The following is a 112536-nucleotide window of genomic DNA, read 5'->3' as shown; positions in this document are numbered from 1 at the left end:
TGAACGCGACGGGCGTACTCACACGGCTCATCACGGCATTCTCGCGCGACGCCGCCGACAAGTATTACGTGCAACACGCCATCGACGATCGCGCCGATGTCGTCAGCGGCCTGCTGCAGCGGGGCGCGCATGTCTACCTGTGCGGCAATCGTCAGTATCTGGAACATGCCGTAGCGACGGCGCTGGAGCAAGCCTGCGGGGCGGAAAACCTGTGGCAGACGCTGATTGAGCAGCAGCGCCTGCACCTGGAACTCTATTGAGACAGGGCGGCGTTCACCGCTCCGCGCGCAGCAGCAAGGAGACGATGAACGCGCCCCCCAGCCCCGCCGTAATGATGCCGATGGGCAGCTCCTGATGGGGGATCAGGCTGCGGCTGAGCATGTCGCCGCCGGTCAGCAGCATCGCCCCCAGCAGGCCGCACATCGGCACGGACAAGCGATGGCGCACGCCCACCAGGCGCCGGGCCAGATAAGGCACCATCAGCCCGACAAACCCAATCACGCCCGTCAGCGAAACGAGAAACGCCGTAGACAATGCGCAGCACAGAAAGATCTCGGTGCGCAGGCGCGCCACATTGACCCCCATCGAATGGGCGGTTTGCTCGCCCGCCAGCAGCGCATCCAGCGCCCGCCAACGCAGCGCCGTAAACCCGGCCAGCAGCACAAAACTCGCCAGCGGAATGAACAGATTATCCCAACGCGCCAACCCCAGCCCGCCCAGCGACCAGAACAACACCGAACCGGCCGCCCGCTGATCGCCGGAAAACACCAGGTAGCTGGTGAGCGCGCTGAACAAAAACGAGACCGCCAGACCGCAGACGATCAGCTGCTCGGCGCGCCTGACCCGGCTGACGCGAAACAGGATCATCACCGCCATCGCCGACAAAATACCGCCGGCGAAAGCGGACAGCGGCAACGTCAGCGCGCCCAGCGCATCGCCAAAGCGCGTGATGACCAGCACCGCGCCGGCGGAGGCGCCGGAGGAGAGCCCAAACAAAAAAGGATCGGCCAGCTCATTGCGGGTGGTGGTCTGCAGCAGCGCGCCGGTCATCGCCAGCCCGGCGCCGGTTAACGCCGCTAACAAGGCCCTGGGCACCCGCAGTTGCACGACGATGGTGTCCAGCATGCCGGAAAGCGGCGCCGAACCGAGCCCTAACGCCGCAAACGCCTGTCGCCATGACAACGCGACGCTGCCCAACTGCAGGCTCCAGATCATTAGCCCGCACAACACTGACAGCGCCAGCGGTGCGAGCAGCATAAACCGCCGGGTCGGCAAATTCATTCAGCCTCCGGCGCGTACAGCGCCCGCGCCAGCTTTTCCACCGCGCCGATGTTGGCCGGCCCCGGCGTCAGCTCCGCATACTGCAGTTTCAGATAACGGTGGTGCCGTACGGCGGGGGTCAATTTCATCAACGGGTGAGACTCGAGGAAGCGCCGCAGCGCATCGGCGCCTGACCCGGTCTGGTAATCCAGCAGAATAATGAAGTCGGGCTCGGCCGCCGCCACCGCTTCCCAGGACGCCGTCGTCCAGCTCGCCGGCAAATCGTCCATCACGTTGCGGCCGCCCGCCGCTTCGACGATCGCCGTCGGCATAGCGTATCTGCCGCTGGTGAAAGGCTTCTCCTCCCCCGAGTCATAGACGAACACTTTAAGCGGCGGCTGGCCCGCCGGCCTGGCGGGAAGCGCAGCCAACCGGCGCTGCCAGCCCGCAACCAGCGCGGTGGCCTCTTGCTGCTTGCCGAAAATCTTGCCGAGCTTCAGCTCATCGTCATACAGCAGGTTCATATCGGCCTTTTGCGGCCGCCCGCCGGCCTGTACGCAGCTCTCGCTCAGCACCAGCGTTTTGATGCCGAACGGGGCGAGCGTCTCCGGTGTGACGTCACCGCCGATCTTCATGCCGTAATTCCAGCCGGCGAAGAAGAAATCCGGCTGCGCTGCCAGCAGCGTTTCCAGAGCAGGATATTTCGGCGCCAGTTCGGGAATGGCGCCCATCGCGGCCTTGAAGTCGGGCGTCAGTTTGTACCAGCCGGTGATGCCGGTCAGCCCGACAATGCGATCCTGCAAATGGAGCGCAAAGGCCATCTCGGCCATATTGATGTCGTTGATGACGGCGCGTTGCGGCGCCTGGTTGAAGGTGACCGGCGTACCGCAGCTTTCTACGGTGACGGGAAATTTTTCGGCCGCCGCCGCCCCGCCGGCCAGCAGCAGGAGCAGGGGGAATACGCGTGTGTTCATGTTTCTCTCTGGTTTATCAAGCGCAATGGGGAACGTCAAAAATACGCAGCGTTTTCCCGCTGACGGGGTGCGCCACCTTGAAACTGTTCATGCCGAACACCGGCAGAATCACCGGGGTCTGCAACACCGCCTCGGGCGTACCACAGGCTACCTGGCGGCTTTCGTTGAGCACCAGGATCCGATCGGCAAACGCCTCTGCCACGGGCAAATCGTGCAGCACTGCAATCACGGCAATGTCTTTATTTTTCACTAACGACAGCAGCGCCGAGCGCCCGGGCGGATCGAGGTGATTGGTCGGTTCATCCAGCAACAACAGATCGGGAGACTGCGCCAACGCCCGGGCCAGTGCAGCACGCTGACGCTGACCGCCCGAGAGCCGCCCCAACGGGCGGTGCCTGAGCGGCGCCAGCCCGGTTTCCCCGATGGCCTCGTCAACAATGCGCTTTCCCGTCGCAGAGCGTTCGCCATGCGGTAAACGGCCCAACGCCACGTAGTCCTCAACCGACAGCCGCAAATCCGGCAGATCGTTTTGTGCCAGAAAGGCGATGCTTCTGGCACGTTCCGCCGCCGACCACTCGGACAAGGCGCGCCCTCGCCAGTAAATGCCGCCGCTGTCCGGCCGCGTTTCGCCGATCAGGGCGCGCAACAGGCTGGACTTGCCGCTGCCGTTAGGGCCGATCACCGCCAGCTTTTCACTGGAACGGAGCGCGAAATGGATGTTGTCGAGTATCAATGCCCCGCCGTGGCCGGTCAGGCTAACTCCATCAACGCGGAGGGTGTCGTGAATTGAATTCATTATGCGTTAATTGTTATATTATAACATATCAATATTTTTACCACGATTCCGCGCCTTCTGCAAAAGCGAATCGCAACCTCTTTTGCCGCACGCGCTGCGTGCCGCGAGACTGGGAGCAAGCCGCGCCCCTGCGTCAACACTGCGCGGCAAAAGCAACATAGCACACCTTTTAATTAATGATAATGATTTTCATTATCATTTGAATCATTGTGATTTCCGATTGCACGCACCGCTGAACTTGGTTATGTTTGAAGCGATTAGTTTTATTTCCGGTTTGCAGGAACCCCTATGACTCCGTTGGCGCACAGCACAGATCCGACTCTTACGACCGCTCCGGCCGTCGTTTTGCTGTGTGCTTCCTCTGCCCCACCCGCCGTTTCCTCTGTCGTTTCAGCGGTTGCCGCTTACCCGCCACGCATTGTGGTTGTGCGCTAAGCCACACCGACTTTTACCTCCGGCTTATTGATCTGTTGCGTTCAGGCGTAGACCGCCGCGCGCGCCGGAGCCTGTAATTTTCACGACAGGTGAAATTGATATGCGATTACCTTCTCTCTGGGCCAATGCCGGCCTGGCTACGCTGTTCGTCCTGCTTTGGAGCAGCGGCGCGATCTTCTCCCGTTGGGGGTTGGAGCACGCCTCCGCCTTCGCTTTTCTGTTCTTCCGCTGCGCCATCGCGCTGGCGGTGCTGTTGGTCATCGGCCTGTGGCAGCGCCAGTGTCTCCCCGCCCCCGGCACCCGCTGGCGCGTCGTGCTGATCGGCGTGCTGATGATCGGCAGCTATCAAATCTGCTATCTGCTGGCGCTGGAACAAGGTATTACGCCCGGCGTGCTGGCGACGCTGCTCGGCGTACAGCCGATCCTCACCCAGTTCATCACCGAGCGGCGTTGCACCGGGCTGCGGGCACTCGGCCTGGCGCTGGCGATGGTCGGGCTGACGCTGGTGGTGTACCAAAGCCTGATGGTGGCCCACTTCTCGCTGAGCGGCATGCTGTTCGCCTTTATCGCGCTGGGCTGCATGACCGCCGGCACCCTGCTGCAAAAAGGCATGACGCAGCCGCCGCTGGCGGTCTTGCCGCTGCAGTATGCCGTCGGATTATTGATGTGTACGCTGGCACTGCCGTTTGAGCCGCTGCGGGTCGAATGGCGGCCGGCGTTCGTGCTGCCGCTGCTGTGGATGGCGGTGGTGATCTCGGTGCTGGCGACGTTCTTGCTGTATCGCCTTATCCAGCGCGGCAATCTGGTGCAGGTGACCAGCCTGTTCTACCTGATCCCGGCGGTGACCGCCCTGCTGGATTACCTGCTGCTCGGCCACGCGCTAGCAGCGCTGAGCCTGCTGGGCATGGCGGGCATCGTGCTCGGCGTGATGCTGGTTTTCCGCCGCGCATAAAAGCAAAAGCCCCCGCGCCGTTCCACCGGCGCGGGGGCAACAACAGCCGTTAACTCAGAACAACCAGGAACCGTACCCCCACAGCAGCACCGTCACCCCAAGCAGCAGCTCGAGCAACAGAATGCCGATGGCGAAGGTCGAGCTGGAGAAGATGAACCCTTCCTTACTGTCGATATTCAGGAAGTGCGGGATCCCCAGATTCAGCAGATAGCCCGAATAGCACAGGCCGATAATGCCGACAAACAGACACAGCCAGACGACCGGATAGAGCGCCACTACCCCGCTGAGGAACATCGGGGTCGCCACGTAGCCGGCGAACACCATGCAGCGGTGCAGGCTGGGGCGCGATTCATAACGCCGCGCCATCCAGTGAATGACTTTCCCCATGGCCGCTACGCCCGCCAGCATCAGCAGGTAGAACGCCACGGCGGTATAAAACGCGGTAAACATGTCGAGCCTGATGGCATGTCCCTCGCCGGAGAGCCAGCCCAACTGGGTGGTGCCGATAAAGGCGCAGACCACCGGGATGGCTGCCAAGAGCAACACGTGATGGGTGTATAGGTGCGAGACGCTTTCATTCTCGCTTTTGATCTGTTCGAACTCGGCGCTGGGATGCGCCAGAAGTCCCCAAACATGACTGACCATGAGACACCTCCTATCTCGCCGTAGGCCGCGATCGGCGAACGAATTTCACACCTCCGACGGACTGCTACCCGTGCGAGGATTGCGGCCACGGGGCTCTCTCCCCTGTACTAATTATAGTCTTTCGGCGAAAAAACGTGCGGAAAGCGCAACGCCGCAGCGCTTTGTCTTATACTCCCACCATAAAAACCAGGCTGCGAGGAAGGTCATGTCATCCGTAATCACCACCCGTCAGGCGGGGATCGTCGACGTCGACGCCGGGCGCAACGTTACCGTTGTCGAGCCCTGCAATCTTTACGGCTGCCGGCTCGGCGACGATGTCTTCGTCGGCCCGTTCGTCGAGATCCAGCGCCACGTCAGCATCGGCGCGCGCAGTAAAATTCAGTCGCACAGCTTTATCTGCGAATACGTCACCCTCGGCGAAGCGTGCTTTGTCGGCCACGGCGTTACCTTCGCCAACGATCTGTTCCGGGACGGCGCGCCCAACGCCGATCCGGCCAGTTGGGGGCGCACGCGCATCGGCGATCGGGTGTCCATCGGCTCCGGCGCCACGATCCTGGCGGTAGAGATCTGCAACGACGCGGTGATCGGCGCCGGGGCGGTGGTGACCCGCGATATCACCCGCAAGGGGATCTACGCCGGCAACCCGGCGCGTCTGCTGCGGGAGCTGCCGTAATGAACCCGGCCATCCGCATCGCGGCCATTGAGGCGTTGCCCGACGATTATCTGGCCCGCGGCGATTTCAGCTTCACCATCGCCTGTTACGCCCTGCCGCAGTTCGACAGCCCGGTGGACAGCTGGCCAACCCGCCCGGTGGCGCCATTTCGCAAACGGTATCCGCTGGCGCCGTTCGCCAACGAAGACAGCGTGACCTTCCTGGCGTATCGTCAGAACGACGCCGTTGGCCATATCACGCTGAGCAAAAACTGGAACGGTTACACCCTGATCGACGAGATCGCCGTCAGCGCTCATGCGCGCCGTCAGGGCATCGCCGGGGCACTGCTGGACTGCGCCAAACGGTGGGCGCGGCAGCAGGAAACCTCAGGTATGATGCTCGAAACGCAGAACAACAATCTGGCGGCCTGCCGCTGTTACCAGCATTACGGGTTTATCCTCGGCGGCATCGACCGTTTGCTGTACCGCGCCGAACCGGAGATCGCCGATCACGAAATCGCGCTGTTCTGGTATTTGCCGTTCAATAGCGAAATCGGTTACTGATTTATCGATTGCCATTGAGGTGATGTTTACTTTTTAACCCCTACCATCGGATGAGAACTGTTATCACTTACTCTGATAAGCCAGCGACACCCAGGGAGGGCCGTATGAACAAGAACAAGGCTGTTTTACTGATGTTAGCTATCGCTATGAGCGGATGCGCCGAACGCTCCACCGCCGTCTCCCCCGCGACGCCGCCGACCGACGTCACCGTTTCGCCGCCGGGCGTGCAGCCGGAGATGGACGCCAGCACCCGCAGCAAGCTGCGTGAGATCCTCGCGCTGCGCGCCGGTTGGCCCGCCGCGCAGCCGCATGGTCGCACCGTCGATTTGATTTCGCGCGAGTTTCTCGGCACGCCGTATCTCGCCAACCGTCTGATCGGTTCGCAGAACACGCCCGAGCAGCTGGTGATCGACTTCCGCGGACTGGATTGCTTCACCTACATCGATTATGTGGAAGCGCTCAGCACCGCCCGCAGCGAAGCCGAGTTCGTTCAGCGCCTGGTAGACATTCGCTACGTCGACGGCAACATCGCCTTCCCGCAGCGCAAACACTTCTTCACCGACTGGGCGCAGCGGCCGAAAAAAGTGGCCGAAGACATCACCGCCCAGCTCAGCCCGCACGCCGTCAGCCTCGTGAAAAACCTCAATCAAAAGGCGGACGGCAGCAGCTACCTGCCCGGCTTGCCCAACGTGCAGCGCAGCGTCACCTACATTCCCAGCGACAACGTCGACGACAAGGTGCTGGCCCAGCTGCGCACCGGCGACTACATCGGTATTTACACCAACCTCGCCGGGCTGGACGTGACCCACACCGGCATCTTCGTGATGACCGACCATGGCCCGGTGCTGCGCAACGCCTCCTCGCGCAAGGCCAACATGCAGGTCGTCGACTCACCCTTTATGGATTACGTGATGGCTACGCCGGGCATCGTGGTGCTGCGTTCGCTCAGCCGATAATCACCGCCGCATAACGGCTATAAGCTATAGCCGTTTATGCTGAACGAGCGTTTGACTTCGCCGGCGGTTCAGGCTTAGCTGTAAGGACAAAAACCAACTGATTTTATTGTTTTTTTCAGGGAGACTTCGATGACCTTACGCTGGCGTATCACCCCTCTGGCGGCGGCCTTCGCCGCCGTATTGGCGCTTCAGGGCTGCGATCAAAAAACCGACCAAAACCATATCAAAGTCGGCGTCATCAACGGCGCGGAACAGGACGTGGCGGAAGTCGCCAGGCAGGTGGCGAAAGAGAAATACGGGCTGGACGTCGAGCTGGTCGGCTTCAGCGGTTCGCTGCTGCCGAACGACGCCACCGACAAAGGCGAACTGGACGCCAACGTGTTTCAGCACCGCCCGTTCCTCGAACAGCAAAACAAAGATCACGGCTATAAGCTGGTGGCGGTCGGCAATACCTTCGTGTTCCCGATGGCCGGCTACTCCAAAAAGATAAAATCGCTGAAAGAACTGCCGGACGGCGCGGTGATCGCCATCCCGCTCGATCCGACCAACCTGGGGCGCGCCCTGCTGCTGCTGGAAAAAACCGGGCTGATTAGCCTGAAGCCTGGCAAAGGGTTGCTGCCCACCGCGCTGGATATCAGCGCCAACCCGCATCATTACCAGATCATGGAGCTGGAAGGTGCGCAGCTGCCGCACGTGTTAGACGATCCGAAAGTCACCGTCGCCGTCATCAGCACCACCTACATCAACCAGACCGGCCTGTCGCCGACCAAAAACGGCATCTTCATCGAGGATAAGGACTCGCCGTACACCAACATCATCGTCACCCGCGAAGACAACAAGGACGCGCCAAACGTACAGAACTTCATCAAGGCCTATGAGTCGGACGAAGTCGCCAAAGCCGCCGAGAAAATCTTCAACGGCGGCGCGGTGAAAGGCTGGTAAATTCGGCCACCATCAAGGCGGATTCTGCGCACGAATCCGCAATATTTCACTTTCATTCCCCGTTTCCTTACGCCACACCTTTCTCTAAAAGCAAAACGCCCGCATGCTCATTCCTCCATAACACGGATTGTTCACAACAAAGGAGTGTATCGATGCCGATCAAATTTGCCCCCAAGGTCGGGGAAATTCTCGAGTGCAACTATGGCAACTATCCCCTATCAGTCTGCCAACCGCATGAAGCCGGCTTTTATGATGGCCACATTCCACCAGAAATGGTGAAGAACCGTTTAGTTGTTGTGTTAAACGGCAAAATTAACGGCAACGCCTGCATTATCGTACCGCTGTCGACCACCAGAGATTCGAACAAGATCGAACGGGGATTGCACATCGAAATCACGCGTGAACTCATCGAAGATATGAGATTCCTTCATCCGCAAACGCGCTGGGCAAAGGGCGATCTGGTGCAGCAAGTCAGCCGCCAACGGCTGAACAGAGCCCGTAAAGAGAGAGGCTTTCTTACCCAGTGTCTGTCGCGCGAGCTTGTTGCTGACATACAACGCGCCGTCATTAAGTCGATCAATGCCAAAAATATGCTGTTCTGACCAGTACGCTGTTGTTGACAAAACAGACAAATCAGGTGAAATTGTCGCCGTAGCCGATAAAGGCCCTTATGCTATACCCTCCCTTTCAGGGACCTGCGAAGCCCAGCCATCCAGCTGGGCTTTTGCCTCTCTGGCGCCTACCGATTTTTAAAACGTCATCTTTTCTTCCCGCTCTTGACCCTTACGTGGCGTCAGGCTTTAGTATCCCGGCACGCACAAGGGAGGAGCTACATATGTTATTGAAAGTCGGCGAACTGGCGCGCCGTTCCGGCATTACCGTTCGCACACTGCATCACTATGACAGCATTGGTTTGCTGGTCCCTTCTGCGCGTTCCGACGCTGGTTATCGTTTATACAACCGGGCTGACATCACCCGCTTGCACCACATCCAGGCGCTGCGCCGGATGGGCGTTTCGCTGGCGGAAGTCGGGGCAATTCTCGCGCGTTCAGGGCCAGCGCTTCCGGCGGTGATTGAGCAGCAGATCGCCATGTTGGAGCAGCAGTTGGCACAGATCGCCGCATTGCGCGGCCGGCTGCAGCACATGCATGCCCAACTTTCCGCCGGGCACGAACCGGAACTGAACGACTGGCTGACTACGTTGGAGTTAATGACCATGTACGATAAATACTTTACCGCCGATGAGCTGATGCAACTACCATTCTACCAAGCTGATCCCACCCGCAATCAGGAATGGGCTGCATTGGTGAGCAGCGTGGGACAACTGATGGCGGAAGGCATCGAACCTCAGGCGCCACAGGCTCAGGCGATGGCACGCCGCTGGATGCTGATGCTGGAACGCGACACCGCCGGCAACCCGGCCTTTCTCACCCGGCTTAACGCCATGCACGCCGACGAACCGTCGATGCGCGAACAGACCGGCATTACACCGACGATGACGGACTACATCACCCGCGCCTTTGCCGAAACCAAGCTGGCTGTCTATCAAAAATACCTGTCGGTGGAAGAGTACGCCTACGTGCGTCAACACTATTTCACCCGCCTGCAGGAGTGGCCGGCTCTGATCGCTCAATTCCATCAAGCAATGAACGACGGCATACCTGCCGATTCGCCGGAGGCGGTGCGATTGGCGGCCGATTGGCTGGCGCTGTTCCAATCCTATGCCGGCACCAACCCGGCGACGCAGATGAAGATCCGTGAAGCGATGGAACGGGAACCCTCGCTGACCGAGGGCACCTGGCTGACTCCGCCGTTGCTGGCCTATCTGCGCCAGGCCGTGGCCCGGCTGATGCGCGGCTGAATAGCTCATAGGATTTTCTTATCTCACCATAAGAAAACCCGATTTATCCCGGCGGCGAGCGGCGCGCATAATGGCGTTTATCTGCTGATTTCCAAGGTAAACAGGCATTACCATGACGCTCTCCGCTCCCGTACTCAGCCTCCTCGATGCCACGCCGGACGATATGGCCGCCGTGCTGCAAATTTACACTCACCACGTGCTGTACGGTGCCGCCTCGTTTGAAGAACAGCCGCCGACCTTGGCGGAAATGCAGCTGCGGCTAGGCAAGGTGCGGGAAGCCGGGTTGCCCTGGCTGGTGGCGAAAAGCGAAGGCCGTGTTATGGGCTACTGCTATGCCACACCATATCGCCCCCGGCCGGCCTATCGCTTTACCGTAGAAGACTCGGTGTATATCGCCGAAGGGCAACAGGGGAAAGGCGTCGGCAAGGCGCTGCTGAGCGCGCTGATCGCCCGCTGCGAGCAAGGCCCCTGGCGCCAGATGCTGGCGATCGTCGGTGATTCCGCCGCCAACCGCGGTTCGTTGGCGCTGCACCAGTCGCTCGGCTTTACCAGCGCCGGAACGTTAAAGGCCGTGGGGTTCAAACTGGGGGAATGGCGTGACACGCAGATTATGCAGCGCGCGCTGGGTGACGGCGACAATCGGCATCCTTGAATGCATGGCGACGCACGATAGGAAGTTAGCGTCTATAGTGAAGAGGGATTTCATTGAGTTAGCGCCAATCGCGCACGCCATCTAACCGGTAAGGGAGAAGTGAATGAAAATTATTCTGTGGATTGTCGCCATCATCTTCATCGTGGGTTTGTTGACGATTACCGGCGTTCTCAAACTGATCTTTTAATCCGTCTCATACGTCCCGCCCCTTCCGGGGCGAGACTTTTCATCATGCCTTGAAACGCGTGCGTACCGCGCCCAGCGCCGACACCACCGCCAGCACCACGCCGCCGGCCACCAGCCCGAATGCCACGTTCAGCAGTGCCGGAACCACACCCTGCAAAAGATGGCCAAACGTCGGCACCACGGTGGTGTACGAGGCCCAGTCTTCGAACAGGTGATGCACCGGCGGCAGGCCGTGGGTCAGGATGCCGCCGCCGACCATAAACATGGCAACAGTGCCGACGATCGACAGCGTTTTCATCAGATAAGGCGCGGCGCGCACGATGCCGCCGCCGAGGGAGCGCGCCACTGCGCTGCGTTTGCGGCTCAGATACAGCCCCAGATCGTCCAGCCGAACGATGCCGGCGACGATGCCGTACACGCCGAGCGTCATCACAACGGCGATGCCGCACAAGACGATCACCTGCTGGCTAAAGGTGGCGCCGGCGACGGTGCCCAAGGTAATGGCGATAATCTCGGCGGACAGCACGAAGTCGGTGCGTATTGCCCCCTTCACCTTGCGCTTCTCATAAGCCGCGGCGTCCTCATTGGCGCCGGGCCCGTCCGATTTTTCCTCCTGCGCCGCCTTGCCGTGGCTCAGGCTGTGAAACACCTTTTCGAACCCTTCGTAACACAGATAGGCGCCGCCCACCATCAGCAGCGGCGTAATCGCCCAGGGCGCGAAGGCGCTGATCAGCAGCGCCAGCGGCACCAGGATCGCCTTGTTGATCAGCGAGCCTTTGGCGACGCTCCACACCACCGGCAGCTCGCGGTCGGCTTTAACGCCGGTGACCTGCTGCGCGTTGAGCGCCAGATCGTCCCCCAGCACCCCGGCGGTTTTTTTCGCCGCCATCTTGCTCATTAACGAGACATCGTCCAGCAACGAGGCAATGTCGTCGATGAGGGTAAGTAAGCTACTTCCTGCCAAAATGATTCATCCTTTTCATATTCACGGGCCATTCTATGTTTAGCATAGCGGTAAAGCATCATGAAAGGATATGGGAGGATCTCGGAAAATGCCGGGCGGGCGATTGCCGCCCGGCGCCGGCGTTAAAGCGCTACGCTGCCCAGGATGAAGGTGACGGTAATCACCGACAGCAGCGTCGTCCAGGTGATGATGGAGGCCATCGCTTCATGATCGCCCCCCATTTGCCGCGCCAGGATATAGGCGTTGCCGGCACAAGGCACGGCGGAGTAGAGAATGGCGATGCTGGCCGGCACGCCGGTGGCGCCGAAATAGTGCACCAGCGCAATGGTAATCAGCGGCATGGCCACCAGTTTCAGCACGGTCGCATAAGAGATGGAAACCAGCTTGCGAATATGCATGCTGACGATCAACCCTGCGCCGACCGACATCAGGCTCAGCGGCGTGGCGGCGTTGGAGAGATATACGAACAGCTGTTTAAGCGCGCCGGTGATGTGCAGGTTGCACAGGTTCATCAGCACCCCGAACAACGCGCCGATGATCAGCGGGTTTTTCGTCAGCGCCAGCAGCGCGCCGCTCAGGCTTTTCTTGCTGCCGGTGCCGTAATGGTTCATCACCAACACGCTCATGATGTTGGTCAGAATGATCATATAGGCCACGAAGAAACCGGACAGCGCCACCCCCTCGCTGCCGAACAGCGATTGCGACAGCGCGATGAATACATAAGAGTTATATCTGACTCCGCCCTGAAAAATGGAGGTAAACAGATCGGCCGACGTATTGAAAAACAGTTTGCCAACGAAAATAATCAACGCGATGGCCAGCGTGGAAACTATGGTCGCCACAACGGGATAAAAGCTGTCCGCGCCGCTAAAATCCGCCTCGCTGATATCCAATATCAACAGCGCCGGAAAAAACAGGTAATAAACGAATTTGTCTGAAAAGCCCCAAAATACGGCAACGTCTTTAACATAGAGCTTTGACAAATAGCCCAGCACGATTAACAAAAAAATCGGCAATATAGAAAGAAAAACGTTCAGCATGAATAATAACCTTAAATCGAGAAAATGCGCTCTTCAACCTGATTGAGGTTGCGGTGATTCCACAAGCTTGCCGAAATGAAGACGCGTTGCACCCAGCGTAACGGCGTATCTCTTTCATCGAAAGATGGCGTGAATTTATCGCGTGAATGCAGCGCAAAACGGTTATCGATATACACCAAATCGCCCGGGCAAATATCGATGCTGATGGCATTTTCTTTCACCAGCCCGTAGAAACGCTCCAGCGCGGCTTCCGCTCGCGGCGTGCTGGCGGCAATCATGCCGGGATAGAAAACGGCGCTCACATCCGGCAGAACATGGTTTTGCGAAATCAGCGGCACCAGCGCGGTTTCTTCGCGCCCGGCCTGCGTGGACTGGCGCCAACGGTATGGCAGCTTGATGCTGTACAGCGGGCTGGCCAGCGTTTCGACGTCCTCGCGGCTCAGTTGAGCGATAGCCAAACGCGAATCGGAGATACGCGTCATCGGGCTGTGCGGATCGCGGCGCACGCCGGCCAACAGCAACCCCATCGGCGAGACGTTGAACTGCTCCAGGTGTTTCAGGGCCGCATTTTCAATATGGAAATCCAATTCAACATCGAACCCCAGACCGGTATATTCTTTTTTGGCTTCGCGTTTGGGGATCAGATTATTAATCAGTTCTTTCCCTTCGAAATACATCGAATAGGGTTCACCAATTAGCGAAGAGATGCCGACCAACAGGTTTTCACTGATATTCCCTGATTTGGCCGAAGGCGTATATTGGTTCGGACAATGGGAAAAGAACACTTCTTTATCCACCGGCACATTTTTTAAAATAAGATAAGGCCGTGGTTTGATTGACGCCTTTTGCTGGCTTAATGCAGCGCTTAATCTGTGGGGTAAGTGGGTGATCATGGCCGAACGTATAGCGTGAATATACGCATCACCGCCGGCGGGATCGTAAGCAATTTTATCTAATGCCGAAAATAACTCGTTTCTTTCCTGATCCGTCAATTGAAAGACGTTTTGGTAATCCATCCTGAGCATTCCTTGACAATAAGAATATCATTAGCAAGCCTAATGAAAGCGGCAGGATGTTAACATTATGCAATCAAATTCATAAAGATTTATTAACTAATTTCGTGATCTTAATCACCACTCCTCCGTCCAGTTAGCGGTGGAGAAGAAGTGATTAATAAACAAACAGCTACGCGCATACGTCTCAATCGGATGCGATAGCGAATACGCCCGAGAGATAGCGCAGGACATGACCGTGGGCCTCAAATACGCACGATAAATGCGTGCTGCCCTCAAGCAAGCCAAAGGCAACATGCGCACTGCCATGCTGTTCAACGAAACGCTGCATCGCTTGCGCATTGAACAACTCGTCCTGCGCGGCCGCCAGCAGCAAAGTCGGTAATCGCAGCGCCGCCAGTTGCTTGGCCGGGGCGCGAGGCGTCAAGGCGTTAGCCATATTGACACTGTATTGGCAGACAAAATCGGGGGCGGCGGCCAGCACGGCTGGGGGAAAATTCAGGCTGACCGCCCGGGATTGCCCGAACCATCGCCCACCGCTGAGCGCATTGGCGACAAACGGCCATTGGCGCACCTGAGCAAAACGGGCCGCCGCCGCCAGATCGCGGGCCATCCCGGAAAATGGACCCAGCTCGGGCGCCAGCATGATCAGGCTGTCCGCCTGCTGTTCGCCAGGGTAACGGGTCAAGTAGTTGAGCAACATGCCGGCGCCGCTCGAATGGCCAAGCAGGTGTCTGCGCGCCAGCGGAAACCGGCGGCGCATTTCTGCCAGGATGATATCGACATCGCGCCAAATACGCTCAGGCCGCTCAACCGTCCCCCGCTCTCCCCTGGAATCACCATGTCCGCGGATATCTACCAGACACACCGCGAGCGTCGGCTCGGCGGCCAGCTGGCGCGCAAGGACGTCATACCCGGCGGCGCTGTTAACCCCGCCGCCGTGATACACCACCATCACGTCTGCACTCGCGGCAGTTTGCCGATACAGGCGATAGCTCAATCCCTCAACGCGACCGGACAACATCTCCACATGCCCGCCCGGCCACTCGCCGTAAGACTTCGCTTGCTCAACATAGCGGTCAAAATCAATCAAAGCGCACCTTTCCATGAATATTGTCGGTATTTCCTACGGCAAAGCTCCTCGCCAAAATGGTTATAACAATATGAAATAACAGCAGTAATTACCATTCTTTTGCACATTCTCCCTTAGCGTCAGGGCAGATCGCCCGCCGGCACATTGAGCTGCCAGGAAAGGCCGAAACGATCGTTGAGCCAGCCGAAACGGGCGCTGAAGCCGTAGTCATCGAGCGGCATCAGCACCTTGCCGCCCTCCGCCAGCCGGTGGAACGCCCGCTCCAACGCTTCTTCGTTAGGCAGGTTGATGAACAGCGACACCGCCGGGGTGAAGCTAAAGTCATGGCTGATCGGGCTGTCGATAAACACCAAGTTCTGCCGATCGAAATCGATGGCAGCATGCTTGATCAATCGCCGGCCGTCCGGCGTCGGGTCGTAATGCTGTACCTGCATGAGCCGAAAACGCTCGAACACCTGGCTGTAGAGATCGATCGCCCGCTGCGCCTCTCCCTGGAACATGACAAAGGTCGAAACCTGACTCATAACATCCCCTCCGGCAAACGTTGTGGTATTAATGGAGGATAGCGGATTACCGTTGAAGCGGCGGAAAGGAGCAACCATGAGCATCATTCATCGCCTGGCGCAGCCGGACGATCTCAACGGCCTGTTAGCCTTGTATCGCGAGCTGCGCCCGCAGGACGCGCCGCTGCGCGCCGACGATGCGCGCCGAACCCTGCAACGCCTGTTGGACGATCCGGCGATCCGTCTGGTGGTGGCGGCGAAAGAAGATCACCCGATCGCCACCTGCATGCTGGCGCTGATCCCGGGGCTGGCGCACCAGGCGCAGCCGTTCGGCGTCATCGAACACGTGGTGACGGCGGAGCCCTACCGCGGCCACGGCGTGGCGCTCGCCATGATCGAATACGCGCTGCAGCTGGCCTGGCGAAAAGGCTGTTACAAGGTGATGCTGTTGTCGGGGCAGCAACGCACCGGCGCGCACCAGCTCTACCTGAAAGCGGGCTTCGACGGCGATCGCGAGCGGGGATTTGTCATCAGACGGCCCGAGGGCCGATAGCGGCCCGCCGCAAACGGGCGGACCGCCAGGCGGGTCATTCGGTGGCGTTTTTCGCCAGGCTGGCGTCTTTTTGGCGACGATAGTCGCGGGCGGCGGCCGGGATCGGCGTCACCTTGCCGGTTTCGATCCAGCTGCGCAGACGGTTGGCGTCGGCGAAGTGGGTATATTTGCCGAAGGCGTCCAGCACCACCAGCGACACCGAGCGGTTACCGATCATGGTGCGCATCGCCAGGCAGTGCCCCGCCTGGTTGGTGAAGCCGGTCTTGGTCAGCTGAATGTTCCATTTCGGGTTGTACACCAGGTGGTTGGTGTTGCGGAACGGCAGCGTGTAGTTGGGATCCTTGAAGCTGGCCATGCGTTCGGTGGTGGTACTGAGCTGGCCGATCAACGGGTATTGTTTGGTGGCGATCAGCAGCTTGGTCAGATCGCGCGCCGTCGACACGTTATGAATAGAGAGCCCGGTCGGTTCCACATAATGGGTATTGGTCATGCCGAGCGCCCTGGCCTTGGCGTTCATCGCTTTGATGAAGGCGTTGTAGCCCCCCGGATAGTGGTGCGCCAGGCTGGCGGCCGCGCGGTTTTCCGACGACATCAGCGCGAGCAGCAGCATGTCCTTGCGGCTGATTTCGCTGTTCAGCCGTACCCGCGAATACACCCCTTTCATCTCCGGCGTCTGGTGGATGTCCACTGACAGCATCTCGTCGAGCGGCAGGTGCGCGTCCAGCGTGACCATGGCGGTCATCAGCTTGGTGATCGAGGCGATCGGCACCACTTCATCCGGGTTGCGCGCGTACATCACCTTATGGGTTTGCATATCGACAACCATCGCGCTGCCGGAGGCCAGCTCCGGCTGGGTGGCGTGTACGGCGGCGGCGTTGTCGCTGGCCAGCGCGCGTGGCGCAAAGCCTGCGCCCGCCTGCAAAGCGAGCAGAGTCAGAACCAAAACACGTATTTTCACAGGCATTACTCTGAAATGGGGGCTTGAATTCAGCGAATTATATGTGAGGGTTCAGCGCTTGGCACTGGGATTGTATGGCGGATTTGTGACAAATTCTGTCGGCCGAAAAACGACGCAGCCCGCGGGCGCTCTGGGATGAACGCCCGCGTCGAAAAAGTTACAGCGCCGGCTGCCAGGCCGACTGCGGCAGCAGGTACAGCCCCGGCGTTTGCCGCGCCCCGGCACCGACGATATGGCCGATGCCGGCCGCCATTACCGCCAGCGTCACGTCGAAGGCGTTGAGGCTGTCGCCATAGCCGGCGGTCAGGTTGAACATCGAGCCGTTGGCCAGCAAATAGACCGTCTTTTCATTCAGTTGGTAAGCGTTCACATAAGGCATTGGCTCGTGGTGCGGCAAGCCCTTGAGGAAGCCGACGTCGATCTCTTCCGCCACGTGGCCGACGTTGAGGATAAACACGCCGTCCTGCGCCAGTTGCAGATGCTGCGCCGAGAGCACGTTTTTCGCGCCGGTCGCGGTGGCGATCACGTCCGCCTGCGCGACGGCGCTCGCCAGATCCACCACCTGCCAGCCGTCATAACGCGCCTGCAGCGCACGCGCCGGATCGATTTCCGCCACCATCACCTGGCCGCCGTACGCCCTGGCCGCCGCCGCCGTCCCCTGCCCAACCAGGCCGTAGCCGATCACCAGCACGCGCTTTTCGTGCAGCGTCAAATGGGTGGTCTGGAAGAAAGTGTGCCAGGCGGTCAGCCCAACCATATGCCGATTGTGCAACCCCTCTTTCACCGGCAGATCGTCCCAGTTGAAGATCGGGTAGCGCGGCGCCACGCCGTTTAACCGGCTGATGCCCGATCCGGTGGCCTCCAACCCGGCGACGATCTGTGGGCCGCTCGGCGACTGGTGCAGACGGGTGGTCAGATCCGCCCCCATTTCGCACAGGTGGGTCGGCCGCCAGGCCAGCGCGCGATCGAAAGATTCCGACCATTCGCCGACGCTCATGTCACGCCAGGCGTAAGCCTGCGCGCCGCGCCGTTCCAGCCAGGCCACTACGTCGTTCTGTACCGTGGTGGGATTACAGGTGGTCAGGAAGATCGACGCGCCCTTGTCCAGCAGGCCGGCCACCAGCGGCGCCATTTTCAGATCCAGGTGCATATTGCACGCCAGCCGCACCCCATGCAGGTCCGGCAACGCTGCCACCGCCGCCCGGGTGCGCGGCATATGGCGCGTCGCCCAGCTCAATTCGCTCTCAAAATCCTGATACATCCGTTGCTCCTCTGGTGTGCCCCGCCGCCAGGCGTGGCAAAAAAATTATCCCGCGCGGCCGAGCCGGCGGATCGCCTGCGGCGACAGGCCAAATACGCGGATAAATGCCCGCCTCATGCGCTCCGGATCGCTGAACCCCACCAAGCGGGCGATCGCCTCCAGCGGCTCGGCGCTCTCTTCGATGCGCACCCTGGCCGCCTCCACCCGCAGCTGCTCGATGACCTTGGCCGGCGTCTGCCCGGTTTCGGCGCGGAACAGCCGACCGAACTGCCGCTCGCTCAGGCAGGCGGCGTCGGCCAGATCCGCCACCGACAGCGGCAGGTGCAAATGTTCGCGCGCGAACGACAGCGCTGCACGCATGCGATCCGACGACGGATTCAGCGCCAGCAGCAGCGAGTACTGCGACTGCCCGCCGGGGCGTCGGTGGTAGACCACCAGCTGCCGCGCCACGGCCGCCGCCAGGGTGGCGCCCAGATCGTCTTCGATCAGCGCCAACGCCAGATCGATGCCGGCACTGATGCCGGCCGAGGTCCAGATATCGCCATCGCGAATGAAAATGCGGTTGCTGTCGACACGGATACGCGGATAACTCTGCTGCAATCGCGCCGCGTGATACCAGTGGGTGGTGGCGCGCTTGCCGTCCAGCAAGCCGCAGGCCGCCAGAATAAACGCGCCGGTGCACACGCTGGCGATGCGGCGCGCACGCCGGCTGTGGGTTGTCAGGAACCCCGTCAGCGCCGGTGACTGCGCCGCCATCACGTTGCCGCTGCCGCCAGCCACCACCAGCGTATCGAAACGCTCGTCACCGCATGGCTGCGTGGCGATCTCCACCCCGGCCGAGCTGGCGACCATGCCACCCTGCGGCGAAATCGCCACGCAGCGGTAGGCCGGCGGATCGGTAAACTGGTTGACGTTATCGAACGCCGCCAGCGGGCCGGCAAAGTCCAGCAGGTTGAAACCGGGAAAGACCACAAAACCGATCGTTTTCATGATGGCGCTTTTTGAGGGTTATCTGTCATATCAGCCAAAAACAGGGCGGCTATTATGGCCCAGGTCCAACGATAAAAATGAGGCGAATGTCATGTCTGAACCACTCGTGATTGTATTTCCCATCTATCAAGGCGTCACCCAACTCGACTTCACCGGCCCGCTGCAGTTTCTGCGCCGCATGCCGGGCGCGGAAATCATCGTCGCTTCGGTAGACGGCGCGGATGTCGAATCGGAAGGCTTGCACTTCACTCAGCTGCGCCCGCTGCCGGAGATCGCGCGCTGCGACGTGCTGTGCGTGCCGGGCGGCAGCGGCTGCACCCAGGCATTACAGGATGAAGCATTCATGCGGCAAATCCGTCGGCTGGGCACCGATGCTCGCTACCTGACCTCGGTGTGTACCGGTTCGCTGATCCTAGCCGCCGCCGGGTTATTGCTGGGTAAACGCGCCGCCTGCCACTGGTCTATGCGCGATAGCCTGAAGCTGTTCGGCGCCATACCCAGCGCTGCTCGCGTAGAACGCGACGGCAACGTAATCAGCGGCGGCGGCGTCACCGCCGGCATCGATTTCGCGCTGGCGCTGATCGCCGAACTGCACGGCGAAGACACCGCTCAGACGATCCAACTTTATCTGGAATACGCCCCGGCCCCGCCGTTCGAGGGCGGCACGCCGGAACTGGCCCCGCCGCACATTTACGCCAAGGTACAGGCACAAATGGCGGAAAGCCTGGCGCGGCGCAGAGCGTTGGTGGCCCAAATCGCCCAAGGCTAGCGATCGGGCGTATACTTGCCCTTATGCGTCAGCCACATAAGGAGTAAGGAATGACCGATTTGGCCCACTACATTACGGACTACGGTTACTGGGCGTTGTTTATCGGCTGCCTGGCGGAAGGGGAGACCATCACGCTGCTGGGCGGCATCGCCGCCCACGAAGGGCTGCTGCACTGGCCGTGGGTGATCGCGGTGGTGGCGCTGGGCGGCATGATGGGAGACCAGTTGCTGTACTTCGCCGGCCGCCGGTTTGAAGGCCGCGTCATCTCGCGGCTCAAGGGACAGGAAAAGCGCATCGCGCGCGCCAGAAGGCTGATCGCTCGCCACCCGATGCTGTTCGTTATCGGGGTGCGCTTTATGTACGGTTTCCGCATCATCGGCCCGGTGCTGATCGGCGCCAGCCGCCTGCCGCCGTCGCGCTTCGTACCGCTCAATATCCTCGGCGCTATTTTATGGGCGACGATCTTCGTCATGCTCGGTTATTTTGGTGGCCAGGCGATCGAACGCTTCGTTACCGGCTTCGACAAAAAACTCTCCGGCCTGCTGTTTGTCGCGCTGGCGATCGCCGCCATCCTGCTGGTGCGTTTCTGGTGGCGTAAACGCCACCCGGAGTAAGCAAACGCAGCGGGCGTCAGCTTTCCTGCGGCGCCGTGCGCATCAGCTCGACCAGCTCGCGCGCCGCCTTGTCCAACGGGCGGTTCTTCAGCCAGATCAAATGCATCGGCAAGCGCAGTTCGTTCTTGGTATTTTTGAATTTCAGCCGCACCAGCCGCCCCTGCGCCAGCAGCGGCTCGGCCAGCGACAGCGGGAAATTTCCCCACCCCAGCCCCGCCTCCACCATGTTCAGCGCCATCGGTAGGCTGTCGGTGCGCCAATACGCCTCCGCCACCTGCGGACGCAGATCGCCGATCGGCAGATCGCGGCTGGCCACCATGATCTGCCGCACGTTGACCAGATCTTCGAGAAACAGCTCACCCGCCGCGCCGTCCAGCGCCGGATGCTGCGGCGACAGCATCGCCACCAGCGATTCCGCGCCGACGAAGTGAAACTGTTCCGCGCTGTTGACGTTCAGCCCGCCGAACGCCAGACAAACGCCGATGCGCTCCTGATGCAGCATGTGCAGCACGTCGTCCTGCGGCGCGCTGAGCACTTCAATGTTCAGCAGCGGATAACGCTGCGACAGCGTTTTCACCGCCGCCAGCAGGCCGGCGCCGTTAATATCCGACGCCACGCCGATCGAAAGCCGGCTCTCCAGCCCCTGGGATAGCTCGATGGCGTGCACCTGCAGCTGCTTGAGCTGCCCGGCGATCAGGCGGGCGTGCGGCGCCAGGGCCAACGCCAGCGCGGTCGGCGTCGGTTCACGGTGAGAACGGTCGAACAAGGCGAAACCGAGCTCCGCCTCCATGTTGGCGATGCCCATGCTGACCGCAGACGGTACGCGCCGCAACGCGCGGGCGGCGGCGGAAAATGAGCCGCGGTCGAGCACCGCCAAAAACAGTTCGATGTTGTCGCTGGAAAAATTCATCGCTCAACCTGTCAGAAAAACTGACAGCTCCTGACTTTTTCTATCAATATGATTGACGTTATCTTAGCCGCCGTCGCCACAGAGGCAACTAAAAACAGATCGGGAGAAAACGATGCAAGGCGTCAAACGCAAACTGGTGTATGTCACCGCTTATGAAATCATCGGCATGGCGATCTCGGCGCTGGGGCTGGCGCTGCTGTCGGGCCATGCGCCAAGCAGCACCGGGCCGCTGGCGGTGGTGATCACCACCATCGCGGTAAGCTGGAACTTTATTTACAACTATTTATTCGAGTGGTGGGAAAGCCGCCAGGTGTCGCGCACCCGCACGCTCAAACGCCGCATTTTGCACGCCGTCGGCTTTCAGCTGACGCTGGTGGTGTATCTGATCCCGCTGATCGCCTGGTGGATGGGCATCACGCTGTGGCAGGCGCTGCTGCTGGATATGGCGCTGATCGTCATCATTCCTTGCTACACCTTCCTGTTTAACTGGGCGTTCGACAAGCTGTTCGGCCTGCCGGCTTCGGCTCTGCCGGCCGGTGAATCCGCCTAAGCCTGCTCCTCGTCCGATTCGCCTGCGCACGCTCATTGCCGCGCAGGCGCCATCGCTTTATTTTCCGCCCGCCTTCCCCCCTCACGCGAAATAACCTCCAAATCCCTTTAATTTGCACGGTAATTATTATTCTGTGATTTCAATCACTTTTATCGTTCGATATTTCCGTGTTGATAATGAGACTCATCTTACTGAATAATATGCGCTTTTGTTTTCAGTTTAAAAAATACACACCATTGTTCACACTTTGTACGCAGGTTTTTTTGCCACATTTATCGGGAAACGGTAGCATGCCACGCCGTTATTTAATGGCGGCTGTATACACAATAAACAGCGGAATGATGCCACGACCTCATTCTCATTACGATTGTTAATGGCAATCGTTTGCTCTGCAGCTCAGAGCGGGGTTCATCATAGACAGGTAAACAGGACGGATAATGCACTCACAAAAAAAGTCGGCGGATGACAAACACGCCGCCAGAAGACGCTGGCTAGACTCTCATGAATCCGGGTATCACAAAAGCATGGGCAACCGGCAAATCCAAATGATCGCCATCGGTGGCTCTATCGGTACCGGCTTATTCCTCGGTACCGGCGGCCGTCTCGAGTTGGCCGGGCCGGCGCTGGCACTGGTCTACCTGGTGTGCGGGATTTTCTCTTTCTTCATCCTGCGCGCGCTGGGCGAACTGGTGCTGCATCGCCCTTCCAGCGGCAGCTTCGTTTCTTACGCCCGCGAGTTTCTCGGTGAGAAAGCCTCTTACGTCGCCGGCTGGATGTATTTCCTCAACTGGGCGATGACCGGCATCGTCGACATCACCGCGGTGGCGCTATATATGCACTACTGGGGCACCTTTGCCGACGTGCCGCAGTGGCTGTTTGCCCTCGGCGCGCTCGGCATCGTCGCCACCATGAACATGATCGGCGTGAAGTGGTTCGCCGAGATGGAGTTCTGGTTCGCGCTGATCAAGGTCGTCGCTATCGCGCTGTTCCTGATTGTCGGCGTCGTCTTCCTCGGCACCGGCACCCCGGTCGCCGGCCACACCACCGGCATGCACCTGATCACCGAAAACGGCGGCATGTTCCCGCACGGCCTGCTGCCGGCGCTGGTGCTGGTGCAAGGGGTGATCTTCGCCTTCGCCGGCATCGAGCTTATCGGCACCGCCGCCGGCGAGTGTAAAGATCCGGCTAAAATGATGCCCAAAGCGATCAACAGCGTGATCTGGCGTATCGGTCTGTTCTACGTCGGCTCCGTGGTGCTGCTGGTGCTGCTGCTGCCGTGGAACGCCTATCAGGCCGGCCAAAGCCCGTTCGTGACCTTCTTCAGCAAGCTGGGCGTGCCTTACATCGGCACCATCATGAACATCGTGGTGTTGACCGCCGCGCTGTCCAGCCTCAACTCCGGCCTCTATTCCACCGGCCGCATCCTGCGTTCACTGGCGATGGGCGGCTCCGCGCCGAAGCTGATGGCTAAAATGAGCAGCCAGCAGGTGCCTTACGCCGGCATCCTGGTTACCTGCGGCATCTACGTGATCGGCGTGGTGCTCAACTACCTGGTGCCGTCGCGGGTTTTCGAGATCGTGCTAAACATCGCTTCGCTGGGCATCATCGCCTCCTGGGCGTTTATCATCGTTTGCCAGATGCGCCTGCGCAAAGCCGTGCGCGAAGGCCGTGCGCAGCCGGTATCGTTCAGAATGCCGGGCGCGCCGTTCACCTCCTGGCTGACGCTGGCGTTCCTGCTGGTCGTCGTCGTGATGATGGCGTTCGATTATCCGAACGGCACCTGGACCATCGCCACCATTCCGGTGCTGGCGGTGCTGCTGACGCTGGGCTGGTTCGGCCTGCGCAAGCGCGCGCAGGAAGTGAAGCGGGAGCAGCAGGCTCACGAAGAGCAGAACCCGCACTGAATCGACAAACCGCCCTCCGGGGCGGTTTTTTTATCCGCTATAACCGGCCGTAAAACGTCATTCTGGCGCTTTCCGACAGCATGACATCCGGCTGCGCATTGTAGGCCAGCACCACCAGCATGCGCGTGGTGTCGCCTTCGGTCGGCGTCACCCGGTGCATGGCGTTGCGCCCGCGAAACAGCACTAAATCCCCCTCCTCCATCGCCAGCTGTTTGACCGCCCGCTCACCGTCCAGCACCTGCGTGACCCCGGCATAGTTCATCTCGCCGCGGTCGGCATCGCGCAGGTTCTCCACGTATTCGAAACGGCCGCCCCCCTGCGGTTTCTGGATCAGCAGCGTGATGGCGAACGAGGAGTTGTCAAAATGCCAGCCCAGCTCCTGACCGGTGTGGGCGTAATGCAGGTTGATCGACGACAGCCGATCGGCGTAGGGATACAGCTGCGCCTCATCCAACACCGCGCAGAGAAACTCGCGAAACGCCGGAGCATCGTACAGCGCACGCAGCGGCGACTGCGATGGGATATCCTCGTCGGTAATGCAGCCCTTGGATGACACCACCAGCCGGTTGCGCGCATGGTCGGCCGGCAGCGCGTCGTCCTGCGGCCGTAGATACACGTTGTGTTTGCTGCTGGCGTAAAACGCCGCGTGGTGCTGTTCGGCGCCTTCCAGCCTTACCGTCGCCAGCGCGGCGGGGCGCAGAAATCCCGGCAGCACCAGCGCGCCGGCGCGCGCCAGCGTTTGCCTGCAACGGGCGCGGAATGCGGCGTCGTCGATGGGATGGGCGGACAGATCGATAATATCGGCAAGTTGCGGCATGACGTTCCCCTCGTGTGCGATAGCCGGATGCTTCTCACTGTAGCGAATGGCGCATTGCCGCCATAACAAAAATACGTTATGGATAAGCTAACGAATTCTTAGCGATAGTCCTGCCCATGCCGCCACCGTCCCGTGCTCGCCTGCCCAAGCTGAGCGCCATTCTGGCGTTCGAAACCGCCGCTCGCACCGGCAGCCTGGCCCGTGCGGCGGATGTGCTGGCGCTGACCGCCGCCGCCGTCAGCCAGCAAATCCGCCAGCTCGAACAGCATCTGGGCATCACGCTGTTCATTCGCGCCAAAAGCGGCGTCACGCTGACCGAACAGGGCGCGGACTACCTGGCCTACGTGCAGGAGGCGTTCGAAACGCTGCGCGTGGCGCAGCAGCACGTCGAACGCCAGCGCGGCAAACAGGCGCTGACGGTGTTCGCCCTGCCGGCGCTGGCGTCTAAATGGCTGAATCCGGCGCTGGGCGACTGGCTGGCGCAGTGCCCCGACGGCGATTTGCGGCTGCACGCCACCCATGCGGCGGTCGATTTCGCCCATTCGGCGGCGGATTTCGCCCTGTGCTTCGGCGATCAGGATTACCCGCTGCTGGAAAAGGTGCAGCTGTTTCAGGATTGGGTGCAGCCGGTGTGCAGCCCGGCGCTGCGCGAGTGCGGCGACTGGACGCAGCTGCCGCTGATCCACGTCGACTGGGGCAAGGAGAGCCAGTTTTTGCCGGGCTGGCACGAGTGGTTCACCGCCGCCGATCGGCCGCCGCCGCCGCGGCGCGGGCTAACCTATAACCTGACGTCACTGGCCATCGACGCCGCCGTGCAAGGGCGCGGGGTGCTGCTCGGCCAGCGGCGGCTGATCGCCCGTGAACTGGCGGAAGGCCAGCTGGTCACCCTGGCCGAACCGGCGCTGCGGCTCAGCAAACCCTACTACGTAGTTTACCCGCCGCGCACGCTGGAAAAACCCGGCGCAGCGGCGTTTCTGGCCTGGTTGCAAACCCTCGTATCTACAGACCAAACCTGAACCCCGGCGGCGATGTTTGCTGGCGTCAGGCACAACCCTGAACGCTTAAGCCTCTCACCTCAGCCTGTTAATTTATCTCTGCCGACCGGGATCGCGAACCGATTCGCCCTTCGGCCACAATGTCATTTCCCTATGCCGCCGCCCCTGCAATCGCCATATTGCATCGGCCTCTTATTGTCCAAAACGAGGGCTATTCCATGATTTCATTAAATGATTACGCCAACCTGCGCAGCTATGCCGGTAGCGAAACCGCGGTGATGCTCGAAAACCGCTACCATCACGGCGTATTTACCCGAGACGATACGGATACCACCAGCCAGGACAACGGCGTCACCCTGCTCGTCGACGCGCAAAACCGCCGCTGGAAGCGCATCATCAATGACGGCGATTACAGCATCGATTGGTGGCACCTGCCGGGCGATGAACTGGATTACTCGCTGACCATTACCCGCGCGTGCAACTTCTTGCAGGTCAAAGGCGAAGAGTGGTGGCAGTTGCCTATCCCAACGACCCCGGCGGGGATTACTCTGGTTGGCCCCGGCGGCGTTCGCTCTTGTAAAACCACCGCGAACCTGAAGCTGTGGAAAAACGCCGTCGATTTTAAGGGCACCATTCTGGACTTCAGCGGCGCCACCAACATCGAGTGCGTACGCGTGCAATATTCGCTGGGAGCGCCGGCGATTTATAACCTGCGCATCGTGGGTGCCCCTGGCGCGGCGGCCAACCTGCGCGGCCTGTGCGTCTACAGCGATGCCTCAAACATGCACGGCCTGCCGGCCTGCCAACTGCTGGTGCAAAACGTCTGGCTGACCAACCTGTATAAAGGCATCGTCTTTGGCAATAACGCCTATATTCAGAGCTGGCATAGCATCATGGTGCGCGGCTGCTTCTGGCCGATCTGGTCTGAAACCACCGCTAACGCCGGCGAAAAAATCGTCTTCTACAAATGCCTGTTCGGCGACAGCAGAAACTATTATCAGGGGGTGCATGCCTTGGCCTTCCGCGATTGTTCATTCGACTACAGCGGCTTTAGCAATGAAACCGAACAGTTGGCCAATACCGACTATGGTTTGTTCGACCTTAAGGGCGGCACGCTGGACTTCAAAAATTGCCACTTCGAATGGGGCAACGCCAATTGCCGCAACTACCGGCCGGTCTTTACCAGCAACAACGGCGGTACGGTAAAAATCAAAGACAGCCAATGGCACAGCGTGATGACCAACAACACCGATGCCGGCAGCAACGTGCCCTACCAATACGTCGAGTATTTCTTCTTCGATAAGTCCAGCGATCTGAGCGGAAAATGTTATATCGACGGTTTCGATCTGGTGAACGCCGACATTAAAAAAGGCTGGTCCAACAACCATATTGAGATGAAAAAGATCGTCGCGCCCGGCTACATCAACATGTGGCGCCTGCTCTATCTGGGCGATGGCGTCAACCATCTGCCGGAGCCGAGCTGGAAAGAGAGCGGCGCGCTGGCATTGAATAACGTCTATGCCTTCGGCGGCGCACGCCTCTCGCAAACGGAGACCGCCGATCTGGCGGTGACGCTGCAAAACGGCGTGCTGACCGCCACCACCAAAACGGCGACGACAACGGACAAACGCGTCGAGATCTACTTCCCAATCGCGAAAAACGATCTGGTACTGTGGCGCGCCACGCTGGCAAACCTGAAAGGCCAGAGCAGCCTTGATGTCACCATCGGCACTTACCAAGGCAAGTATGTCCTGAATGGCGATGCCGGCGTCACTACCCTACTTGAAAAAGCTTGCCAGTGGGGGCGCACCGGCACGGTAACGCCGGCCGCTTCGGCAACGATGACCTCGGATCGCATCACTGCGCTTAACTCGTCGGAATATTTGCCGTTGCCTGAGGGCTATGTCAATTATGCCCGCATCGCCATCGTGCTGAAAAACTTTGTCGGCAGCGCCGCTCAGCCCACCTCGGTGGACATCACCCAACTGTTGTGTCAAAAGATCGACATCGTCTCCCGCAACCCGCGTAAATCCTGGTAACCGAACGGGCCCCGTCAGGGGCCTGTTTGCCATTAACGCGCGGTATAACCGCCGTCGATGCTGTAAAACGCGCCGGTGGTGAAACTGCTGTCGTCCGAAAGCAGGAAAGCCACCGTTTTCGCCACCTCTTCCCGCGTCGCCATCCTCCCCAGCGGGTGCGAAGCGGCCATCTGCGCCCGCGCCGGCGCTGGCAGTTTCCCCATCGCTGGCGTGTCCACATAGCCCGGCCCGACGGCATTAACGCGCACGCCGCGCGTGGCGAATTCCAGCGCCGCCGAGCGCGTCAGGCCCAGCACGCCATGCTTGGCGGCGGTATAAGGTGCAATCCCGGCAATGCCCACCACGCCGTTGGCGGAAGAGAGGTTCACCACCGCCCCGCCGCCGCCGGCGACGATCGCCGGCAGGCCGTACTTCATGCCGAAAAACGTGCCGCTCAGGCAGGTGGCGATCACCTCGTGCCAATCTTCGACCGCGTACCGATCGATATCCACCTCGTGCGGGCCGGTGATCCCGGCGTTGTTGACCAGTAGATGCAGCGCGCCGCAGCGCCGCACGATCTCTTCAATACCCTGCCGCACCGACGGCGCATCGCGCACGTCCATCCGCAACGTCATCACCCGTCGGCCGTCGGGATCGAGCCGCGCGGCGGCGGCGGCGAGAGGCACTGCGTGGCGGCCGGTCATCACCACCGTGGCGCCGCGCCGAAACAGCTCGGCGGCGATCGCTTCGCCAATGCCGGTGGACGCGCCGGTCACCAGCGCCACCCGATGTTTGAAATCTTGCATAGCCGTTCTCCTGCAACGTTGAACTCAGGGGAACAGGCTAGCGCCGGCAAGTGACAGTTTGCGGCAGCAGCGATGTCCAACACGACGAGAAGTAAAGGTATAACCATTATCAATATTTTAGATATACGATGGAAATAAATTGCATAACCATTTTATTTTCATCATTAAATATGGAAATCGCGCCAGCCATGACGACGAAACCCATTATAACTTTTTATATATTAGTTAGATTAAACCCCTATTTTCCTCGCTGTCATAAAACTGTCATAGATAAATGCATCTTAACTTATCGGAGCATTTATCATGGCAAATACTCGCATTATCGCTACCATCGGCCCCGCTTCTCGCCACATAAACACCTTGGCAGCGCTGGAAAAAGCTGGCATGTCCGTCGCCCGATTGAACGGTTCGCACAACACGCTCGACTGGCATGCGGAAACCATCGCGCTGCTGCGTAAAACGTTGCCGGATACGCCGGTGCTGCTGGACATTCCCGGTAGAAAAATCCGCACATTGCAATTGAAACACGAACCCTCGTTCACTAAAGGGCAAACGTTGATCCTCACGACCGATACTTCGCATAACGGGGAGGAAAAAGTCCCGGTGGGGTATGGCCGGTTGCATGAACGGCTGACGGTGGGAGATAAGGTTTTCGCCGATGATGGCACCCTCTCGTTCCAGGTCGTCAACATCATCGATCGGGACATCCATCTGCAGGCCGACATGGACGGCCAACTAAAAAGCCGCAAAGGTATCAATGTGCCTGGCATCGATCTCGGGCAGGCGCTGATAACGGAGAAAGACCGCGACATGATCGCCTTCGCCAAAGCGCATCAAGTGGACTACATCGGCATCAGCTTCGTCGAAAGCGCCGCACATATCAACGCAATCAGAGCGCTGATCGGAAGCGATACGCCCCGCATCGTGGCGAAAGTGGAAAACAGCGGCGGCATAGAACATCTGGAGGAAGTCATCGCCGCCGCCGACGTTATCATGATCGATCGCGGCGATCTGGCGGTGGAAACCTCGATCGACCACGTTTCCCTCTACCAAAAACAGATCCTCCGTGCCGCCTCCCACGCGGGCAAACCCACCATCGTGGCGACGGAATTGCTGCACAGCATGATAGAGAACCCGCTGCCAACCAAAGCGGAGGTCAGCGACATCACCAACGCGGTGCTGGACGGCGCCGCGGCGGTGATGCTTTCCGGTGAGACCGCCGTAGGACGTTATCCGCTGGAGGCCGTTGCCCGCATCGCCAGCGTAGCCCAGTTGGCGGAACAGCATTTGGCGCATGCCCCCCACTCATCTCCCCCTGCACAGGCCGACGATATTCGACAGGCTATCGGCGCCCTTACCCGCGCCTTGCCGATCTCCCGGGTGGTGGTTTTTTCTCGCACGGGTTACAGCGTGCGCATCGCCGCCATGGCCAACATCGGCATCCCAATCGTCGCATTCGGCAACGATGCGGCGACGGTGCGCAGTTGGAATATGCTGCCGGGTATCACCGGCCTGACATTGCCTCGGATCGATCTGACACAACCGGCAACCGAACGTTTGGCACTGAACGTCCTGTCAGACAATGGATTGATAAATCGGCATGATGTTTTGCTGCTGGTCAGCGCCCAGCAAGACAATCAGCATATCAGCGGTAATATCTTGCGCACGCTCAGCGCCGAGGCCTACCTGCACTCTGACGCGGCGCAGGAGCTTCACCGGAACGAAGAGGTGGCATGATGGATAATCATGCGTTGTTCTATCTGGTGATTGCGCTATTTGCCGTAATCCAATCGGTTTTCGGCATGGGCATATTGGTGTTCGGTACGCCGACGCTCTTGATGCTGGGCGTTGATTTCTCCTCTGTACTTGGGCTGCTGCTGCCGTCGTCGGTGCTGATCTCTCTGACGCAGACGCTTGGTGCCCGCCGCATTGCTTTTCCCGCTCGTGAAAAGATCAATATGCTGATTTGCGCCATTTTCGTCATTCTGGCGCTGAGCCTGGTTTTGCATTCGACGGTGAAAGTGAATGTCGATCTGCTGGTGGGGGCTATCCTGCTGTTTTCCGCCTTGATGCGCTTTCGCCTGTCACTGCAAGAAACATTGAAACGTTACCTCGGCAAACATCAGCGCGCTTATATCGCGATCATGGGCCTGATACATGGCGTCACCAACATGGGTGGCGCCTTGCTGGCACTCTACGCTGCCGCCAGCCATCGAGAGAAACTGGAGATAAGAACCACCGTCTCCCGTTACTACCTGATGTTCGGTTTAATTCAATTGGCCACGCTGGCCAGCATTAAATGGCAAGCTCTGAGCCTCGACGGTTTCACCGCGGCACCGCTGGCTCTGCTTGTGTATCTGGTCGTCGGCAATCTGCTGTTCAAGAGAGCTAGCGCTCCCGTTTATGAAAAAATGGTGACCGGCTTTATTGCCTTCTATGGCGTGGTCGTCCTCACTAAAGGCTATTTATAGGATCACCATGGCGACGACTCTCTTTTCTCTGATTCCGGTGATATTTTTAATCGCAATGGGATTCACACTACGGCACAAGAACCTGATCGATCGGGCTTTCTGGCTGCCCTGCGAAAAGCTGAATTACTTTTATCTCTTCCCGGCGCTGATGTTTATCCAGGTCGGCAAAGCCGACCTCAGCCAGTTTCCAGTGCGGCCGATTGCCCTGTCTGTGCTGGGCGCCGTCTTGATTGGCGCCTTGTCATTGTACCTCTGGCGAATCTGGCTAAAACAGCCCGGGCCGGTTTTCTCTTCGGTCATACAGGGCGCTCTGCGCCCCAATACCTACATCGGGGTTGCCGCAGCGGCGGCGACTTTCGGCCACACCGGCCTGACGGTGACCTCCATCAGCATCGCCGTCGCCATCCCGCTGTTGAACGTGGCCTCGATTGTCGTACTGATGCATTACGGCCAGGGTACCCGCCCCGGCGGCAAACAGATCGCCAAAGCGCTGGGGAAAAACCCGGTGATCCTTTCGGTCTTGGCCGGTCTGGCCTTCAACGCCAGTGACTTGTCGCTTGGCGCGGCGCTGGAGAACATTCTCACTATTCTCGGCGGCGCCTCTCTGCCATTGGGGTTGCTGGCGGTCGGCGCAGGGCTGGATATACAGGCGGCGCGTACGGCGCAGGGCCCCGTCCTACAATCGACCTTCGTCAAGTTGTTGCTGGTACCGCTATTGACGCTGGGAATCGGCATCGCCCTGGGCATCTCCGGCCCGGTGTTGGCGACTATCGTCCTGTTTAACGCCTTACCCTGTACACCTTCCGCCTACATCATGGCGAAACTGCTGGGCGGCGATTATCGCTTGTCGGCCGGCATCATCACGATTCAAACGCTACTGGCGGCGGTCACCATTCCTGTTATTTTGCTGCTGACCCAGTTTTCAGCTCATCCAGCTTAAGATGGGCCTCATACCTCTGCCACAACGTGTCGAACCAGCCGTCGTTTCCATAACGACGGTTGAGGCGTTCGACAGCTTCTGCGCACTGTCGGCGGGCCAGGGCCAACAGGCCGGCCTCGCCCGCCGATAAAACGGCCAATAAACGCGCCATTTCCACCAGATAGTGACGGGCAAAGGAGACATCGTAATCGGTAATGCTCCTGCTGTTGTCAATCAAGTCGCACAGTTTGATGGTCTGCGCTTCCGCGCAGGCCTGCGCGCTGTGCTGCAGATTGGCATTTTTACGGTGCAGACGCTCACCGCCATAGCTGCGAGGCTGCACGTCGGTCAACATTTCCACATAACGCTCGACCGTCGGGCCGAATTCTCGCCGGATATCCGCCAGGGTCACCGCCGTATCTTCTACCGTATCATGCAGCCAGGCAGCGGCGACCATTTCTGGCGTCGGCTTGGCTCGCTGCAGCAGAACCACCACCGCTGCAGGATGCACGATATACGGCTCCCCGGTGAACTTGCGCCGCTGATTGCAGGCATGGTGAGCTTCATTGGCAAATCGCTGCGCTTTCAAGGTTAAATCCATACTTACTCCTTATCCATTTCGATTCAGTGTACGGCAGCAATGCTGCACATCTGAGTCGATTTGGTTATGAGTTATGCCGACAACGCAGCACGTAATGCGCTCACAAACGCCGCAAAGCCCGCTATTTTATGCCTACTTTTTCTCATGCGAGACACCCTGTGGATACCCAACGCTACCTGCAGCATATCGGCTTTACCGGCGGCGCCCGCCCTGACCTCCCCACGTTGCAACAGCTGCACCATCGCCACATGCTGAGCGTCCCGTTCGAGAACCTGAGCATTATTTATCATCAGGGTATTCAGCTGACGCCGGAGGCGCTGTTCAGCAAGGTGGTCGAGCGTAACCGCGGCGGTTTCTGTTATGAGCTGAACACGCTGTTTGCCCTGCTGCTGCGGGAGATCGGTTTCAAGGTGAGCTTCATCTCCGGCGAGATCCGCGCGCGCGACGGCCATTTCGGCCCGCCCTACGACCATCTGGCGCTGCGGGTGGATCTGGCGGGGCAGGCCTGGCTGGTGGACGTCGGTTTCGGCGATTCCTTCCTGACGCCGCTCAAAATCGTCGCCGCCGAGCCGCAACCGCAGGCCAGCGGCACTTTCCACCTGGAGCGGGAAGGCGAGTATTACCTGCTGGAGCGCCGCAACGGCGACCAACGCTCGCATGCCAAAACCCTGTATCGCTTTACCGTTCAGCCGCGCGAATTGCCTGAGTTCGACGAGATGTGCCACTTCCACAGCACCTCGCCGCAGTCGCATTTCACCCAACGTCTGGTGTGCTCACGGCCGACGGAGCACGGCCGGGTGACCCTCAGCGACATGAAGCTGATCGTGACCGAAGATCACCAGCGCCACGAAACGACGCTGCATTCGGAAGAGGAACGCCGCGCCGCGCTGTGGCAGCATTTCGCCATCGATTTGGATCGTTGACGACGCCGGTGGCGCCCTTTTATTACGATTCTGTTACATCGATTGCATAACCGCGCTTGGCTGATTGCCAGCACCGCGGCGGCAGGCATCATAGGGTCATGATTCGGCAACAGAGTGCGAAAATGATCCGTGTGATACTGGTGGATGACCATGTGGTGGTGCGCTCCGGCTTTGCGCAATTGCTCAGCCTCGAGGACGATATCGACGTGGTGGGGCAATACAGCAGCGCGGCGGCGGCCTGGCTGGCATTGCTGCGCGACGACGTCAGCGTCGCGGTGATGGACATCGCCATGCCGGATGAAAACGGCCTAAGCCTGTTGAAACGCCTGCGGGCGCAGAAGCCGCAGTTCCGCGCAATCATCCTCAGCATCTATGACTCACCCACCTTCGTGCAGAGCGCGCTGGACGCCGGCGCCAGCGGCTATCTGACCAAACGCTGCGGGCCGGAAGAACTGGTGCAGGCGGTGCGCTCCGTCGAGATGGGCGGCCATTACCTGTGCGCCGACGCGCTGCGAGCGCTGCGCGGCGGCGAGCAGCCGGCCACGGCGCTGGAAGTGCTGACCCCGCGCGAGCGTGAAATATTCGATCTGCTGGTCAGAGGCGACAGCGTAAAGGAGATCGCTTTCAAGCTCGATCTCAGCCATAAAACGGTACACGTACATCGCGCCAACGTCCTGGGCAAGCTGCAGTGCAACAGCACCATTGAGCTGGTGCATTTCGCCCTCGAACATCAGCTGCTGGCGGGGCATTGATGTCACTCCGCTCACGGCGCTGGGTTATCTCGCTGTTTATCCTGTTGGCCTGGGGCAGTGGCTGGCTGATGCTGTGGACGCTCGGCTTCTATCTGACCCACAACGGCAATCAGGCAGCGCTGTTTCTGTCTCACGGCGTCTATCTCGCGCTGCTGATCTTGCTGGCGCGCCGCTATTGGCCCGCTCTGATAATACCGCCGGTGCTGCTGCTGTTCTGGCTGCACGGCGAACGCCTGCTGAGCGGCTACGGCCTGCTGGCCGCGCCGTTCATCACCCTGCTCCCGGCCGCGCTCGCGCAGCGATTCTGGCGCCGTTTTCCGCTCTACTGGCAGCGGCTGACGCTGCTGCTGGCTACCGTGACCGCCGCCTCGCTGCTCAATACCGCCCTGCTGTCGCCTTTCGCGCACAGCCCGGCGATGTTGCTCGGCCTGGCGTCGTTTACCGGCGGCGTTTTGCTGACCCCGTTCGTCTACCTGATCTTTGAATTTCTGCGCCAACAGCACCGTTACCACCTGCTGGGGCTGGACACCACCAATCCGCCGCTGCGCGCCTCCTTAATCATCTGGTGCAGCCTGTTTTTCGTTATCGGCATCGGTACGCAGATGGTGCTATCGCCGGAAATCGAGCGCCTGCTGCTGATCGTGGTGTTTTTGCCGAACGTGGTGATGGCGTGGAAGTTCGGTTGGCAGGGCGGCGTGTTGTCCGGCCTGCTCGGCAGCATGATGATCACCCTCGCCCGGCAGGTCGGCGTGGGGTTCGGCAATCTGGTCGAGCTGGAAATCTTTCTGGCGACGCAGGCGCTGCTCGGCATCGGCCTGGGCATCGCCATCAGCCGCCAGCAACACCTGGCGCAAAACCTGCACCATTATCGCCGACGCCTGGAAGAAGAGCTGGCGGCGCGGCGGGCGCTGACCGAAAAACTGATCCACACCGAAGAAGACACGCGAAAAAACCTGGCGCGCGAGCTGCACGATGAAATCGGCCAGAACATCACCGCGATTCAAATCCAGTCGCAGCTGGTCAAGCGGGCGCGCGATCCGGCGCAAACCCAGGCCGCCGCGAACCAGATAGCCGATCTCGCCCGGCGCATTCATCACTCCACGCGCCAGCTGCTGCGCCAGCTTCGCCCGCCCGCGCTGGACGAGCTGGCGTTCAAAGACGCGCTTCACCACCTGCTGAATGAATTCGCCTTTAGCGAACGGGGCATCCGTTGCCATTTCGACTACCGACTCATCGACACGCCCGCCGGCGAGACGGTGCGCTTCACCCTCTACCGGCTGCTGCAAGAGCTGCTCAACAACGTGTGCAAACACGCCGAAGCCAGCGAAGTCGCCATCGTCTTGTATCAACAGGGTGAGCTTTTGCACCTCGAGGTGCGGGACAACGGCATCGGCATCCGTGCGGACAAGGAGCCTGGCTTCGGCATTCAGGGGATGCGCGAACGGGTCAGCGCACTCGGCGGCGAACTGACGCTGGAAACGCAGCGCGGCACCCGGGTAATTGTTAACCTGCCCACAAATTTGCAACAAACCGCCGACTAACTAGGAAAAAGTCTTAGCCACTCCGGACTTTCTCTCATCCCCTTTCCCTTTCACCTTCTTATAGTCAGCACCAGGGAGGCGGCTATGCAAGCACGCTCGGCATCTGAAATCGATCATCGTTACCGCGCGCTGCGCCCGCGACTGCTGCTGTATATGGTCATCGGGTACGCCGCCTTTTACCTGACGCGCAAAAGCGTGAATTACGTGCTGCCGGCGCTGCAAACGGATTTGGGGCTGGATAAAGGGGACATTGGCCTGCTCGGCTCGCTGTTTTATCTGAGCTACGGCCTGTCGAAATTCGCCGCCGGGTTGTGGCACGACGGCCATGGGCAGCGCGGGTTTATGGGGATCGGCCTGTTCGCCACCGGTTTGCTGAACGTGGCGTTCGCCTTCGGCGAATCGCTGACGCTGCTGCTGGCGGTCTGGGCGCTGAACGGCTTCTTTCAGGGCTGGGGCTGGCCGCCCTGCGCGCGGCTGCTGACCCACTGGTATTCGCGCAATGAGCGTGGCTTCTGGTGGGGCTGCTGGAATATGTCGATCAACCTCGGCGGCGCGATCGTGCCGTTGATCAGCGCCTTCGCCGCCCAGCGCTGGGGCTGGCAGGCGGCGATGTTGATCCCGGGGGCCGTCAGCATGGTGCTGGGCATCTGGCTCACGCGGCAGCTGACAGGCACGCCGCAGGAAGAAGGCCTGCCGTCGGTCGGCCAGTGGCGCCACGATCCGCTGGAGCTGCGCCAGGAACAGCAAAGCCCGCCGATGGGGCTGTGGCAGATGTTGCGCACCACGATGCTGAAGAACCCGATGATCTGGCTGCTCGGCGTCTCTTACGTGCTGGTCTACCTGATCCGCATCGCGTTGAACGACTGGGGCAACCTGTGGCTGACGGAAAGCCACGGCGTCAACCTGCTCAGCGCCAATGCGACGGTGATGCTGTTCGAGATAGGCGGCCTGCTCGGTGCGCTGTTCGCCGGCTGGGGTTCGGATGTGCTGTTCGGCGGGCAGCGCGCGCCGATGATTTTGCTGTTCACGCTCGGGCTGATGGTTTCCGTCGCCGCGCTGTGGCTGGCGCCGGTGCATCACTACGCGCTGCTGGCGGGCTGTTTTTTCGCGGTGGGCTTCTTTGTCTTCGGCCCACAGATGCTGATTGGCCTCGCCGCCGTGGAATGCGGGCACAAAGGCGCCGCGGGCTCCATCACCGGCTTTCTCGGCCTGTTCGCCTATCTGGGGGCGGCGCTGGCGGGCTGGCCGCTGTCGCGGGTTATCGAAGGCTATGGCTGGTCAGGCATGTTCAGTTTGCTGTCGATCGCCGCCGTTCTTATGGGTTTATTGCTGATGCCGCTGCTGATGGCGAGCGTTACCACCTCTACCGAGAGAAGGATAAAACAATGAAAAAAACGTGGGTCACTACCCTGATAGCATCCGGCATCGCACTGGCCACGCTGAGCGGCGCCGCGCACGCCAAGGGCCGCCTGGTGGTTTACTGCAGCGCCACCAATGAAATGTGCGAAGCGGAAACCAAAGCCTTCGGCGAGAAATATGACGTGAAAACCGCGTTTATCCGCAACGGTTCCGGCAGCACGCTGGCAAAAGTGGACGCCGAGAAGAAGAACCCGCAGGCGGACGTCTGGTACGGCGGCACGCTCGATCCGCAATCCCAGGCCGGTGAAATGGGGCTGCTGCAACCGTACAAATCGCCCAACCTCGAACAAGTCATGACGCAATTCCGCGATCCAGCCAAGCTGAAAGGCAACTACTCCTCGGCGGTCTACGTCGGCATTCTCGGCTTTGGCGTCAATACCCAGCGCCTGAAAGAGAAAAACCTGCCGGTGCCCAAGTGCTGGAAAGACCTGACCAAACCGGAATACAAAGGCGAGATTCAAATCGCCGATCCGCAAAGTTCCGGCACCGCCTACACCGCGCTGGCGACCTTTGCCCAACTGTGGGGAGACGATCAGGCGTTCGATTACCTCAAGCAGCTGAACGCCAACGTTTCGCAGTACACCAAGTCCGGCATTGCCCCGGCGCGCAACGCCGCCCGCGGTGAAACGGCGATCGGCATCGGTTTCCTGCATGACTACTCGCTCGAAAAAGAACAGGGCGCGCCGCTTGAGCTGATCTCGCCGTGTGAAGGCACCGGCTACGAAATCGGCGGCGTCAGCATCCTCAAAGGCGCGCGCAACCTCGATAACGCCAAACTGTTCGTGGACTGGGTGCTGTCGAAAGAGGCGCAGGAGCTGGCGTGGAAGAAAGGCAAATCCTATCAGATCCTGACCAACACCACCGCCGATACCTCGCCGAACTCGCTGAAGCTCGACGATCTGAAACTGATCAACTACGACATGGACAAGTACGGCTCGACCGAGGTCCGCAAGGCGCTGATCAATAAATGGGTCAGCGAAGTCAAGATGGGTAAATAAACCCACATTCTGCGCCTGTTGCCGGGTAAGCTTCACGCCTTACCCGGCCTGAACATCCGGGAAACTTATGTCACATACACATGCACTCCATCTCGTGAAAAAACGAGATGCGATATTCCTTTGGGTTTTGCTTGGCTGGCTGGCGTTCGCCCTGCTGCCGAGCTGGAGCCTGGATTACGGCCTGCTGGAATCCACCGGCGATGAAATCCTCGCGGCCTACGGCTGGTCACACCGCAATATCAGCTGGCTTTGGTGCCTGCTGCCGAGCCTGCTGCTGCTTCGCCCCTACGCCGCGGCGGGCCGTGAGCAGCGGCGCCGCCACGCGTTCGATGCCGGCTGGGCGCTGCTGTGCATGGCCTTTATCGTCGTCAGCGCCACGGTGGCGGGACGCGGCTTAGGCTACGCCACCCTGGTGCAATTGACCTCGCTGGGCGCCATCATGACGCTGGCGCTGACCCGCCTCGACTGGCTGGGTGGCGACCGTTTCGTTATCGGTGCGCTGGTCACCATCGTGGCGCTGATCGGCGTCTTCATCGTCTGGCCGAGCATCGCGATTTTCATTCCGATGTTCACCGACCAGACGGGGGCATTCGCGCCGCTGGCGTTTATGAACGTGCTGTCGCAGGCGCATATCGTTCAGGTGATCCTCAACTCCATCGCCCTGTCGATCGCGGTGGGCGCCGGCTGCACCTTCTTCGGCCTGGTGCTGGCGATTTACACCACCCGCATCGCCAAGCGCAGCGCCATTATCGGCCGCATCTTCTCCATCCTGCCCATCGTCACGCCGCCGTTCGTCGTCGGCCTGGGCGTCACGCTGATGATGGGGCGTTCCGGCTACGTCACCGAGTGGATGGTGGCCTGGTTCGGCCTGACCAACACCAACTGGCTGTACGGTTTTACCGGCATCTGGCTGGCGCAGGTGCTGGCGTTCACCCCGATGGCGTTCATGATCCTCGACGGCGCGATCAAGACCATTCATCCTTCGCTGGAAGAGGCCTCCTACACCCTGCGCGCCAGCCGTTGGCAAACCTTTAACGGCGTGTTCGTGCCGCTGCTGAAACCGGCGCTGGCCAACGCGTTTCTGATCGTGGTGGTGCAATCGCTGGCCGACTTCAGCAACCCGCTGGTGCTCGGCGGCAACTTCGACGTGCTGGCGACGCAAATCTATTTCTACATCACCGGCTCGCAGCTCGACTATCAGGCCGCCAGCACTCTCGGCGCCTTCCTGCTGCTGTTCTCGCTGCTGGTGTTCTGCATCCAGTACCTGTGGATCGGCAAGCGTTCCTACGTCACCGTGTCCGGCAAATCCTACCGCGGCGACGTACAGCCGCTGCCGGTCACGCTGGTGTGGGGCGTGATCGCGTTGCTGGCGGTGTGGATAGCCTTTAACGCCCTGCTCTACGGCAGCATTTTCTACGGCAGCTTCACCGTCAACTGGGGGGTGGATTACACGCTGACGCTGGATAACTTCATCAAGCTGTTCGGCCAGGGCATGAGCGACGGCGCGTGGCCTTCGCTGCTCGACACGCTGCTGTACGCCGGGATCGCCGCGCCGATCACCGCCGCCTTCGGCCTGCTGATCGCCTGGATCGTGGTGCGCCAGCAGTTCAAGGGCAAAAAGACCATCGAGTTCACCACCATGCTGTGCTTTGCGGTGCCGGGCACCGTGGCGGGCGTCTCTTACATTCTCGCCTTTAACAGCGCGCCGGTGTACCTCACCGGGACGGCCGCCATCGTGATTATCTCGATGGTGATGCGCAACGTGCCGGTGGGCATTCGCGCCGGGATCGCCGGGCTGGGCCAGATAGACAAATCGCTGGACGAAGCCTCGCTCAGCCTGCGCGCCGGCTCGCTGCGCACCATCACGCACATCCTGCTGCCGCTGCTGCGCCCGGCGATCCTGTCGGCGCTGATCTACAGCTTCGTGCGCGCCATCACTACCGTCAGCGCCATCGTCTTCCTGGTCACCCCCGATACCCGCGTGGCCACCGCCTACATCCTCAACCGCGTGGAAGACGGCGAATACGGCGTGGCGATCGCCTACGGTTCAATTCTGATCGTGGTGATGCTGGCGATTATTTTCCTCTTTGACTGGCTGATCGGTGAGGCACGCATCTCCCGTTCAAAAGCCAAAAACCAGGCGTAATGGAGCCCATGATGAGCCAGAAAAATTTCGTTGAACTGCGTAACGTCTCCAAACGGTTCGGCAGCAACACGGTAATCGATAACATCACGCTCACCATCCCACGGGGGCAAATGGTGACGCTGCTCGGCCCTTCCGGCTGCGGCAAGACCACCATTTTGCGCCTGGTCGCCGGGCTGGAGAAACCGAGCGACGGGCAGATATTCATTGATGGTGAAGACGTTACCCATCGTTCCATCCAGCAGCGTGACATCTGCATGGTGTTTCAGTCTTATGCCCTGTTCCCGCATATGTCGCTGGGGGAGAACGTCGGCTATGGGCTGAAGATGCTCGGCATTCCGCGCGCCGAAGTGAAAGCGCGCGTGCAGGAAGCGCTGGCGATGGTGGATCTGGCGGGGTTCGACGATCGCTATGTCGATCAGATCTCCGGCGGCCAACAGCAGCGCGTGGCGCTGGCGCGCGCGCTGATCCTCAAGCCGAAAGTGCTGCTGTTCGACGAGCCGTTGAGCAATCTCGACGCCAACCTGCGCCGCAGCATGCGCGAAAAGATCCGCGAGCTGCAAAAGCAGTTTGATATCACTTCGCTGTACGTTACCCACGATCAGAGCGAGGCTTTCGCGGTCTCCGACACCGTGCTGGTGATGAACAAGGGCCATATCATGCAGATGGGCTCGCCGCAGGATCTCTATCGGCAGCCGGCGTCGCGCTTTATGGCGAGCTTTATGGGGGACGCTAACCTGTTCCCGGCCAACTTCAGCGCCGATCATGTCGATATCAGCGGCTATCGCCTGCCGCGCCCCGCCCACTTTGCCGCCCAGGGCACCGGCACGGTGGGCGTGCGACCGGAGGCGATCACGTTGAGTGAGCATGGCGATGAAAGCCAGCGCTGCGTGATCCAACATGTCGCCTACATGGGGCCGCAGTATGAGGTGACGGTGGCATGGCACGGGCAGCAGATTTTGCTGCAGGTTAACGCCACCCGCCTGCAGCCGAACGTCGGCGAGCACTATTATCTGGAAATTCATCCCTACGGCATGTTTATGCTGGCGGACGCGGCATAATAAGCATCACCCTTAAGCGTTAGAATAACGGTCATTCCGTATGGAATGACCGAAAATAACTGCCAAAAAAAACCGTATTTATCTATTTTTACAATTCCACCCAAGTCCTTGTTCAGCCGAGAAATAAATACATCCGCATTCATTAAAAAATAACCAATAAGGCCACCGAGGGTGATATTTTTATTTGGATAGGGTAAGCTTAATCCCGCAGTCGAAATTATTTAACGGCCGACTCAAGGAGAAATTCATGAGCAACAATGCAAACGCACAGGCGCAGCTGGATAATTTACGCAACGTCGCTTCCCAGCTGAAGGAAATGCGCCACTATGCGCAGGCGAATACCGAGACGCTCTCCGCACACTGGCTGGCCTTCGATCAGGGGGAATGCAAAAATAAGGCGTTCGCCGAAGCCATTAACGATCTGTTGAATAAACAGGGCGCCTGCCTGGAAGGGCTGGAAAAAACCATTCAGGATATCGAGATAGAATTAAATCGTCTTGATAAAGCCGCCTGATAATACATATTTAAATAAACCCGCCGCGCGCGGGTTTATTTTTAGCTGCGGCAGATGACACGCGCAATATCCCCTGACGTCGTCAGCGCGCGTATTTCGCTGAACAGTTCGGTAGCTTCGTCATATTCTTTACGCAAATAGCCCAGCCACTGTTTGATGCGCGCCACGTGATACAGACCGGTGTCGCCCTGCTTTTCCAGATGGACGTATTTTTGCAGCAGCTCAACCACCTGCGGCCAGGGCATACGCGGTTCGTTATACTTCACCACCCGGCTCAGGTTCGGCACGTTGAGCGCGCCGCGCCCCAGCATGATGGCGTCGCAGCCGGTCGCCTGCAGGCAATCCTGCGCGCTCTGGTAATCCCAGATCTCGCCGTTGGCGACAACCGGGATGCTCAGCCGCTGACGGATCTCACCGATCGCCGCCCAGTTGATGCGATCCGCCTTGTAACCGTCCTCTTTGGTGCGGCCGTGCACCGTCAGTTCGCTGGCGCCCGCCTGCTGCACCGCATCGGCGATTTCAAAGCTGCGGCTGGAGGAATCCCAGCCCAGACGCACCTTCACCGTGACCGGCAGATGGGCCGGCACCGCAGCGCGCATCGCCTTGGCGCCCTGGTAGATCAATTCCGGATCTTTGAGCAGCGTCGCCCCGCCGCCGCTGCCGTTCACCAGCTTGGACGGGCAGCCGCAGTTGAGATCGACGCCGTAAGAGCCCAGCTCTACCGCACGCGCGGCGTTCTCCGCCAGCCACTGTGGGTACTGCCCCAGCAGCTGTACCCGCACCTGCGTGCCCGACGGCGTGCGGCTGGCGTGACGCAGCTCCGGGCACAGCCGGTAGAACGACTTGGCCGGCAGCAGCTGATCGACCACGCGCAAAAATTCGGTGATGCACAGATCGTAGTCGTTCACTTCGGTGAGCAACTCACGCACCAAAGAGTCGAGAACGCCCTCCATCGGAGCCAATAATACGCGCATGACCAATCCCAGCTAAAAAAAGACCCGCAATGATACGGGTGAATGCCCGCGCCAGACAAGCCTCTGCGGGCATTAAAAATGCCGTCAGCCTAGCCGGCGAATCGGTTGACCCGCGAGGAACGCCGCTATGTCCTCGACCGCCTCGGTGAAGTAGGCGCGATAGTTGTCGTCCGCCACGTAACCCACATGCGGCGTCGCCAGCACGTTGGGCAATTGACGAAACGCATCGTCGGCCGGCAGCGGCTCCGTCTCGAACACGTCCAGCCCGGCGCCGGCAATCTTCCGCTGTTGCAGCACGTCCACCAGCGCCACCCGATCGACGATCCCCGCGCGCGAGGTGTTGATCAGGTAAGCAGTGGGCTTCATCGCCATCAATTCGTCGCGCCCCACCAACCCGCGGCTGCGATCGCTCAGCACCAAGTGAATGGAGACAAAATCGCTCTGCTCAAACAGCGCCCGCTTGGACGGCGCCAGCAAAGCGCCCTCCTGCGCCGCCCGTTCCGCCGTCAGGTTCTGGCTCCAGGCCAGCACCCGCATGCCGAACGCCTGTGCCACCTTGGCCATTTGGCCGCCGATCTTGCCCAACCCCAGCAGCCCCAGCGTCTTGCCCTGCAGGGTGACGCCGAGATCCCGTTGCCACGGACCGTTGTTTTGCAGCCCGACGCTTTCCGGCACGATATGCTTCGCCAACCCGAGCAGCAGCGCCCAGGTCAGCTCCATCGGCGCCGCCGAGCGCGGCGTGGTGCCGCATACCACCACGCCGCGCTCGGCGGCGGCGGCCAAATCGATAGAAGCGTTGCGCATGCCGGAGGTGATCAGCAGCTTCAGCTTCGGTAGCCGCGCCAGCAGCGAGGCAGTCATCGGCGTGCGTTCGCGCATGATGACCAGAATGTCGCACTCCTGCAGATGCACCGCCAGCTCCGTCTCATCGGTAAAGTGCGCGCTGATGGCGGACACCTCCACCCGATCGGCCAGCGCCGACCAGTCCGCCATCTTGAGCGCCACCTGCTGGTAATCATCGAGAATTGCGCACTTCAATTTCATCTCCGTCTCCTGGAATGTAGGGTTAGCCACCGTCCAGCCTAGTACGAAAATGCCGTTCCGCCAGGCAAAAAAAAGCCGCCCGTATCGGCGGCTTACTCTTTGAGCAATCAGGCTTATTCGGCCGGTTTGCGACTACGTGGACGACGCGAGGCCGGCGCGCCGGAACGGCGTTGACCGTCCCCCTGCGGGCGAGCGTTACCGTTACCGTTGCCACGGTTTTCACGCTGGCCGCCGTTCGCGTTACCGCTGCGCTGACCGCCGCCGTTACCGGAACGCTGGCCACCGCCGTTGCCGCGCGGCGCGCCGCGTCCGCCGCCCTGGCGGCCGTTGATGATCGGCTCCGCCTTGATGGTCGGATCCGGCTCGTAGCCCGGCAGCGCAATGCGCGGAATTTCACGCTTCAGCAGACGCTCGATGTCGCGCAGCAGCTTGTGTTCATCCACGCACACCAGCGAGATAGCTTCACCGGTGCGTTCCGCGCGGCCGGTGCGGCCGATGCGGTGCACGTAGTCTTCCGGCACGTTAGGCAGCTCGTAGTTCACCACGTGCGGCAGCTGGTCGATATCCAGACCGCGCGCCGCGATATCGGTTGCCACCAGCACGCGGATGCGGCCATCTTTGAAATCGGCCAGCGCACGGGTACGGGCGCCCTGGCTCTTGTTGCCGTGGATCGCCGCAGCGGTGATGCCGTCTTTGTTCAGCTGTTCCGCCAGGTGGTTGGCGCCGTGCTTGGTGCGGGTAAAGACCAGCACCTGTTTCCAGTCGCCTTCGCCGATCATCTGCGACAGCAGTTCCCGCTTACGCTTCTTGTCGACGAAGTGCACGCTCTGCTCGATCTGCTCGGACGCGGTATTGCGGCGCGCCACTTCCACCGAGGCCGGGTTATGCAGCAGTTTGTTGGCCAGCGCCTTGATGTCGTCGGAGAAGGTTGCGGAGAACAGCAGGTTCTGGCGCTTGGCCGGCAGCTTGGCCAGCACGCGACGGATGTCGTGGATAAAGCCCATGTCCAGCATGCGGTCCGCTTCGTCCAGCACCAGAATTTCGATTTTGGACAGGTCAACCGCGTTCTGATGTTCCAGATCCAGCAGACGGCCCGGCGTCGCCACCAGGATATCGACGCCGCCGCGCAGCTTCATCATCTGCGGGTTGATGCTCACGCCGCCAAACACCACCAGCGAACGCAGGCGCAGGTGTTTGCTGTAGGCCTCGACGTTTTCGCCGATCTGCGCCGCCAGCTCACGGGTTGGCGTCAGGATCAGCGCGCGCACCGGGCGACGGCCTTTGACCGGATGGTCATGCTTGCTCAGCAGCTGCAACAGCGGCAGGGTAAAACCGGCGGTTTTACCGGTGCCGGTCTGGGCGCTGGCCATCAGGTCACGACCTTCCAGCACGACAGGGATAGCCTGACGCTGGATTGGCGTCGGTTCGCGATAGCCCTGTTCTTCAACAGCGCGCACAATTTCAGCACTTAAGCCGAGGGTTTCAAATGACATAAAGAGAAAAACTCCAGATCCCCCCTAACCTAACGGTGTTCGGTGCAGTTTCCTGGGAGGATGATCAGACGGGGCATTAAGCATGACCACGAGGGATTGGCACAAACTGCAGTGCACCAGGCGCCGATTGTAACAGAAGTCGCGCAATAAAAAGCACTTTTACGCACCTAGAGCACAATCTGCCGTAAATTCAGCATTGTCTGAAGCCGATCACATAACTCATTGTGGTTAGCGGTTGCGTTTTAGACAATCTGGCATAAAGTTAATCATATGATTGATTAACTTCGAGCGTGACCCATGCCAGCTTCCGTCCCTCATCAGGCCGCCGGCCGGGCGCGCGGCGAGCAAACGCGCCGGCAACTGCTCGCCGCGGCAACCGAACTGTTCGGTGAATATGGCCTGGAAGGCGCCACCACGCGCGACATCGCCCAGCGCGCCGGCCAGAACATCGCCGCCATCACCTACTACTTCAGCTCCAAAGAGGGGCTGTACCTGGCCGTGGCGCAGTCGCTCGCCGATTTCATTCAGCAGGCGTTCGCCCCGCTGGTCGCGGAAGTCGATCGCTTCCGGCAAGAACCAGCCGCACAACGGTCATCTGACGCGGCGCTGCGCTTGTTGCAACGTGGCCTGTTGGCCTTCAGCGAGCTGATGACCCAACCGCACACGCTGAACCTGAGCAAAATCATGTCGCGCGAACAGCTCGCCCCGACCGAGGCCTATCCGCTGATCCACAGCCAGGTGATCGCGCCGATGCACGAGCGGCTGTGCCGCCTGCTGTCGGCCGCCACCGGCATCGACGAACACGCCCCCCGCCTCGTATTGCATACCCATGCGCTGATCGGCGAGGTGCTGTCGTTCCGCGTGGCGCGCGAAACTATCCGCCGTCAGGCAGGTTGGCAAGACATTGGCGAGGGCGAAGCGGCGCAAATCGCGGCGGTACTGAGCGAACATATTGAGATTCTGGTTACTGGGCTGCGCCAACGTCATGGCGCGTAAATTCAGGCAGGGAGTGTTATGAACAAAAAACGCAGTGCCTTGATCGTGTTGTTAATTCTGCTGATCGCGGCCGTCGCATACGGGGTTTGGCATTACCAGCAGCAGCAGGATCGGCCGCTGACGCTGTACGGCAACGTCGATATCCGCACGGTCAACCTCGGCTTTCGCGTCGACGGCCGCCTGGCGTCGCTGACGGTGGATGAAGGCGATACCGTTCAGCCGGGCCAGCTGCTCGGCAAACTGGACGATGCTCCCTACCGCAACGCGCTGCAACAGGCCGAAGCCAACGTCGGCAGCGCGCGCGCCAAACTGTCGCTGCTGCAGGCCGGCTACCGCAGCGAAGAGATAGCCCAGGTGCAGTCAGAAATGGCGCAGCGCCAGTCCGCCTTCACCTATGCCGACAGTTTCCTGAAGCGCCAGCAGGGGCTGTGGGCGAAAAACGCCACCTCCGCCGACGCGCTGGAGGATGCGCGCACCGCCCGCAATCAGGCGCAGGCCAACCTGCAGGCGGCGAAGGACAAGCTGTCGCAATACCGCAGCGGCAACCGCCCGCAAGAGATTGAACAGGCCAAGGCCGACGTGGCGCAAAGCGAAGCGGCGCTGGCGCAGGCGCAGTTGAACCTGCAAGACGCCACGCTGATCTCCCCTTCCGCCGGCACGGTGCTGACCCGCGCGGTGGAGCCGGGCACCATGCTCGGCGCCGGCGGCACGGTGTTCACCCTGTCGCTGACCCGGCCGGTGTGGGTGCGCGCCTACGTCAACGAGACCAGCCTAAACCAGGTGGTACCCGGCACCGAGCTGGAGATCTACACCGACGGTCGCCCCGACAAGCCTTACCACGGCAAGATCGGTTTCGTCTCGCCGACCGCGGAATTCACGCCGAAAAGCGTTGAAACGCCGGACCTGCGCACCGATCTGGTATACCGCCTGCGGGTGATCGTCACCGACGCCGACGACGCGCTGCGCCAGGGCATGCCGGTCACCCTACGCTTCGCCAAACCCTGAGGCCGGCCATGGAACAGGCGCACACCATCGAGTTGGAAGGGCTGGAAAAGCGCTTCCCGTCGCTTGAGAAACCGGCGGTCGCCAGCCTGACCACCACCCTGCGCAGCGGCGCGGTCATTGGGCTGGTCGGCCCGGACGGCGCCGGTAAAACTACCCTGCTGCGCATGCTGGCCGGGCTGCTGCAGCCCAGCAGCGGCAAGCTGCGGGTCGCCGGGCTGGATCCGATCGCCCAGGATCGTCAACTGCACGCGATCCTCGGCTATATGCCGCAGAAGTTCGGGCTGTATGAGGATCTGACGGTGATGGAGAACCTGACGCTGTACGCCGATCTGCGCGGCGTCACCGGCGATCTTCGCCGCCAGACCTTCGAACGGCTGCTGAAATTCACCGACCTGACCCGCTTCACTGAGCGCCTGGCGGGCAAGCTGTCCGGCGGCATGAAGCAGAAACTCGGCCTGGCCTGCACGCTGGTGGGTGAACCTCAGGTGCTGTTGCTGGATGAACCGGGCGTCGGCGTCGATCCGATCTCGCGCCGCGAGCTGTGGCGCATGGTGCACGAGCTGGCCAACGACGGCATGTTGATCCTGTGGAGCACCTCTTATCTCGATGAAGCCGAGCAGTGCCGCGAAGTGCTGCTGCTCAACGAGGGCGAGCTGCTGTTCAGCGGCGCGCCGCAGGATCTGACTCGCCGTATGGCCGGGCGCACGGTGTTGATCGCCGCGCCCCCCGGCAGCCATCGATCGTTGCTGCAGCGGGCGATCTGCCTGCCGGCGGTCACCGACGGCGTGATCCAGGGCAAGTACCTGCGCCTGATCCTGAAAGAAGGCGAAGATCACCGGCAGCTACTGCAGGCGCTGGATCTGCCGGACGCCGAACTGAACGAAGCGGATCCGCGCTTCGAGGATGCGTTTATCGATCTGCTCGGCGGTGGCCCCAACCATCGCTCGGCGCTGGCGGAGATCATGCCGACCGTTGACGGAGAAAGTGGTGAAACGGTGATCGAAGCGGTGCAGTTGACCAAGAAATTCGGCGATTTCGCCGCCACCGATCACGTCGATTTTCAGGTGCGGCGCGGCGAAATTTTCGGCCTGCTCGGCCCGAATGGCGCCGGCAAGTCCACCACCTTCAAAATGATGTGCGGTCTGCTGGTGCCATCCGGCGGCAAGGCGCTGGTGTTGGGCATGGATCTGAAAACCAGTTCCGGCAAGGCGCGCCAACGCCTCGGTTACATGGCGCAAAAGTTCTCGCTGTACGGCAACCTGACGGTGGCGCAGAACCTGAAGTTCTTCTCCGGCGTCTACGGCCTGAGCGGCAAGGCGCAGCGCAAAAAAATCGACGAGATGTCCCACGCCTTCAACTTCGCGCCGATCCTCGATCAAACGCCGGACGCGCTGCCGCTCGGCTTCAAGCAGCGCCTGGCGCTGGCCTGCGCGCTGATGCACGAACCGGATATTCTGTTCCTCGACGAACCGACTTCCGGCGTCGATCCGCTGACGCGGCGCGAGTTCTGGTTGCACATCAACGGCATGGTCGACAAGGGCGTCACGGTGATGGTGACCACCCACTTTATGGACGAAGCGGAGTACTGCGACCGCATCGGCCTGGTGTATCGCGGCAAGATCATCGCCGCCGGCACGCCGGACGATCTCAAACAGCAGGTGGCGCGCGACGACAATCCCAACCCCTCGATGGAGCAGGCGTTTATCGAGCTGGTTCAGGGCTACGACGAGGAGGAATCACGGTGAGCGATAACCGTACCCTCATCGACGACGGCGGCTTCTCCTGGCGCCGACTGCGCGCGCTGTGCCTGAAGGAAACGCGGCAGATACTGCGCGATCCCAGCAGCGGCCTGATCGCCTTCGTTATCCCGCTGATGCTGCTGTTCATCTTCGGCTACGGCATCAACCTGGACTCCAGCAAGCTGCATCTGGGCATTCTGATGGAGCAACAGAGCGAAGACGCGCGCGATCTGGCCCAGGCGTTTGCCGGTTCGCCCTATATCGAACCAACCATCAGCGACAACCGCCAACAGCTGATCCAGCAGATGCAGGCCGGCACGATACGCGGCCTGGTGGTGATCCCGGTGGATTTCGACCAGCGCATGGCGCGCCCGCACGACAGCGCCCCTGTCCAGGTGATCACCGACGGCAGCGAGCCGAACACCGCCAACTTCGTGCAGGGCTATGCCCAGGGCGTATGGCAAGTTTGGCAGCAGCAGCGCGCCGCCGATCGGGGGAGCAGCGACAAGCCGCTGATTGACGTGCAGATGCGCTACTGGTTCAACCCGGCGGCCATCAGCCGGCACTACATCATCCCCGGCGCCATCACCATCATCATGACGGTGATCGGCGCCATTCTCACCTCGCTGGTGATCGCCCGCGAATGGGAGCGCGGCACCATGGAAGCCCTGCTGTCCACCCAGGTGACGCGCAGCGAGCTGCTGCTCTCCAAGCTGATCCCATATTACTTCCTCGGCATGATCGCCATGGCGCTGTGCATGGCGGTGGCGGTGTGGGTGCTCGGCGTGCCCTATCGCGGTTCGCTGCCGATCCTGCTGCTGATCAGCAGCCTGTTCCTCGCCAGCACCCTCGGCATGGGCCTGCTGATCTCCACCCTCACCCGCAACCAGTTCAATGCGGCGATGGTGGCGCTGAACGCCGCCTTCCTGCCGTCGATCATGCTGTCCGGCTTCATCTTCCAGATCGACAGCATGCCAGCCATCGTGCGCGCGGTGACCTACATCATTCCGGCGCGCTACTTCGTCAGCACGCTGCAAACGCTGTTCCTGGCGGGTAACGTCGGCACCGTGCTGGTGATCAATCTGTTGTTCCTGATTGCTTCCGCCGTGGTGTTCATCGGCCTGACGGCCTGGAAAACCCAGCGCCGGCTGGATTGAGGAGAAAGAGCGATGTTTCATCGTCTGTTGACGCTCATCATCAAGGAAATGCAGGCGCTGCTGCGCGATCCGCAAACCCGTGCCATTTTAATCATGCCGGTGATCCTGCAGGTGCTGCTGTTCCCGTTCGCCGCGACGCTGGAAGTCACCAACGCCACCATCGCGGTCTACAGCGAAGACAGCGGCCAGGCCTCGGTGGAGTTGACCCAGCGCTTCGCCAAGGCCAAGGCCTTTCAACACGTGCTGCTGCTGCGCAGCCCGCAGGAGATAAAGACCACCATCGATAACCAACGGGCGCTGCTGCTGATCCGCTTCCCGGCGCAGTTCTCGCGCGATATCGCCACCGGCAACACCGCGCCGCTGCAGCTGCTGCTCGACGGGCGCAACTCCAACAGCGCGCAGATCGCCGCCAACTACGTACAGCAGATCGTGCAGGAATATCAGAAGGAGCTGCTCGGCAACCGCGCCAAACCCAACAACAGCGAGCTGGTGGTGCGCAACTGGTATAACCCGAATCTGGACTACAAATGGTTCGTGGTGCCGTCGCTGATCGCCATGATCACCACCATCGGCGTGCTGATCGTCACCTCGCTGTCGGTGGCGCGCGAACGCGAACAGGGCACGCTGGAACAGCTGCTGGTCTCGCCGCTCACCACCTGGCAGATCTTTATCGGCAAGGCGGTGCCGGCGCTGATCGTCGCCAGCTTCCAGGCCAGCATCGTGCTGTTGATCGGCATCTTCCTGTATCAGATCCCGTTCGCTGGATCGCTGCTGCTGTTCTACGCCACCATGTTGATCTACGGGCTGTCGCTGGTGGGTTTCGGCCTGCTGATCTCGTCGCTGTGCGCCACTCAGCAGCAGGCGTTTATCGGCGTGTTCGTGTTCATGATGCCGGCGATCCTGCTCTCAGGTTACGTCTCGCCGGTGGAGAATATGCCGGTGTGGCTGCAGGATCTGACCTGGGTGAACCCGATACGCCACTTCACCGACATCACCAAGCAGATCTACCTGAAGGACGCCAGCTTCAGCATTATCTGGCGCAGCCTGTGGCCGCTGCTGGTGATCACCGCCACCACCGGCAGCGCCGCCTACGCGCTGTTCCGCCGCAAGATCGCATAAAAAAAGCTCTGCATGTCACATGCAGAGCTTTTTGATCGCCAGATACCCTAAGGCTTGAAAGACAAGGGATTTAGCGGCGGTTGCCGAAAATGCGCAGCAACATCAGGAACAGGTTGATGAAGTCGAGATACAGCGTCAGCGCGCCGACGATGGCGTACTTGCGGAAGCTGTCTTTATCATCGGCGTTCAGCTGCTCACCCATCGCCTTGAGTTTTTGCGTGTCGTAGGCGGTCAGACCGACGAACACCACCACCCCGATGTAGGTAATCGCCCACATCAGCGCGGTGCTTTTCAGCCAGATGTTCACCAGCGAAGCCAGCACGATGCCGATCAGCGCCATGAACAACATGCTGCCGAAGCCGCTCAGATCGCGCTTGGTGGTGTAGCCGTACAGGCTCATCGCGCCGAACATGCCGGCGGTGACTACGAAAGTGCTGGCGATCGAGCTGTAGGTGTAGGCGATGAAGATGCTCGACAGCGTCAGCCCGGTCAGCGCCGAGTACAGCATGAACAGCGAGGTGGCCACCGCGCCGCTCAGGCGGTTGACCATGCCGGAAATCACGAACACCAGCGCCAACTGGGCGATGATCAGACCGAAGAAGGTGATCTGGCTGGAGAAGATGAAGTTGAGGATCGCGGGCGTATTGGCCGCATACCAGGAAACGAACGCCGTCAGCAGCAGACCGCAGGTCATCCAGCCGTAAACCTGCGCCATGTAGGCCTGAATGCCGCTGTTGGCACGTTCGACGATTGAACCATTAGAGCGTGGATATCGGTCCATGACGGTTACCTTTTGCGTTATAAACAAGATTCCGAAGCCCCGCGAACGGGGCTTCGCCTGCTATAAGCGTACCACAGAATAGGCCGCGCGAAAGCGGCAAAGGTCTTGATTTGTTTCCGCTGTTGACGCGTTATTTAGCCGCGTCGTGCCAGCGTTGCGCGGCCTCGCGATCGCTGTCGCGAGCGTCCACCCAACGATCACCCTGGCCCGTGGCTTCGCGCTTCCAGAACGGGGCGCGGGTCTTCAGATAGTCCATGATGAATTCGCTGGCGGCGAACGCCATGCTGCGGTGTGCGCCGGTCACGCCGACGAACACGATCTCGTCGCCGGGATACAGCGCACCGACGCGGTGGATCACCGTCACGCGCTGCAGCGGCCAACGGCTGCGCGCCTCGGCCACGATCTCCGCCAGCGCCTTCTCGGTCATGCCGGGGTAGTGTTCCAGCGTCAGCGCGCTGACGTCGTCCCCAAGGTTATGGTTGCGCACCTTGCCGGTGAAGGTCACCACCGCGCCATCGGCGTCGCACTGCGCCAGCCACTGGTACTCATCGCCGACGTTGAACGGCGCTTCGCCCACGCGAATGCGGGTATTTTCCATGCTTACCCCCCGGTAACCGGCGGGAAGAAGGCCACTTCATCGCCGGCGCGTAGCGGGTGATCCGCCGCCACCAGCGACTGATTGACCGCCGCCAACAGCTTGCCGGATTCCAGCGCCAGCGCCCAGCGATCGCCGCGCGCACACAGCGCCTGGCGCAGCGCCTCGACGGTCGGGTAATCCGCCGGCATCGACAGCGCGCCGGTGCCCACCAGTTCGCGCACCTGCGCGAAGAAAAGAATATCGATCATGCGTTCACCTTAAAATCACCGGATTTGCCGCCGCTTTTCGCCAGCAGGCGCACCGGGCCGATCACCATGTCTTTCTGTACCGCTTTGCACATGTCATAGATGGTCAATGCCGCCACCGAGGCGGCGGTCAGCGCTTCCATCTCGACGCCGGTTTTGCCGGTCAGCCGGCAGCAGGTTTCGATGCGTACCCGGCTGTGCTCCGTTTGCGCCTCTAGCTGCACTTCGACTTTGCTCAACATCAGCGGGTGGCACAGCGGGATCAGTTCCCAGGTGCGTTTGGCCGCCTGAATGCCGGCGATGCGCGCCGTGGCGAACACGTCGCCCTTGTGATGGCTGCCGTCGACGATCATCGCCAGCGTGGCGGGCAACATCTCGACGAAGGCTTCGGCGCGCGCCTCGCGCACCGTTTCGGCCTTGGCGGATACGTCGACCATATGGGCTTCGCCGGCGGCGTTAATGTGGGTTAGCTGTGTCATGACTCAGGGCTTCTTCAAATGGGGCTGGAAGTTGCACGGGCGATGGCGCGCGTCCAACTGCTCTTCGATAATCCGCTCCCAGGCGGTGCGGCAGGCGCGGGTGGAGCCCGGCATGGCGAAAATCACCGTGCGGTTCGCCAGGCCGGCCAGCGCGCGCGACTGGATCGTCGCGGTGCCGATCTCTTCGTACGACACCATGCGGAACAGTTCGCCGAACCCTTCCACCTCTCTGTCGAACAGCGGCAACAGCGCTTCCGGCGTGTTGTCGCGCGCGGTAAAACCAGTGCCGCCGGTGATCAGCACCGCCTGCACGTTGTCATCGGCGATCCACGCGGAAACCCGTGCGCGGATCTGGTAAATGTCATCTTTGACGATGGCGCGATCCACCACCTGATGGCCGGCTTCCTGCGCCGCGTCCTGCAGATATTGGCCGGAGGTGTCTTCCGCCGCGCCGCGGCTGTCGGACACGGTCAGGATGGCGATATGCGCCGGAATAAACTCGCTGCTCGCATGGCTCATGGTTCAATAAGCTCCTATTGGCTGTCAGCCGCCGATAAACGACAGGTTCTGGGTGATCCCGCTGTTGCCCTGATGCAGGAAATGGGTCTGCTTCTTGCTCAGCAGCCCACTCTGGATGCGCGCCTTCAGCGCGTCGAGCTGGCCGTCATCCGCCAGCAGATCGCGCAGAGGCACCCCCTGCTCGCCGAACAGACACAGGTGCAGATTGCCGATGGAAGAAACGCGCAGCCGGTTGCAGCTGGCGCAGAAATCTTTTTCATACGGCATGATAAGACCCACCTCACCCTGGTAGTCCGGGTGGCTGAACACCTGCGCCGGACCGTCGCTGCGACCGCGCGCCTGGCGCTGCCAGCCCTGCTGCTCCAACTGCCGGCGAATCACTTCGCCGGAAACGTGGTGTTTGCGAAACAGCTCGCCGCCCTCGCCGGTTTCCATCAGTTCGATAAAGCGCAGCTGGATCGGCCGATCCTTGATCCAGGCGAGAAAGGCGCCAAGTTGCTGGTGATTGACGTCGCGCATCAGCACCGCGTTGACCTTGACCTTGCTGAAACCGGCGCTGAAGGCGGCGTCGATGCCGTCCATCACCTGGCGGAACTTGTCCTGGCCGGTGATGGCGTGAAACTGGCGGGGATCCAGGCTGTCGACGCTGACGTTGATCGCCGTCAGACCGGCGTCACGCCAGGCGGCGACGTCGCGCGCCAGACGGTAGCCGTTAGTGGTGACCGCCAGGGTACGGATGGCCGGGTTTTCCCGCACGGCGGCGATGATCTCGGTAAAATCGCGGCGCAGCGAAGGCTCGCCGCCGGTCAGGCGCACCTTTTCGGTGCCCAGTTCGGCAAACGCGCGGCTGACGCGGCGGATTTCATCCAGCGACAGGAAGCTTTTCGGGCTGCCGCTCGGCTTGTAGCCGTCGGGCAGACAATAGGTGCAACGAAAGTTGCACACGTCGGTGATCGACAAACGCAGGTAATAGAACTTGCGCTCATAAGCATCAATGAGTTGCGGTACCATAACACCTTTCCAAAGTCGGGAGATGCGAGCGTTTCCCCTCTGCACCCTGGTGGCTAACTTCGCCACGGCCCAGGCGCCATATCGTTCCGGATGAACAACGTAGGCGCAGGGGCTAGGAGTTTGATTTCTCTTCCCGCTACCTTGAGTAGCCGGAATGAAACCGTGGTTTTCAGCAGAATTCTAGCGCTAATCGGCAACGATAGCCAACGCGTTAATTCGCTATATAATTGCCTATACAGCGTTTTTAGACGCCGCCTATTCGGGTAAACCATGATAAACATCGCTTGCGTGGACGAATTGACCAGAATCACGCAAATGACACTCTTTATCGCGTTTTTATGCCGGATCCGCTACCTTATGCGGGCAGTTCAGACCCTTTGTAAGGAAATTTATGCGTAATCGTACCCTGGCCGATCTCGACCGCGTGGTGGCGTTGGGCGGCGGACACGGCCTGGGCCGTGTGATGTCGGCCCTGTCGTCCTTAGGCTCCCGCCTGACCGGCATCGTCACCACCACCGACAACGGCGGTTCCACCGGCCGCATCCGCCGTTCGGAAGGCGGCATTGCCTGGGGCGATACCCGCAACTGTCTCAACCAGCTGATCACCGAACCGAGCGTCGCCTCGGCGATGTTCGAATACCGTTTCAGCGGCAACGGCGAACTGGCCGGCCATAACCTGGGCAACCTGATGCTGAAAGCGCTGGATCACCTGAGCGTGCGCCCGCTGGAAGCGATCAATCTGGTGCGCAGCTTGCTGAAGGTGGACGCGGCGCTGATCCCGATGTCGGAGCAGCCGGTGGATTTGATGGCGCACGATCACGAAGGCAATCACGTTTACGGTGAAGTGAATGTCGATCAACTGGCCCACATGCCGCAGGAGCTGATGCTGTCGCCCCCGGTCAACGCCACGCGCGAAGCGCTGGACGCCATCGCACAGGCCGACGTGATCCTGATCGGGCCGGGCAGCTTCCTCACCAGCCTGATGCCGCTGCTGCTGCTGGACGATCTCACCCAGGCGCTGCGCCGCAGCAGCGCCAGCATGATCTATATCGGCAACCTCGGCCGCGAGCTGAGCGTGGCCGCCGCGGCGCTGTCGTTAAAGGATAAGCTGACGCTGATGGAAGAGAAGATCGGCCGCCGGATGATCGATGCGCTGATCGTCGGCCCGGCGGTGGATGCCAGTGAAGTGCAGGATCGGGTGGTGATTCAGCAACCGCTGGAAGCGAGCGACATCCCCTACCGCCACGATCGCCAGCTGCTGCGCCAGGCGCTGGATCACGCGCTGGTGGAGCTGGCCGCGCACCGCTGACCGAATTTAACCGTCTCGCCCGCGCAGCCAGGGATTATCGCTGGCTGGGGCGGGATGGCTGACCATATCGATATACAGATCTTCCACCTCTTTGCGCGCCCAGGGCGTGCGACGCAAAAACTTCAGGCTGGACTTGATGCTCGGATCGCTGCGGAAGCAGTTGATGCGAATGCGCGCGCCCAGTTCGGACCAACCATAGTGATCCACCAGTTTATTCAGCAGTTGCTCCAGCGTTACGCCGTGCAGCGGGTCTTTAGACTGGTGTTGGCTCATGTTCGGTACTCTTCGTGGTCAAATCGGGCCGCACACCATAACAGCTTTGGCGCGGCCGACAAGGAATTTTGACGCCCACGGCGCGGGCGCCGTCCAACGGTCAGGAAATCGCGATGAACTGCTCGCGCAGCTGGTGGATTTCGTCGCGCAGCGCAGCCGCCTGCTCGAACTCCAGGTTTTGCGCGTGGGTGTACATCTGCGCTTCCAGATCGCGAATTTTCTGATCCAGCGCTTTCGGCGTGAGGTTCTGCAGCTGAGCGCCGCCCTCCACCGCCTTGCCCTTGCCTTTGCTCTTGGTGCGGTTGACCGGTTGGCCGATCTGCAGAATGTCGCCGATCTTCTTGTTCAGCCCCTGCGGCACGATGCCGTTGGCTTCGTTGTAGGCCTGCTGCTTGGCGCGGCGCCGCTCGGTTTCACCGATCGCCTTGGCCATCGAATCGGTGATGCGATCGCCATACAGGATCGCCTTGCCGTTCAGGTTACGTGCCGCGCGGCCGATGGTCTGGATCAGCGAACGCTCGGAACGCAGGAAGCCTTCCTTGTCGGCGTCCAGAATCGCCACCAGCGACACCTCAGGCATGTCGAGCCCCTCACGCAACAGGTTGATGCCCACCAGCACGTCGAACTCGCCCAGACGCAGGTCACGGATGATTTCGACCCGTTCCACGGTATCGATGTCCGAGTGCAGGTAGCGCACGCGCTCGCCATGCTCTTCCAGGTATTCGGTCAGGTCTTCCGCCATGCGTTTAGTCAGGGTGGTCACCAGCACGCGCTCGTTGATCGTCGCGCGCTTGCGGATCTCGGAGAGCAGATCGTCCACCTGGGTGGCGACCGGTCGCACTTCCACGATCGGATCCAGCAACCCGGTCGGCCGCACCACCTGATCGATCAGATCGCCGCCGGATTTCTCCAGCTCATATTTGCCCGGCGTCGCGGAAACATAGATGGTCTGCGGCGCCAGCGCCTCGAACTCCTCGAAGCGCAGCGGGCGGTTGTCCAGCGCCGACGGCAAACGGAAGCCGTACTCCACCAGCGTTTCCTTGCGCGCGCGGTCGCCCTTGAACATCGCGCCGATCTGCGGAATGGTCACGTGGGATTCGTCGACCACCAGCAGGCCGTCCGCCGGCAGGTAGTCGAACAGCGTCGGCGGCGGCTCGCCCTCGGCGCGCCCGGACAGATAGCGCGAGTAGTTTTCGATGCCCGAGCAGTAACCCAGCTCGTTCATCATCTCCAGATCGAACTGGGTGCGCTGCGTCAGGCGCTGCTCTTCCAGCAGCTTGCTGTTGGCCAGCAGCACCTTGCGGCGGTCCGCCAGATCAACCTTGATCTCTTCCATCGCCTGCATGATCCGCTCACGCGGCGTCACGTAGTGCGATTTCGGGTAGATGGTAAAACGCGGCACCACCTGCTCAATCTGCCCGGTCAGCGGATCGAACAGCGACAGCCGTTCCACTTCTTCATCGAACAGTTCGACGCGCAGCGCCAGCTCGTCTGATTCCGCCGGGAAGATATCGATCACCTCGCCGCGCACGCGGAAGGTGGCGCGCTGGAAAGCCTGATCGTTGCGGGAATACTGCAGCTCCGCCAGGCGGCGCAAAATGGATCGCTGATCGATGATCATGCCCTGAGTCAGGTGCAGCATCATCTTCAGGTAAAGATCCGGATCGCCCAGGCCGTAGATCGCCGACACCGACGCCACCACCACCACGTCGCGCCGCTCCAGCAGTGCCTTGGTGGCGGAAAGACGCATCTGCTCGATGTGCTCGTTCACCGAAGCATCTTTTTCAATGAAGGTGTCGGAGCTGGGCACGTAGGCTTCCGGCTGGTAGTAGTCGTAGTAGGAGACGAAGTACTCCACCGCATTCTCCGGGAAAAACGCTTTCATTTCACCGTACAGCTGCGCCGCCAGCGTCTTGTTCGGCGCCAGTACCATGGTCGGCCGATTCAGATCGGCTATCACGTTGGCGATAGTGAACGTCTTGCCCGAACCGGTAACCCCCAGCAGCGTCTGGTGCGCCAGGCCGTCTTCCAGCCCCTCTTCCAGCTTGCGGATGGCTTCCGGCTGATCGCCGGCCGGTTTGAACTCGGAATGCAGTTTGAAAAGTTTACTCATTGCTCGGCTACCCTGTGGAGATGCGCGCGCTCAGGCGGCCAGCCGGCTCTGCGCCGGATATGGCCCCTAATTATGGAAAGTGTCGGCGATTTGCGCCAGTGCCCATGATACTGGATATAAAACCAGCTTCAAGCGGATTCGTCGCTGCACCCGGCACTGCGGCAATGTCATTGCACCGTGACGTTACAGCCGGGTGACATTTTTATTGTCAATAACAGATTTATCCCCAGAACTTGCCGCGAATTAACTTATTGATAGCACCGCGTCGAAAAATCATACATAGAGACCTGATCAATACCCCTGCGTCTTGATTTTAGTTAATATATTGATATATAAAAGTTTTAATAAAAAGACGAGAATGCGGGCAAAGCGAACAGAACCCGCGTCCGCTCTCGCTTTACAGCGTTTTTCTAAATCTAATACACAAGGTTATCCACAGGAATAGTGGATAACTCTCACCGTCCCGCCCGGGGCGGGAGTTACGGAAAGAAAGCTTTTCGCCCTTTACACCCGCTAAAATGGCTTTTTTAGTTATTTTTTCATAAAAATATCGCTTTGTTTATGCCGATTAATACTAAAAATCCCCATTGCCAAAATCGCATCGGCCCCTTTCTCGCGGATCGCTCTTGACGGCGGCACAATGCCTTGCACCATGTCCTCACCAAAGGGCACCACATGAGTGCAAAAAACGTCCGGGTTAACTTCTCGGCGTATTTTCAGGCCACCGCGGCAGAGCGCATCAGGCCTGGCAGAGGGTTAACAAAGCGATAACATCCCCCCTTTTCGGCCAGTAGCAAAACTGGCCTGGGAGTTGCTTTATCTTTCAGCGTGCGAACGAGGCGCGACAGCATAATGCGCTGCCGAATGCGGCGTGCAACCGCCGCCTGGCTACCCCTCGTAAAAGCGCGAGAACGACACCAAGTCGTCATAAACGTCGTTTTTCACGACATACTGACTGTCTTTCCGTCCACCGCAGACATTGCTCAGGTGAATCGGATGGACGGCATTTTGTTCCAGACATTGCCACACTCGGGAAATCAACCGCCAATGCGGCCTTTGTTGCACCCCACCAACGAGTGGATGGGCGCCTGTGTCTATGAGGAGAATGCCAAATGCTGAGCCTGAGATCGGTCAATCAATTTTACGGGCAAAATCATACCCTGTGGGACATCAACCTGGAGCTGCCGCGCGGCCAGTGTACCGTGCTGCTTGGGCGCAACGGCGTGGGCAAGACCACGCTGGTCAATTGCATCATGGGGCATGTGCCGGTGGTGAGCGGCAGCATGACCTGGCAGCCCGCGGATCAGCCGCCGCAAAATCTGCTGCTGCAACCGATGGAGCGCCGCGCCGCACTCGGCATCAGCCTCGTCCCGCAAGGGCGGCAACTCTTCTCGCAGCTGAGCGTGGAGGAGAATCTGCAGGTGGCGCAGATGGCCGGGCGCGGTGCCCCTCGCCGCATTCCGCCGCTGATCTACAGCCTGTTTCCCAATTTGCGCCAGATGCGTACCCGCCGCGCCGGCGATCTGTGCGAAGGCGCTCAACGCCAGTTGGCGATCGGTCGTGCGCTGGCGCAGGAGCCGGCGCTGCTGATCCTCGACGAACCGACGACGGGCGTGCCCCCTTCAATCGCCGCCGACATCGGCAACGTGATCCGCAGGCTCAACTATGAGTTGGGCATGACCATTTTACTGGTAGAGCATCAGCTGCCGTTCGTGCGCCGGGTGGCGGATCGTTTTTGTCTGTTGGATAGCGGTCGCACCGTGGCGCACGGCGCGCTGGCGCAGCTGGATGAGGCGCTGATCGGCGCCGGGCTGGCGGGACAGGAAGGAAGATGAGGGGGAGTCCCCCTCATGGGGCGTTTGTTTATAGCAGGCTGATATCCAGATACTCCCCCAGCGGCGCCCGTTCGGCCTGCGGCAGGTGCGGTATTTCGCCCAGCAGCGGCGCGGGCAGCATGCGGCGCAGCGTGGCCAGGTATTCCTGATGCCGCCGCCCCGGGGGCGCCACGTCGTTGGCGATCCAACCGGCCAGCGTCAACCCCGCCTGTTGCACCGCCAGCGCCGTCAGCACTGCGTGGTTGATGCAGCCCAGTTTAATGCCCACCACCAGGATCACCGGCAATTGTTCCTGCTGCACCCAGTCGGCGAAGGTGTACTCCGCCGACAGCGGAGTAAACCACCCGCCGGCGCCTTCGACCAGCACCCAGTCGGCGCGCTGCTCCAGCCGGCGCAGGCCGTCGGACAGCCGCGCCGCGTCGATCGGCCGACCTTCATCGGCGCTGACGATATGCGGCGAGGTCGGTTCGGCAAAAACGTAAGGGTTCACTTCGTCGTAACGGAGCGCCACGCCGCTGTTGGCTTGCAGCGCCAGCGCGTCGCCGTTGCGCAGCCCCTCGGCGGTCATCTCGCTGCCGGAGGCCACCGGCTTATAGCCGGCGCTGCGGTAGCCCGCCCGGTTGGCGGCCTGCAACAAGGCGCTGCTGGCAACGGTCTTCCCCACCTCGGTGTCGGTGCCGGTCACGAACCAACGTTTAATCACGATAAATCACTCCATAAGCCAGATGATAGCTGAGGGGGAACTGCCCCTGCCGGCACGGGTAAGCCGCCTGCAACGCGGCGAGACGGCCTCGCGACATCAGGCCGCCCTCGCGCCCCTGATGCAGATGCGTCGCCCCGATGCCCTTGAGCGAACGCATCAGCGTCATCACGTCCGGGTAGTTCAGGGTGCGTAACTCCGTGACCAGCTCGTGCCGGTATTCAGCACAGGCGGCGCGGATCTGCGCCAGCGGCAGGAAGGCGTTCACGTGGCGCTCGCCGTCCACCTGTTGCCAGGCGTCCCCCAATTCCTGCAGCGATCCCGCCGCCAACGTGGAAAACAGGATCACGCCGCCGGGGCGGGTCACGCGATACAGCTCCGCCAGCGCGGCGGGCAGATCGCTGCACCACTGCACCACCAGGCTGCTGAAACAGATGTCCATCGCCGCATCGGGCAGCGGTACCTGTTCGATATCGCCCAGCAGATAATGGTGCGCCGCCTGCCGTTGGCGGGCGACCTCCAGCATGCCCGGCGCCAAATCGAGCGCGGTCACCTGCTTGCCGCGCTCGCGCCACAGGCGGCTGAAATAGCCGGTGCCGCAGCCGGCATCCAGCAGCTGCTCGCCCGGATGGGGACTCCCCATCCCCAGTAAGCGCTCGCCAACATCACGCTGCAGCGCGGCGGCGGCGTCGTAGCTGCCGGCCGCGCGGCTGAAGGCCGAGGCGACCGCCTGTTTGTTCACCGTGTCATTGGCTGACGTCATTCAGCACCTCCAGCAGGCGATCGATATCCTGCGGCTGATGCGCCGCCGTCAGGGTAATGCGTAGCCGCGCGCCGCCCGGCGGCACCGTCGGCGGGCGAATGGCGCTCACCCACAGTCCGCACTCGCGCAGGCGGGTCGCCAGATCGAGCGCGCGCTGATTATCCCCCACCAGCAGCGGCTGGATGGCGGTGTCGGAATCCGTCAGGGTCAGCGCCAGCGGCGCCGCGCCCTGACGGAAACGCCGAATGTTGTCCTGCAGCCGGGCGCGCAGTTCATCGCCCTCGCGAATGCAGGCCAGCGCCGCCTGCAGCGCGCAGGCCTGCGCCGGCGGCATTGCGGTGCTGTAGATTAGATGGCGGGCGAACTGCAGCAGATACTCGGCGGTCGCCTCATCGCACAGCACTGCTGCGCCGCTGACGCCGAACGCCTTGCCGAAGGTCGCCACCAGCAGTTCAGGGCGCACGCCCTGCTGCCAGCAGCTGCCGCGGCCTTGCTCACCGCGCACGCCGACGCCGTGGGCATCGTCCACCATCAGCCAGGCGCCCGCCGCACGGGTTAAGCGATGCAGCTCCGCCAACGGTGCGCCGTCGCCGTCCATGCTGAACACCCCTTCGGTCACCGCCAGCCGCTGCCCGTCGCAGGGTTTGGCCAGCAGATCCGCCAAGGCCTGCGGCTGATTGTGCTGGAACCGGCGCAGCTCGGCCGGCGACTGCGCCGCCGCCTCCAGCAGCGAGGCGTGGCTGAGGCGATCGGCCAAAATGCGATCGCCCTTCTGCATCAACGCCGCCAGCACCGCCTGATTGGCGGCATAGCCGGAGATGAACAGCAGCGCGCGCGGATAGCCGAGCCACGCCGCCAGTTGCTCTTCCAGCGCCTGATGCGCCACGCTAAAGCCGGTGACGTGGCCCGACCCGCCGCTGCCGACGCCGTAACGCTGCGCGCCCTGCTGCCAGGCGGCGATCACCCGCGCATCCTGGCTCAGCCCCAGATAGTCGTTGCCCGAGAAGTTCAGATAGAGACGATCGCCGAGCCGGATCTGGCGGCCGTTGCCGCCCTCGGTGGTCTGTCGCCGACGGTAGGCGGCGTTGAGACGCCGTTCTGCCAGCGCCTGTTCGATACGTTGTTGCCAGCTCATCACAGCGCCGCGTTGTAAAACTCGGCGGTATCGGCGTTCAGCAGCTGCTTAGCCAGCACCTGCTGTTGCTGGTTGTCGCCATGTTCGGTGGCGGTCTGCTGCGGGTTCAGCCCCAGCTTGCGGAACAGCTGCAGATCCTTGTCTTCTTCCGGGTTCGGCGTGGTCAGCAGCTTGCAACCGTAGAAGATCGAGTTGGCGCCGGCCATAAAGCACATCGCCTGCGTCTGTTCGTTCATCTGTTCACGGCCGGCGGAAAGGCGGACATAAGAGGACGGCATCATGATGCGCGCTACCGCGATGGTGCGGATGAAATCGAACGGATCGACGTCGTCGTTATCCGCCAGCGGCGTGCCTTTTACCTTCACCAACATGTTGATCGGCACGCTCTCCGGCGGTTTCGGCAGGTTAGCCAGCTGCACCAGCAACCCGGCGCGATCGCGCACCGTTTCCCCCAGCCCGACGATGCCGCCGGAGCACACTTTGATGCCGGCGTCGCGCACCTTGTCGAGCGTATCCAGGCGTTCCTGGTAGCTGCGGGTGGTGATGATGCTGCCGTAGAACTCCGGCGAGGTGTCGAGGTTATGGTTGTAGTAATCCAGCCCGGCCTCCGCCAGCCGTTCAGCCTGAGTGCCGTCAAGCGTGCCCAGCGTCATGCAGGTTTCCATGCCCATCGCTTTCACGCCCTGCACCATCTGCTGCAGATAAGGCATATCGCGCTCGTGCGGGTTCTTCCACGCCGCGCCCATGCAAAAACGGGTCGAGCCGTTCGCTCTGGCCTTGCGTGCCGATTCCAGCACCTGCTCGACCTGCATCAACCGCTCCGACTCCAGGCCGGTCTTGTAGCGTGAGCTCTGCGGGCAGTATTTACAGTCTTCCGGGCAAGCGCCGGTCTTGATCGACAGCAGCGTGCTGACCTGCACCTGACGCGGGTCGAAGTGCTGGCGGTGTACGGTTTGCGCTTCGAACAGCAGTTCCAGCAGCGGTTTATCAAACAGGGCCTGGGCTTGCCCTACTGTCCAGTGAATGCGGTCGGCCATCATGGCGTCTCCAAAACGAAAAAGTGTCGCCAGTTTAAATATTGTGGATATACTGTCAACCAATCTTAATTCAATTTGGTTTACAAGTATGTCTGTGACCGCTTCCGACCTAGCGTTTGACCAACGCCATATCTGGCACCCCTACACCTCCATGAGCCGCCCGTTACCCTGTTACCCGATCGAATCGGCCAGCGGCGTCGAACTGCAGCTGGCGGACGGCCGGCGTCTGGTGGACGGCATGTCCTCCTGGTGGGCGGCGATCCACGGTTACAACCATCCGCACCTGAATCAGGCCGCCAGCCAGCAGTTGGAGAAGATGTCACACGTGATGTTCGGCGGTATTACCCATCCGTCCGCCATCTCGTTGTGCCGTCGGCTGGTGGAAATGACGCCAGAGGCGCTGCAGTGCGTGTTCCTGGCAGACTCCGGTTCGGTGGCGGTGGAAGTGTCGTTGAAGATGGCGCTGCAGTACTGGCAGGCGCGCGGCGAGCGCCGGCAGCGCATCCTGACGCTGCGCCACGGCTATCACGGCGATACCTTCGGCGCGATGTCGGTCTGCGATCCGGACAACTCGATGCACAGCCTCTATCAGGGCTATCTGGCGCCGCACCTGTTCGCGACCGCGCCGCAGTGCCGCTTCGACGAAGAATGGCGTGAAGAAGATATTGCACCGTTCGCCGCGCTGCTGGAGCAGCACGCCGGTGAAGTGGCGGCGGTGATCCTGGAACCGGTGGTGCAAGGCGCCGGCGGCATGCGCATCTACCACCCAACCTACCTCAAGCGGGTGCGCGAGCTGTGCGATCGCCATCGGGTGCTGCTGATCGCCGACGAGATCGCCACCGGCTTCGGCCGCACCGGCAAGCTGTTCGCCTGCGAGCACGCGCAGGTGGTGCCGGACATTCTCTGCCTGGGCAAGGCGCTGACCGGCGGTTACATGACCCTGTCCGCCACCCTGACCACCCGCCATGTGGCGGAAACCATCAGCAACGGCGCGGCCGGCTGTTTTATGCACGGCCCGACCTTTATGGGCAATCCGTTGGCCTGCGCGGTGGCGGACGCCAGCATGGCGCTGCTGGCGGAAAATCGCTGGCAGGCGCAGGTGAGCGCCATCGAAGCCCAGCTGAAACAGGAACTGCTGCCGTTGGCGGCGCTGCCGAAGGTGGCGGACGTGCGGGTGCTGGGGGCGATTGGCGTGGTGGAAATGCGCGAACCGGTGAATGTCGCCGAGCTGCAGCGCGGGTTCGTCGAGCGCGGGGTATGGATCCGGCCGTTCGGCAAGCTGATTTACCTGATGCCGCCTTACATCATCGAAGCGGAACAGCTCAGCCGCCTGACCGCCGCCGTGGCCGCCGCCGCGCGTTAATGCCTTACCAATGCTGGTCCAGATAGCGGGCCAGCAACCCCAGACACAGCAGCCAGAGTAAAATGATCATCGCCGCCGCCATGCGGCCGGTGGGGTTGTCGACGCGTTTTTGCGCCTTCTCGCGCAGCTCGGCCATCAGCGGCTTGGGGATCAGGCGAACCGCCAGCATGATGCCCAACGGCACGATGATCACATCGTCCAGATAGCCCAACACCGGAATAAAATCCGGGATCAAATCGATCGGCGAGATCGCATAGCCGGCCACCAGCAGCGCGATCAGCTTGACGTACCACGGGGTGCGCTTATCACGGGCGGCCAGCCACAGCGCGTAAATATCGCGCTTGATGCCTTTGGCCCAACGGCGCAGCCAGCCGAACCACGGCGTGCGTTTTTTCAGTGAAATCATGATTACTTCATATAAGAACGTAAAACGGTCATCAATTGCTCGATGTCCTGCTCGCGCTGCTGCGGCGTAGCGTCCGCGGCAGCCAGATGTTCGCGCACATGCCCTTCCAGCACCTGCGCCATCAAACCGTTGACCGCGCCGCGCACCGCCGCGATCTGCTGCAGAACAGCCGAACATTCGCCGCCGCTCTCCAGCGCGCGTTCCAGCGCTTCGGCCTGCCCTTTAATGCGGCGCACCCGCGCCAACAGCTTCTTTTGATCTCTGTGGGTATGGCTCATCATTTCCGCCTGATTGTTATTTACTATACTGGGGTATAGTATATTTCAGCACACTATCTTTTGCTGAGGAACTTCACCATGACGTCTCACGCGCCCGTTTTGCACCGCGAACACAGCCACGTTTTTGACGATGGTAACCCATTGGCCGAAAGAAACACCAGATGGGCGGTGATACTCACCGCCAGTATGATGGCTATCGAGATCGCCGGCGGCTGGCTGTTTAACTCGATGGCGCTGCTGGCCGACGGCTGGCACATGAGTTCGCACGCGCTGGCGCTGGGCCTGTCGGTGCTGGCTTACGGCGCCGCACGCCGGCTGGCCAAAGATCGCCGCTTTAGCCTCGGCACCTGGAAGATCGAAGTGCTGGCCGGTTACACCAGCGCGGTGTTGTTGGTGCTGGTGGCGGCGCTGATGCTGTTTCAGTCTGGGCAGCGGCTGCTGAATCCCAGCCCGATTCATTACAACGAAGCCATCGCCATCGGCGCGATCGGGCTGGCCGTCAACCTGCTCTGCGCCTGGCTGTTGCGCGGTGGCGGCCATCATCATCATCACGGGGATGACCACGACGACACTCATCATGACCTCAACCTGCGTTCCGCCTATGTTCACGTGCTCGCCGACGCCGCCACCTCGGTACTGACGCTCATCGCGCTGTTCGGCGGTAAGCTTTGGGGCGCCGCCTGGCTCGATCCGCTGATGGGCATCGTCGGCGCGGTGATGGTGGCCGCCTGGGCCTATAGCCTGATGCGCGATAGCGGAAAGATTTTGCTGGATGCCGAAATGGACGCCCCCGTGGCGCAAGACATCCGCCAGGCCCTGGCCGCTTCCGGCCACGCGCTCACGCTGACCGATCTGCATGTAGGCCGCATCGGCAAAGGAAAATATCATTGCGTCCTCGCCCTGAGCAGCGCCGATCGCGCCCTCACCGCCGATCGGGTGCGCCAACTGTTGGCCACGCATCCCGAACTGGTGCATGTCACTGTCGAGATCAACCGTCCGCCGTTGGCGCAAGGGGTTGTATTGTTCCACCGAAAAGATCTAGCTTAAGGGTCCGCGTTTATCGACAACTGGGAGTCATTATGGCTTTTCGTTTGTACAGCAACGATCTGCAGGACGGCGGCACAATGCCGCAGACGCAGGTCTTCAACGGCATGGGCTACCACGGCGATAACCTGTCGCCGCACCTGGCCTGGGACGGCGTGCCCGCCGGCACCAAGAGCTTCGTCGTCACCCTGTACGATCCCGATGCCCCGACCGGCTCTGGCTGGTGGCACTGGGTGGTGGCCAATATTCCGGCCGACGTGCGTGAGCTGCCGCAGGGCGCAGGCTCCGGTAAAGCGCCGCTGCCGAGCGCCGCGCTGCAAACCCGTACCGACTTCGGCTCGACCGGTTACGGCGGCGCAGCGCCGCCGAATGGCGAAAGCCACCGCTATCAGTTCACCGTGCATGCGCTGGACGTAGAAAGCATTGAGGTGGATGAAGGTTCCAGCGGCGCGCTGGTGGGCTTTAACGTGCATTTCCACAGCCTCGGCAGCGCCACGCTGACAGTGATGTTCAACTGATCTCCCACCCATAAAAAAGCGCGGCTCAACCGAACCGCGCTTTTTCCATACTCGTCTGACCGCCGAATTACTTCGCCAGCACGCTGACCCACATCGGGCCTTTGCCCACCGGATAACGTGCCAGCGTGGTCAGCTCGCCGCTGGCCTGGTCAATTTCATGCACCGCGATGTGATCGGACTTCTGGCCGGACGAAATCACGAAGCGGCCGCTGTGATCGATATTGAAACCGCGCGGCTGCGTTTCGGTCGGATAATAGCCGACCACGCTCAGCGTGCCGCCGTCTTCGGAAACGCTGAAGAGGGTCAGAATGCTGGCGGTGCGATCGCTGGTGTACAGGAAACGGCCGTTCGGCGTGATATGAATGTCCGCCGCCCAGCGGGTGCCGTCGAAGTCGGCCGGCATGATATCCAGCGTCTGCGTCACGGTGTATTTGCCGCCGTTTTCCGAAATGGCCAGCACGTCCACCGTGCCGTTCAGCTCATTGACGCAGTAAGCGAACTTATCGTTGTGGTGGAATGCCATATGGCGCGGACCGGCGCCGGCGGCGATAGCCACCGCCTCCTGCACGTGCGGCGTCAGCTGGCCCGCCAGGCTCAGGTTGAACAGGCGGATGCGGTCCTCTTTCAGACACGGCACCAGCACCAGTTGGTTGGTCGGGTCGATGTTCGCCGAGTGCGGCGCGTTCAGGCCGTCAATCTGCTGAATAGGCGCCGTCACCACGCCGTCGTGGCCGATCGGGCTGATGCTGGCGCAGTTGCCGCTGTAGGAGGCGGAGAACAGGTAACGCCCCTGCAGATCGGTGGAGATATGGGTCGGGCTGCCCGGCAACGGCGCCATGCCCGCCTGCTGCAGCGTGCCGTCCGCCTCGATACGGTAGCTGACGATGCCGAACGCCGGACGCACGCCGACGTACAGGTGGGTCTTGTCCGGATGAAGGGTCATCGGCTGCACCTGGCCCGGCACGTCAACGGTTTGCAGCAGCGCCAGCGCGCCGGCGTCGTCCAACTGCCAGACGTGGATCTGCTGGCTCTCCGGGCTGGCGACATAAACGATTTGCTTCATGTGTTCTCCTTGCAAAGGGTAAAAGAGGAACCGGTTTCAGGCCGTTCGATTGCTCCTAGCTTACCGCACATCCGTCGCATGGCAACCCTGCTTAGCACCGGATGTTCACGCGGTTTTCTCCGTTGGCTATCCGGTGTACCATCGGATTAATTTTATGGCTAACGATAACGAGAACCCTATGAGCTACCGCGTCATCGCCCTCGATCTTGACGGCACCCTGCTGGACAATCAAAAACGCATCTTACCGCAGTCGCTGGAAGCGCTGGCGCAGGCGCGCGCCGCCGGCGTCCAGGTGGTGGTGGTCACCGGCCGCCATCACGTCGCCATCCATCCGTTCTACCAGGCGCTGCAGATAGACACGCCGGCCATCTGCTGCAACGGCACCTACCTGTATGATTTTCAGCAGAAAAAGGTGCTGGCCGCCGATCCGCTGGCGAAAGATCAGGCCAAACAGGTGCTGCAGATGCTCAAACAGACCGACATTCACGGGCTGATGTACGTTGACGACGCCATGCTGTATCAGGAACCGAGCGGCCACGTGACCCGCTCGCTGGCCTGGGCCGAAACCCTGCCGGCGGCACAGCGCCCAACGCTGCTGCAGGTCGGCAGCCTGGCGCAGGCGGCCGACGACGCGCAGGCGATCTGGAAATTCGCCACCTCGCACGCCGATATTCCGGCGCTGCGCGAGTTTGCCGACACGGTGGAGAAAGAGCTGGGGCTAGCGTGCGAATGGTCCTGGCACGATCAGGTGGATATCGCCAAAGGCGGCAACAGCAAAGGCAAGCGCCTGCGCCAATGGGTGGAATCGCAGGGACTGAGCATGGATCAGGTGGTGGCGTTCGGCGACAACTACAATGATATCAGCATGCTGGAAGCGGTCGGTTTGGGCGTGGCGATGGGCAACGCCGATGACGCGATCAAGGAACGCGCCGATCTGGTGATCGCCGATAACCTGCAGCCGGGCATCGCCGAGGTGATCCGCACCCGCGTACTCTAGTCTTTTCGCCCTCCCGCCGGGAGGGCCTGTCTTAGCGGCTCTCGCGGCTGATCGACACGCTCTTCACCTGCGCGTACAGCCACTGCCCGGGGCGGATCGCCAGTTCGTCTCGCGCCCACGGCGTGATGCGCGCCCACAGCACGTGTTCCCCGACCGCCAGCTTCACTTCCACCTGCCCGCCCACGTCCAGACACTCGCTGACCTTGGCCGGCAACACGTTGCGAATGCTGCTGTTGACCGGCGGTTGCAGCACCAGCGAGACGTCGGCGGCGTTGATACGAATGCGCAGTTGGGTGCCCAGTTCGGCGTCGATGCCGCTGACCCACAGCCGCTGATCGCCGAGCGCCAGCGCGGTCATGGCATAGCGTTGATGATGCTCAATCACGCTGACGCGCAGCACGCTGCTCTGATCTTCACGCTGCAGCCACGGCCGCAGCGCGCTGCTGGCCCAGACGGCTTCCAGCCCGCCGAACGCGCGCACCTCGCCGCGATCCAGCACCATCACCTGCTCGGCCAGACGCAGGATCTCGTCCAGGCTGTGGCTGACGTAGAGGATAGGGATGTTGACGTCCTGCGCCAGCCGCTCCAGATACGGCAGCAGCTCGCGTTTGCGCGGCAGATCGAGCGAGGCCAGCGGTTCGTCCATCAGCAGCAGTTCCGGCGCGGTCAGCAGCGCGCGGCCGATCGCCACCCGCTGTTTTTCACCGCCGGAGAGCGTCAGCGGCAGCCGATTGAGCAGTGGCCCGATGCCCAACAGCTCGACAATGGTATTGAACTGCGCGCGCATGCCGGCCGCCATGCCGTACTGCAGGTTGCCGCGCACCCGATAATGCGGGAACAGGCGCGCATCCTGAAATACATAGCCGATACGGCGCTTTTCCGGCGGCAGGCAGAGACCGGTAGCGGTATCCACCAGCGTGCGGCCATTGAGCGCGATACGCCCCTGTTGCAAACGGGTCAGGCCGCCGATGGCGTTGATCAATGAAGTTTTACCCGCGCCGGACAGGCCGAAAATCGCGGTGATGCCCTGCGCCGGCAAATCGGCGCGGACGTTGAGATTAAGGTCGCCCAGCTGCTGCGAGAAATCCAGCTCCAGCATTTACCCCCCCATCCGTTTGCGGCCCCAGCGGGCCAGCCATTCGGACACCATCAGGGAAGTCAGCGACAGCACGATGGCGATCGCGCACAGACGCGCGGCGGCGGCTTCCGCCCCCGGCGTTTCGATCAGCGTATACATCGCCAGCGGAATGGTGCGGGTTTCACCGGGAATGTTGGAGACAAAGGTGATGGTGGCGCCGAACTCCCCCAGCGAACGGGCAAAGGCCAGCACCACGCCGACAATGACGCCGGGCAGCGACAGCGGCAGCGTGATGGTGAAAAACACCCGCCACGGGTTGGCGCCCAGCGTGCGCGCCGCCTGCTCCAGCCGGGTATCCACCGCCTCCAGCGCCAGCCGGATGGCACGCACCATCAGCGGAAACGCCACCACCGCCGATGCCAGCGCGGCGCCGCGCCAGCTAAAGCTGAAGCTGAAGCCGAACCAGTCGTACAGCCACTCGCCGATGACGCCGCGCCGCCCCATGGCGATCAGCAGCAAATAGCCGACCACCACCGGCGGCAGCACCAGGGGCAGGTGAATGACGCCGTCCAGCAGCGCCTTGCCGGGAAAGCGGCAACGCACCAGCACCCAGGCCATCAGAATGCCGAACGGCAGGCTGCAGACCACCGCCAAACCGGAGACTTTCAGGCTCAGCTCAACCGCCTGCCACTCGTACTCACTCAGGATCATTTACGCGGGGTGAATCCATAATGTTCAAAAATAGCGGCCGCTTCCGGGCCCTTCAGATAGGTATAGAAAGCGCTGACCGTCGGATTTTGACGATCTTTCACCATCGCCATCGGATATTCAACCGGTTTGTGGCTGTCTTCCGGGAACACGCCTACCACTTTCACCTTGTCGCTGGCGACCGCGTCGGAGCCGTAGACGATGCCGAGCGGCGCTTCACCGCGCTCCACCAGCGCCATCGCGCTGCGCACGTTGTTGGCGCGCGCCAGTTTCGGCTCCAGCGCGCGCCAGGCGCCCAGATGCTCCAGCGCCTCTTTGGCGTAGATGCCGGCCGGCACGTGATCCGGATCGCCCACCGCCAGGCGGCCGCCGCTGAGCAACTTGGCCCAGTCGGTCTGCTTGTCGATGGCGATCTTGTCTTGTTTATCGCTCTTGGCGGCGATCAGCACCAGCTCGTTGCCCAGCAGCGTGTAACGGGTGTCTTTCACCATCTGCTGCTTGTCGATGGCGTAATCCATCCACTGCTGATCGGCGGAGATGAACAGATCGGCCGGGGCGCCCTGCTCAATTTGGCGCGCCAGCGTAGAAGACGACGCGAAGGAGGAAACCACCTGCACGTCCTTGCCTTTTTGATATTGGGTGGCGATGTCCTGCAGCGCGTTGGTCAGCGACGCGGCGGCGAACACGGTGATCTTTTCCGCCGCCGAGGCCTGAGCCACCAGGCCCGATGCCAAAACGATCCCGCCAACCCATTGGGTCCATTGCTGTTTCATTGTTTTTCTCCGCAAGTTAACGTGCATTATCACTCTTCGTTATATAAAAAATAATATAACGTGGCGCGAAAGCTTGTCATGCGGTTTATCGGCAAAGCGTGAGATAACTTGAGGAATGCCCGCCGGGCGATGCCGACGGGTATCGGGATAGGGAACGGTCAGTGCTGGGTGCGGTTTTCTTTCGAACGGCCCACTTTGGAGAAGACGTTGAACACTTCGCCAAAACCGTAGATCAGACCGAGAATGAGCGCCATGACCACCGGCACCATCACCACGGCGAATAACAGACTTTTCAATAATTCCAACATGATAGCCTCGCTTAACTGCCCATTGAGCGGCAAATGCCTTTCACCGCATATCGGGTTATTCTAACCCAAAAAAATCGCTAAAACCGGAGTTATTTTAGCCAGCGAGGCGAAATTGTGATCGGCCAAACGTGCCCTTTTGACCGATCTCATCCTGCCGCGGGGTAATAGATCAGCGGCGGCGCATAGCCTTCGGGCGCCGCCAGCCGGGCCTCCACCCCGTATACCGCGCGAATGTGCTCCGGCGTCAGCGCCTGCTGCGGCGTGCCCGCCGCACAGATCCCGCCCCGCTGCAGCAGCGCGACCCGATCGCAATAACAGGCCGCCAGATTCAGATCGTGCAGCGTCACCACCACGCTGAGCTTCAGCCGCCGCAGCAATGCCATAAACTGCTGCTGATGAGCGATATCCAGGTGGTTGGCGGGTTCGTCCAGCAGCAGCCACGGCGTTTGCTGCGCCAGCGCGCGCGCCAGGTGCACCCGCTGCTGTTCACCGCCGGACAGCCGCTGCCAATCGCGATCGGCCAGGTGGCTGATGCCCACCTGCTCCATCGCCTGCCCGGCGAGGCGGCGATCCTCGGTACCAAAACCGCGCCAGCGGCCGATATGGGCCAGACGCCCCAACAATACTGCCTCCTTCACCGGCAGCGCGAAGGTGCCGGGGGCGGATTGCTCGAGAAAAGCGATGCGCCTGGCGCGTTCCCGCGCGGAAAACGCGGCGATCTCGCGCCCTTCCAGCCAAACGCGGCCGCCGGCGGCGGGCTGCAGCCCGGCCAACAGCTTGAGCAGCGTGGATTTACCGCTGCCGTTGACGCCGAGCACGCCGGTGATCTCACCGGGCAAGGCGCAGAAACTGAGGTTTTCCAGCACCGTGCGCGCGCCCACTCGCCAACTTACCCCCTCGGCGCACAGACCGGATTGCGTTTTTTCAACCGTCATGCATTGACCTTCCGATACAGCAACAGCAGGAATACCGGCACTCCCAATAGCGCCGTCAACACGCCGACCGGCAGTTCGCGCGGAGCAAACAGCGTTCTGGCCAGCGTGTCCGCCGCCACGGCGAACAAAGCGCCGCACAGCGCGCTGGCCGGCAACAGCTGACGATGCCGCGAGCCGACCAGCCGCCGGGCGACGTGCGGCACCGTCAACCCGATAAACCCCACCGCGCCGCTGAACGCGACGATCGCCGCCGTTAGCGCGGTGGTCGCCACATACAGCAGCAGCTTCAGCGGGGCCACCGCCACCCCCAGCGAAGCGGCGGTCACGCCGCCGAACGCCAGCGCGTCCAGCTCACCCGCCCGCAGCCAGCAAAGCAGCAGCGTCGCCGCCAGCGCCAGCCCGCACAGCCCGACCTGTGGCCAGCGCGCGTCGCTGAACGATCCCAGCAGCCAGAACATCACGCCGCGCGTGGCGTTGGCGTCTGCCTGCCAGAGGGTGATCAGCGAAGTCAGTGCGGAGAGCAGTTGCGTCACCGCCACCCCGGCCAGAATAAACAGCGTGGGCTCCCCCTGCAGCGAACGCCCGGCCAGCAACATCACCAGCGCAAACGCCCCCAGCGCGCCGCTAAACGCCCCGCCGGACACCGACAGCAGGCCGCCCCCCAGCCCCAATACCAGCACCGTCACCGCCCCCACGCCCGCGCCGGAGGAGATCCCCAGCACCCAGGGATCGGCCAGCGGGTTGCGGGTCAGCGACTGCAGCACGGTGCCCGCCAACGCCAGCCCGGCGCCGGCCAGCGCCGCCAGCAGCGCGCGCGGCATCCGCAGCGACCAGATGATGCGCTGATACACCTCGGCATCGGTCGCCGCACCGCCGCTGACGCCGCATACGATGCGCCAGGCGTCGTGCCACGCGATCGGCGCAGGCCCCGACAAGGTGGCGCTCAGCAGGGCCATCGGCAGCGCCGCCGCCAGCAACAGCAACCAGCCGGCCTCACGGCCGGGCAGTAACCGCCGGCTCATGCTATTTCCAGCCTGCGATCACATAGTCGTCCAACAGCTGCCACACCGTCCCCGCCTCGCTGAAACCGGCCTGCCTGAGGGCCGCGAGCTGGAAATCCACCGGCGTCGGCGGCGGCACCGGGCGGCCGGCGAATAGCGCCTCACGCTCGGCCTGATAAGCGGCCAACGCCGGCAATTGCAGCGCGCCGGCGAACCAGCGATCCCAATCCTCGACGCCGTTGTCCCAGGCGCGTTGCTGGGTCTGCTCATCGTGCCGCTCGGCCAACGCCTTCAGCCGTGGCTGACGGTGGTCATAGCGCTGATGATCGGCATTGAGGAATACGCCGCCGTCGGCCAACAGCCCGGCGACGTTGCGGTACAGCGCCAGTTGCTGCTCCGGCATCAGCCAGTGCAGCGCCGTGCTGGACACCGCCGCCTGCGGCGCGGGGCCGGACAGCGCGGAAAAACAGGCAGGATCCGCCAGATCGGCCTGAAAAATGCGGATCCGATCGCCATACTCCGCCAGTGCGCCGCGCGCCACCGCCAGCAGCAACGGATCGAGATCGATAGCGGTTACCCTGGCCTGCGGAAAGCGCTGCAAAATGCGCAGGCTCAGCGATCCCGGACCACAGGCTAGATCCACCACGTGAAAATCCTGGCCGGCGGCCAGCGCCAGCACCTCCAGCTGGGCGTTAAAACGCGCTTCCCGCTCGGCGATGTAGGCCGCCTGCTGGCGATCCCAGGAGTCCAGCAGCGAAGATAATGAAACGGCAGTCATATCAAGGTTCCTTGTTGGAAAAAGTCGCAGCCTGCGGCGGCAAGGCCGCCAGGCCTCGAATCAAACGGCCCAGCGCCGCCACGGTGCGGGCGGAAGGGTCCATGTCGTAACCGGGGAGGATCACGTAGCGCCGCTGACGCACGGCGCGCAGCGTAGCGGTCAGCGGGTGATGCTCCAGAAAGGCGATCTTGTCGGCCGCGCTGTCCCCGAAGCCGCCGCGCGGCAGATCGCCAAGCACGATCGCATCCGGATCGCGGGCGGCGATAACCTCCCAGGATACCGTCGGCCACAGCTCGGGCCGATCGCCGAACAGGTTCTCGCTGCCGACGCTTCGGCTCAGCAAACCTGGTGCGCCGCAGCAGCCCGCCACGTAGGGCGTCTGCGTGCCGGCATACCACCACAGCAGACGTAAATGCGGCAGCGGCGCGCGCTGCGCCTCAAACGCCTGGAGTTGCCCACGTAGCCGCGCGATCGGCGCTTCACCGCCGCGGCTGACGTTGAAAATGCGCGCCAGCTCCCGCAGCTCGGTGAAGATGTCTTCAAACGTCAGCGCAGCGGCGATCGCGCTTTGCTGGCCGCTGCAGGCGCCGGGAGAGAGGTAAGTGCCGATGCCCCATTCCGCCAGCCGCGTCCGATCGGGCGTTTCCGGGCTGTGCAGCCAGTAATAGCTGGCCGAATAGACAAAATCCGGCCGCATCAGCAGCAACGCTTCCGCCGTGGGCGGCGCCGGGCTGGTGGGCGCCCGCAGCGCATCGGCCGACGCCGTCGGCGCGGGATCGCGCATGCGGTCATACCCGACCACGCCGATTGCACGGGCGGCCAGCCCCAGCGCCAGCAGGTTTTCCAGCGCCGGATTGGCATAAACCAGCACCCGCTGCGGCGGCTGCGGGTAATCGCGCGTGACCCCGCAATTTTGCAGGCTGACGCTATCGGCACGCAGCGGCACGCCCCCGCCCAACCCCAGGGCGCACAACAACAGGCAAAGCCGGCGTTTCACGCCGTCAGAACCTGACCGACACGAAGGTTTCATAGCTGCGCGGCGGCGCGATCAGCGCCTGATCCGGGTAGGTGCGCTGATAGGCGTACAGCTGGTTGGTGGCGTTGCGAATGCGGAAACCGACATCGACGATCGGCGTCAGCTGATAATCCGCCGCCAGATCGAGCGTGGTGTACGAGCGCATCTTGCGCTGGTTGGCGTCGTCGTTATAACTGCTGCCGACGTAGCGCAGCGAAGAAGCCAGCCCCAGGCGCGCCGTCGCCTGATAATGCACGCTGAGGTTGGCGGTCCAGTCCGGGATATAGGCCGGGCGATTGCCGTTGTAGCTGCGCAGCGGGCTACCGCCGCGATAGTCGTCGTAGCGGGCGTGCGTGTAGGCGGCGTTGCCGGCCAGCTCCCAACGATCGTCGGGACGCAGCACCACGCCAAGCTCGATGCCGCGCGACGTCTGCCTACCTACCGCGTTCAACGCATCCGGCCGCTGCGCGTCGGGCACAAACAGGTTGTCCTTGCGCAGTTCGTACAGCGCCAGCGTCGCCTCTCCCTTGTTATCCCAAAACTGCCCTTTGGCGCCGGCCTCCCACTGGCGCGCTCGCGTCAGCGGCAGATCGGTCTGCGTCGGGCTGAGGAAGAACAGATCGTTGCCCGGCTCCTGGCCGGTGGTGTAGTTGGCGTAAAGCGTGAGGTTATCGGTCAGTGCATAGCTGGGGCCCAGGCTCCAGGTGCTGAAAACGTAGGTGCGCGCGCGGCTCTCTTCCTGCGGCCCCTGGAAGCGCCAATCCATGTTCATATGGTTGTAGCGCAGCTGGCCCAGCAGCGCTAAACGCTCGGTCAGGCTGAAGCGGTCTTCAAGAAAGGCGGCGTACTGATTCTGAGTGACGTGGCGCACCGGCGCACGCTGGCTGGCAGTGCCCTGAGCGAACGGCTCTCTGGGCGGCGCGCCGAGCGGCACGTCCTCGGAGCCGGGGAAACCGTTGGAGTAGTACTGAAAATGCCGCTTGCTCAGATCGAAGCCGACCAGTAACCGATTATCGAAACCGGCGATAGCGCGATCGAACACCAGCGAACTGCGGTTGCCGATCAGATCGTCGTCGTGCGCCAGAGCGCCGAAAGAGTCGCGGTTGACGTCGCCGGGCCGGGCCGCCGCCGCGACGCGGAAACGCTCGACGTTGCGCCATTCGCGAAAGCCGCTGTAGTAATAGAATTGGTTATGCCACTCCACTTCGGGCGTCATAAACCAGTCCAGACTGGCCTGAAATGCGGTGGCGTTGCTCTGGATACGGCTGTCGGTCAGGTTGTTGTAATTGATGTCGCGCAGCTCGCCGGCAATGCGCCCATTCAGCAGCGGCGTGCCGTAGTAAGGGTTGTTGGTGCGGTTGAGCATGCGGTCCAGGCTCAGCGTCAGCAACGCTTCGTCCGTCAATTTAAACAGCAGCGAGCCGGAAACCCGCTTCTGCCGATCGCGTTCATACTGCACGTTGCTGCCGCTGTCGTTGCCGCTGACGTCCAACCGGTACGCCACCGCATCGTCCACCAGCGCGCCGCCGGCCCCCAGATGCAGACGCTGGCTGCGGTAGCTGCCGAAGCCATAATCAAGCTCAACCGGCTGGCGGCTGAAGGTTGGCCGCCGCGAGATCAGGTTGACGCTGCCGCCCGCGGCGCTCAGCCCGTTCAATGCAGACCCCGGCCCGCGCAGTACCTCGATGCTGTCGTAATGCGCCGGATCGCCCAGTTGCAGCGTGCTGCCGGGCATCTCTACGCCGTTATACAGCCAGGCGATCGGCCGAAAACCGCGTGCGGAAAAGTTGTTGGACAACGTTGGCGAAGCGACGCCGGACAGACCGGTGGCGTGCTCGACGGCGGCGGCCAGCGAGCGATCGCCCCGCTGTTGGATCGCCCGCGCGCTGATGATATCGACGCTGCGCGGCGTCTCCCGAGCGCTCAGCCCGAGCTGTGACGCGCTGCGGCTCACGGCGTTCAACGCATCGTAACGCCCGGCGGGGGCTGCCGCCTCCACGGTGAGATGTTCTTCACATCCCGTGGCATTGCGGGCTTTATCGCAGTCGGCGGCGAAAGCCAGCGGCGCCGCCAGTGCACCGCCGACCCAGGCGGCGGCGAGGCATAAAGATTTCCTGGGCGCGTGAAGGCGCCGGCGTGTCGTACTCATATGGAGCATCCCTGTGGTGAAATAAAAATCGGCCGCAGCCGGAATAAAGCTTTATCGTTTCTTGTTATGTTATATTATTACAATATTGCAATACCAGTCTTTATTGCCCCGCTCTCCCACGCACGGCGTTTGGCGCTTTGCCGCCAAATCGGCGACAATAAGATTTTTGCTGCCGACAGGATGTGCGCAATGCAGGCCGAAATTCTTCTGACTCTCAAACTCCAGCAAAAGCTGTTCGCCGATCCGCGCCGCATCGCGCTGCTGAAACAGGTGCAGCACACCGGCTCCATCAGCCAGGGCGCCAAACTGGCGGGCATCAGCTACAAAAGCGCCTGGGACGCCATCAATGAGATGAACCAACTGGCGGAACACACGGTGGTGGACCGCGCCACCGGCGGCAAAGGCGGCGGCGGCGCGCAGCTGACGCACTACGGCCAACGGTTGATCCAGCTGTACGATCTGCTGGGCCAGGTGCAGCAAAAGGCCTTCGACGTGTTGCAGCAGGACGATCTGCCGCTCGACAGCCTGCTGGCGGCCATCTCGCGCTTCTCGCTGCAAACCAGCGCGCGCAATCAGTTCTTCGGCACCGTGATCGAACGCGATCATCAGCAGGTGCAGCAGCACCTGGCGATTTTGTTGAACGACGGCACCACTCGCCTGACGGCGGCCATCACCCAGCAAAGCGCCGACCGGCTGCAACTGGTGCCCGGCAAAGAGGTGCTGGCGCTGATCAAAGCGCCCTGGGTGCGGTTAAGCATCGAGACGGGGGAGCATACCGGTGCGGATAACGCGCTGGCGGGCGTGGTAGCCGGCATTCAGCCGGGGGCCGAACACAGCGAGGTGCTGGTGACGCTGGCGGGGGGCGAAACCCTGTGCGCCACCCTGACGACGGCGGAGTTACAGCGCCTGCAGCTGAGCGTCGGTACCGCCGTACACGCCCTGTTCAACGCCGACCACGTGATTGTCGCCACGTTGTGTTAAGCGCAACGTAACGTTGCGTTTTTGCTGATTGACATCACCGTGCAATGCGCCTATTTCTAAGGCAAATAATTGCAAAAAAAGGAACAGGTGATGTCATCGTTGCACATTTCGCAAGGTTCATTCCGCTTAAGCGATACCCGTACCCTGACGCTGGATACACTGGCGATCCAGGCCGGCGACAGCTGGGCCTTCGTCGGCGCCAACGGCAGCGGCAAATCCGCCCTGGCGCGCGCGCTGGCCGACGAACTGGTTCTGCTGAGCGGTGAACGCCGCAGCGACTTTCAGCATGCGGTGCGCATCTCCTTCGAACAGCTGCAAAAAATGGTCAGCGACGAGTGGCAACGCAACAACACCGACCTGCTCAGCGCGGACGAGGACGATACCGGCCGCACCGCGGCGGAGATCATTCAGGAAGAGGTGAAAGACGCCGCGCGCTGTGAGCGGCTAGCCGCGCAGTTCGGCATCACCGCCCTGCTGACCCGCCGCTTTAAATACCTCTCCACCGGCGAAACGCGCAAGACCCTGCTGTGCCGGGCGCTGATGCCCGAGCCTGACCTGCTGATCCTCGACGAACCCTTCGACGGGCTGGACGTGCACTCGCGCGCACAGCTCGCCGCGTTGCTGAGCGAGCTTTCCTCCCAGGGCCAGACCGTGGTGCTGGTGCTCAACCGGTTCGACGAAATACCGGATTTTGTCCGGCAGGTGGGCGTGCTGGCGGACTGCACCCTAACCAGCCGCGGGCCGCGCAGCCAGGTGATGGCGGACGCGCTGGTGGCGCAGCTGGCGCACAGCGAAAACCTCAGCGGGCTGGCGCTGCCGGAAACCGAGGATCCGACGCAAAAAGTAGCCCTGCCGACGGACCGGCCGCTGATCGTCCTGCGCGACGGCGTGGTCAGCTATAACGATCGGCCGATCCTCAATCACCTCAACTGGCAGGTTAACCCCGGCGAGCACTGGCAAATCATCGGCCCGAACGGCGCCGGAAAATCCACGCTGCTCAGCTTGATCACCGGCGATCATCCACAGGGCTACAGCAACGATCTGACGCTGTTCGGCCGCCGTCGCGGCAGCGGGGAAACCATCTGGGAGATCAAGCGCCATATCGGCTACGTCAGCAGCAGTCTGCATCTGGATTATCGCGTCAACACCAGCGTGCGCAACGTGGTGCTGTCGGGGTTCTTCGATTCGATCGGCATTTATCAGGCGGTCTCGGATCGTCAGCGGCAGCTGACCGAGCAATGGCTGGCGCTGCTCGGGCTCGACGGCGCGCGCGGTGATGCCCCGTTCCATAGCCTTTCCTGGGGCCAACAGCGGCTGGCGCTGATCGCCCGTGCGCTGGTGAAACACCCGGCGCTGCTGATCCTCGACGAACCGCTGCAAGGGCTGGATCCGCTCAATCGCCAGCTGGTGCGCCGCTTCATCGACGTGCTGATCGGCCAGGGCGCCACCCAGTTGCTGTTCGTTTCGCACCATGCCGAAGACGCGCCGCAGTGCATCACTCACCGTCTCAGCTTCGTGCCCGACGGCGAGGGCGGCTACGGCTATCAACACCAGCAGCTGGAGGCGGCCTCCGCCTGAAACGCGGCGTAAACATATCCGGCAACACTTCACCGCAGCACATCACATTTGGCCTTTTATCATAGAAAGAAAGAAGGCCATTTTCTGGAGACGCCATGTCCGCTGCGTTGATTATCATCGACCTGATCGAGGATCTGATCGGGCCCAAAGGGCGCGCCAACCACTGCCGTGAACAGGTGGTGGCAACCCACCTGCTCGCTAACGTCAATGCCGCCACGGCCTATGCCCGGGTGCGAAAAATTCCGGTGATCTGGGTGCGGGTGGGATTCGCCGACGATTATCATGATATCCCGCCCCACTCGCCGTTGTTCAACCATCTCAAGCAGATCGGTGCGCTGCGGCTAAATGGCCCGGGCTGCCGCTGGGTGCCCGAACTGTATCAGGAAGAGACCGATCTGCAGTTTGAAAAAACGGCGGTTAGCGCCTTCTCCGGTAACAATTTGTTAGCCTGGCTGCGGCAACATCGGTGCCACCATTTGCTGCTGGCGGGCATCAGCACGCCGCTCGCCATCGAAAGCACCGCGCGTCAGGCGCACGACGCCGGCTTTCAGGTGACCGTACTGCACGATCTGTGCGCAGCCCCTACGCAGGAGATCCACCAGCAGAGTCTGGATACATTGCAAAACCTGGCCGAAATCACCCGTTCGCAGGCATGGATGAAAGGCTGACCCGCATCGCCGCCGATCGTGTGGGCCGGCATCATGCACGAATGCATCACTGCCCCGACCTTTAGCGTCATCCTGGTGTGCTACTATCCGCTCTAGCGCTCAATTTCGCCATCATCGCACGCCGCAAAGGCGCTGAGCGCCGTGTACATATTTTAAAGGGACATATTATGTGGGGCGTACTGGCTGCTTCGTTATTTTTCTTGCCGTTTAACCGGCTGATAGCCTGGGTGATCCTGGCCGCCTCGGCGGGTATGGGGCTTTATCATGGGGTACTGACGCCGCTCAGCCTGAGTTATCTGCTGGCGATCGTAGCGCTAGCGGGGTTGCGTCACCATTTTCGCGCGCAGCGCAATCTGGCGATCGCGCTCGAAGGGTTGGTGGTCGCCGGCTGCGTGGCGCTGTTCTTGCATCTGGTGCCGGGCATCCACAACCAGCTGATGATCGACGGCGAAAGAGCCGGCCCGCTCAGCGCGCCGTTCACCATGTATTACAACTTCGATAAGGCGATGGTGCCCTTCCTGCTGTTCGCCTGCTTGCCCACGCTGTTTTCCGCCGAACCCGGCGGCAACGCCGGCAAAGTGGGCTGGATTGCGCTGCTGCTGGCCGTGCCGGCGCTGTTGCTGCTGGCCGTGGCGCTGGGCGGCTTAAAAATCGAGCTGCATGCGCCCGCCTGGATCCTGCCTTTCGTGATGGCGAACCTGTTCTTCGTCTGCATGGCCGAGGAAGCGCTGTTTCGCGGCTACCTGCAACAGCGCCTCAGCCAGTGGCTAGGCGCCTGGCCGGCGCTGATCGTCGCCTCCCTGGTGTTCGGCGCCGCACATTTGGCGGGCGGTATGCTGATGGTGATCTTCGCGACGCTGGCCGGGGTGATCTACGGCCTGGCGTGGATGTGGAGCGGCCGTCTGTGGGTGCCGATTCTGTTCCATTTCGGGCTTAATCTGACCCATCTGCTGTTCTTCACCTACCCGCTGTATCAGCATTCTTAACGGCTGACGCCGGCAGAGAGCCCCTTTCTGCCGGCTGGTCGGGTGAAAACGCTATCACTAGCACCTCACCGTATGACCTCAATCATGCCGCCCCCTGCTTTTCTCCGCCCGTACAGTGCTTTTCAATGAAGTGTAAACGATTCCATTTTTCGCGTTAGATCACCTTTTTACCGTCGCGAGCGTGCTATCTTTTTGCGCAATGACTTCTCCCTGTTCAGCAACGGGCGTATTAAAACGGTAATTGGAAGCGATTACACCCTTGTCGACGCCAAGAAGGAACCGTATGACGGAATTTAACCCTATCGACCATCCGCACCGCCGCTTTAACCCGCTGAGCGGCCAGTGGGTGCTGGTCTCACCGCACCGCGCCAAGCGCCCCTGGCAGGGCCAGCAGGAGACTGTCCCCACGGAAATGCTGCCGGCGCACGATCCCGACTGTTTCCTGTGCCCGGGCAACGCGCGCGTCACCGGCGATCGCAATCCGGAATATCGCGGCACCTATGTCTTTACCAACGATTTCGCCGCACTGATGAGCGATACGCCGCCGGCGCCCGACAGCCACGATCCGCTGATGCGCAGCCAGAGCGCGCGCGGCGTCAGCCGGGTGATCTGCTTCTCTCCCGATCACAGCAAGACTCTGCCCGAACTGACGCTGCCGGCGCTGGAGCAGGTGGTCACCACCTGGCAGGCGCAAACCGAGGAGCTGGGCAAGCACTACCCCTGGGTGCAATTGTTCGAAAACAAAGGCGCGGCGATGGGCTGCTCCAACCCGCACCCGCACGGGCAGGTCTGGGCCAACAGTTTTCTGCCAAACGAGGCCGAGCGCGAAGATCGCCTGCAACACGACTATTTCCGGGAACATGCCTCCCCGCTGCTGCTGGATTATGCGCAGCGCGAGCTGGCCGCAGGCGAACGCATCGTGGTGAACACCGAACACTGGCTGGCGGTGGTGCCCTACTGGGCCGCCTGGCCGTTTGAAACGCTGCTGCTGCCGAAAACGGCGGTGCAGCGCATCACCGATCTCAGCGCGGCGCAGAGCCGCGATCTGGCGCTGGCGCTGAAGAAGCTGACCAGCCGCTACGACAACCTGTTCCAGTGTTCTTTCCCCTATTCGATGGGATGGCACGGCGCGCCGTTCAACGGCGCCGACAACCGACACTGGCAGCTGCACGCCCATTTCTATCCGCCGCTGCTGCGTTCAGCCAGCGTGCGTAAATTTATGGTCGGTTACGAGATGCTGGCGGAAACCCAGCGCGATCTGACCGCCGAACAGGCCGCAGAGCGTTTGCGCGCCGTCAGCGATATTCATTACCGTGAAGCCGGAGCCCAAGCATGAGCCTGAAACCGCTTACCCATTCCCTGTTTACCGAACACTTCGGCTACGCGCCGGCGTTGACCATCCAGGCGCCGGGGCGGGTGAATTTGATCGGCGAGCATACCGATTACAACGACGGCTTCGTGTTGCCCTGCGCCATCGATTACCAAACCGTCATCGCCTGCGCCAAGCGCGACGACCGCCAGATCCGCGTACTGGCCGCCGATTATCAGAATCAGCAGGATCAATTCTCGCTCGACGAGCCGATCGTCAACCACCCCGATCAGCGCTGGTCCGACTATGTGCGCGGCGTGGTGAAACATCTTCAGCGACGCAACCCCGATTTCGGCGGCGCGGATCTGGTGATCGCCGGCAATGTGCCGCAGGGCGCGGGGCTCAGCTCCTCCGCCGCGCTGGAAGTGGCGGTAGGCCAGGCGCTGCAGGCGCTCTATCAGCTGCCGCTGGACGGCGTGGCGCTGGCGCTGAACGGCCAGGAGGCGGAAAACCAGTTCGTCGGCTGCAACTGCGGCATCATGGACCAGCTGATCTCCGCGCTCGGCCGGCGCGACAGCGCTCTGCTGATCGACTGCCGCTCGCTGGAGACCCGTGCGGTGCCGATGCCGGACAGCGTCGCGGTGGTGATCATCAACTCCAATGTGCAGCGCGGGCTGGTGGACAGCGAGTACAACACCCGCCGCAAACAGTGTGAAGAAGCGGCTCGGTTCTTCGGCGTCAAGGCGCTGCGTGACGTCAGCCCGGAACAGTTTGAAGCACGTCAACATCAGTTGGATCCGTTGGTGGCCAAACGCGCGCGCCATGTCATCAGCGAGAATGCCCGCACGCTGGCGGCGGCCGATGCGCTGGCGGCCGGCGATCTGCAACGCATGGGCCGGCTGATGGCGGAGTCCCACGCCTCGATGCGTGACGACTTCGAAATCACCGTGGCGCCAATCGATCGGTTGGTCGAGATTGTCAAAGCGACGATCGGCTCGCGCGGTGGCGTGCGCATGACCGGCGGCGGCTTTGGCGGTTGCATCGTCGCGCTGATGCCACAGGATCTCGTGGAGACGGTGCGTGCCGCCGTGGCGCACGAGTATCCGCGGCAAACCGGCGGATTACAGGAAACGTTCTATGTCTGCCAGGCTTCGCAGGGGGCCGGTACATGCTGACGATGAGCACGGCAGCGGCGCCCGATGGGGAGCCTTATCAGCTGACGCAGCTGCAAAACGCCGCCGGCATGACGGTGACGCTGATGGACTGGGGCGCCACCTGGCTGTCCGCCGTCTTGCCGCTCAAATCCGGTGAAAAACGCGAACTGCTGCTCGGCTGCCGCAGCCCGGCAGACTACCCGCGTCAGGGCGCCTATCTGGGCGCCACCGTCGGCCGTTACGCCAACCGCATCGCCAACGCCAGCCTGCCCATCGATGGGACTCCCCATGCGCTGGCCGCCAATCAGGGCGTCCACCAGCTGCACGGCGGCCCCGACGGTTTTCATGCCCGCCGCTGGCGCCGGGTCCAGCAGGATGCGCAACAGGTCTGCTATGCGCTGCACTCGGCGGAGGGCGATCAGGGTTTCCCCGGCAATCTCGACGTGCAGGTCTGCTACCGTCTGACCCCGGATAATCGTTTGGAAATCAGCTATCTGGCACAGGTCGATCGCCCCTGCCCGGTCAACCTGACCAACCACGCCTATTTCAATCTGGACGGCGCCGGCACCGACGCCCGCGCCCAGCGGCTGCAGCTGTTCGCCGATCGCTATCTGCCCGTCGACGCCGAGGGCATTCCCTGCGCCGATCTGACGCCGGTGGACGACAGCGGCATGGATTTTCGTCAGCCGAAAACGCTGCTGCAGGATTTCCTGCGCGATCGCGACCAGCAGCGGGTAAAAGGCTACGATCACGCATTCTTGCTGCACCGCACCTGCGGCGCGCTGGAGAGCCCGGCAGCCCATTTGTGGTCCGCCGACGGCCAGGTGCAAATGAGCGTGTTCACCGACGCGCCTGCACTGCAACTCTACAGCGGCAATTTTCTGGCCGGCACGCCGGCGCGCGATGGCGGCAGCTACGCCAACCATGCCGGCGTGGCGCTGGAGAGCGAGTTTTTGCCGGACAGCCCGCACCATCCCGAGTGGCCGCAGCCGGACTGCTGGCTGCAACCGGGGAGTCGCTACCGCAGCGCCACGCATTATCAGTTTTATCCTATCTGACCCGCTACGCCCCTCGCCGTGCGGCCGGGGGCAATTTGTTATAAATGCTTACCTTTTAGCGCTATCCCCCTACCGGCGCCCACCTTCCCTTATTCCAAAGCGCGCACTACACTCAGGCTACCGTGATAAGCACAACGCCTTGTGCAACGTCACCATTTTCGGCCGATGGCGGCCAATCAATAGCTGAAGGAACACCTATGCGTCTGATTACTGCACTTACATTGCTGGCGGGCTTAATGCTGAGCACCAATCTGATGGCGGCCGACGCGACGACGGCGACGAAAACGCCTTCTCCGGCGCAGGCCGCCCAACAGAAACGCATGACCGATTGCAACCAGCAGGCATCCACCAAATCGCTGAAAGGCGCCGATCGCTCCACCTTCATGAGCACCTGTCTGAAATCCGAAGGCTCCGCCGCGGCGGGCAAAACCCTGACGCCGCAGCAGCAGAAAATGAAAAGCTGCAACGCCGACGCCAAGACCAAGGATCTGAAGGGCGACGCGCGTAAAACCTTCATGAGCAACTGCCTGAAAAAATCGGCCTGATTTCCCCCACGCCACGGCGCGCCCGGAGCGATTTCGGCGCGCCGTTTCCCCCTCACAGCGCCAGCCTGAACGATTCAGCTTTTTCCTTTCGCCAGCCCTTACTTTGCGGCAAGAAATTGGCTATGGTTAGACACTATCGATTGCCGAGCCCCGGCCCGCGGCAATATAATGATTTTCGTTATCATTGAAATGTCAGATTATTAAGGAGTTAAGCTATGGCTGTAACTAAGCTGGTTCTGGTGCGTCACGGCGAAAGCCAGTGGAACCAAGAAAACCGCTTCACCGGTTGGTATGATGTTGATCTGTCCGACAAGGGCCGCACCGAAGCGAAAGCCGCAGGCAAGCTGTTGAAAGAAGAAGGTTTCACTTTCGACTTCGCTTACACCTCCGTACTGAAGCGCGCGATCCACACCCTGTGGAACATCCTCGACGAGCTGGATCAGGCCTGGTTGCCAACCGAAAAATCCTGGAAGCTGAACGAACGTCACTACGGTGCGCTGCAGGGTCTGAACAAAGCCGAAACCGCTGAAAAATACGGCGACGAGCAGGTGAAGCAATGGCGTCGCGGCTTCGCGGTGACCCCACCTGAGCTGACCAAAGAAGACGAACGTTACCCTGGCCACGATCCGCGCTACGCCTCCCTGACCGAACAAGAGCTGCCGCTGACCGAGAGCCTGGCGCTGACCATCGATCGCGTTATCCCTTACTGGGACGAAGAGATCCTGCCACGCATCAAGAGCGGCGAGCGCGTGATCGTTGCAGCACACGGCAACTCGCTGCGCGCGCTGGTGAAATACCTGGATAACCTGAGCGAAGACGAAATCCTCGAACTGAACATCCCAACCGGCGTGCCGTTGGTGTATGAGTTCGATGAGAACTTCAAGCCAACCAAACGTTACTACCTGGGTAACGCCGACGAAATCGCTGCAAAAGCGGCCGCCGTGGCGAACCAGGGTAAAGCGAAGTAATTTCGCCCGTTAACGAAAAAGCCCCCGGTGAAAACCGGGGGCTTTTTTATTACTGTCGCGGCTGCTGCGCCATCGCCTCATTCACCGCGTCCAGCCGTTCCTGCATCGCCGGATGGGTGCTGAGCCAGGCCGGCAGCGCCCAGTCATCGGTCTTTTCTCGTTCAGGCGCCTGCGCCAACGCGCGATAGATCGCCGCCATTTCCGCCAGCGAACGCCCCTGGCGCTGCATTTCCGCTATCGCAAACGCATCGGCCTCACGCTCCATCCCGCGAGAAAACTGCATCTCATTCACGAAGGACGCGGACTGCAGCAACGTGTCGCCGATGCCGCTGACGTCACCCGTCATCCACATCAGCGTCAACGCCACCAGTGACGAACGCACCAGCATGCGCATCGGATGACGATAAGCGTGATGCCCCATTTCGTGCAGCATCACCGCCGCCAAGCCATCGTCGTTTTTCGACAAAGTGACCAGCTCATCGCTGAGCACCAGCGTGCCGTCTGGCAACATAAAGGCGTTCGGCGCACCGGGCGCCGCCATCAACTTCAGCGACAGCGGCGTGCGCTCCTGGCGCATCTCAGGCGGCGTCACCTGCCGGAACAGCTGTTGCAACGCCTGCTGCCTCTCGACCGGGAGTGCGGAGGGCGCGAAGCCGCTCTGGTCCAAAAACGTCTGTGTATGCTCGCCCAGCGTCTGTTCCACCGAGGTGGGGATGCGCATGGCGATCTCGCTGCTCGCCCACGGCAGCACCACGTAAACGTAAGCCACTACCGCCAGCAGCGTCATCAGCAGCGCTAAGGCAACGCCGCGTTTATGGCGTTCCAGGCGATGTACCCACCCCGGCGAACGGCGCTGATAGAACCAGCGGCGAAAGGCCGCATCGTCATCCGGCACAAAGCGCGCACCGTCGCTAAAGGTGAGCGTCAGCGGAATATTGCCCAGCGCGGCAGAAACGGTGATGTCCGCCAGCGGGATGTAACGCTGTTCATCCTGCCGCTGCAGCGTCACGCCTTCGCCGCTTTCGTTCACCAGTAAACGGGCCGCCTCACGTGCGGCCCGCCCCGGCAATTGATAAGCGCCTTCAAGGATCATCGGCGCCTCAGAAGCTGCCGCCCAGATCCAGCGCCTGCACCGCTTCTTCGGCCACCGCGCTGTTGGCAGTTTCCTGATGCGCAGTAATGTTCAGCAGCGCCAAATCGCCTTCAACCGCCGTGCAGGCCGCCAGATAACGGGCATGGCGCACTTCCGCCACCGGCGCCGCCAAACCGAGCGAGAACAGGGTAATCAGGGTATTGGTGATCAACAATCCCATGTACGGCATCGTTTTCATTGAGGAATGCAGCTTGATGTCGCCGTTCAGCCTTGCCTGGTTAAACAGGTAGTTGCGTTGGGCGACAACCTGGTAACTGCTGGCCACCAGGGCGCCGATCAGCAGCACCACCATCATCAGCAGCAGGCTGCTGATATTGTCCAGCACCAGCACATCAATGGCTTCATTGGTCAACATGCCCATCAACACCATCTGATAGAGGGTAAAGAAGAACGAACCGATGCACACCAGCGCGACCAACATGAACGGCAGGAATATGAGCTGGCCAACCAAGGAAAATTTGATAAAGGCCGATTTCTTCAGTTCGGCAATAAACGGTGTCTTCCCGAAAAACAGGTTATTAACGTACAAGTCATGCTGCAGTGCGCTAATAATGCCGTTTACCGCCGCAAATGCCGGCACGGCCAAAATCAGCGTCAGCACCAGCATAAAAGCAATGGCGTTGATGCTGCCAAGACCGCTGCCAATGCCGAGCAAGACGATCAGACCGACATACAGCCCGATAATCAGCAATAACGGGCAGAACAGTAAAGCCCAATAGGCGCGCCCGGTGCGGCAGACATAATTAAAACGCACGCCGCGATAGCTCGACATAATCGCATTGTAACGCCAGCTGCGGATAACGATCCACGGCAACAGGGCAAGCAACACCAGCAAAGCCAGCAGCCCCAGCAGAGGCGTTATCGCCAGCAAGATATAAAACACGATGATGCCGCCGATCACCAACAGCCGCCCTTTCAGAATTTGCAGCGGTTGTGCATGATAATCGAAACGATCGCCGTCCAATTCCGTGTTGCCGTAAAAATAGCGACGACGACGCACCGTCGCCCAGGCGGAATAGATGCCCAGGGTCAGAGCCGTCAATAACGCGTTGACTAACCAAATAGCGAAGTACTCACCACCTTTCCCATGGAATTTAATCCGGTGCAGCCCCAGCGGCTGCGAGGTATTACTTGTCATAATTCTTTCGTCCTGAAAGGAATAGGTCATACCACTCCCCGCTTATTCGTCATGCGGAGTTTGTGGAATAAAAAAGCGTCTTATATAAGCACAATGCCGAGAGCGGTGACAATTATTCTTTTATTAAATAGGAATAATGCGAAGACGGTCGCTTAATGATTTAATAAGCCTATTAACTGTAGGCCTTAAATTGACAGGAGATATAAAAATTTAAGATAAATAGAAAAGGGCCCGCTGGCGAGCCCTTCTTTACGCGATTAACCGCGGCGCGCTTTCACCGCCGCCGCCAGATCGCGCAGCACGGTTTCGGTATCCTGCCAGCCGATGCAGCCGTCGGTGACGCTCTTGCCGTAAACCAGCGGTTCGCCGCTTTCGAGGCTCTGGTTGCCTTCCACCAGATGGCTTTCGATCATCACGCCGATAATCGCTTTTTCACCGCCGCCAATTTGCCCGCAAACATCGGCGCTCACGTCCATCTGCTTTTTGAACTGTTTGCTGCTGTTGGCATGGCTGAAGTCGATCATCACCTGCGCCGGCAGCCCGGCTTTGCTCAGACCGGCTTTGACGTCCTTCACGTGCGCCGCGCTGTAGTTCGGCTCTTTGCCGCCGCGCAGGATAATGTGGCAGTCGCCGTTGCCGCTGGTGTTAACAATCGCCGAGTGGCCCCATTTAGTCACCGAGAGGAAGCAGTGCGGCGCGCCGGCGGCGTTGATAGCGTCGATCGCCACCTTGATGGTGCCGTCGGTGCCATTCTTGAAGCCAACCGGGCAAGAGAGGCCGGAAGCCAGTTCACGGTGCACCTGCGATTCCGTGGTGCGCGCGCCGATGGCACCCCAGCTCATCAGATCCGCCAGGTACTGCGGCGTGATCATGTCGAGGAATTCGCCGGCGGCCGGCAGGCCGCTGTCGTTAATCTCCACCAGCAGCTTGCGCGCCAGGCGCAGGCCGTCGTTGATGTTGAAGCTGTTGTCCATTTGCGGATCGTTGATCAGGCCTTTCCAGCCCACGGTGGTGCGCGGTTTTTCGAAGTACACGCGCATCACCACTTCCAGCTCGCCGCTCAGTTCTTCACGCAGCGCCAGCAGGCGCCCCGCGTACTCTTTGGCGGCTTGGGTATCATGGATGGAGCAAGGGCCAATCACCACCAGCAGGCGATCGTCGCTGCCGCGGAGGATATTGTGAATTGCGCTGCGGGCCTGGGACACCGTCTTTGCCGCGCGTTCAGTGGCCGGGAATTTCTCCAGCAAAGCCACCGGCGGCAGGAGTTCCTTAATATCATTAATGCGTAAATCGTCGTTTTGGTAATTCATAGCTTTTCCATTCGGTATCGTGGGGTATTTCGCAGTGCGTAACGGTGTAGATCCCAACAATCTAGCCTGTGAGAATGGCGCTGTAAATCACCTTTGCCCCCCACCGCTGGAACCGCCAAATTAACAGCAGATTGTGCTGTTTCATCTGGCGAGCGCAGAGCCTCCTTTTTCGCTATGCTAGCGATCAGAATATAAAGTGACCCGAGTTGAACATGCCCTCTCTGCTATTAGTTGATGACCACCCGGTGGTTCATGTCGCACTGGAAGCGGCGCTAATGAAATCATCCCGCCCCTACCGCCTGCAGGCGGCACAGGATGACGTACAGGCGCTGGCCCTGCTGGCCGAGGCCGCTTTTGGCCTGGTGATCCTGGATATCGGCCTGCCGCAGGCCGACGGGCTGCAGCTGTTGAAAAAAATCCGCCGCCGCTATCCGCAACAAAAAATCCTGATCTATACCGCGCAGGAAGCCGATGTCTATGCGCGCATGGCGCATGCCGCCGGCGCCGACGGTTTCGTCAATAAAGGCAGCTCGCTGGCGGAGTTGGTGCAGGCGATCGAGCAGGTGCTGGACGGTGAAACCCGCTTCCCCGCCGCCGCGCTGGCCGAAGAGCCGCCGACGGCGGACGGCGGGCAGCTCACCCCTAAGGAGCTCGAGGTGCTGGGCTTGCTGAGCCAGGGGCTGTCCAACCTGCAGATCGCCGACCGGCTGCACATCAGCAACAAGACCGTCAGCACGCACAAAAAAAACATCCAGCGTAAAACCGGCGCCGGCAACCTGCTGGAGCTGGTGGCGGTGTTTAAAGAGCTGGCGCCATGATGCGCCGCGCCCTGCTGCTGCTGATCCTGTGGTGCGGCCTGGCGCAGGCGGCGGAGCCGGTGCGCTATCAGTTGGTCAGCAACCTGAATACCCCCGAGAACATGCTGATCGTCGGCGAGAAAAATCCCTGGCGCGATCGCACGCTGCGCGTCGGCATCATCAGTGAGAACACCAGCCCATACAACATCATCGTGGACGACGATCTGTATGGGCTGAACGCCGACTACCTCGGCTATATTCAGCAGGTGACCGGCATCCGCTTCGCCATTTACGGCTTCGCCGACCTGACGCAGCTGGAGCAGGCGCTGCACGACGGCAAGGTCGATCTGCTGTACGGCATCCCGCAGAGTGAAGCGCTGCACGGGCTGGAGATCTCTCAGCCCTACTACGTCAGCAATCTGCGCGTATTGCGCGATCGCAGCAACGATCGGCCGGTGATGCTCAATTCCGCCAACGCCCGCGTCGCGATCGGCGCGCTGACCGACATGCAGTCCGGCGGCGCCCTGCAGGCGGTGGCATCGCAGATCCAGCGCTACGACAACAACCTGCAGGCGGTCTATTCGCTGCTCAACGGCAGCAGCGACTACTTTATCGCCGACGAGGCCAGCGCCAGCTTTATCATCGACCAGCTGCAGCTCGGCCAGCTCTATCAGATTGAAAGCAACGAGAACCTGGGCAACCTCTCCTTCGTGTTCGCCGCCGCCGATCCGCGCCTGATAGACACGCTGGACACCGCCATCGCCGACGCGCCGATGGAGCTGATGAATGCCCTGCAGAGCCGCTGGAGCAAAAAGATCCCCAGCTACCTCGACACCGGCAATGCCGATCTGACGGCGATGGAGAAAAACTGGGTGGCGAGCCACCGCGTGGTTTACTACGCCGCCATCGAGAACAACTTCCCGTTCGCCTACCGCGGCTCCGACGGCCAGCCGCGTGGCTACGCCATCGACATTCTCAACATCATCGCGCAAAACACCGGACTGCGTTTCGCGCCGCTGTGGGCGCGCAACGCCGAGCAGGCCGATGAGCTGGTGCAGTCCGGCCAGGCCAGCTTCCGCGCCGCCCTGCCGCTGGCGCGCGGCGTCAAGGCGCGCTACGGCGCCAGCATGCCGATCCACCGTTCGCTGTGGGGCGTTTACGTCGGCCAATACGCCAACGGAATCTCAACCTGGAGCGATTTGGCCGGTAAGCGCATCGGCGTGCTGCAGGGCGATTTGGCGCAGGGGCTGGTACCGGAACAGGAGCAGACCGTCAGCTTCGCCGACAGCAAGTCGATGTACGACGCGCTGGCCAACGGCCAGTTGGATGCGCTGGTGGATAACGTCATTTCCGCCAACTTTTTGGCGCTGTCGCGCTATTCCGGCGCCATCAAACTGGCCTTCGCCGCCAACAATATCCCCTATCCGGTGGCCTTCGGCGTGCGTCGCGATCAGACGCTGCTACTGGCAATCCTCGATAAGAACCTGATGCAGATCCCGGCGGACACCCTGCAATCGCTGCGCGACGAGTGGATCGTCGATCGCAGCAACCTGATCGATGCGGTGAACGATAACCGCATGCCACCGCAGACTACCTGGCTGCTGGCGCTGCTGGCCGCCGCCACCGTGCTGCTGTTGGCGCTGACGCTGCGCCGTTTCATGCTGCAGCGCCGTGAAAAACGCGAACGCGAAGAGCTCGAGCAGGCGCGCCGCCGCGCCGAAGCGGAAAACCGCATGAAGAGCAAATTCCTCGCCACCGTCAGCCACGAGTTGCGCACGCCGATGCACGCCATCCTCGGCCTGCTGGAACTGGAGCTCAAACGCCAACCCGCGCAGGAAGGCCTGCCGGTGATATACAGCTCGGCCTCTTCGCTGCTCAACCTGCTCAACGACCTGCAGGATCACGCTCGGCTGGAAACCGGTTCGCTGACGCTGGCGCCGAAACCGGTGGCGCTGCGCCCCTGGGTCGCGCGCATCGACGCCCTCTACCGGCCGCTGATCGGCGAACGGCCGTTGACGCTGAGCGTAGTGGCGGATCCGGCGCTGCCGGAGGCGGTGATTATTGATGGTGAGCGTTTACTTCAGGTGGCTAATAACTTGATAAACAACGCGATAAAGTTCACGCCGCGCGGCACCATTCAGGTCGAGGTCGGCTGGCACGCGCAGGATGAGCGGCAGGGGGAATTGCATCTGACGGTGAACGACAGCGGCTGCGGCATCGCCGCCGATGAGATAGGCAAGCTGTTCCAACCGTTTTACCGTGCACGCGGCGCGCAACGCATCTCGGTGCAGGGCACCGGTTTGGGGCTGTCGATCTGCAAAGAAATCGTCGAACAGATGGGCGGCCGTATCGAACTGCACTCGCAGCCGGGCGTCGGTACCCGTGTCAAGGTCGCGATACCGGTCGAGCTGAGCGGCGCGCTGCCGGCTGTCGCCCCGGCAGAGCGCACTTTTGATCTGCCGTCTTCCGCCTTACGTACCGCGCTGATCGACGATCATCCCACCAATCTGTTGCTGATGGAACGCCAGCTGCGCCACTTCGGATTACAGCCGGCCCGCTTCGAACAAGGCTATGCGCTGCTGAAGGCCCAGCGCCGACAGCCGTTCGATCTGCTGTTTATCGACTATAACATGCCGCGCCCGGACGGCCTGACGCTGGCCAGACTGATCCGACGCGACGAACAGCGGCTGCAGCGCCCGCCTTGCCGCATCGTGCTCTGCTCGGCAGACGTGCAGGAGTTTACCCGCATCCCGCCGGGGCTGGTGGCGATCGACCACTTCCTGACCAAACCGATTTCACTGGCGGCGATCGGCCAGGTATTGGCTCAACAGCCGCAGGCTCAGGAAGAAAAGTCAGTCCTTACTGACCTGCGGCAAACGCTGGCCGAAATGGCGGGTGGCGATCGCGCCATGCTGCAGCGGCTGGCGCAGACGCTCGGCGATACGCTGCGGCAAGACCGGCAGCGGCTCGCGGACGCCGTCGACGCGCACGACTGGCCGCGCCTGGAGCAGGCGGCGCACCGCATCAAGGGCAGCCTGCTGATGCTGCAGCTGCCGGAAGCCGCGCAGCTGTGCCAGCAGCTGGTGGATACCGCACGTCGGGGCGAGCTTGCCGCCGCCGCTTATACTAAATTAAAGGCGTTAGTGGCGCAGATAGAACCGGAGCTGGACGCTCTGCTCGCCGCCGCCCCCTCTTTCGCTATGCATAAGGATGAATAATGTCGGACACTCCACACGTACACCTGCCGAAAGACAGTAATAGTAAACGCCTACTGACCGCTTTTTTAGTCACCGCGGTCTTTATGGTGGCCGAGGTGGTCGGCGGCCTGTTGTCCGGCTCGCTGGCGCTGTTAGCCGATGCCGGGCACATGCTGACCGATGCCGCCGCGCTGTTGGTGGCGCTGATGGCGGTGCACTTTTCCCAGCGCAAGCCCAACGCGCGCCACACCTTCGGCTATCTGCGCCTGACCACCCTGGCGGCCTTCCTCAACGCCGCGGCGCTGCTGGTGATCGTGGTATTCATCCTGTGGGAGGCGATACGGCGTTTCTTCGAACCACAGCCGGTGATGGGTACTCCGATGCTGATCATCGCCATAGCGGGGCTGCTGGCGAACCTGTTCGCCTTCTGGCTGCTGCATCGCGGCAGCGAAGAGAAAAATATCAACGTGAGGGCGGCCGCGCTGCATGTGTTGGGCGACCTGCTCGGCTCGGTGGGCGCCATCGTCGCCGCCATCGTCATTCTCGCCACCGGCTGGACGCCGATTGACCCGATCCTGTCGGTGCTGGTCTCCTGCCTGGTACTGCGCAGCGCCTGGCGGCTGCTGAAGGAGAGCTTCCACGAGCTGCTGGAAGGCACGCCGCAGGAGGTCGACATCGCCAAGCTGCAAAAAGACCTGTGCCTGAATATCCCGGAAGTGCGCAACATCCACCACGTACACGTCTGGCAGATTGGCGACCAGAAGCTGATGACGCTGCATGCGCAGGTGATCCCGCCGCATGACCACGATGGGCTGTTGCAACGCATTCAGGCTTATCTGTTGGAACACTACAAAATTGGCCACGTGACCATTCAGATGGAATACCAGCACTGCGAGACGCCGGACTGCGGTATCAACCGGGCGCCGGAGCCGAGTGAACACTCACATGCCGAAGCGCATTCCCATCTGGGACATCGCCACTAAGCCAAGAGGGCGCCACCACGGCGCCCTCTGCGTTGTTACGGTGCGGAAGAGAGCGGATTGGAACGGTTGCGCCCAGCGCTCTTGATCCACAGCCAGGAGCCGTTCAGGGCGATCAGCGTCAGAATGACGTACTCCAGCGCCATCGCGTACACCCCTTGGTAGGCGAAGATCGCCACGCTGATGACATCAATAACCACCCACAGCAGCCAGTTTTCCACGTATTTGCGCGTCATCAGGATCATCGCCACGATGGAGAGCACCATCATCGCCGAATCCCAGAACGGGAAGGCGTCCGGCTGCAGCGTCGGCATCTGTACGTTCAGCCCCAGCCCTTGCATCACCGCCACCGCAACCTGCGTCAGCCAGGCGAACACGCGGTCGATGTTGAAGGTCATCAGGCCGATGCCGATGACGCAGACCGCCGCCCAGGCCAACGCTTTCGGCAGCGGCAGCCAGCGGATCTGCAGCTCGGCCTGATTATCCTGGGTCTGGCGGCTCCAGGCATACCAACCGTAAATATTGGCGCCGAAGAAAAACAGCTGCAGCAGCAGGCTGGCGTACAGCTGGATCTGGAAGAAAATCACCGCGAACAGCGTGACGTTGATCAGGCCGAACAGGTAGTTGATGATTTTTTCCTTGCTGGCGTACCAGATGCACAGCAACCCGAACAATGTGCCGATAGCTTCGATCCACGACAGATCGTAACCGCCTGCACCAAGCGGAATGTGCACCAGAATATTGCTGGTACTGAAGAAGCTCATGAAGTCATCCTTTTAAACGGTTAAGCGTTGCCTTTAACCTGCATCTTAAGCTGAGCGGCGAAATCCAGCATGCGATTCAGCGGCACCAGCGCCTTCTCACGCAGCGCGGCGTCCACGTGGATCTCATGCTGCGCGCCCCCCTGCTCCAGCCCTTCGGCAATTGCCTTCAGGCCATTCATCGCCATCCACGGGCAATGCGCGCAGCTGCGGCAGGTCGCGCCTTCTCCGGCGGTCGGTGCTTCGAATAACTCTTTGTCCGGGCAGGCCTGCTGCATCTTGTAAAAGATACCGCGATCGGTGGCGACAATCAGCTGTTGATGCGGCAATGTTTTCGCCGCCTGGATCAGTTGGCTGGTAGAGCCCACCGCATCCGCCAGCTCGACCACCGCCTGAGGCGATTCGGGATGCACCAGGATCGCCGCCTGCGGATAAAGCGCCTTCATGCGCCGCAGCGCCTGGGTCTTGAACTCGTCATGGACAATGCAGGCGCCTTGCCAACACAACACGTCAGCGCCGGTCTGCTTCTGCACGTAGCTGCCGAGATGACGATCCGGCGCCCAGATGATCTTCTCGCCCAGGCTATCCAGATGCTCGATCAATTCGACGGCGATGCTGGAGGTCACCACCCAGTCAGCGCGCGCTTTGACCGCCGCCGAAGTGTTCGCATAGACCACCACGGTGCGATCGGGATGGCTGTCGCAAAACGCATGAAACTCCTCTTCCGGGCAGCCCAGATCCAGCGAACATTCGGCAAACAGCGTCGGCATCAGCACCTGCTTTTCCGGGCTGAGGATTTTGGCGGTTTCCCCCATGAAACGCACGCCGGCCACCAACAGCGTGGAAGCCGGATGGGCGCTGCCGAAGCGCGCCATTTCCAGCGAATCCGCCACGCAGCCGCCGGTTTCTTCCGCCAGCGCCTGGATTTCCGGATCGGTATAATAGTGGGCGACCATCACCGCATTGCGCTGCTTGAGCAGGGTTTTGATCTTCTCGCGATAAAAGGCTTTTTCGGCTACGTCCAGCGGTACCGGTTTAGGCGGGAAGGGATACACCGCCGCATTGACATCAAACATTTCACTCATCGCTGCAATCTCATGCTAGGCTGGGCGCCTGCCGCGTGAATATCGCCTACCGCAACGCCCTTCGTTTTATATACTAAACAAAATACCTAAAATCGCGCGAAAAGTCCGCTGATATTTTCAATTTTGCGCACTCAATGTTTAATAGATTAAAAACATAGGCATTAACCGCGCAGTTCACAGCGGATTAACAGCCTGAGGAGAACGTATAGCCGTTCAGAAAAGAGCGGGATGATAGTCGGTGTCGTGTTGAAACGAGAAAGCAGCGGATTCAGATTGCGGTGATGCGGATACGAAAAAAGCGCCCAAAGGCGCTTTTTTCTGAATGGGTGGGTCGTGCAGGATTGATTCGGCCTTTGGCCTCACCCTACGGGCAACGCTGCGCGTTGTCATATCGCTACGCGATGCTCGAACCTGAGCGCAGGATCTCACCCGCACGACTCAGTGGGCTATATCAGCAAGAAGATAAAGGTAGAGTCAGGTGGGCGCAGATGCGAAAAAAGCGCCAAAAGGCGCTTTTTTCTGAATTGGTGGGTCGTGCAGGATTGATTCGGCCTGTGACCTCACCCTACGGGCAACGCTGCGCGTTGTCGTATCGCTGCTGCGCGATGCTCGAACCTGAACGCAGGATCTCACCCGCACGACTCAGAAGGCTATGTCAGCAAGAAGATAAAGGTAGAGTCAGGTGGCGCAGATGCGAAAAAAGCGCCAAAAGGCGCTTTTTTCTGAATTGGTGGGTCGTGCAGGATTGATTCGGCCTGTGGCCTCACCCTACGGGCAACGCTGCGCGTTGTCGTATCGCTGCGCGATGCTCGAACCTGAACGCAGGATCTCACCCGCACGACTCAGAGGGCTATGTCAGCAAGAAGATAAAGGTAGAGTCAGGTGGCGCAGATGCGAAAAAAGCGCCAAAAGGCGCTTTTTTCTGAATTGGTGGGTCGTGCAGGATTCGAACCTGCGACCAATTGATTAAAAGTCAACTGCTCTACCAACTGAGCTAACGACCCGCAGTGTGGTGGGTGATGACGGGCTCGAACCGCCGACCCCCTCCGTGTAAAGGAGATGCTCTACCAACTGAGCTAATCACCCACTGCTGTGGTACTGCTATTTTCACTCTCAAAGAGTGGTGGGTCGTGCAGGATTCGAACCTGCGACCAATTGATTAAAAGTCAACTGCTCTACCAACTGAGCTAACGACCCACTGATGTGGTTTACTGCTGATGGCGAATAGGTTATTGGAACCGACTCGCGGAAAACAAGGATGGGGATGTTCAGGACAACTCGACGGGTACTCGACTCGGACCTTTACTTGCCACATCAAACCGATTCTGAAGCTGCCATTCTTAAAGAATGGTGGGTCGTGCAGGATAACTCGGCCTTTGGCCTCGCCCTTGCGGGCCATCACCGGAGTGATGTTGTCTCGCTGCGCGAGACTCGAACCTTTACGGTTCTCATCCTTTACGATTCTCTATCGCAGCCATTCGCGAAGAATGGTGGGTCGTGCAGGATTCGAACCTGCGACCAATTGATTAAAAGTCAACTGCTCTACCAACTGAGCTAACGACCCATAACAGTGGTGGGTGATGACGGGCTCGAACCGCCGACCCCCTCCGTGTAAAGGAGATGCTCTACCAACTGAGCTAATCACCCACTGTTGTGGTTACTGCTACTTCAGAAATTGGTGGGTCGTGCAGGATGACTCGGCCTTTAGCCTCGCCCTGACGGGCCATCACTTCGTGATGTTATCCTTCCCGATTCCACTTCATTTCTTGCTTCAAAATTGGTGGGTCGTGCAGGATTCGAACCTGCGACCAATTGATTAAAAGTCAACTGCTCTACCAACTGAGCTAACGACCCAATTTCCCTGCCGCTTTAACATCTTGCAAGATGTCTTGGCAACGGCGGCATATATTACTAATTTATCTTGGCAGCGCAACCTAAATTTTTTACCGATGCGTTCAACTGCTTGTTCTTCACGCGAATAAGCCCAGAAATCGGTCAAATCGACTAACTTCTGGGCTCATTTTTCTGACTGTTAACCGCCTACGCGACTTTTCGCCTGTTTGGCCGCCGCACTGGTTGGGTATTGTTTAATCACCTGCTGGAACACGGCTTTGGCTTTATCGGCCTGCCCTTTCTCCTGCATGATGATACCCACCTTGTACATGGCGTCCGGCGCCTTCGGTGATTTAGCGTAATTCTTCACCACCACCGCAAAATAGTAGGCCGCGTCGTCTTTTTTACCCTTGTTGTAGAACAACTGACCCAGCCAATAGTTGGCGTTGGGCTGATAGGTAGACTTCGGGTACTGTTTTACGAAGGACTGAAAGGCAGAAATCGCCTGGTCATACTGTTTTTTTTCCAGCGCCAGAGAAACAGCGGCGTTGTAGTCGCTGTTCTCATCACCGCCGCTCGGCGTTGCAGACGCGGCTGCAGGCGCGCTGCTGCCCGCATCGGAAGATGCGCCTGCGGCTGCCCCACCGGCAGCGCCCGCGGCCGCAGAGGCGCTCTGAGCGCCGCCCTGGCTGAGGCTATCCATCTGCTGATAGATTTGCTTCTGGCGTTCAACCACCTGATTCAACTGATACTGACTTTCCTGGATTTGCCCACGGAGAGAATCAATGTCGCGTTGGTTATCAGAGAGTTGTTGCTGGAGTTGGTTTAAAAGCTGGCCTTGAGCATTGCTGATGCGCTCAAGCGAGGTGACGCGGTCTTCGACCGAGCCGGAGCCGACATTACTGATTGGCGCTTGGGCAGTAGCGGCCCAGGGGGCCGCTACGCCAACCAGTAACGACAGACTCAACAGGTGACGTCTGAAGTTACTGTTCATGCGATTCTCTTAGTAAACCAGAACGGCACGACGGTTTTTAGCATAAGCCGCTTCGTCGTGGCCCAGTACTGCTGGTTTTTCTTTACCGTAAGAAACGATAGAGATCTGGTCAGCGGAAACGCCTTTACCCTGCAGGTACATTTTAACGGCGTTAGCACGGCGCTCACCCAGAGCGATGTTGTATTCCGGCGTGCCGCGTTCGTCAGCATGGCCTTCAACGGTCACTTTGTAAGACGGGTTGTTACGCAGGAATGCAGCGTGCGCGTCCAGCATCTGAGCGAATTCGGAGCTAACGTCATACTTGTCCAGGCCGAAGTAAACGATGTTGTTCTTCTGCAGTTCTTGCATCTGCAGACGAGCTTGTTCTTCGGAAGACAGGTTGCTGCTGCCGTTTTCCATACCAGTGCCAGCGCCCATACCAGATTGGTCGTTGTTCGCGCTTTTGTTAGAACTACAAGCTGCTACAGCCAGAACTGGCAGTGCCAGCAGAAGCCCTTTCAGCACTTTGTTCAGTTGCATTTCTTTGATCCTTTTATAGTTTGCCATACATATTTACACATGCATCACAGATACGGCGACCAGGCAGGGAATTTGACCTGTCCATCAGTTGCCGGAAGACGCGCTTTGAAACGCCCATCAGTTGACACCAACTGCAGCACGGAGCCCATACCTTGCGTGGAGCTATAGATCACCATGGTGCCGTTTGGCGCAATACTAGGCGTTTCATCCAGGAAGGTGCCGGTCAAAACCTGAACGGCGCCCGATCCAAGATCTTGTTTGGCGATGTGTTGTGCACCACTGTTGGTGCTCACCATCACCAGGAATTTACCGTCGGAGCTGACTTCAGAATCCTGGTTCTGAGAGCCTTCCCACGTCAGACGCTGTGCGGCACCGCCGCTGGCGCTGATTTTATAAATCTGCGGACGCCCGCCCTGGTCGGAGGTAAACGCCAGCGACTGGCCATCCGGGAACCAGGTCGGTTCGGTGTTGTTGTTGCGACCATCGGTCAGCTGCGTGATTTGGCCGGAGCCGAGGTTCATCACGTACAGGTTCAGGCTGCCGCTCTTGGACAGCGCGAACGCCAGCCTGCTGCCGTCCGGAGAGAACGCCGGCGCACCGTTGTGGCGCGGGAACGAGGCGATCTGGCGGATAGCGCCGTTAGCCAGGGTCTGTACCACCAGCGCGGAACGGCCGCTCTCGAAGGTCACGTAAGCCAGTTTGCTGCCGTCCGGCGACCAGGCCGGCGACATCAGCGGCTCAGGCGAACGGTGCACCGTGAACTGGTTGTAACCGTCGTAATCCGCTACGCGCAGCTCATACGGGAATTTCCCCCCGTTGGTCTGCACGACGTAGGCGATACGGGTACGGAACGCGCCCTTGATGCCGGTCAGCTTCTCGAACACTTCGTCGCTGGCGGTATGGGCAGAATAACGCAACCACTGTTTGGTCACTTTATACTGGTTCTGCGCCAATACGGTGCCCGGCGAACCCGAGGTGTCCACCAGCTGGTAGGAGATCAGGTAGCTGCCGTCGGCGCCAGGCTGAACCTGGCCGACAACCACGGCGTCGATGCCCAATGCAGTCCATGCCGCCGGCGTCACTTCAGACGCGGAGGTCGGTTGCTGCGGCATGCGCGCCACGTCGATCGGGTTGAATTTGCCGCTGTTGCGCAGATCCGCGCCGACAATCTTGCCGATATCTTCCGGCGGCGTGCCTGGGCCCGCCCACTTAAACGGCACCACGCCAATCGGGCGAGCGGAGTCGACCCCTTGGGTGATTTCAATGCGAACTTCCGCGTGCAACACGGACGCCCACAGAATTAAAAAACCTAGCGCTACTCGAAATGCCTGCTTCATCTCATCTCCCTTATCCAGGCGGGATGCCTGCGATAAATTAGCAGAATTTTAACAAACCAACTTACGTAAAACTACATAATCCCTGTTGGTTACCTTAGTACATCCCTGTGATCTTACTCAGTCAATCAACCGTTATTGTGGCTTGAATTCAAGGATAGAATTCTTAAAGTGCTGATAAACGGCATCGCTCGGCGGCTTCGGTATATGCGCCAACTTGGCGGCAGACACCGCTGCCTGACACAGAGCAGGATCGCCCCCCGCCGCTTGTACGCTTATCAGCAGGCCGTCCGGCGCCAGCTTGATACGCAGGTCGCAGGTTTTGCCGGCGAACGAACTGGCGTCATAGAACTTGCTCTGAATCGCCCCTTGGATCTGCCCCATATAACCGCTGATATCCGCCCCGCTGGCCCCAGCCGCTTTGGCATTGCCCTGCCCGGCCGGTTTACCGTCACCTTTCGATTTAGCACCGCCGCCTTTCGGCGCGTTCTTGCCGTCCGCCAGGCCGCCAAAGATATCGTCGACTTCCGCCGATTGCTTCGCAGCCTCGGCGGCGGCCTTCTTCTTGGCGTCCGCAGCGGCTTTCTTGGCAGCGGCTGCTTTCTCGGCGGCAGCTTTCTTCTCCGCTTCAGCGGCGGCCTTCTTCTCGGCTTCCGCTGCGGCTTTTTTATCGGCTTCAGCAGCCGCTTTCTTCTCCGCGGCCTCTGCGGCTTTTTGCTCTGCGGCGGCAGCCGCGGCTTTCTTCGCCTCTTCCGCCTGTTTCTTGGCGGCGGCAGCGGCGGCCGCTTCTTTCTTGGCTTCCGCTTCGGCTTTCTTCTGCGCGTCCGCCTGTGCCTTGGCGACCTTTTCCGCTTCGGCCTTCGCCTTGGCGGCGGCGGCTTCGGCGACCTTCTGTTGCTCTTTAGCCTTGGCTGCGGCGGCTTCCGCCGCTTTTTGCTGCTCGGCGGCCTGCTTCTGCTGCTCCGCTGCCTTCTGCTGTTGCTCAGCCTGCGCTTTGGCGTCCTGCGCAGCTTTCTCCTGCGCCGCCAAACGCTCTTTCTCCAGCTCCTTCAGGCGCTGTTGCTGCTCCGCCTGCTTCTGCTGAAGCTCTTCGGCCTGTTGCTCCGCCTTTTTCTGGCGCTGCTTCTCGGCACGCTGCGCATCGTTGCTCTGCTGCTGCTGGCGGTTGTATTGCTCCACCACCGCGCCAGGATCGACCATCACTGCACCCACCACGGTGCCATCACCGCCACCGCCGGCGCCCATGTCGACCTTTTCCTGCAGCGATCCCCAAATCAGCAGGGCAATCAATATGAAGTGCAGAACGACCGAAACAATAACGGCGCGGTTCAGCTTATCGTTTTGCTCAGTTGCCTTTACCAAAATAGATTCCCAAAAACTGGTGTTGCTTATACGGGGTTCCTGGGCCACAGCGCAGGAACCGGGTTGCCGTTCGCCTTACGGTCAGATCGGCTGGGTCATCAGCCCCACGGAAGCCACGCCCGCCTGATGGAGAATATTCAATGCCTTGATAATCTCATCGTAAGGGACTTCCTTCGCACCGCCGATCAAAAAGACCGTTTTCGGGTTAGCCGCCAAACGCGACTTGGCTTCGGCCGCGACTTGTTCAGGCGGCAGCAGCTCCATACGGTTGTGATCCACCACCAGGGTGTATTGACCTACGCCGGAAACCTCAAGGATCACCGGCGGATTGTCATCGCTGGACACCGTTTTGGAATCGGTGGCGTCCGGCAGGTCAACCTCCACGCTCTGCGTGATGATTGGCGCGGTTGCCATAAAGATCAGCAGCAGCACCAGCAACACGTCGAGCAGCGGAACGATGTTAATTTCGGACTTCAGCTCGCGCCGACTACGTCCACGTACTCTCGCCATGCTACCTCCTACTTATTTGCTGTCGCTGGAGAAGGCCTGACGATGCAGAATAGCGGTGAACTCTTCCATAAAGTTGTCGTAATTCTGCTCAAGCTTGTTGACGCGCTGGTTGAGACGGTTGTAGGCCATTACCGCCGGGATAGCGGCGAACAGACCGATCGCGGTGGCGATCAGCGCTTCGGCGATACCCGGCGCTACCATCTGCAGCGTGGCTTGTTTCACCGCGCCCAGCGCGATAAAGGCGTGCATGATCCCCCACACGGTGCCGAACAGGCCGATGTACGGGCTGATCGAACCGACGGTGCCGAGGAACGGAATATGGGTTTCCAGCGTTTCCAGCTCGCGGTTCATCGAAATGCGCATCGCGCGCGACGCCCCTTCGATCACCGACTCCGGCGCATGGTTGTTGGCGCGGTGCAGGCGGGCGAACTCTTTGAAGCCGGAATGGAAGATCTGCTCGGAACCGGTCAGGCTATCGCGACGCGCCTGACTTTCCTGGTACAGACGGGAAAGCTCGATACCGGACCAGAATTTGTCTTCAAAGGCTTCGGCGTCACGCGTCGCCGCATTGAGGATGCGGGTGCGCTGAATGATGATCGCCCAAGAAGCTACCGAGAAGCATATCAAAATCAACATGATAAGCTTAACCAGCAGGCTCGCCTTCAAGAATAAATCTAGGATGTTCATGTCAGTCACTGCTTAAACTCCGCGACAATAGACTTAGGAAGCGCTCTTGGCTTCATTTGGTGTGGATCAATACAGGCAATCAGGACATCTGCCTGGCTCAGTAGGGCCCCGTCAGAATTGACAATGCGTTGAGCAAACGTGAGAGAAGCCCCGCGCAGACAGGTGATTTCGCTCTGGACCTCCAGTTGCTCGTCGAGACGAGCCGGAGCCAGATAATCCACCGTCATGCGCCGGACGACAAAAGCGACTTGTTCACTGAGCAGCTGCTGTTGATGAAAGTTGTGCTGACGCAGCATCTCTGTGCGCGCTCTTTCAAAAAAGGCGACGTAGCGGGCGTGATAGACCACACCACTGGCATCGGTATCCTCGTAGTAAACGCGAACCGGCCATCGAAACAACGTATTACTCACTCTACTTCCCAGCAATGCAATTTAACGCTGCTACTATACGCAAGACGGATCGGGTTGGGAATGGGTTACAAGATGGGAATGAAAATAATTATGGGCCGTGAGGGCCCATAACAAGGGGACATCGGGGAGATTATAAAGAAACGTAAAGTAATCCTGCGAACAAGATCACAATGGCGGGAAGCGGCGCGAAAAAAGCGCGCCAGACGCTGCGCTGCGGGCGGAATCCGAAACCGTGGATCACCCCGGCGCACACCGCCCAAATCAGCAACAGCCCTTCCCAAATCTCCAGCGAGCTGGTTTTGGCGGCGAAACGCGTCGGATCCCAGAACACGCACCCCGCCAAAATCAACGCCAGCACCAGGGAAAGGGCCCGGATCGGGCCCTTGTCGGTGACAGCGTACAGCTTGTCAATCACGGACGAGCTCATCACTTACCGTCTTGCTGAGCTTTGGTCGCTTCGCTCTGCTCAAGCGCCAGCGCCGTGATAATGCCGAAGGCGCAGGCAAGAAGCGTTCCGAGAATCCAGGCAAAATACCACATGGTTTAGCTCCTTATCCTTAGTACAGCGAATGCTTGTTGTTTTCGATGTAGTTCTTGTCGAGGCGACCGAACATTTTGTAGTACGACCAGCTGGTGTACGCCAAAACGATAGGCACGAAGATCGCAGCCACGACGGTCATCACTTTCAGCGTCAACAGGCTCGAGGTCGCATCCCACATGGTCAGGCTGACGTTAGGCACAGTGCTCGACGGCATCACGAACGGGAACATGGTGACCCCGGCGGTGAGGATGACGCAGGCGATGGTCAACGACGAGGTGACGAACGCCAGCGCGCCCTTCTCCAGACGCGAGAACAGGATGGTGAACAACGGCAGCACCACGCCCAGCGCAGGCAAGGCCCACAGCAGCGGATACTTGTTGAAGTTGATCAGCCAAGCACCGGCCTGATGCGCCACTTCTTTACGCATCGGGTTGGATTCCGCCAGGGTGTCCAGCGCCGACGTCACGACGAAGCCGTCGATGCCTTTCACCAGCCATACGCCCGCCAGCAGGAAACATACCGCCATGATCAGCGTCGCGATCTGTGCCGCAGCGCGTGAACGCAGGTGGATCTCGCCGGTGGTGCGCATTTGCAGGTAGGTCGCGCCCTGGGTGACCAGCATGGTCAGGCTGACCACGCCCGCCAACAGACCGAACGGGTTCAGCAGTTGGAAGAAGTTGCCGGTGTAGAACAGGCGCATGTACTCGTCCATGTGGAACGGCACGCCCTGCAGCAGGTTACCGAACGCCACACCGAATACCACTGCAGGCACGAAGGAGCCGATGAAGATGCCCCAGTCCCACATGTTGCGCCAGCGGCTGCTCTCCAGCTTGGAACGGTAGTCGAAACCGACCGGGCGGAAGAACAAGGCGGCCAGCACCAGGATCATGGCGACGTAGAAGCCGGAGAAGGCCGCTGCGTAGACCATCGGCCAGGCGGCGAACAGCGCGCCGCCGGCGGTGATCAGCCACACCTGGTTACCGTCCCAGTGCGGAGCGATGGAGTTGATCATCACCCGGCGCTCGGTGTCGGTTTTGCCGATGATGCGCACCAGAATGCCGACGCCCATGTCGAAACCGTCGGTGACGGCGAAGCCGATCAGCAGAACGCCAACCAGGACCCACCAAATAAATCGCAGTACTTCATAGTCAAACATACGTGGACTCCTGTTTAGCGCGCTTCCTGCACGGCGGCAGTCGGTTGTTCAAAGTGATAGCGGCCGGTTTTCAGGCTGCTTGGACCCAGACGCGCAAACTTGAACATCAGGTACAATTCAGCCACCAGGAACAGGGTGTACAAGCCGCAGATCAGCCCCATCGAGAACAGAATGTCGCCCGCAGTCAGCGAAGAGTTGGCGACCGCCGTCGGCAGCACCTCACCAATCGCCCACGGTTGACGGCCGTACTCCGCCACGAACCAACCGGACTCGATCGCGATCCAAGGCAGCGGCAAACCGTACAGCGCGGCGCGGTGCAGCCATTTTTTCTGGCCGATGCGGCCGCGGATCACGTTCCAGAACGACAGGCCGATGATCAACAGCATGATCACGCCACAGGCCACCATGATGCGGAAGGCGAAGTACAGCGGCGCCACGCGCGGAATGGAGTCCTTGGTCGCCAGCTGGATTTGCGCTTCCGTCGCGTCGGTGACGTTCGGGGTATAGCGCTTCAGCAGCATGCCGTAGCCCAGGTCTTGCTTGGTTTTGTTGAATTCGGCACGCACCGCAGGATCGGTATTGCCGCCGCGCAGCTCTTCCAGCAGCTGGTAGGCTTTCATCCCGTTGCGGATGCGCACTTCATGCTGCGCCATCAGATCTTTCAGGCCGGTGACCTGAGTGTCCGTGGAGCGGGTGGCGATCAGGCCAAGCGCATACGGGATCTGAATAGAGAAGGAGTTTTCCATCTTGTCCTGATCGGGAATGCCGAACAGGGTGAAGGACGCCGGTGCCGGCTGGGTGTCCCATTCCGCTTCGATAGCGGCCAGTTTGGTTTTCTGCACGTCGCCCATTTCGTAGCCGGATTCATCACCCAGAACGATAACGGACAGAATGGCAGCCATACCGAAGCTGGCAGCGATGGCGAAGGAGCGCTTGGCAAAGGCGATGTCGCGGCCTTTCAGCAGGTAGTAGGAGCTGATGCCCAGAACGAACATCGCGCCGCAGGTGTAGCCGGAAGCCACGGTGTGAACGAATTTCACCTGCGCAACCGGGTTAAGCACCAGTTCGGAGAAGCTGACCATCTCCATGCGCATGGTTTCGAAGTTGAAATCCGAAGCGATCGGGTTCTGCATCCAGCCGTTGGCGACCAGGATCCACAGCGCGGACAGGTTGGAGCCGAGAGCCACGAACCAGGTTACCGCCATGTGCTGCACCTTGCTCAGACGATCCCAGCCGAAGAAGAACAGGCCGACCAGCGTCGATTCAAGGAAGAACGCCATCAGACCTTCGATAGCCAGAGGGGCCCCGAAGATATCGCCGACGTAGTGAGAGAAATACGACCAGTTAGTCCCGAACTGGAACTCCATGGTCAAACCGGTGGCCACACCCAGAGCAAAGTTAATCGCAAATAACTTTCCCCAGAATTTGGTCATGTCTTTATAAATTTGTTTGCCAGACAGGACATATACCGTTTCCATAATTGCCAGCAAGAACGCCATACCGAGCGTTAATGGGACAAATAAGAAATGGTACATCGCCGTTAAAGCAAACTGTAAGCGCGACAGTTCGACAATATCAAACATCTTGACTCCTTGCTCCTCGCAGGAAGACTCCGACACGCGGTTATCGGCACGCTTCTTTCAAAGCTGCCAGTAACGCCCCGCAGTGAATGCCCTTAAACACAACAAATTTGATCCAGCTTCTCCGCTTTCAACCGCACACTCGGCCAATAGCCCCTCGGGCCCTCGACAAGCACGCCACTGAAAACCGACAACGGGTAACAAATGCAACAAGATCAACCATCCATAATCACAACATGGATGATACTCGCCCAATCCCACACAATAAATAGGTTTTTACGTGACGTGGGTTAGACTTTTGGTTACAGGTCAAATCTTAGCCGAAAGAGGTACTTCGGGCTAATTTGATCTGAGACAATTTAAGCCTATCCGCATCTTATTTCCATATTCATCAGCACATTTCGCATAATTTTCTTAGGGTCATGTTGCGCAATGGTTTAATTGTTTTTTAATGATATTTTTGTGTTAAATAAATGTAATTTAAAAGAGCCGCCATTGTATTATTACGCGCTTATTATGCGACATAATTAACCTTTTATTTCCAATAAGCCGTGACAGTGATAGCAGTCACAAAACAACAAATCTCTCTCCAATATTAGTCTATTTCTCGCGATGGGATCGTAAAGGTTGCGATTTTGTAGCAAAATGACCACTAATGTTAAAATTACATTGAGTGACAATAACTTATGAAAAAAATCATCTTTGCCTCTGCATTGGGACTCTCGGGAAACGTCATGGCCGCCGAAACGGTAAATATCACCTTGCTGGGTACTTCCGATCTGCACGGCACTTTCGTGCCCTGGGACTACGCCAGCGACACGGAAAATCTGGCGGGCAGCCTGAGCCAGATAGCCACTCAGGTCAAACAGGTGCGGGCCGAGCAGCCCAACCTGATCCTGGTGGACGCCGGCGACACCATTCAGGGCAATTTCGTCGAAACCTTCAAGCATGAGGCCGTCAGCCCGATGATGCTGGGCCTCAACGCGCTCAATTATGATGTCTGGGTGATGGGTAACCACGAGTTCGACTTCGGCCTGCCGGTACTGGCTACGCCGCTCAAGCAGTTCAAAGGCGCGGCGCTGGCGGGCAATATCGTCTGGGACAACGGCAAGCCTTACCTGCCGGCCTACACCATCGTCGAACGCCAGGGCGTGAAAATTGGCATTATCGGTATGGATACGCCGATGACCGCCGAATTCGCCAAGGGCACCGATCGCATCAAAGGGCTGAACTTCACCGATCCGGTGCAGGCGGTGAAACAGGTCATCAGGCAAATCGACGGCCAGGTCGACGCCATCGTGCTGGTGGCGCATATGGGCATCGACAACGAGAACCAGCGCCCCGGCACCGGCGTGGCCGACATCGCCAACGCCAACCCGGAGCTGGCGGCGATCGTCGCCGGCCACATGCATGTGAAGATCGATAAAGCGGTGGTTAATGGCGTCATCATCACCGAGCCGGATAAATACGGCCGCGCACTGTCGCGCATCGACCTGCAGTTTGAACACCGCGACGGCAAATTCACGCTGATCGACAAAAACAGCTACACCTACCCGATCAAAGGGCTGGCGCCGGACAGCGCCATGCAAGCGCTCTACCAGCCGTACCATGACATTTTGCGCGCCAACGCCAACCGGGTCGTGGCGAAGCTGAGCGGCAGCGATCTGGTGCCCGCCGACGAGTTTCGCGGCATTCCTCAGGTACACGTGCAGGATACCGGCATCAGCGCGCTGTTCCAGCAGGCCGCCCGCCACTATGCGCCGCTGGCGCAGGTGATCGCCCTGCAGATCGACAACGATCGCGCCAAATTGGACGTCGGCGACATCAAGGCCAAGGATATCGCCTTTAACTACCAATACGCCGGCGGCGAGATCACCGTGTATCAGCTCAACGGCAAAGCGCTTAAACGCTACATGGAGTGGTCCGCCGACTATTTCAATCAGCTGCAGCCTGGCGACGTCACCTACAGCTTTAACCCGGCGCGGCGATCGTCCAAATATTCCACCAACGATTTCTTCGACGGCGTCACTTACACCATCGATCTGCGCCAGCCCGCCGGTTCGCGCATCGTCGATCTGCGTCTGGCGGACGGCACGCCGGTCACCGACGACATGCCGATCCGCCTGGGCATGAACAGTTACCGCATGGGCCACCTGACGCAAAAGGGCGGCGCGCTGGAGGGGCAATCCTTCCCGGTGCTGTTTGACAGCAAAGCGCAATACGGTGAAGAAGAAGGCACTATTCGCCACCTGGCTCTGCGCTACCTGACGGAAGTGAAACACGGCCAGTATCAGGGCGTGACGCCGCAGCGCTGGAAGCTGGTCGGCCTGGAGGGGTACGAACCGCAGCGGGCGATCGTCAAACGGTTGCTCAATGAAGGCGTTATCCAAGTGCCGACCACCGACGATGGCCGCTACACCAACGTCGCCTCGATCAACGTCAAAGACGCGCTGTTCCGCAACGCCGACGATTACCGCACCGCCCTCACCTCGCTGGAAAAACAGCGGCAAACTACCGTGGATCCGGTACAACAGCGCCGCCTGCAGGATCGGATCGCGCTGATCAAAGCACTCAACGATTTCTGATCTTCGCCCATAAAAAAGGCCACCCAATGGGTGGCCAAACATGTCGAGATATTATTATTTCGTACTAAGATCTTAGCGCTTCAGCACCGCTTTTACCGCGTCGCCGATGTCCGCCAGGCTGCGAACGGTTTTCACGCCCGCCGCTTCCAGCGCAGCAAACTTCTCGTCCGCCGTGCCTTTGCCGCCTGCGATGATGGCGCCCGCGTGGCCCATACGCTTGCCTTTCGGCGCGGTTACGCCGGCGATGTAGCCGACAACCGGTTTGGTGACGTGTTCTTTGATGTAAGCTGCCGCTTCTTCTTCAGCGCTGCCGCCGATCTCACCGATCATCACGATCGCTTCGGTCTGCGGATCCTGTTGGAACATCTTCAGGATATCGATGAAGTTGGAGCCCGGGATCGGGTCGCCGCCGATACCCACGCAGGTGGACTGGCCCAGACCGGCATCGGTGGTTTGTTTCACCGCTTCATAGGTCAGGGTACCGGAGCGGGAAACGATGCCCACTTTGCCCGGCAGGTGGATGTGGCCAGGCATGATGCCGATTTTGCACTCGCCCGGGGTGATCACGCCAGGGCAGTTCGGCCCGATCATGCGCACACCGGCTTCGTCCAGCTTCACTTTCACGGTCAGCATATCCAGGGTCG

Annotated in this window: 112 protein-coding genes, 6 tRNA genes, 4 other RNA genes and 1 riboswitch (2 of these 123 cut by a window edge); of the genes, 51 read left to right on the top strand and 71 right to left on the bottom strand. The window is 60.7% G+C overall.

The window, feature by feature from the left end; genetic code table 11:
* On the top strand, window positions 1-260 hold the 3' end of the coding sequence (locus ACSJLU_RS06575) for a flavodoxin domain-containing protein (RefSeq protein WP_439041067.1). The gene continues 1021 nt to the left of window position 1, outside the view; the window shows 260 of its 1281 coding nt (coding positions 1022-1281); the start codon falls outside the window, past its left edge; its stop codon occupies window positions 258-260.
* Between the two features lie 13 nt (window positions 261-273).
* On the opposite strand, the gene ACSJLU_RS06570 is transcribed toward ACSJLU_RS06575, so the two are convergent.
* Genes ACSJLU_RS06570 through ACSJLU_RS06560 form a run of 3 tightly spaced genes read right to left on the bottom strand, consistent with a single transcriptional unit; the run spans window position 274 to window position 2967 of the window.
* Window positions 274-1281 carry a FecCD family ABC transporter permease gene (locus tag ACSJLU_RS06570; RefSeq protein WP_197819320.1) on the bottom strand — a complete coding sequence of 336 codons (1008 nt, stop codon included), beginning with the start codon at window positions 1279-1281 and terminating at the stop codon, window positions 274-276.
* A complete protein-coding gene (locus ACSJLU_RS06565; protein ID WP_025301970.1) occupies window positions 1278-2234 on the bottom strand; it encodes an ABC transporter substrate-binding protein in 957 nt (318 codons plus the stop codon). Before ACSJLU_RS06565 ends, ACSJLU_RS06570 begins: the two co-directional genes overlap by 4 nt.
* A gap of 16 nt (window positions 2235-2250) precedes the next feature.
* Complete coding sequence (locus ACSJLU_RS06560) at window positions 2251-2967, bottom strand: ABC transporter ATP-binding protein (protein WP_127146460.1); 717 nt, start codon at window positions 2965-2967, stop codon at window positions 2251-2253.
* A gap of 598 nt (window positions 2968-3565) precedes the next feature.
* On the opposite strand from ACSJLU_RS06560, the gene ACSJLU_RS06555 reads away from it, so the two are divergent.
* Window positions 3566-4417 carry a DMT family transporter gene (locus ACSJLU_RS06555; RefSeq protein ID WP_025301968.1) on the top strand — a complete coding sequence of 284 codons (852 nt, stop codon included), beginning with the start codon at window positions 3566-3568 and terminating at the stop codon, window positions 4415-4417.
* A 54-nt stretch (window positions 4418-4471) separates the two neighbouring features.
* On the opposite strand, the gene ACSJLU_RS06550 is transcribed toward ACSJLU_RS06555, so the two are convergent.
* The gene (locus tag ACSJLU_RS06550; protein WP_019453944.1) at window positions 4472-5062 is read right to left on the bottom strand and encodes a Yip1 family protein; all 591 of its coding nucleotides are present in this window, start codon (window positions 5060-5062) and stop codon (window positions 4472-4474) included.
* A gap of 205 nt (window positions 5063-5267) precedes the next feature.
* On the opposite strand from ACSJLU_RS06550, the gene ACSJLU_RS06545 reads away from it, so the two are divergent.
* The 7 genes from ACSJLU_RS06545 (at window position 5268) to ACSJLU_RS06515 (ending at window position 10688) form a co-directional block, all read left to right on the top strand.
* On the top strand, window positions 5268-5735 hold the full coding sequence (locus tag ACSJLU_RS06545; protein ID WP_099816722.1) for an acyltransferase: 468 nt from the start codon (window positions 5268-5270) through the stop codon (window positions 5733-5735).
* On the top strand, window positions 5735-6277 hold the full coding sequence (locus ACSJLU_RS06540; RefSeq protein ID WP_043136785.1) for a GNAT family N-acetyltransferase: 543 nt from the start codon (window positions 5735-5737) through the stop codon (window positions 6275-6277). Before ACSJLU_RS06545 ends, ACSJLU_RS06540 begins: the two co-directional genes overlap by 1 nt.
* 104 nt (window positions 6278-6381) lie before the next feature.
* Window positions 6382-7233 carry a DUF1460 domain-containing protein gene (locus ACSJLU_RS06535; RefSeq protein WP_049208950.1) on the top strand — a complete coding sequence of 284 codons (852 nt, stop codon included), beginning with the start codon at window positions 6382-6384 and terminating at the stop codon, window positions 7231-7233.
* Window positions 7234-7362: 129 nt separating this feature from the next.
* The gene (locus ACSJLU_RS06530; protein ID WP_025301963.1) at window positions 7363-8175 is read left to right on the top strand and encodes a MetQ/NlpA family lipoprotein; all 813 of its coding nucleotides are present in this window, start codon (window positions 7363-7365) and stop codon (window positions 8173-8175) included.
* Window positions 8176-8327: 152 nt separating this feature from the next.
* A complete protein-coding gene (locus tag ACSJLU_RS06525; protein WP_049208951.1) occupies window positions 8328-8777 on the top strand; it encodes a type II toxin-antitoxin system PemK/MazF family toxin in 450 nt (149 codons plus the stop codon).
* 233 nt (window positions 8778-9010) lie between these two features.
* Window positions 9011-10036 (top strand): MerR family transcriptional regulator, encoded by a 1026-nt coding sequence (locus ACSJLU_RS06520; protein WP_025301962.1) that lies wholly within the window; start codon window positions 9011-9013, stop codon window positions 10034-10036.
* 112 nt (window positions 10037-10148) lie between these two features.
* Window positions 10149-10688, top strand: a complete 540-nt coding sequence (locus ACSJLU_RS06515) for a GNAT family N-acetyltransferase (protein WP_060432638.1) — start codon at window positions 10149-10151, stop codon at window positions 10686-10688.
* 229 nt (window positions 10689-10917) lie between these two features.
* On the opposite strand, the gene ACSJLU_RS06510 is transcribed toward ACSJLU_RS06515, so the two are convergent.
* The 5 genes from ACSJLU_RS06510 to ACSJLU_RS06490 form a co-directional block, all read right to left on the bottom strand.
* Window positions 10918-11838: a DUF808 domain-containing protein gene (locus tag ACSJLU_RS06510; RefSeq protein WP_147822935.1), complete on the bottom strand. Its 921-nt coding sequence runs from the start codon at window positions 11836-11838 to the stop codon at window positions 10918-10920.
* 122 nt (window positions 11839-11960) lie between these two features.
* Entirely contained in the window at window positions 11961-12878 is a 918-nt protein-coding gene (locus ACSJLU_RS06505; protein WP_025301959.1) for an AEC family transporter, read from the bottom strand.
* A gap of 11 nt (window positions 12879-12889) precedes the next feature.
* Entirely contained in the window at window positions 12890-13894 is a 1005-nt protein-coding gene (locus ACSJLU_RS06500) for a TauD/TfdA family dioxygenase (protein ID WP_439041066.1), read from the bottom strand.
* Between the two features lie 184 nt (window positions 13895-14078).
* Entirely contained in the window at window positions 14079-14984 is a 906-nt protein-coding gene (locus tag ACSJLU_RS06495) for an alpha/beta fold hydrolase (protein ID WP_342096511.1), read from the bottom strand.
* A gap of 119 nt (window positions 14985-15103) precedes the next feature.
* The gene (locus ACSJLU_RS06490) at window positions 15104-15508 is read right to left on the bottom strand and encodes a VOC family protein (RefSeq protein ID WP_049203833.1); all 405 of its coding nucleotides are present in this window, start codon (window positions 15506-15508) and stop codon (window positions 15104-15106) included.
* Window positions 15509-15584: 76 nt separating this feature from the next.
* On the opposite strand from ACSJLU_RS06490, the gene ACSJLU_RS06485 reads away from it, so the two are divergent.
* Window positions 15585-16040, top strand: coding sequence for a GNAT family N-acetyltransferase (locus ACSJLU_RS06485; protein WP_025301952.1), 456 nt, complete (start codon window positions 15585-15587; stop codon window positions 16038-16040).
* A gap of 34 nt (window positions 16041-16074) precedes the next feature.
* On the opposite strand, the gene pbpG is transcribed toward ACSJLU_RS06485, so the two are convergent.
* From pbpG to ACSJLU_RS06470, 3 genes are all read right to left on the bottom strand, one after another.
* Window positions 16075-17004 (bottom strand): D-alanyl-D-alanine endopeptidase, encoded by a 930-nt coding sequence (gene pbpG, locus ACSJLU_RS06480; protein ID WP_025301951.1) that lies wholly within the window; start codon window positions 17002-17004, stop codon window positions 16075-16077.
* A gap of 151 nt (window positions 17005-17155) precedes the next feature.
* Window positions 17156-18259, bottom strand: a complete 1104-nt coding sequence (locus tag ACSJLU_RS06475; RefSeq protein ID WP_342096512.1) for an adenosylhomocysteinase — start codon at window positions 18257-18259, stop codon at window positions 17156-17158.
* Window positions 18260-18304: 45 nt separating this feature from the next.
* Complete coding sequence (locus ACSJLU_RS06470) at window positions 18305-19249, bottom strand: GlxA family transcriptional regulator (protein ID WP_342096513.1); 945 nt, start codon at window positions 19247-19249, stop codon at window positions 18305-18307.
* A 91-nt stretch (window positions 19250-19340) separates the two neighbouring features.
* On the opposite strand from ACSJLU_RS06470, the gene ACSJLU_RS06465 reads away from it, so the two are divergent.
* Complete coding sequence (locus ACSJLU_RS06465) at window positions 19341-20018, top strand: DJ-1/PfpI family protein (protein WP_025301948.1); 678 nt, start codon at window positions 19341-19343, stop codon at window positions 20016-20018.
* Between the two features lie 50 nt (window positions 20019-20068).
* Window positions 20069-20632, top strand: coding sequence for a DedA family protein (locus tag ACSJLU_RS06460; protein WP_025301947.1), 564 nt, complete (start codon window positions 20069-20071; stop codon window positions 20630-20632).
* Between the two features lie 16 nt (window positions 20633-20648).
* Here the strand turns inward: ACSJLU_RS06460 and ACSJLU_RS06455 are convergent, their stop codons facing one another.
* Window positions 20649-21542 (bottom strand): LysR family transcriptional regulator, encoded by an 894-nt coding sequence (locus ACSJLU_RS06455; RefSeq protein ID WP_025301946.1) that lies wholly within the window; start codon window positions 21540-21542, stop codon window positions 20649-20651.
* A gap of 112 nt (window positions 21543-21654) precedes the next feature.
* Between ACSJLU_RS06455 and ACSJLU_RS06450 the strand changes: the two genes are divergently transcribed.
* Both ACSJLU_RS06450 and ansP read left to right on the top strand, forming a co-directional pair.
* The gene (locus ACSJLU_RS06450) at window positions 21655-22092 is read left to right on the top strand and encodes a PACE efflux transporter (RefSeq protein WP_004939694.1); all 438 of its coding nucleotides are present in this window, start codon (window positions 21655-21657) and stop codon (window positions 22090-22092) included.
* Window positions 22093-22529: 437 nt separating this feature from the next.
* The gene (gene ansP / locus ACSJLU_RS06445) at window positions 22530-23996 is read left to right on the top strand and encodes an L-asparagine permease (protein ID WP_025301945.1); all 1467 of its coding nucleotides are present in this window, start codon (window positions 22530-22532) and stop codon (window positions 23994-23996) included.
* Between the two features lie 37 nt (window positions 23997-24033).
* On the opposite strand, the gene ACSJLU_RS06440 is transcribed toward ansP, so the two are convergent.
* A complete protein-coding gene (locus tag ACSJLU_RS06440) occupies window positions 24034-24813 on the bottom strand; it encodes a HalD/BesD family halogenase (RefSeq protein WP_025301944.1) in 780 nt (259 codons plus the stop codon).
* A gap of 116 nt (window positions 24814-24929) precedes the next feature.
* On the opposite strand from ACSJLU_RS06440, the gene ACSJLU_RS06435 reads away from it, so the two are divergent.
* Together ACSJLU_RS06435 and ACSJLU_RS06430 are read left to right on the top strand one after the other, a co-directional pair.
* Window positions 24930-25829, top strand: coding sequence for a LysR substrate-binding domain-containing protein (locus ACSJLU_RS06435; RefSeq protein ID WP_060432626.1), 900 nt, complete (start codon window positions 24930-24932; stop codon window positions 25827-25829).
* A 197-nt stretch (window positions 25830-26026) separates the two neighbouring features.
* Window positions 26027-27847 carry a hypothetical protein gene (locus ACSJLU_RS06430; protein WP_049203821.1) on the top strand — a complete coding sequence of 607 codons (1821 nt, stop codon included), beginning with the start codon at window positions 26027-26029 and terminating at the stop codon, window positions 27845-27847.
* A 32-nt stretch (window positions 27848-27879) separates the two neighbouring features.
* Here ACSJLU_RS06430 and ACSJLU_RS06425 read toward each other — a convergent pair whose 3' ends face one another.
* The gene (locus ACSJLU_RS06425) at window positions 27880-28632 is read right to left on the bottom strand and encodes an SDR family NAD(P)-dependent oxidoreductase (RefSeq protein ID WP_043136760.1); all 753 of its coding nucleotides are present in this window, start codon (window positions 28630-28632) and stop codon (window positions 27880-27882) included.
* A 303-nt stretch (window positions 28633-28935) separates the two neighbouring features.
* Between ACSJLU_RS06425 and pyk the strand changes: the two genes are divergently transcribed.
* From pyk to ACSJLU_RS06410, 3 genes are read left to right on the top strand one after another with little or no spacing between them, the layout of a single operon-like run.
* Window positions 28936-30369: a pyruvate kinase gene (pyk, locus tag ACSJLU_RS06420; protein WP_342096514.1), complete on the top strand. Its 1434-nt coding sequence runs from the start codon at window positions 28936-28938 to the stop codon at window positions 30367-30369.
* Window positions 30366-31103, top strand: a complete 738-nt coding sequence (locus ACSJLU_RS06415) for a TSUP family transporter (protein ID WP_230203376.1) — start codon at window positions 30366-30368, stop codon at window positions 31101-31103. The genes pyk and ACSJLU_RS06415 overlap by 4 nt, the downstream gene beginning before the upstream one ends.
* Before the next feature lie 55 nt (window positions 31104-31158).
* On the top strand, window positions 31159-32043 hold the full coding sequence (locus tag ACSJLU_RS06410; protein ID WP_230203377.1) for an AEC family transporter: 885 nt from the start codon (window positions 31159-31161) through the stop codon (window positions 32041-32043).
* On the opposite strand, the gene ACSJLU_RS06405 is transcribed toward ACSJLU_RS06410, so the two are convergent.
* Window positions 32003-32623 (bottom strand): HD domain-containing protein, encoded by a 621-nt coding sequence (locus ACSJLU_RS06405; protein ID WP_043136747.1) that lies wholly within the window; start codon window positions 32621-32623, stop codon window positions 32003-32005. The genes ACSJLU_RS06410 and ACSJLU_RS06405 overlap by 41 nt on opposite strands.
* A 158-nt stretch (window positions 32624-32781) precedes the next feature.
* Here ACSJLU_RS06405 and ACSJLU_RS06400 point away from each other — a divergent pair, with 158 nt between their 5' ends.
* The 8 genes from ACSJLU_RS06400 (at window position 32782) to ACSJLU_RS06365 (ending at window position 41974) form a co-directional block, all read left to right on the top strand.
* Entirely contained in the window at window positions 32782-33546 is a 765-nt protein-coding gene (locus ACSJLU_RS06400) for an arylamine N-acetyltransferase family protein (RefSeq protein ID WP_342096515.1), read from the top strand.
* A gap of 122 nt (window positions 33547-33668) precedes the next feature.
* Window positions 33669-34298, top strand: coding sequence for a response regulator transcription factor (locus ACSJLU_RS06395; RefSeq protein WP_342096516.1), 630 nt, complete (start codon window positions 33669-33671; stop codon window positions 34296-34298).
* Window positions 34298-35839: an MASE1 domain-containing sensor histidine kinase gene (locus tag ACSJLU_RS06390; protein WP_060447605.1), complete on the top strand. Its 1542-nt coding sequence runs from the start codon at window positions 34298-34300 to the stop codon at window positions 35837-35839. The genes ACSJLU_RS06395 and ACSJLU_RS06390 overlap by 1 nt, the downstream gene beginning before the upstream one ends.
* 84 nt (window positions 35840-35923) lie before the next feature.
* Window positions 35924-37228, top strand: a complete 1305-nt coding sequence (uhpC, locus tag ACSJLU_RS06385) for an MFS transporter family glucose-6-phosphate receptor UhpC (RefSeq protein ID WP_043136737.1) — start codon at window positions 35924-35926, stop codon at window positions 37226-37228.
* Window positions 37225-38256, top strand: coding sequence for an ABC transporter substrate-binding protein (locus tag ACSJLU_RS06380; RefSeq protein WP_043136733.1), 1032 nt, complete (start codon window positions 37225-37227; stop codon window positions 38254-38256). The genes uhpC and ACSJLU_RS06380 overlap by 4 nt, the downstream gene beginning before the upstream one ends.
* Before the next feature lie 67 nt (window positions 38257-38323).
* On the top strand, window positions 38324-40402 hold the full coding sequence (locus ACSJLU_RS06375; protein ID WP_342096517.1) for an ABC transporter permease: 2079 nt from the start codon (window positions 38324-38326) through the stop codon (window positions 40400-40402).
* Window positions 40403-40413: 11 nt separating this feature from the next.
* Window positions 40414-41460 carry a ferric ABC transporter ATP-binding protein gene (gene fbpC / locus ACSJLU_RS06370; RefSeq protein WP_025301935.1) on the top strand — a complete coding sequence of 349 codons (1047 nt, stop codon included), beginning with the start codon at window positions 40414-40416 and terminating at the stop codon, window positions 41458-41460.
* A 247-nt stretch (window positions 41461-41707) separates the two neighbouring features.
* Window positions 41708-41974 (top strand): hypothetical protein, encoded by a 267-nt coding sequence (locus ACSJLU_RS06365; RefSeq protein WP_004939738.1) that lies wholly within the window; start codon window positions 41708-41710, stop codon window positions 41972-41974.
* Between the two features lie 41 nt (window positions 41975-42015).
* Here ACSJLU_RS06365 and dusC read toward each other — a convergent pair whose 3' ends face one another.
* From dusC to rhlE, 3 genes are all read right to left on the bottom strand, one after another.
* Window positions 42016-42948: a tRNA dihydrouridine(16) synthase DusC gene (dusC, locus tag ACSJLU_RS06360; protein ID WP_025301934.1), complete on the bottom strand. Its 933-nt coding sequence runs from the start codon at window positions 42946-42948 to the stop codon at window positions 42016-42018.
* Between the two features lie 84 nt (window positions 42949-43032).
* Window positions 43033-43992 carry a D-2-hydroxyacid dehydrogenase family protein gene (locus ACSJLU_RS06355; RefSeq protein WP_439041065.1) on the bottom strand — a complete coding sequence of 320 codons (960 nt, stop codon included), beginning with the start codon at window positions 43990-43992 and terminating at the stop codon, window positions 43033-43035.
* Window positions 43993-44105: 113 nt separating this feature from the next.
* The gene (gene rhlE, locus ACSJLU_RS06350; protein ID WP_025301932.1) at window positions 44106-45485 is read right to left on the bottom strand and encodes an ATP-dependent RNA helicase RhlE; all 1380 of its coding nucleotides are present in this window, start codon (window positions 45483-45485) and stop codon (window positions 44106-44108) included.
* A 297-nt stretch (window positions 45486-45782) separates the two neighbouring features.
* Here rhlE and cecR point away from each other — a divergent pair, with 297 nt between their 5' ends.
* The 5 genes from cecR to ACSJLU_RS06325 are packed head-to-tail and all read left to right on the top strand — an operon-like array spanning window position 45783 to window position 51501.
* Window positions 45783-46481: a transcriptional regulator CecR gene (gene cecR, locus ACSJLU_RS06345; protein WP_060432619.1), complete on the top strand. Its 699-nt coding sequence runs from the start codon at window positions 45783-45785 to the stop codon at window positions 46479-46481.
* An 18-nt stretch (window positions 46482-46499) separates the two neighbouring features.
* Window positions 46500-47486, top strand: a complete 987-nt coding sequence (gene hlyD, locus ACSJLU_RS06340) for a secretion protein HlyD (RefSeq protein WP_342096518.1) — start codon at window positions 46500-46502, stop codon at window positions 47484-47486.
* Window positions 47487-47494: 8 nt separating this feature from the next.
* On the top strand, window positions 47495-49231 hold the full coding sequence (locus tag ACSJLU_RS06335) for an ATP-binding cassette domain-containing protein (RefSeq protein ID WP_060447609.1): 1737 nt from the start codon (window positions 47495-47497) through the stop codon (window positions 49229-49231).
* Window positions 49228-50382 carry an ABC transporter permease gene (locus ACSJLU_RS06330; protein ID WP_342096520.1) on the top strand — a complete coding sequence of 385 codons (1155 nt, stop codon included), beginning with the start codon at window positions 49228-49230 and terminating at the stop codon, window positions 50380-50382. The genes ACSJLU_RS06335 and ACSJLU_RS06330 overlap by 4 nt, the downstream gene beginning before the upstream one ends.
* Before the next feature lie 12 nt (window positions 50383-50394).
* Window positions 50395-51501, top strand: a complete 1107-nt coding sequence (locus tag ACSJLU_RS06325) for an ABC transporter permease (protein WP_049208965.1) — start codon at window positions 50395-50397, stop codon at window positions 51499-51501.
* Between the two features lie 70 nt (window positions 51502-51571).
* On the opposite strand, the gene ACSJLU_RS06320 is transcribed toward ACSJLU_RS06325, so the two are convergent.
* The 6 genes from ACSJLU_RS06320 to moaA form a co-directional block, all read right to left on the bottom strand.
* A complete protein-coding gene (locus tag ACSJLU_RS06320; protein ID WP_033637508.1) occupies window positions 51572-52282 on the bottom strand; it encodes a Bax inhibitor-1/YccA family protein in 711 nt (236 codons plus the stop codon).
* A gap of 130 nt (window positions 52283-52412) precedes the next feature.
* Window positions 52413-52880 carry a molybdopterin synthase catalytic subunit MoaE gene (gene moaE, locus ACSJLU_RS06315; protein ID WP_004939764.1) on the bottom strand — a complete coding sequence of 156 codons (468 nt, stop codon included), beginning with the start codon at window positions 52878-52880 and terminating at the stop codon, window positions 52413-52415.
* 2 nt (window positions 52881-52882) lie between these two features.
* On the bottom strand, window positions 52883-53128 hold the full coding sequence (gene moaD / locus ACSJLU_RS06310) for a molybdopterin synthase sulfur carrier subunit (RefSeq protein ID WP_004939768.1): 246 nt from the start codon (window positions 53126-53128) through the stop codon (window positions 52883-52885).
* Window positions 53125-53604, bottom strand: coding sequence for a cyclic pyranopterin monophosphate synthase MoaC (gene moaC / locus ACSJLU_RS06305; RefSeq protein ID WP_004939770.1), 480 nt, complete (start codon window positions 53602-53604; stop codon window positions 53125-53127). Before moaC ends, moaD begins: the two co-directional genes overlap by 4 nt.
* 3 nt (window positions 53605-53607) lie before the next feature.
* Entirely contained in the window at window positions 53608-54123 is a 516-nt protein-coding gene (moaB, locus tag ACSJLU_RS06300; RefSeq protein ID WP_025301928.1) for a molybdenum cofactor biosynthesis protein B, read from the bottom strand.
* A gap of 24 nt (window positions 54124-54147) precedes the next feature.
* Window positions 54148-55134: a GTP 3',8-cyclase MoaA gene (gene moaA, locus ACSJLU_RS06295; RefSeq protein WP_004939778.1), complete on the bottom strand. Its 987-nt coding sequence runs from the start codon at window positions 55132-55134 to the stop codon at window positions 54148-54150.
* Window positions 55121-55265, bottom strand: a riboswitch (molybdenum cofactor riboswitch). It overlaps the preceding gene by 14 nt.
* 260 nt (window positions 55266-55525) lie before the next feature.
* Here moaA and ACSJLU_RS06290 point away from each other — a divergent pair.
* The gene (locus ACSJLU_RS06290; protein ID WP_342096521.1) at window positions 55526-56443 is read left to right on the top strand and encodes a gluconeogenesis factor YvcK family protein; all 918 of its coding nucleotides are present in this window, start codon (window positions 55526-55528) and stop codon (window positions 56441-56443) included.
* A 6-nt stretch (window positions 56444-56449) separates the two neighbouring features.
* Here ACSJLU_RS06290 and ACSJLU_RS06285 read toward each other — a convergent pair whose 3' ends face one another.
* The 3 genes from ACSJLU_RS06285 to ACSJLU_RS06275 form a co-directional block, all read right to left on the bottom strand.
* Window positions 56450-56716, bottom strand: coding sequence for a VF530 family DNA-binding protein (locus tag ACSJLU_RS06285; RefSeq protein WP_004939783.1), 267 nt, complete (start codon window positions 56714-56716; stop codon window positions 56450-56452).
* A 100-nt stretch (window positions 56717-56816) separates the two neighbouring features.
* Window positions 56817-58829, bottom strand: coding sequence for an excinuclease ABC subunit UvrB (gene uvrB, locus ACSJLU_RS06280; protein ID WP_025301925.1), 2013 nt, complete (start codon window positions 58827-58829; stop codon window positions 56817-56819).
* 531 nt (window positions 58830-59360) lie between these two features.
* Entirely contained in the window at window positions 59361-59483 is a 123-nt protein-coding gene (locus ACSJLU_RS06275) for a hypothetical protein (RefSeq protein ID WP_256376328.1), read from the bottom strand.
* 458 nt (window positions 59484-59941) lie between these two features.
* On the opposite strand from ACSJLU_RS06275, the gene ACSJLU_RS06270 reads away from it, so the two are divergent.
* Window positions 59942-60664: an ATP-binding cassette domain-containing protein gene (locus ACSJLU_RS06270; RefSeq protein WP_342096522.1), complete on the top strand. Its 723-nt coding sequence runs from the start codon at window positions 59942-59944 to the stop codon at window positions 60662-60664.
* A 28-nt stretch (window positions 60665-60692) separates the two neighbouring features.
* On the opposite strand, the gene bioD is transcribed toward ACSJLU_RS06270, so the two are convergent.
* Genes bioD through bioB form a run of 4 tightly spaced genes read right to left on the bottom strand, consistent with a single transcriptional unit; the run spans window position 60693 to window position 64299 of the window.
* Window positions 60693-61367: a dethiobiotin synthase gene (gene bioD / locus ACSJLU_RS06265; protein ID WP_049208969.1), complete on the bottom strand. Its 675-nt coding sequence runs from the start codon at window positions 61365-61367 to the stop codon at window positions 60693-60695.
* Window positions 61360-62127, bottom strand: coding sequence for a malonyl-ACP O-methyltransferase BioC (gene bioC, locus ACSJLU_RS06260; RefSeq protein ID WP_049208970.1), 768 nt, complete (start codon window positions 62125-62127; stop codon window positions 61360-61362). The genes bioD and bioC overlap by 8 nt, the downstream gene beginning before the upstream one ends.
* Entirely contained in the window at window positions 62111-63262 is a 1152-nt protein-coding gene (gene bioF / locus ACSJLU_RS06255) for an 8-amino-7-oxononanoate synthase (protein ID WP_025301919.1), read from the bottom strand. Before bioF ends, bioC begins: the two co-directional genes overlap by 17 nt.
* Window positions 63262-64299 (bottom strand): biotin synthase BioB, encoded by a 1038-nt coding sequence (bioB, locus tag ACSJLU_RS06250; protein WP_380825942.1) that lies wholly within the window; start codon window positions 64297-64299, stop codon window positions 63262-63264. The genes bioF and bioB overlap by 1 nt, the downstream gene beginning before the upstream one ends.
* An 88-nt stretch (window positions 64300-64387) precedes the next feature.
* On the opposite strand from bioB, the gene bioA reads away from it, so the two are divergent.
* Window positions 64388-65662 (top strand): adenosylmethionine--8-amino-7-oxononanoate transaminase, encoded by a 1275-nt coding sequence (gene bioA / locus ACSJLU_RS06245; protein ID WP_049208971.1) that lies wholly within the window; start codon window positions 64388-64390, stop codon window positions 65660-65662.
* A 4-nt stretch (window positions 65663-65666) separates the two neighbouring features.
* Here the strand turns inward: bioA and ACSJLU_RS06240 are convergent, their stop codons facing one another.
* Complete coding sequence (locus ACSJLU_RS06240) at window positions 65667-66068, bottom strand: YkvA family protein (protein ID WP_439041064.1); 402 nt, start codon at window positions 66066-66068, stop codon at window positions 65667-65669.
* 2 nt (window positions 66069-66070) lie between these two features.
* Window positions 66071-66346, bottom strand: a complete 276-nt coding sequence (locus tag ACSJLU_RS06235; RefSeq protein ID WP_025301915.1) for a metal/formaldehyde-sensitive transcriptional repressor — start codon at window positions 66344-66346, stop codon at window positions 66071-66073.
* A 78-nt stretch (window positions 66347-66424) separates the two neighbouring features.
* Between ACSJLU_RS06235 and dmeF the strand changes: the two genes are divergently transcribed.
* Both dmeF and ACSJLU_RS06225 read left to right on the top strand, forming a co-directional pair.
* Entirely contained in the window at window positions 66425-67393 is a 969-nt protein-coding gene (gene dmeF / locus ACSJLU_RS06230) for a CDF family Co(II)/Ni(II) efflux transporter DmeF (protein WP_380825688.1), read from the top strand.
* Between the two features lie 32 nt (window positions 67394-67425).
* Window positions 67426-67908: a kinase inhibitor gene (locus ACSJLU_RS06225; RefSeq protein ID WP_099816705.1), complete on the top strand. Its 483-nt coding sequence runs from the start codon at window positions 67426-67428 to the stop codon at window positions 67906-67908.
* A gap of 67 nt (window positions 67909-67975) precedes the next feature.
* On the opposite strand, the gene pgl is transcribed toward ACSJLU_RS06225, so the two are convergent.
* Complete coding sequence (pgl, locus tag ACSJLU_RS06220) at window positions 67976-68971, bottom strand: 6-phosphogluconolactonase (RefSeq protein WP_193402687.1); 996 nt, start codon at window positions 68969-68971, stop codon at window positions 67976-67978.
* Between the two features lie 178 nt (window positions 68972-69149).
* Between pgl and ACSJLU_RS06215 the strand changes: the two genes are divergently transcribed.
* Window positions 69150-69968, top strand: a complete 819-nt coding sequence (locus ACSJLU_RS06215; protein WP_025160025.1) for a pyridoxal phosphatase — start codon at window positions 69150-69152, stop codon at window positions 69966-69968.
* Window positions 69969-69999: 31 nt separating this feature from the next.
* Here the strand turns inward: ACSJLU_RS06215 and modC are convergent, their stop codons facing one another.
* The 9 genes from modC to ACSJLU_RS06170 form a co-directional block, all read right to left on the bottom strand.
* Entirely contained in the window at window positions 70000-71067 is a 1068-nt protein-coding gene (gene modC / locus ACSJLU_RS06210; RefSeq protein ID WP_049203786.1) for a molybdenum ABC transporter ATP-binding protein ModC, read from the bottom strand.
* Window positions 71068-71757, bottom strand: a complete 690-nt coding sequence (gene modB, locus ACSJLU_RS06205) for a molybdate ABC transporter permease subunit (protein ID WP_380825682.1) — start codon at window positions 71755-71757, stop codon at window positions 71068-71070. It abuts the gene before it with no gap.
* Window positions 71754-72527 carry a molybdate ABC transporter substrate-binding protein gene (gene modA, locus ACSJLU_RS06200; RefSeq protein WP_167324908.1) on the bottom strand — a complete coding sequence of 258 codons (774 nt, stop codon included), beginning with the start codon at window positions 72525-72527 and terminating at the stop codon, window positions 71754-71756. The genes modB and modA overlap by 4 nt, the downstream gene beginning before the upstream one ends.
* 158 nt (window positions 72528-72685) lie before the next feature.
* Window positions 72686-72835: an AcrZ family multidrug efflux pump-associated protein gene (locus ACSJLU_RS06195; protein ID WP_004939813.1), complete on the bottom strand. Its 150-nt coding sequence runs from the start codon at window positions 72833-72835 to the stop codon at window positions 72686-72688.
* A 146-nt stretch (window positions 72836-72981) separates the two neighbouring features.
* Window positions 72982-73743, bottom strand: coding sequence for an ABC transporter ATP-binding protein (locus ACSJLU_RS06190; RefSeq protein ID WP_406675740.1), 762 nt, complete (start codon window positions 73741-73743; stop codon window positions 72982-72984).
* 23 nt (window positions 73744-73766) lie between these two features.
* On the bottom strand, window positions 73767-74792 hold the full coding sequence (locus ACSJLU_RS06185; protein WP_439041063.1) for a FecCD family ABC transporter permease: 1026 nt from the start codon (window positions 74790-74792) through the stop codon (window positions 73767-73769).
* Between the two features lies 1 nt (window position 74793).
* Window positions 74794-75549: a class I SAM-dependent methyltransferase gene (locus ACSJLU_RS06180; RefSeq protein ID WP_342096525.1), complete on the bottom strand. Its 756-nt coding sequence runs from the start codon at window positions 75547-75549 to the stop codon at window positions 74794-74796.
* A gap of 1 nt (window position 75550) precedes the next feature.
* Window positions 75551-76546: an ABC transporter substrate-binding protein gene (locus ACSJLU_RS06175; RefSeq protein WP_089195611.1), complete on the bottom strand. Its 996-nt coding sequence runs from the start codon at window positions 76544-76546 to the stop codon at window positions 75551-75553.
* A 4-nt stretch (window positions 76547-76550) separates the two neighbouring features.
* Complete coding sequence (locus tag ACSJLU_RS06170; RefSeq protein ID WP_025301904.1) at window positions 76551-78713, bottom strand: TonB-dependent receptor; 2163 nt, start codon at window positions 78711-78713, stop codon at window positions 76551-76553.
* Between the two features lie 189 nt (window positions 78714-78902).
* On the opposite strand from ACSJLU_RS06170, the gene modE reads away from it, so the two are divergent.
* From modE to gpmA, 9 genes are all read left to right on the top strand, one after another.
* A complete protein-coding gene (modE, locus tag ACSJLU_RS06165; protein WP_025301903.1) occupies window positions 78903-79694 on the top strand; it encodes a molybdenum-dependent transcriptional regulator in 792 nt (263 codons plus the stop codon).
* 90 nt (window positions 79695-79784) lie between these two features.
* Window positions 79785-81272 carry a molybdate ABC transporter ATP-binding protein ModF gene (modF, locus tag ACSJLU_RS06160; protein ID WP_380825672.1) on the top strand — a complete coding sequence of 496 codons (1488 nt, stop codon included), beginning with the start codon at window positions 79785-79787 and terminating at the stop codon, window positions 81270-81272.
* 95 nt (window positions 81273-81367) lie between these two features.
* Window positions 81368-81940, top strand: a complete 573-nt coding sequence (locus ACSJLU_RS06155) for a cysteine hydrolase family protein (protein WP_043136632.1) — start codon at window positions 81368-81370, stop codon at window positions 81938-81940.
* A 167-nt stretch (window positions 81941-82107) separates the two neighbouring features.
* Window positions 82108-82926 carry a CPBP family intramembrane glutamic endopeptidase gene (locus ACSJLU_RS06150; RefSeq protein ID WP_049208981.1) on the top strand — a complete coding sequence of 273 codons (819 nt, stop codon included), beginning with the start codon at window positions 82108-82110 and terminating at the stop codon, window positions 82924-82926.
* A gap of 283 nt (window positions 82927-83209) precedes the next feature.
* On the top strand, window positions 83210-84262 hold the full coding sequence (galT, locus tag ACSJLU_RS06145) for a galactose-1-phosphate uridylyltransferase (protein ID WP_043136628.1): 1053 nt from the start codon (window positions 83210-83212) through the stop codon (window positions 84260-84262).
* A complete protein-coding gene (gene galK / locus ACSJLU_RS06140; protein WP_025301898.1) occupies window positions 84259-85410 on the top strand; it encodes a galactokinase in 1152 nt (383 codons plus the stop codon). The genes galT and galK overlap by 4 nt, the downstream gene beginning before the upstream one ends.
* Complete coding sequence (galM, locus tag ACSJLU_RS06135) at window positions 85404-86447, top strand: galactose-1-epimerase (RefSeq protein ID WP_025301897.1); 1044 nt, start codon at window positions 85404-85406, stop codon at window positions 86445-86447. The genes galK and galM overlap by 7 nt, the downstream gene beginning before the upstream one ends.
* Window positions 86448-86644: 197 nt before the next feature.
* The gene (locus ACSJLU_RS06130) at window positions 86645-86992 is read left to right on the top strand and encodes a PsiF family protein (protein ID WP_127146241.1); all 348 of its coding nucleotides are present in this window, start codon (window positions 86645-86647) and stop codon (window positions 86990-86992) included.
* Window positions 86993-87207: 215 nt separating this feature from the next.
* On the top strand, window positions 87208-87960 hold the full coding sequence (gpmA, locus tag ACSJLU_RS06125) for a 2,3-diphosphoglycerate-dependent phosphoglycerate mutase (protein WP_004939834.1): 753 nt from the start codon (window positions 87208-87210) through the stop codon (window positions 87958-87960).
* Between the two features lie 49 nt (window positions 87961-88009).
* Here gpmA and ACSJLU_RS06120 read toward each other — a convergent pair whose 3' ends face one another.
* The 3 genes from ACSJLU_RS06120 to aroG form a co-directional block, all read right to left on the bottom strand.
* Window positions 88010-89053, bottom strand: a complete 1044-nt coding sequence (locus ACSJLU_RS06120; protein ID WP_141997481.1) for a M48 family metallopeptidase — start codon at window positions 89051-89053, stop codon at window positions 88010-88012.
* Between the two features lie 7 nt (window positions 89054-89060).
* Window positions 89061-90251: a YjgN family protein gene (locus tag ACSJLU_RS06115; RefSeq protein ID WP_380825664.1), complete on the bottom strand. Its 1191-nt coding sequence runs from the start codon at window positions 90249-90251 to the stop codon at window positions 89061-89063.
* 257 nt (window positions 90252-90508) lie between these two features.
* Window positions 90509-91561 carry a 3-deoxy-7-phosphoheptulonate synthase AroG gene (aroG, locus tag ACSJLU_RS06110; RefSeq protein ID WP_025301893.1) on the bottom strand — a complete coding sequence of 351 codons (1053 nt, stop codon included), beginning with the start codon at window positions 91559-91561 and terminating at the stop codon, window positions 90509-90511.
* A gap of 212 nt (window positions 91562-91773) precedes the next feature.
* On the opposite strand from aroG, the gene ACSJLU_RS06105 reads away from it, so the two are divergent.
* Genes ACSJLU_RS06105 through zitB form a run of 3 tightly spaced genes read left to right on the top strand, consistent with a single transcriptional unit; the run spans window position 91774 to window position 96538 of the window.
* Complete coding sequence (locus ACSJLU_RS06105; RefSeq protein WP_025301892.1) at window positions 91774-92379, top strand: response regulator transcription factor; 606 nt, start codon at window positions 91774-91776, stop codon at window positions 92377-92379.
* Complete coding sequence (locus tag ACSJLU_RS06100; RefSeq protein ID WP_141997479.1) at window positions 92376-95576, top strand: ATP-binding protein; 3201 nt, start codon at window positions 92376-92378, stop codon at window positions 95574-95576. The genes ACSJLU_RS06105 and ACSJLU_RS06100 overlap by 4 nt, the downstream gene beginning before the upstream one ends.
* The gene (zitB, locus tag ACSJLU_RS06095) at window positions 95576-96538 is read left to right on the top strand and encodes a CDF family zinc transporter ZitB (protein WP_025301890.1); all 963 of its coding nucleotides are present in this window, start codon (window positions 95576-95578) and stop codon (window positions 96536-96538) included. Before ACSJLU_RS06100 ends, zitB begins: the two co-directional genes overlap by 1 nt.
* A 35-nt stretch (window positions 96539-96573) precedes the next feature.
* On the opposite strand, the gene pnuC is transcribed toward zitB, so the two are convergent.
* From pnuC to cydA, 23 genes are all read right to left on the bottom strand, one after another.
* Window positions 96574-97299, bottom strand: coding sequence for a nicotinamide riboside transporter PnuC (gene pnuC / locus ACSJLU_RS06090; RefSeq protein WP_025301889.1), 726 nt, complete (start codon window positions 97297-97299; stop codon window positions 96574-96576).
* A 20-nt stretch (window positions 97300-97319) separates the two neighbouring features.
* Entirely contained in the window at window positions 97320-98381 is a 1062-nt protein-coding gene (gene nadA / locus ACSJLU_RS06085; RefSeq protein ID WP_015376982.1) for a quinolinate synthase NadA, read from the bottom strand.
* A 324-nt stretch (window positions 98382-98705) separates the two neighbouring features.
* Window positions 98706-98830: non-coding RNA, RtT sRNA (locus ACSJLU_RS06080), on the bottom strand.
* A gap of 76 nt (window positions 98831-98906) precedes the next feature.
* Window positions 98907-99034, bottom strand: a non-coding RNA gene (locus ACSJLU_RS06075) — RtT sRNA.
* A gap of 75 nt (window positions 99035-99109) precedes the next feature.
* Window positions 99110-99234, bottom strand: a non-coding RNA gene (locus ACSJLU_RS06070) — RtT sRNA.
* Window positions 99235-99309: 75 nt separating this feature from the next.
* Window positions 99310-99385, bottom strand: a tRNA-Lys gene (locus tag ACSJLU_RS06065).
* Between the two features lie 6 nt (window positions 99386-99391).
* Window positions 99392-99467: transfer RNA gene (locus ACSJLU_RS06060), tRNA-Val, on the bottom strand.
* 35 nt (window positions 99468-99502) lie between these two features.
* Window positions 99503-99578, bottom strand: a tRNA-Lys gene (locus ACSJLU_RS06055).
* A 151-nt stretch (window positions 99579-99729) separates the two neighbouring features.
* A non-coding RNA gene (locus ACSJLU_RS06050) (RtT sRNA) lies at window positions 99730-99854 on the bottom strand.
* Between the two features lie 15 nt (window positions 99855-99869).
* Window positions 99870-99945, bottom strand: a tRNA-Lys gene (locus ACSJLU_RS06045).
* Between the two features lie 7 nt (window positions 99946-99952).
* Window positions 99953-100028, bottom strand: a tRNA-Val gene (locus ACSJLU_RS06040).
* 131 nt (window positions 100029-100159) lie between these two features.
* Window positions 100160-100235, bottom strand: a tRNA-Lys gene (locus tag ACSJLU_RS06035).
* Between the two features lie 178 nt (window positions 100236-100413).
* Window positions 100414-101208 carry a cell division protein CpoB gene (gene cpoB / locus ACSJLU_RS06030; RefSeq protein ID WP_004939852.1) on the bottom strand — a complete coding sequence of 265 codons (795 nt, stop codon included), beginning with the start codon at window positions 101206-101208 and terminating at the stop codon, window positions 100414-100416.
* Window positions 101209-101217: 9 nt separating this feature from the next.
* A complete protein-coding gene (gene pal / locus ACSJLU_RS06025) occupies window positions 101218-101727 on the bottom strand; it encodes a peptidoglycan-associated lipoprotein Pal (protein WP_025160033.1) in 510 nt (169 codons plus the stop codon).
* Between the two features lie 44 nt (window positions 101728-101771).
* Window positions 101772-103064: a Tol-Pal system beta propeller repeat protein TolB gene (tolB, locus tag ACSJLU_RS06020; protein ID WP_025301887.1), complete on the bottom strand. Its 1293-nt coding sequence runs from the start codon at window positions 103062-103064 to the stop codon at window positions 101772-101774.
* 132 nt (window positions 103065-103196) lie between these two features.
* Window positions 103197-104423, bottom strand: a complete 1227-nt coding sequence (gene tolA / locus ACSJLU_RS06015) for a cell envelope integrity protein TolA (protein WP_380828127.1) — start codon at window positions 104421-104423, stop codon at window positions 103197-103199.
* Window positions 104424-104504: 81 nt separating this feature from the next.
* Window positions 104505-104933: a colicin uptake protein TolR gene (tolR, locus tag ACSJLU_RS06010; protein WP_004939859.1), complete on the bottom strand. Its 429-nt coding sequence runs from the start codon at window positions 104931-104933 to the stop codon at window positions 104505-104507.
* Window positions 104934-104945: 12 nt separating this feature from the next.
* The gene (tolQ, locus tag ACSJLU_RS06005; RefSeq protein ID WP_004939862.1) at window positions 104946-105629 is read right to left on the bottom strand and encodes a Tol-Pal system protein TolQ; all 684 of its coding nucleotides are present in this window, start codon (window positions 105627-105629) and stop codon (window positions 104946-104948) included.
* A complete protein-coding gene (ybgC, locus tag ACSJLU_RS06000) occupies window positions 105626-106030 on the bottom strand; it encodes a tol-pal system-associated acyl-CoA thioesterase (protein ID WP_025160034.1) in 405 nt (134 codons plus the stop codon). Before ybgC ends, tolQ begins: the two co-directional genes overlap by 4 nt.
* Window positions 106031-106160: 130 nt before the next feature.
* Window positions 106161-106457 (bottom strand): cyd operon protein YbgE, encoded by a 297-nt coding sequence (gene ybgE, locus ACSJLU_RS05995; RefSeq protein WP_025301885.1) that lies wholly within the window; start codon window positions 106455-106457, stop codon window positions 106161-106163.
* Window positions 106457-106570 (bottom strand): cytochrome bd-I oxidase subunit CydX, encoded by a 114-nt coding sequence (gene cydX / locus ACSJLU_RS05990; RefSeq protein ID WP_004939868.1) that lies wholly within the window; start codon window positions 106568-106570, stop codon window positions 106457-106459. Before cydX ends, ybgE begins: the two co-directional genes overlap by 1 nt.
* Before the next feature lie 17 nt (window positions 106571-106587).
* Window positions 106588-107727, bottom strand: a complete 1140-nt coding sequence (cydB, locus tag ACSJLU_RS05985) for a cytochrome d ubiquinol oxidase subunit II (protein ID WP_019454033.1) — start codon at window positions 107725-107727, stop codon at window positions 106588-106590.
* Between the two features lie 14 nt (window positions 107728-107741).
* Complete coding sequence (cydA, locus tag ACSJLU_RS05980; RefSeq protein ID WP_019454034.1) at window positions 107742-109310, bottom strand: cytochrome ubiquinol oxidase subunit I; 1569 nt, start codon at window positions 109308-109310, stop codon at window positions 107742-107744.
* Window positions 109311-109993: 683 nt separating this feature from the next.
* On the opposite strand from cydA, the gene ACSJLU_RS05975 reads away from it, so the two are divergent.
* Window positions 109994-111892, top strand: coding sequence for a bifunctional metallophosphatase/5'-nucleotidase (locus ACSJLU_RS05975; RefSeq protein ID WP_164068520.1), 1899 nt, complete (start codon window positions 109994-109996; stop codon window positions 111890-111892).
* 72 nt (window positions 111893-111964) lie between these two features.
* On the opposite strand, the gene sucD is transcribed toward ACSJLU_RS05975, so the two are convergent.
* Window positions 111965-112536, bottom strand: the 3' portion of a protein-coding gene (gene sucD / locus ACSJLU_RS05970) for a succinate--CoA ligase subunit alpha (protein WP_004939878.1). It continues 301 nt past the right edge of the window; the window shows 572 of its 873 coding nt (coding positions 302-873); the start codon falls outside the window, past its right edge; its stop codon occupies window positions 111965-111967.

The sequence above is a fragment of the Serratia bockelmannii genome (assembly GCF_051803255.1).
GTDB classification, from domain to species: domain Bacteria; phylum Pseudomonadota; class Gammaproteobacteria; order Enterobacterales; family Enterobacteriaceae; genus Serratia; species Serratia bockelmannii.
The sequence above is the reverse complement of the archived record's forward strand: the minus strand, read 5'-3'. Positions and strand labels throughout refer to the sequence as shown.

Coding starts and splice junctions, on each gene's coding strand:
- ACSJLU_RS06290 (WP_342096521.1), top strand. CDS start 55,526: ATGCGTAATCGTACCCTGGCCGATCTCGACCGCGTGGTGGCGTTGGGC.
- ACSJLU_RS06150 (WP_049208981.1), top strand. CDS start 82,108: ATGTGGGGCGTACTGGCTGCTTCGTTATTTTTCTTGCCGTTTAACCGG.
- ACSJLU_RS06570 (WP_197819320.1), bottom strand. CDS start 1,281: ATGAATTTGCCGACCCGGCGGTTTATGCTGCTCGCACCGCTGGCGCTG.
- pnuC (WP_025301889.1), bottom strand. CDS start 97,299: ATGAGCTTCTTCAGTACCAGCAATATTCTGGTGCACATTCCGCTTGGT.
- ACSJLU_RS06555 (WP_025301968.1), top strand. CDS start 3,566: ATGCGATTACCTTCTCTCTGGGCCAATGCCGGCCTGGCTACGCTGTTC.
- tolR (WP_004939859.1), bottom strand. CDS start 104,933: ATGGCGAGAGTACGTGGACGTAGTCGGCGCGAGCTGAAGTCCGAAATT.
- ACSJLU_RS06105 (WP_025301892.1), top strand. CDS start 91,774: ATGCCCTCTCTGCTATTAGTTGATGACCACCCGGTGGTTCATGTCGCA.
- pyk (WP_342096514.1), top strand. CDS start 28,936: ATGGCAAATACTCGCATTATCGCTACCATCGGCCCCGCTTCTCGCCAC.
- ACSJLU_RS06115 (WP_380825664.1), bottom strand. CDS start 90,251: ATGACAAGTAATACCTCGCAGCCGCTGGGGCTGCACCGGATTAAATTC.
- galT (WP_043136628.1), top strand. CDS start 83,210: ATGACGGAATTTAACCCTATCGACCATCCGCACCGCCGCTTTAACCCG.
- ACSJLU_RS06275 (WP_256376328.1), bottom strand. CDS start 59,483: ATGGTGCAAGGCATTGTGCCGCCGTCAAGAGCGATCCGCGAGAAAGGG.
- ACSJLU_RS06530 (WP_025301963.1), top strand. CDS start 7,363: ATGACCTTACGCTGGCGTATCACCCCTCTGGCGGCGGCCTTCGCCGCC.
- moaC (WP_004939770.1), bottom strand. CDS start 53,604: ATGACACAGCTAACCCACATTAACGCCGCCGGCGAAGCCCATATGGTC.
- bioF (WP_025301919.1), bottom strand. CDS start 63,262: ATGAGCTGGCAACAACGTATCGAACAGGCGCTGGCAGAACGGCGTCTC.
- ACSJLU_RS06565 (WP_025301970.1), bottom strand. CDS start 2,234: ATGAACACACGCGTATTCCCCCTGCTCCTGCTGCTGGCCGGCGGGGCG.
- ACSJLU_RS06270 (WP_342096522.1), top strand. CDS start 59,942: ATGCTGAGCCTGAGATCGGTCAATCAATTTTACGGGCAAAATCATACC.
- ACSJLU_RS06335 (WP_060447609.1), top strand. CDS start 47,495: ATGGAACAGGCGCACACCATCGAGTTGGAAGGGCTGGAAAAGCGCTTC.
- ACSJLU_RS06215 (WP_025160025.1), top strand. CDS start 69,150: ATGAGCTACCGCGTCATCGCCCTCGATCTTGACGGCACCCTGCTGGAC.
- ACSJLU_RS06545 (WP_099816722.1), top strand. CDS start 5,268: ATGTCATCCGTAATCACCACCCGTCAGGCGGGGATCGTCGACGTCGAC.
- ACSJLU_RS05975 (WP_164068520.1), top strand. CDS start 109,994: ATGAAAAAAATCATCTTTGCCTCTGCATTGGGACTCTCGGGAAACGTC.
- ACSJLU_RS06100 (WP_141997479.1), top strand. CDS start 92,376: ATGATGCGCCGCGCCCTGCTGCTGCTGATCCTGTGGTGCGGCCTGGCG.
- dmeF (WP_380825688.1), top strand. CDS start 66,425: ATGACGTCTCACGCGCCCGTTTTGCACCGCGAACACAGCCACGTTTTT.
- cydA (WP_019454034.1), bottom strand. CDS start 109,310: ATGTTTGATATTGTCGAACTGTCGCGCTTACAGTTTGCTTTAACGGCG.
- uvrB (WP_025301925.1), bottom strand. CDS start 58,829: ATGAGTAAACTTTTCAAACTGCATTCCGAGTTCAAACCGGCCGGCGAT.
- ACSJLU_RS06465 (WP_025301948.1), top strand. CDS start 19,341: ATGTCTGAACCACTCGTGATTGTATTTCCCATCTATCAAGGCGTCACC.
- bioB (WP_380825942.1), bottom strand. CDS start 64,299: ATGGCCGACCGCATTCACTGGACAGTAGGGCAAGCCCAGGCCCTGTTT.
- moaE (WP_004939764.1), bottom strand. CDS start 52,880: ATGGAAAATACCCGCATTCGCGTGGGCGAAGCGCCGTTCAACGTCGGC.
- cydX (WP_004939868.1), bottom strand. CDS start 106,570: ATGTGGTATTTTGCCTGGATTCTCGGAACGCTTCTTGCCTGCGCCTTC.
- ACSJLU_RS06390 (WP_060447605.1), top strand. CDS start 34,298: ATGTCACTCCGCTCACGGCGCTGGGTTATCTCGCTGTTTATCCTGTTG.
- ACSJLU_RS06225 (WP_099816705.1), top strand. CDS start 67,426: ATGGCTTTTCGTTTGTACAGCAACGATCTGCAGGACGGCGGCACAATG.
- ACSJLU_RS06320 (WP_033637508.1), bottom strand. CDS start 52,282: ATGGACCGATATCCACGCTCTAATGGTTCAATCGTCGAACGTGCCAAC.
- ACSJLU_RS06365 (WP_004939738.1), top strand. CDS start 41,708: ATGAGCAACAATGCAAACGCACAGGCGCAGCTGGATAATTTACGCAAC.
- fbpC (WP_025301935.1), top strand. CDS start 40,414: ATGAGCCAGAAAAATTTCGTTGAACTGCGTAACGTCTCCAAACGGTTC.
- ACSJLU_RS06395 (WP_342096516.1), top strand. CDS start 33,669: ATGATCCGTGTGATACTGGTGGATGACCATGTGGTGGTGCGCTCCGGC.
- ACSJLU_RS06540 (WP_043136785.1), top strand. CDS start 5,735: ATGAACCCGGCCATCCGCATCGCGGCCATTGAGGCGTTGCCCGACGAT.
- modB (WP_380825682.1), bottom strand. CDS start 71,757: ATGATCCTGAGTGAGTACGAGTGGCAGGCGGTTGAGCTGAGCCTGAAA.
- bioC (WP_049208970.1), bottom strand. CDS start 62,127: ATGACGTCAGCCAATGACACGGTGAACAAACAGGCGGTCGCCTCGGCC.
- ACSJLU_RS06460 (WP_025301947.1), top strand. CDS start 20,069: ATGACCGATTTGGCCCACTACATTACGGACTACGGTTACTGGGCGTTG.
- ACSJLU_RS06455 (WP_025301946.1), bottom strand. CDS start 21,542: ATGAATTTTTCCAGCGACAACATCGAACTGTTTTTGGCGGTGCTCGAC.
- ACSJLU_RS06325 (WP_049208965.1), top strand. CDS start 50,395: ATGTTTCATCGTCTGTTGACGCTCATCATCAAGGAAATGCAGGCGCTG.
- ACSJLU_RS06355 (WP_439041065.1), bottom strand. CDS start 43,992: ATGAAATTGAAGTGCGCAATTCTCGATGATTACCAGCAGGTGGCGCTC.
- bioA (WP_049208971.1), top strand. CDS start 64,388: ATGTCTGTGACCGCTTCCGACCTAGCGTTTGACCAACGCCATATCTGG.
- zitB (WP_025301890.1), top strand. CDS start 95,576: ATGTCGGACACTCCACACGTACACCTGCCGAAAGACAGTAATAGTAAA.
- moaB (WP_025301928.1), bottom strand. CDS start 54,123: ATGAGCCATGCGAGCAGCGAGTTTATTCCGGCGCATATCGCCATCCTG.
- rhlE (WP_025301932.1), bottom strand. CDS start 45,485: ATGTCATTTGAAACCCTCGGCTTAAGTGCTGAAATTGTGCGCGCTGTT.
- ACSJLU_RS06425 (WP_043136760.1), bottom strand. CDS start 28,632: ATGCAAGATTTCAAACATCGGGTGGCGCTGGTGACCGGCGCGTCCACC.
- ACSJLU_RS06435 (WP_060432626.1), top strand. CDS start 24,930: ATGCCGCCACCGTCCCGTGCTCGCCTGCCCAAGCTGAGCGCCATTCTG.
- moaD (WP_004939768.1), bottom strand. CDS start 53,128: ATGATCGATATTCTTTTCTTCGCGCAGGTGCGCGAACTGGTGGGCACC.
- nadA (WP_015376982.1), bottom strand. CDS start 98,381: ATGAGTGAAATGTTTGATGTCAATGCGGCGGTGTATCCCTTCCCGCCT.
- ACSJLU_RS06535 (WP_049208950.1), top strand. CDS start 6,382: ATGAACAAGAACAAGGCTGTTTTACTGATGTTAGCTATCGCTATGAGC.
- cydB (WP_019454033.1), bottom strand. CDS start 107,727: ATGTTTGACTATGAAGTACTGCGATTTATTTGGTGGGTCCTGGTTGGC.
- ybgE (WP_025301885.1), bottom strand. CDS start 106,457: ATGAGCTCGTCCGTGATTGACAAGCTGTACGCTGTCACCGACAAGGGC.
- ACSJLU_RS06170 (WP_025301904.1), bottom strand. CDS start 78,713: ATGAGTACGACACGCCGGCGCCTTCACGCGCCCAGGAAATCTTTATGC.
- ACSJLU_RS06505 (WP_025301959.1), bottom strand. CDS start 12,878: ATGCTGAACGTTTTTCTTTCTATATTGCCGATTTTTTTGTTAATCGTG.
- ACSJLU_RS06450 (WP_004939694.1), top strand. CDS start 21,655: ATGCAAGGCGTCAAACGCAAACTGGTGTATGTCACCGCTTATGAAATC.
- ACSJLU_RS06485 (WP_025301952.1), top strand. CDS start 15,585: ATGAGCATCATTCATCGCCTGGCGCAGCCGGACGATCTCAACGGCCTG.
- dusC (WP_025301934.1), bottom strand. CDS start 42,948: ATGCGCGTATTATTGGCTCCGATGGAGGGCGTTCTCGACTCTTTGGTG.
- ACSJLU_RS06500 (WP_439041066.1), bottom strand. CDS start 13,894: ATGGATTACCAAAACGTCTTTCAATTGACGGATCAGGAAAGAAACGAG.
- ACSJLU_RS06550 (WP_019453944.1), bottom strand. CDS start 5,062: ATGGTCAGTCATGTTTGGGGACTTCTGGCGCATCCCAGCGCCGAGTTC.
- cpoB (WP_004939852.1), bottom strand. CDS start 101,208: ATGAACAGTAACTTCAGACGTCACCTGTTGAGTCTGTCGTTACTGGTT.
- ACSJLU_RS06120 (WP_141997481.1), bottom strand. CDS start 89,053: ATGATCCTTGAAGGCGCTTATCAATTGCCGGGGCGGGCCGCACGTGAG.
- ACSJLU_RS06430 (WP_049203821.1), top strand. CDS start 26,027: ATGATTTCATTAAATGATTACGCCAACCTGCGCAGCTATGCCGGTAGC.
- ACSJLU_RS06525 (WP_049208951.1), top strand. CDS start 8,328: ATGCCGATCAAATTTGCCCCCAAGGTCGGGGAAATTCTCGAGTGCAAC.
- ACSJLU_RS06415 (WP_230203376.1), top strand. CDS start 30,366: ATGATGGATAATCATGCGTTGTTCTATCTGGTGATTGCGCTATTTGCC.
- galM (WP_025301897.1), top strand. CDS start 85,404: ATGCTGACGATGAGCACGGCAGCGGCGCCCGATGGGGAGCCTTATCAG.
- cecR (WP_060432619.1), top strand. CDS start 45,783: ATGCCAGCTTCCGTCCCTCATCAGGCCGCCGGCCGGGCGCGCGGCGAG.
- modF (WP_380825672.1), top strand. CDS start 79,785: ATGTCATCGTTGCACATTTCGCAAGGTTCATTCCGCTTAAGCGATACC.
- ACSJLU_RS06195 (WP_004939813.1), bottom strand. CDS start 72,835: ATGTTGGAATTATTGAAAAGTCTGTTATTCGCCGTGGTGATGGTGCCG.
- ACSJLU_RS06470 (WP_342096513.1), bottom strand. CDS start 19,249: ATGAAAACGATCGGTTTTGTGGTCTTTCCCGGTTTCAACCTGCTGGAC.
- ACSJLU_RS06185 (WP_439041063.1), bottom strand. CDS start 74,792: ATGAGCCGGCGGTTACTGCCCGGCCGTGAGGCCGGCTGGTTGCTGTTG.
- pal (WP_025160033.1), bottom strand. CDS start 101,727: ATGCAACTGAACAAAGTGCTGAAAGGGCTTCTGCTGGCACTGCCAGTT.
- tolB (WP_025301887.1), bottom strand. CDS start 103,064: ATGAAGCAGGCATTTCGAGTAGCGCTAGGTTTTTTAATTCTGTGGGCG.
- ACSJLU_RS06410 (WP_230203377.1), top strand. CDS start 31,159: ATGGGATTCACACTACGGCACAAGAACCTGATCGATCGGGCTTTCTGG.
- ACSJLU_RS06285 (WP_004939783.1), bottom strand. CDS start 56,716: ATGAGCCAACACCAGTCTAAAGACCCGCTGCACGGCGTAACGCTGGAG.
- ACSJLU_RS06375 (WP_342096517.1), top strand. CDS start 38,324: ATGTCACATACACATGCACTCCATCTCGTGAAAAAACGAGATGCGATA.
- gpmA (WP_004939834.1), top strand. CDS start 87,208: ATGGCTGTAACTAAGCTGGTTCTGGTGCGTCACGGCGAAAGCCAGTGG.
- moaA (WP_004939778.1), bottom strand. CDS start 55,134: ATGGTACCGCAACTCATTGATGCTTATGAGCGCAAGTTCTATTACCTG.
- modE (WP_025301903.1), top strand. CDS start 78,903: ATGCAGGCCGAAATTCTTCTGACTCTCAAACTCCAGCAAAAGCTGTTC.
- ACSJLU_RS06405 (WP_043136747.1), bottom strand. CDS start 32,623: ATGGATTTAACCTTGAAAGCGCAGCGATTTGCCAATGAAGCTCACCAT.
- ACSJLU_RS06130 (WP_127146241.1), top strand. CDS start 86,645: ATGCGTCTGATTACTGCACTTACATTGCTGGCGGGCTTAATGCTGAGC.
- ACSJLU_RS06490 (WP_049203833.1), bottom strand. CDS start 15,508: ATGAGTCAGGTTTCGACCTTTGTCATGTTCCAGGGAGAGGCGCAGCGG.
- pbpG (WP_025301951.1), bottom strand. CDS start 17,004: ATGCCTGTGAAAATACGTGTTTTGGTTCTGACTCTGCTCGCTTTGCAG.
- ACSJLU_RS06520 (WP_025301962.1), top strand. CDS start 9,011: ATGTTATTGAAAGTCGGCGAACTGGCGCGCCGTTCCGGCATTACCGTT.
- ansP (WP_025301945.1), top strand. CDS start 22,530: ATGCACTCACAAAAAAAGTCGGCGGATGACAAACACGCCGCCAGAAGA.
- ACSJLU_RS06380 (WP_043136733.1), top strand. CDS start 37,225: ATGAAAAAAACGTGGGTCACTACCCTGATAGCATCCGGCATCGCACTG.
- ACSJLU_RS06180 (WP_342096525.1), bottom strand. CDS start 75,549: ATGACTGCCGTTTCATTATCTTCGCTGCTGGACTCCTGGGATCGCCAG.
- modA (WP_167324908.1), bottom strand. CDS start 72,527: ATGAAACAGCAATGGACCCAATGGGTTGGCGGGATCGTTTTGGCATCG.
- uhpC (WP_043136737.1), top strand. CDS start 35,924: ATGCAAGCACGCTCGGCATCTGAAATCGATCATCGTTACCGCGCGCTG.
- ACSJLU_RS06440 (WP_025301944.1), bottom strand. CDS start 24,813: ATGCCGCAACTTGCCGATATTATCGATCTGTCCGCCCATCCCATCGAC.
- galK (WP_025301898.1), top strand. CDS start 84,259: ATGAGCCTGAAACCGCTTACCCATTCCCTGTTTACCGAACACTTCGGC.
- ACSJLU_RS06155 (WP_043136632.1), top strand. CDS start 81,368: ATGTCCGCTGCGTTGATTATCATCGACCTGATCGAGGATCTGATCGGG.
- ACSJLU_RS06240 (WP_439041064.1), bottom strand. CDS start 66,068: ATGATTTCACTGAAAAAACGCACGCCGTGGTTCGGCTGGCTGCGCCGT.
- ACSJLU_RS06515 (WP_060432638.1), top strand. CDS start 10,149: ATGACGCTCTCCGCTCCCGTACTCAGCCTCCTCGATGCCACGCCGGAC.
- ACSJLU_RS06235 (WP_025301915.1), bottom strand. CDS start 66,346: ATGAGCCATACCCACAGAGATCAAAAGAAGCTGTTGGCGCGGGTGCGC.
- hlyD (WP_342096518.1), top strand. CDS start 46,500: ATGAACAAAAAACGCAGTGCCTTGATCGTGTTGTTAATTCTGCTGATC.
- aroG (WP_025301893.1), bottom strand. CDS start 91,561: ATGAATTACCAAAACGACGATTTACGCATTAATGATATTAAGGAACTC.
- ACSJLU_RS06475 (WP_342096512.1), bottom strand. CDS start 18,259: ATGTATCAGGATTTTGAGAGCGAATTGAGCTGGGCGACGCGCCATATG.
- modC (WP_049203786.1), bottom strand. CDS start 71,067: ATGCTGGAGCTGGATTTCTCGCAGCAGCTGGGCGACCTTAATCTCAAC.
- pgl (WP_193402687.1), bottom strand. CDS start 68,971: ATGAAGCAAATCGTTTATGTCGCCAGCCCGGAGAGCCAGCAGATCCAC.